This window comes from Variovorax sp. GW821-FHT09D04 (assembly GCF_059416405.1).
In genome coordinates, this window is sequence record NZ_JBWKPA010000012.1 from 55858 (window position 1) to 171200 (window position 115343).

Genomic DNA, 115343 nt, shown 5'->3' on the forward strand with positions numbered 1-115343 from the left:
TGTCGTTGTTGTCCGGCCCGGTCATTGCGGGTCCGCTGTCTGTCTTCCTACTCGGCCTCGATGCCCGCGGCCTGCACCGCGCCAGCCCAGCGCTTGAGCTCCGCGCGCAGGTAGGTGCCGAACTGCTCGGGCGTGGAAGACTGGAGCAGCACGCCTTGCGGCTCGAACTGGCCGCGCAGGCTCGGGTCGGCCACCACCTTGTTGACGGCTTCGTTGAGCGCCTTGACGAGGGCCGGCGGCGTGCCCTTGGCCACCAGCAAGCCGTGCCAGGTGGGTGCGTCAAAACCCAGGATCAACGACTCGCCCAGCGCCGGCACGCCGGGCAGCACGCCGATGCGCGCCTTGCCGGCCACGGCCAACGCGCGCACGCGGCCATCGCGGATGAAGGGCAGCGACGAGTTCACGGCGTCGAGCAGGAACTGGGTCTGTCCGCTCATCAGGTCGGCCATGGCGGGTGCGGTGCCTTTGTAGGGCACATGCATCGCATCGAGCTTCAGGGCCTGCAGGAACAGCGCGACACCCAGGTGCGTGACGTTGCCCTGCCCGCCCGATCCGTAGGCGAGCTTGCCGGGCCGCGCCTTCATGTACTGCACGAATTCCTCGATGTTGGCGACGGGCAAGCTCGGGCTTGCCATGAGCACGGTCGGGATCAGCGCGGGCAGCGCCACGGGCACGAGGTCGCGCAGCGTGTCGTAGGGCAGGTTCTTGTGCAGCGCCGGGCTGATGGCCAGACCCGACGAGTGGTACAGCACCGTGTAGCCGTCCGGTGCCGAGCGAGCCACGAACTCGGTCGCGATGTTGCCGCTGGCGCCGGTGCGGTTGTCGACGACCACCGGCTGCCCCAGCAGTTGCGAGAGCCTGAACCCGATGGCGCGTGCCACGACGTCGGTGGGCCCGCCCGCAGCGTAAGGCAGCACCAGCCGGATCGGCTTCTGCGGCCAGGCTTTGGGTTCATCGGCCGCGCGGGCCAGGGGCATCGCTGCGAGCGCACCCGCAGCGGCAAGGATGTGGCGCCGTTGAAAGGACATGGTCATCCCCGCTGTCAGGTGCGCGCCGCGGCACGGGCCTTCGCCGCATCGAGAAAGGCATCGAGCGCGGACTCGTGCGCAGCGGTGTGGTGTGCCAGCGCCTGAAAGCCTGCCGACATCTCCAGCACCGTGTCGAGCCGCGCGTGCTGTGCTTCGCGCAGCAGCCGCTTGGTCATGCGCAGGGCATGCGACGGATTGCTGGCGATGCGCCGCGCGAGCCGCAATGCCGTGGGCATCAGCGCATCGGGCTCGACCACATCGGAGACCAGCCCCCATTGCAGGGCCTGCGCGGCATCGATGGGATCGCCGGTGAAGGCCATCTCGCAGGCACGCGACATGCCGACCGCGCGCGGCAGCAGCCACGCGCCACCGTCGCCCGGAATCAGGCCGAGCTTGACGAAGCTCTCGGCGAACACGGCCGTGCGCGAGGCAATGCGGATGTCGCACATGCAGGCCAGGTCGCTGCCCGCGCCGTAGGCCGGCCCGTTGACGGCCGCGATGGTCGGCACCTCGAGGTTGCACAGCGCCAGCGGCAGGCGCTGGATGCCGTCGCGGTAGGCGTAGCGGCTGTGCACCGGCTCGCCGAGCCCGCTGCCGATGGTGTCGCGCAGCGTCTTCAGGTTGCCGCCCGACGAGAACGCCGTGCCGGCACCGGTCAGCACCACGGCGCGCACGGACAGGTCGCGGTTGACGGTGTCGCACAGCGCGATCAGCGACTCGACGGCATCCGCGTCGGACAGTGCATTGCGGGTCTGCGGACGGTTCATCGTCACCACTGCGACGCCGCCGTCGCGCTCGATCTTGAGGAAGTCTTCCATGTCAGTGCGCCTTCTTTTCGTCTGCCGGCTTCATGCGCATCATGCGCAGCGGCGTGTAGGTGAGAACGGTCTTGCCATCCTGGTTGAGGACCGAATTGCGGGTGCGCACGAGGCCGCGTCCCGGCTTGGCGGTGGGGCGTCGCTCGATCACTTCGCATTCGACATGGATCGTGTCGCCCACGAAGGTCGGCGCGGCGATGTCGAGCTCCGCATTCAGGAACGCGAGGCCCGTTCCCTGCATGGACGGCGTGATCAGCCCCTCGGCGAAGGCATAGACCAGCGCACCCGGCACCACCCGGCCCCCAATCGCCATGTGCGCCCGGTCGCTGGTGTCGGTGAACAGTTCCTCGTTCAGCCAGCTCAGGTTGATGAAGCTCACGAGGTCCGCCTCGGTCACGGTGCGGGCACGGGAACGAAAGCGCATGCCCGATGGCAGCTCGTCGAAATAAAAGCCGGTGTTCAGCTGGATCAAGGGTTCGCTCCGTTCGGGTCCATGCGATGGCGGTTCAACTCGCTTCGGAAATCAGTTCGGCGGGCAACAAGGTGGCGCCCTGTGCAGCCAGTGCCTCGATCTGCGCCGCGCTGTAGCCGGCCTCGGCCAGCACCTCGGCGCTGTGCTCTCCGAGCCTGGGCGCTTGGCGCACCACCGCGGGGGGCGAATCGGACCATCGCGTCGCGATCGCCATCGCGCGCAGGCGCCCTTCGCTGGGGTGTTCCACGGTTTCGAAGAAGCCCACGGCCTTGAGGTGCGGGTCGTCCATCAGCGACTCGAGGGTGTGCATCGGCATGACGGGGATGTCGGCGGCTTCGAGCCGTGCGGTCCAGTCGGCCGATGTGCGGGTCTTCATCACCTGGCCCACCAGCTGGTACAGCTCGCCGATGTTCTCGGTGCGCCGGCCGATGGTGCTGAAGCGCGGATCGGCCTCCATCTCCTGCGACTTGCCGATCAGGCCGAAGAAGGTCTTCCACTGCTTGTCGTTGTAGATCAGCACGCACAGATGGCCGTCCAGCGTAGCGTAGGGACGGCGGTGCTCGTTGAGCAGCCGCGCATAGCCGGCAGGCCCGATCGGCGGCTCGAAGGTGCAGCCGCCCATGTGGTCGCCGAGAACGAACTGCGCCATGGTCTCGAACATGGGCACGTCGATCGATTGCCCCCTGCCCGTGCGTTCACGGTGAAAGAGGCCCGCCGACACGGCGTTGGCCGCGCTCATGCCCACGATGCGGTCGACCATGGCACTGGGCACGTAGCGCGGCACGTCGGCGCCCGCGCGCACGCCCAAGGTGGGAATCGCGGCCGCGCCCTGGATCAGGTCGTCATAGGCTGGCTTGGCCGCATACGGGCCGTCCTGGCCATAGCCGTACACGCCGACATAAAGGATGCGTGGGTTGACCGCGGCAACGGCGGCGTAGTCCAGCCCCAGGCGCGCCATGGCCTGCGGCCGGACGTTGTAGATGAGCACGTCGGCATCGGCGGCGAGCCGCAACAGCGCCTCGCGGCCATCGGGTTGCTTGAGGTCCAGCACCACGCTGCGCTTGCTGCGATTGGCGTGCAGGAAGATGCCGCCCATGCCGGGATGGCGGCCGGGCCCGATGCCGCGCACCGTGTCGCCGCCGGGCGACTCGATCTTGATGACGTCGGCGCCCAGGTCGCCGAGGATCTGGGTGGCATAGGGCCCCATCAGCACCGCGGTCATGTCGATGATGCGCACACCGTCGAGGGGTCCGCTCATGGGGCCCCCTGGCTTTTCGAAGCCGGTAGCGCGGTGCGCGAAAGGAAGCGACCCGCCGCTTCTGTCCTTGTGTCCATTCGGTCTCCCGTATCGTTGGAACGATGCTAGGGGAACCGGTGTTGGCCGTGAAATACCGTCTTCATGTCGGGCGATACGCATTGGGTATCGGGTGCTCGATCGGACAGATCGTGCGTCCCGCAACCACGCCCACCCGAACGCCGGCGAGATCGGCAGCAGCAAGTTGCTACCGGTCCGGCGCCGCCCGCAGGCGGGATTTCATTTCTCCGCGCGCGGCGCGCTGGCGCGCATCGGGGCGACGACTTTCTCCTGCCATCGCCGGGAAAGTCCGCGTCGAGGCGAAGCGCCTTCCGCCCGCACGGTGTGGCCGGACGCATGCGCGCAGTAGTCCAGGGCCTGGCGAAGCGCCGTGTCCACCCGGCGCAAAGAGATGCAATGCCGGTCTGCCACGTCCTGACGAGTCATCTCCTCGATCTGCAGTGCCACAAGCACCGAACGATGCCGATGCGAAAGCCGCTGCATCGCCTGCTCGACGGCCTCCACGGCCGAACGCGCTTCGGCGATGGCATCGGGGCCGGGCGCATGGTCGGCCAGGAGATCGAGGGCCGTATCCCATTCGCCCACGTACTGCCAGGACCGGTCGCTGCGCAGGCGGTCCATGGCCAGGTTGCGCGCCGTTCGATAGACATAGGCCCCGGGACTGCGCACGGGCTCCGATGCCGTCATCTCGCCCAGGCGCAGCCAGGCGTCGTGCAGGCACTCGCTGGCCTGGTCGGAACAGCCGAGATCGCGGGCCAAACGGCGATGCAGGTACGTGTAGTTCGCCGTCAGGAACGCCCGCAGCACGACGCCGGTGGGCTCGCCGTGACCCGCGAATGGCCCTTGAAAACAAGGACCGGGATCGAACTCAGCCGCGGACATCGTCTTACTTGCCGGCATGGCGCAACCTGCTCTTCTCGGCGTCGGTCAGCAGCGACATCACCGATGCGTCGAACTGGTTGCCGTGCCCAAAGACCTGCACGGGATTGGCAGGGTCGTACCGAGGCGCAGCGCCCGCTTGCGCGCCGGGGCGTGGCGGCGACGATGCGCCCGCGCCGCCCGGCGGCAGGCTTTCGTTGCCGAAGCCCAGCACCCGCACCGTGAACACAGAGGGCAGGTTCTGCCGTGCCGCGGCCCGCTCCTGGCGCATGGACTCCTGCGCCGCCATGGCCGCCGCCGACGCCGCCGCGCTGGCGGTGGTCAGTGCCCCGATGTTCACCGCGGCCACCACCGGCAACCCGGTCGTTTCGCCCTTGACCTGGATGTTGTCGGCGTTGCGCACCTGCAGCGCGGCAATGTTGAGGTTGCTGGCGACCCGGATGCCGGCATCGCCCGCATCGATGGTGCCCCTCGGTGCGACCAGGTCCACGTCGCCTTCGCCCACGGTGCCGATGCCCGCGCCGCTCATGTCGCGCTTTTCCTGCACGGTGATGTTGCCGTCGGCGTCCGACGTGACTTCCGGCGCCTGCGGGATGCGCACGGTCTTGGCGCCGCGGCCGGCGTCGATGTCGCCCTGGCTGGACCACAACACCTGGTCGCTGCCCAGCGGCTCGGCCTGCGAGACGAAGGACAGGATGCGCGAGCGGTTCACGATGATGTCCCGGTCGGTGAACACATTGACCTGCCCCGGCGAGGCCAGCGTGACCAGGCCGTATCCGTCCGGCACCACCGCGCCCAGGCCCGCCACCTGCAGGCCGCCGCCGGGGGTGAAGACGTTGATGTCGCCGCCCTGGTGGGTGCGCGCCGCCATCCGGGTCGCGGCGATGCTGCCCACGCCGGACCAGCTGCTGCGCCAGTTGTCCGGCAGGTCCGCGGCGTAGCGCACGGGCTGGCCTTCGGCCGTCGCTCCGCGGAACAGCGTGTCGATGGCCGCGGAGCCGCGACGGTAGCCGCCGTTGATCGGGCCGTTCTGCCCATCGCCCCCGTTCTGGTCGCGCCCTCCTTCGCGCAGTTCGTAGACGAAGACCTGGCGCAGGAACTGCTCGCGCACCAGGGGCGGCAGTTGCCGGTATTGCTCCCACGCCTGCTGCGGGCTCAGCTTGCCGTCCGCAGTGCCGGTGAGGCTGGCGACCTTGTCGGCACCGAGCATGCCTTCCACGAAGGACACCAGGCCCCGGCGCGCCAACTTGGCCAGGTCGCCGCGGTTTTCCACCCCGTCGCTCAGGTACAGCGGCGCCACGGTGCCGTCGGCCAGGGTGGTCTTCAGATAGTCCGGCATGGCGGCCACGTTGGCCGGGTTCAGGTAGGCCCGCTCGAAGGCGTCGTAGCTGGCGGCCTTGTTCATGCCGGCCATCAGGGTGATGCCGGCGCCCTCGGCGGGCAGGGCCTTGATGACGTTCGATTCTTCGCCGAGCGGCGTTGCCGACACGTAGTCCCAATAGCGATTGGCATTGGTGTACAGCGACAGGTTGTTGCCCTGGATGTCGCGCCCGGCCAGCAGCAGCAGGGATCCCGGCCCTTGCAGCGCGGTGCGGCTGCCCCTGTCGTAGTAGTAGGCCGCCGCGTCGCCGCTGTATCGCGCATATCGGTGCGACAGGAGCCTGTTGGCGACAGCCAGGATGTCGTTGCCCGCCGCCAGCATGGTGGTGTCGGTGGGGCGCAGGTTGCGCGCGCTGAGCTCGAAGTTGCGGATGTCGGTGCCGGCCTGCACGTGCACCGATTCCGACGCGATCAGATTCAGGTCGCTGATGGAACCGGTCGCCGCGTACAAGCGGCTGGGCGTGAAGTCATGCACCTGCATCGGCAGCACATCGGGGTTGTCGAACAGCTCCATGCCATTGAGGCTGTTGGTCAGGAACGTGTTCGTCACCGAGAAGCCGCCATAGACCGACTTCAGCGGCGCGCCGAACGCCGATGCCCCGCCCAGCGTGATCGTGAAACCCATCCACGGCCGGAATATCGACGGCCACTTGTCCAGCGTGGTCTGGGTCATGACGATGGCACCCGTGTTCTGCAGGCTGCTGCCGCGCAGGAAGCGCAGGTCTTTCGCGGCCAGCAAAGACAGGTCGCTGCTGTTCGCCGGCGCCATCGCCAGCAGGCCCGCGACGTCGATGTTGCCGCTCAGGGCCGACACGCTGACCTTGGCCGGGTACAGGCCCACCATGTCCGTCTGGAGCTTGGTGTCCGTCATGCCGCTCACCAGCCTGGTGGTGTTCTCCGTGTCGTTTCCTGCCACGAATTCCGACTGGTTGACCAGGCGCACGTTGCCGCCGGTGGACACCAGGCTGACGGCGCTGCGCTCTGTCTGACTGCTCATGAACATCGCATGGCTGGACGCGCCGCTGGTGTCCCGGTCGGCCTGGTCGACGTAGGCACGGCGTATCTGCATCGGGTCGATCACGGTCTGCAGGACCAGGTCGCCCAGCGTCTGCAGCTTGAGCGTGGCGTCCGACAGCGCCAGCACGGGCGCGATGTCGTAGGAATAGGCGGTGTTGGGCCAGCTGCTCGAGATGCCGGCCAGGGCATAGCCGGAGGCGCTTGCGCCGGCTTCGATCTCGCCGGCGCCGCGGCCCACGTAGTACTGGCCGGCCTTCAGGGTGCCGCCCGCCGCCACCTGCAGCTGCCCGCCGTTGCGGGTCACCGTGGAGGCCGCGGCATCGCCAGCGGAACGCCCGCCCGTCACGCGCATGGTGCTGGGCAAGGCCACCACCAGGTTCACCAGGTCGCCGCCCGCCGACAGCTTCACGTTGCCGCCGCCCAGCGCGCCCAGGCCCTGCTGGAAGCTGGCGTGGTTCACCCACCAGCTCGGTTGCTGGCCCCGGGCGGACATGACCGGCGCCCAGCTCTCGCCCATGTTGTACGCGTCGTAGTAGCCGGTGGGACTGCTGAGATCTCCGCCATAGCGGCCCTGGCGGAACAGCCATTCGGTCAGGATCTGGTCCGAACGCGCGCCCTGCGCGGTGGGCGCACGCACGCTGCCCTGGACCGCGACATCCACGTGGCCACCTGCGGTGCCGTACTGGGCATCGACGCTGGCGGTGTCGAAGCCGCCGCCCAAGGTGGGATCGGCCTCGGCCCGGCCCGCCGTGTACAGCGCGGACTCCTTGTGGGCGAGCACCAGGTCGCGCCCGGCGCGTACCGTCAGGTCGCCGCTGCCGGTGCGCACCAGCTTGCCGGCGCCCGACTCGGTGCCGGCCGTGCCCACGCGGATCGTGCCGGTGTCGGCTGCAAGCGCGCCCGATGGCCGCGTGGCCAGTGCATCGACCGACCCCAGGTCCGCACCCGCCACCAGGCGCAGGTTCCACGACGCGGCCTGCTGCAGCCGCGCCGCCCGGCCCGCGCCGTTGTCGCGGCCTGCCACGTCGAAGCCGTCGCTCAGATGGCCGTCGATGTTCAGGTTGCCGCCGGCGCGCAGCGTGAGCGTGCCTTCGCGGTGCGCCGCACCGAAGCTGTCGAACAGGTTCCAGTCGCGGCCCAGCGTCAGGTCGCCCGGGCTGGTGATCTCGATGCCCGCCGCCAAGGTGTAGGCGGCGGCGTTGCCACCCAGCCTCGCCAGGATGCCGGTGTGGCCTGCAAAGGCATTGGCCTCGGCGATCGCCTGCGGGGCCACGGATTCCACCGTGCCGTCCGTGCTCGCATGGCGGCGCACGCCTTCGAGCACCGCGGAGCGCGCGCCCAGCACGGCAGCGTTCAGCGCCGTGACGTTCAGGCCGTCGTTGCCTGCGGTGCGCTGCGCCCGCAGTCGCAGCTTGCCGCCTTCGCCGCCGCTCAGGTCGAGCGTGCCGCCGGCCAGGTTCAGTTGGCCGTCGACCGCTTCCAGGTCGATGCGGCTGCTGCCCAGGCCATCGACGGCGTCGGTGGCATGGGCCGCCAGCACCGCGCCAGGCTGCATCGTCAGCCCTGCCCCGCCGACCAGGCGGATGCTGCCTCCGTAGGCCGCGTGGGCCTCGACGCGCGCCGTGCCGTCGACGGAGATCACGCCGCGGTCGGTGATGACTTCGAAGTCGGCCACCCGCGTGGTGCCCGCGATCGTGAGGTCGCCCTGACGGACGCGGAACTGCCGCGAGCGGTTGAAGCCCGCATCGTTGAGCGTTCGCGCCAGCGCGCCGAAATCGTCCAGCCGATCGATGGCCAGCGCAAAGTTGCCACCGTTGCCACCGTTGCCGCCGGCACCGGCCTGCGCTTGCACAGTGCCACCGAAGTGGACTCGTCCGCCGGCCGATGCGTCCACCGTCAGGCGGCCGGCGTCGCCACCGTGCGGATGGGCCGACAGGTCCAGCAGGCTGCCCGGGGCCAGGTCGATCAGGCCGCCTCGCGTCGCCAGGCTGATCTGGCCCGCGTCCACGTACTGGGCCGCGTCGAAGAAGACTTTTTCCAGGCCGCCCGCGTGCAGGCGGCCGGACTCTGCAACCGTCAGGTTGCCCGTGCCGGCATCGACCGCGATGCTGCCGCCCAGCGCGAGCACCGGCAGCGCCACGGTCACGCCCTGGCCCGACAGGTTGAGGCGCGCGCCCAGACTGGCGCGGCCCAGTGATGCCATCTCTTGCGTATCCAGTTGCGCGTCCTGCTGCAACACCAGTTGGCCCTGCGTTCGCACGGTCTGGTCGGCGCCGGACACCCCTTGCAGCACCGGCGTGCGCAGCGTCAGCGCCGCCGTGCCGGCGTCCAGGCTCCCGGTGCCTTCGCCGGCGATGCGCCGGCTGGCCGACAACAGCACCTGGTCGAAGCCGGACATCGTCTTGTCGCCCACGCCCAGCACCAGTTCGCCAGCAGACAGTTCCAGACGACCACCGCCCGTGCCCGCACTGCTCAGCGACGCGCCCGTGTTCTGCAGCGTCAGGTGGGAGGCCTGTACCTGCACGGCATCGGCGCCATGGCCCCGCAAGGCTGCGGCGTCGAACACCACCTGCGCCAGGCCGCGCATGTCGAGCGAGCGATAGAAGTCCAGGCTGCCGTAGCTGTGCAGCGTCAATGACTGCGCGCGCGACAACTGCGCCAGGGCGTCGGTGTCCAGCACCAGGCCGCCGCTGCCGCCGCCGATGCCGATGCGGCTCGCGGCCACCGACAAGGCCTTGCCCGACAGCTGCGCGCCGGCGGCCATCTCGGTGTTGTTGGTGGCGTCGAGCAGCAGCGCCTCGCCGCCCTGCAGCAGCGCACCGGCGCCGATGCGCACCTGGCCGCCGACGGTGGTGTCCACGTTCTCGCGCAGCGCTCGCACGGCCTGGCCGCTGCTCACGCGCACCAGCGCACCCCAGTCTCTGGAAGGCGTGACGATGTGGTCGTCGCTGGTGTCGTTGGGCGTGTTGTTGTCGCTCCACACGGCCGCCACCTGCGGCTTGAGCACCAGGTTCGCCTCGTCGCCCGACGCCCGGCCGTCCGCGCGCAGCACGCTGCCCGACTCGATCGACACCGCATTCGCCGCGGCCAGGATCACCTCCGGGCCGCTCAACGCGGTGCCTGCCGTGTTGCGCAGCACCACGTCGCTGGCGGCCACGTCCACTTGCAAGCCCCGCACGTTGCCCGTGCGCGTGCCGCCCACCAGCAGGCTGCCCGCGCCGAAGCGCGTCAGGCTGCCGGCGTCCACGACCAGGTAGCCATCGGCGCGCAGGTCGCTGCTGTCCTGTCCCGCGCCGACGATGGCGATCTTGGCGGCGGCAATGTCCACCAGGCTGCCGCGCCCGCCCGCATCGGGTTGCGCGCGCAGTTCGCCGTCCAGCGTCAGCGCGCGGTCGGCCTTGAACACCACGGCGCCGCCATCGCGCGCCAGGCGCGGGGTCACGACGTCCTGCCCTGTGAGGCGATATTGCGTCAGCTTGAACGCATCCGACGAGAAGAAGGCGTTGCCACGTGCTTCGTTGTATTCGCTGACCTTGCGCACCAGGCTGGCGGGCAGCACGCGCCAGCCCGAGGCCGTGGCATCGCGCGCGCCGCTGATCGTGTTCTGTTCCCGCCCGGCCACGATCGTCGAGCCGTCGCGCAGGCTCACCACCTCGCCACGGGACGCGGCCCACGCCGGCAAGGCCTGGCCCGTGCTCTGCACCGCAAAGGCGCCGGGCAGCAGCGCATAGCGTGCCGGCAGCAGCGTGTACCAGCCGGCGCCCAGGCCGCCGCCGGCCAGCCAGACCTTCTGGCCCGCGGCACCGCCCGCCACGGGCGACAGGCCCTGGTAGCCCGGCAGCACGGCGTACATGCCGGGCAGCGTCAGCACGTCGTGCGAGCCGCCCGAGCCGGGCACGTGCTCCCACGCATGCAGGTCGCCGCCGCCCGCGATGTCCACCACCGCGCCCGCGGCCATGGCCACATCCGGCGCTTGCAGGAGCACGCGCTTTTCCGGCAGGGACGACAGGTAGCGGTTTTCGTCGAGGGAATTGGCATCGCCGGCATTGGCGCGGTTGCGGCCCTGCGGGTTGGCCGGGTCCAGCCAGTATTCGGCGTTGCGCAGGCTGCCGTAGAGCACATCCAGGCCCGCGCCGGACACCGCGGTCAGGCTGTTCGTGCCCAGCGTCAGGCGCTCGCCGGCATTCAGCGCGATCTGCCCGAAGGGCGCGCGCAGCACGCCGTCCTGCTCGATGACGGGCGCGTTCAGCGTCAGGCTGCCACCGGCCGACAGAGGCGCCGCGGCGCTCCCGTTGCCGCGCACGGTGATGGAGTGGTCCGAGTTGATTCGCGCCGTGACGGCGGTGGCCGGGTAGACCTGCGCGGCCTTGATCTCCAGCGCGCCCCCCACGTCCAGCGTGGCCCGCAGCTGGGGGTCGTCGTAGTCGGTGCCGCCTTCGCTGTAGGCGCCCGCCACGAAGCGCAGGTCGCCGGTTTCCAGCACGGTGCGTTCGAAGCCGCGCAGCTTGACGTCGACGGGCAACGCCGACTCGCCCTTCGCACCCCTGCCTGCGATGTCGATGGCCTGGCTGGCCGACAGGAACAGTTCGCCCGCATTGCGGGCCGTGGCGCCGACCGCGCCCACCGCACCTGTCAGTGGGTTCAGTTGCAGATGGTGGGCATGCAGGCGCACCACGCCGCCCAACCCGTCGCTCTGGATGACCGGGGCGGTGATGCCCAGGCGGCCGGCGACGCTCAGGTCGACGCCGCCGGCCAGCTGCACGCCCACTTGCGTGGAGCGCAGGTCGACCGCCGAGAAGCCGGTGTCCTGCAGCGCCTTCGCCGACACGTGCAGGGTGCCATCCGAGGTGGCGATGTTGCCGATATTGATCTTGTGGCTCAGCGCCGTTCCGGTGCCGCTCCAGAAGTACTTGTTGAGCAGTTCGACCACCCGCTTGTCGATGGTCGCGTCGTGCTCCCACGGCGCCCTGTCGGCGCCCGGCCCTGCGGCAAGCGCCGCCCCCGCATCAAGGACGAGCCCCTTGCTGCTGGACACCGACGTCGGCAGCGTGGTGTTGATCGCGGTGCGCATGGCGCTGCTCATCTTGACGTCGCCGGCGTACTCGTCGCGCACGTCGAGGTTGCCGCTGGTGCCGATGATCCGCGCGTACTTTTCGCCGTTGAAGGTGTACGTGCCGGTGGGGCTCTTGTAGTAGAGGAAGGAGCCAATGTCCGGCGCCACCAGGTCCCCGGACGCACGCCCGGCCTCGCTGGTGTCCGTGATGGACAGCGACCCGCCCGCCGCCTGGGCGTTGCCGCCGTGGGCGCGCAGCCTGGCATTCATGGCACCGCCGGCCGCGGCCTCCATCACGACCGCGCCGCCATCGCTGCCCAGTTCCTGTTCCACGCGCCGCAGGGCGCCGAGCGCCCCCGTGCCGCGGTCCCAATACGCCACCGTGCCCCGCGCGCCCGACACATCGATCAGCGCACCCGCCTGCGCGTCCAGCGTGCCGGCGCTCAGTGTGACCGTGCCGCCCGGCAGCACCTTGCCCTGGGGCAGGCGCATGGCCGGGTCGTGGAAGATCTGCGCCACGCCGGGCAGCAGCAGCTCGGCCCTATCGGCCAGCGTCAAGGTGTTCTTGGCGCGGATGTTCAGCTTGCCGGCCGGCGCCTGCAGGCGGCCCGCCACCCGCACGGAAGCCTGCCCGGACCCGTCCGCGTCCAGCGAGATCGCGCCGCCGGGTTCTGTCTGGATGCTGGCGTTCGCGTCGATGCGGATGCCCCCGCCGGTCGCGCCGGTCGCCAGCGACAGGCCGCCGGGCGCGCGCGCGGCGCGGCGCTGTTCGCTCAGTTCGTCCAACGCCTTGGGGGCCAGCACATCGCCCAAGGCGCTGCCGCTGGGCAGCGTGCGCAGCGTCGATACCGCGGCGGGCATGTCCCAGCTCGTGGGCTGGATGTGCACCTGTGCGCCTTCCGCGACCACGACGTCCCCGCCGAGCGAACGGATGCCGATCGTGCCGAAGCCGCGCTCGGTGTACAGGGTCTGCGGCAGGTGCAGCGGTTTGGCTGCGCCCGATGCCTTCCCGCCCGCTGCGTCGGCCGCGGGCGCGGCGCCGCCCACCTGCACGTCGCCGATCGCCGTGAGGGTGAGCCGGGACGCATCGCCCCCCGCCCAGCCGCGCAGGTCCAGCGTCTCGAGCGCCGTGTTGTCGAACGCCGTCAGGCTGATGGCCCCGCCGTTGCCCGCCTTCACCTTGCCGGCCTTGCCGCCCGCCGTGGCACCGGACAGCCAGCCGCCGCCGGACACGTCCAGCGCCGCGCCGGCGGCCACCTCCACGTTGCCGTACACCGTGCCCAGGCCCTCTTTCATCGGGGTGCCCAGTGCAATCGAGCCGCCGTGGATGGCACGGCCCAGCGTGACGCCTTGGCCAGTGTCGTTGACCCACTGGCCCGCGACGCTCAGCAGGCTGTTCGCCCCCAGGCGCAGCACGCTGTCCGCCTTGCCGCCGGCGCTCAGCGCAATGGAACCGCCTGGGGCGATGAGCTTGCCCTGGATGTCGAAATTGCCGGGGATGCCCTGGCCGTCGTAGACCGCGGCCGTGAAGCGCGCCCCCGGCTGCAGAGTCACCACCGCGCTGTCTTCCAGCACGAAGCCGGTGTTGAGGTTCAACTCGATGGCGCCCAGGCCTGAATGGCTCAGCCCCGCGGCGGACAGCCAGGTGGTGCGGCCCACACCCGCGCCCGCGCCGGGGGCTTGCCCTTCCGGCTCGGTCAGGAAGGCATCCTTGCCCAGCGGGCTGTCGATGCTGAAACCCGCCGGCAGCAACGCGGGCTTGTCGCTGATGACGACCTGGCCCAGGGTCCACATGCCCTCTTGCGCCCGGTTGGAACCCACCGTCAGGCGGCCGGCCCGAGGCAGCTCGGCCACTTCCTGCACCCGGTCGCCGGGCTGCACCGAGCCCCTGAACTCACCCTCCAGGATGAAGGCGCTGCCGGCACGGATGTCGATCGAACCGGCATTGCGGCCTTCTTCGTAGCCCGGCTCCCAGCGCCGCCCCGACAGCATCGGATTGACATAGGTCTGCGTGACGCCCCAGCGCGCATGCGCGTGCAGGTACTGGCCCGCGATGCCCGTGTAGGTCATGTCCGCCGGAGCGGACGACATCGTGTAGGTGCGCCCGTCCGCACCGCGCAGCAGGGTTTCCGTGTTCCAGCCGTCGCTGTAGCGCACCGAGCCGCCGGACACATCCAGGATGGAGCCCGGCCGCGTGATCACCGAGCCGTTGGACTGGATGGTGATGTCGCCGCCTCGCGCCGCCAGCTCCGACAAGCCCACCAGGCCGTTGCCCACCCAGCCCGTCACATCCGCCAGCGGGGTGCCGACCCAGACGCCTTTGAGCGCCTTGCCCGACTCGTCGGTGACCCATTCGACGCCCGCCATGAGCCCCTTGAAGGCACCCGACCGGCGTCGATCCACGATGACCTTCCGGCCGTACAGCCAGGTGTTCGCCTGCAGGTGGGAGTCGCGCAGTTCGTTGATGCGCAGTTCGGCTTCGACGAAGTTGCTGGCCATGTCCACCGGCATCTGCATCAGACCCGCGGTACTGACGGTGGCGTGTTCGCCGATGAGGATGCGGCTGCCGTCGCCCACCTGGGTGTTGCGCTGCAGGGCCGCAGGGTTGGCCTGGGCCTGGATGTCGATGTGGCCCGCGGCGGCGGTGACCTGGGCACGGGTCTGCACGTCGATCGTCTTGCCGTAGAGCTCGATGCGCCCGGGCTGGTAGCGGTTGGCCAGCGAGCCGCTTTCGATCCGCGTGGTGTCCTGCCAGTCGTTGACGACCTGGGTGATGCTGTCCGGCCCCAGAGTCAGCGTGCCGCCCGACCAGGCCGTCAGGCGCGGGACGTCGGCCGCCAGGTTGATGTCGATGTTGTGCACGCCCTGGCCCCAGGCGCGCAGGCGGATGGAGCCCGTGCGGTTGTTCAGCGCGGTGCTGGCTTGCAGGATGCCGCCCTGGTGGATCTCGCGTGACACCATCGTGATGTCGCCGTGGTCGGCCTGGACGATGCCGGTGTTGTGCACGCTGTAGCCGACCTGGGCCGCGCGCTGCTCCATCAGCGGCAGGATGTCGGACACGATGCGCCCGATGAGGTAGGGCTGGAAGGCGGGCGCCGTCTGCGGGTTGATCAGGAACTTGGCCGGAAAGAGCCAGGGCCGCACCGACGAGGTGACGGCATCGAAGCCGCGCACGGTGGGGCTGATTTCCTTGGCTTCCAGCCACACGTTCTCGCCGGCGCCCAGCAGCGTCTGACCGCTCGGCGTGCGGATGCTGCCCGCGTTGCTGACCTTGGGCGCGAACATCAGCACGTGGCCCCCCTGGCCCGTGATCTGCGCACCGGCCGCCACCTTGACGTCGCCCGGCGGCTTGCCCGGATCGAAGGCCGGGCCCATGTCGGCGAACTGCACGTTCGAATCGGCCGGCATCTGCTTGGAGTTCTCGCCGAAGGTGGGAATGCCGACGCCCACTTCGAGGCCGCTCCAGTAACCGGGGTCACCCGATTTCGCGCCCAGGCGCGTGTTGAGACCGGCCTTGAACTGTTCGTCGCTGAGCTTCAGGCTGGAGGCGACGAGGTTGCGCACGTTGACCTGGCTGCTGCCGGTGAACAGGATGCCGTTGCGATTGATGAGGTAGACGCTGCCCTCGGCCTCGATGCGGCCGGCGATCTGGCTGGGTCGGCCGCTGGGGTCGTTGATGCGGTTGAGCGCGATCCACTCGTTGGTGCCGGTCTTGGCGTGGGTGCCTGCACGCTGGTCGAACTTCACCGTCGTGTTCTTGCCGACGTTGAAGGTCTCCCAGTTCAGGATGGCCTTGTCGGCGGTCTGCTCGATGGTGACCGTGGTCCTGCCGTTCGCCGCGGCCTGAACGGGGTCCCTGGCGTTGAGCCAGCCGGCGGTCAGCGAATTCGTGTCGACCTTCAGGCCGCCTTCGGCCAGGCCGTCCGGCGCGGAGTCGCCGCTGGCCAGCGCCTCGGCCCGCTTCTGCGTCTGCTGTGCCTGCTGCGCGGCGATCGCGCGCGCGGCCAGGTTCAGGTTGGTGATGGACGTCTGCAGCTGCTGGCTCGCCGCCGACGATGGCTGCGTCGGGTGGACCAGGCTGGACGCCGGCGCGCCGTTCGGCAGCTTGCCCGTGGCGATCGCGCCCGCCTGCGCCGCGCCCTTGTCGGCGAACCACGCCGGGCTGAACGCCCGCTGGGCGTGCGCGCTGCCGAGGACCCCACCGGCAGCCAGCGCCACCGCGATGGCCCGCGCGAGGGGCGCCCTCCTGAAAACCTGCTGCGCCGCGCGCGCCGGTCGCTTCTTTTCGTTGCACCCACTGATGGTCATTTCTCGTTCCCGCCGAAGTAAAGCCTGTGCCGAAGGGGCTGCGCGCGTCGCGCGGGCCAGCCCCATTCAAGAAGCCCCTGCGATGGCGATCGAAAGCCAACGCGACAGGAGCCGTCAGTTTCTTGACGGGACGGAAACGTCGAATTCCAGAAGAATATTTTTGACCTCGTTGTGGGCGCGCGCCTGCTGCTGCGGCCTCGGTCCGGAAAGTCCTTGCAGATCAACGGCGGGGACGCACTGCACCTCGGCAAAGTCACGAAAGCTTCACAGTGGCTGCGCACGACCACCATGGGAAGCCGCGACATCGAAACAGGGTCGCCACCCAACCCCGAGGTCCACCTCTAGCTCAGGACCAGCACGCCGGCGGGGAGCGACCGGGCGTTCAAACCGAAGGAGCGCTGCATCTGGAGCAAGGCCAAATCGAGGCGGTCGAGCTTGAAGGTCGCGGTGACCGTTTTCCCCCGCAGCGCATCCACCATCAGCACCACACGCCCGGGGCGGTAGCGATTGATCTCGTCCAGCACCGCCGACAAGGGCGCCTGCTTGAACACGAGCTCACCGCGCCGCCAGGCGGAAGCCACCTCGGGGTCTGCGGCGGCGATGCCGCTGATGGAATGATCGCGGTAGACCGCTTGCTGGCGTGCCAGCAGCACACGGTCGCCGGCCGGATGCTCGATGCGCACGCGTCCCGCCAGGCAGGTCACGCACACACGCCCTTCCAGGCGGCTGATCTCGAAGCGCGCCGATTCGCCAATGCTGCGTCCGGTGCCGGCCACGACGCTGAAGGTGCGCGCACTGGGCAGCATCTCGATCGCCGCTTCGCCGTTCAGCAACTCCAGCCCCTCGGCCTGGTCGTCCGAGGCCACCCGGCGGATGCTGGTGCGGGTGTTCATGGTCACGCCGATCTGGTCGGACCACGCGATGGCACGCTGCTCGCCGGCGGCCGTGCGCCAGTCCGCACGCCATTCATTGGCCGCGGGCCACAACCCCAGGGGCGAATAGACCGCCACCCCCGCAACACCGGCCGCGGCGGCTGCGCCGGCCACCCCAAGGAAGGCCCGGCGGCTCGCCGCGGGCTTGCGCAGGGTCTCGCGGTGAAGGCTCGCCGCTTCGGCGTCGGTGCGCACCAACCTGTTCAGTGCAGGTTGAAGCACGCGCCACTGCTGCCGGGCCTCGATGAACGCCGCCTGATGCAAGGGACTCGCGTCACGCCAGCGCCGGAACGCCTGGGCCTCCCACTGCGTGGCGGCGCCCGAATGCAGCTTGCGCACCCACGCGCGCGCGTCTTCGCGCAGCGTCTCGGGAAGCGTCGGTGGTGAAGGGTGCGTCGTCATGTCGGTTTCAGGGGCCCCGTACTTGGTAGACGGTTGCCGACACCACAATCCGCAAACTATTTCTTCGTGCCGTCATGAAGACCTGCCAGAGCGCGGTTCCAGCCGCGAGAACAGAAGATCCTGTGCGGCCTTCAGTTCGTACTCGACGGTCCGCACAGGAATGCCAAGCCGCGTGGCCACGTCCCGCTGGGACCAGCCCTCCAGTCGAACCAGCAGCAGGATTTCGCGGCGGCGCGGCGGCAGGCGCGACAGCAGGCCGTCCAGCGCCTCCAGCTGCGAACGGGCTTCGGCGACCTCGGCGGGACCGGGCGCCGGGTCCGGCAGTTCATTCATCAGCAGCTCGATGTCGTCGGACAGCAAGACCTGGCTCTGTGCGCGCCGGACGTCGATCGCCAGGTTGACCGCCATGCGCAGCAGGTACGCCTGGGGCGTGGCAATGGGGCCCGCCATGGGCTGGCTGCGCTCCAGCTTCAGCCAGGTTTCGTGCAGGGCGTCTTCCGCCAGTTCGCGATTGCCCAGCCGCACGGCCAGGCGTTGCCTGAGCTGCTCGTAGCGTTGCACCAGGAAGCTGCGCAGCAGCGGGATGACGTTCTCCGTCATGCGTCAGTGCACCGTGGCACAGCGAGGCCCGGGCAACACGTCGTGCGGGAGGATGGCCAGCGTGAGCGGCAGCGCCAGGTCCGCCGGCGGGGGATGGTCCATCTTCAGAGGGGCCAATGCCGCGAGCATGGCGGCGTCCCGCCCGGGGTCTCCCGAAGACGACACCAGGCGGGCCTGGCTGATGCGGCCCGACGCGGTCACCTGCAGTTGCAGGATCGCGCGGTAGTGGCCGGGGGCCGTACGCAGATCGGCGCACAGCGCGTCCCAGACACGGGCCTGGACCAGGGCGTCGTACCCGCGTTGCGAAGCGGCGGTCGATGCCAGCCCGGGCGCCGCGGCGACGCGCTTCAGGATGAAGGCACCGGAAAGCTGCGTGTCCACGTCGTCCGCGGTGAAACCCGTGCCGGCCAGCAAGGCCCGCAAGGCGGCATGCGGCGTATGGCGCCCGCGCACCGGGGCGGACGTTCGCCCCGCCACCCACTCGTCGATGAACATCACCGACCGCCCCGACACCGCGGCGTATTGCGCCAGGGCAGCCGCCAAGGGCTGCGCCGGCAGGTCGAAGTCCAGCATCTGCGCTTCGGACGACGCGCGGGTGGCGGCATCTGCCGACTGCACGTCGGTGCTTGCGGCCACGGCCTTCGCTGTCGATCCCCAGGCGATGCAGACGCACACCACGGTGCACGTGAGGCCACAGACAAAGGCTCGCACGAGCCTGTCGTCCCTGCCCCGGCCCAAGCCCCGTCCAACCACTCGCCCACGACCACCATGCGCTGAAGTCAACAAGGAAGAAGTGGATCGTGTCAGCAAGCTTGTGGGCAGTATTTCAACTCCTGCAAGCATCACATCGGCGAATGACGACCGCGTGACGACCGGCATGGCCGGGCGCGCCGCGGCGGGGCGCGGGCAGCGCCCTCTTGCGTGACCGGTCCTGCTAGCGCCCCGGCGTCAGCTGGATCCGTTCCACCGTTTCTTTCTCGACCGCGCCACGGCTGTAGACCAGCGGCACGTACTTGCCTTCGAGCCACAGCGGCGCCAGGTCGCGGTAGTTCGGGCTGTCGGGGTTGCCCGACTGGCCCGGCGTGTTGATGACGCGCGAGGCGTCCCAGTTGCCCACGTCGAGCACCATGCGGAACGACGCGCCCGAGGTCAGCTTGTAGTCGTTCGCGCGGTAGGTGGCCGCCATCGGCGTGAACGACGAGCCGGACATCGGCCAGTCGCCCACCTCGAGCTTCTTGCGCGTGGCCGCATCGACCACGCCACCCAGCGGATGCCGGAACTCCGCGCGGTGCAAGGCGCCCCACTTCCACGCCGCCGGGTCGGGCCCGAGCTTGGCGGACAGCTCCTGCATGGCGGCGGGCAAGGTCGTCAGCAGCAAGGCATCGCGCTGCGCGTTGCTCACCCAGCCGGACGGGTTCTCCAGCAGCAGCACCATGCGCGTGTTGTCGCCGGGCGCGGCCAGCGCGGCAGCGGCATCGCCCGCCCCCGCCTTGAGCACGGCCTGGCGCAGGAACTTGCTGCTCCACACCTCGTACAGCGCGGCCGCTGCGCTGTCGCGGTCCATGGCGCCGTCCCAGCCCTGCAGCAGGCGCAGCGCCGCCGCGGTCTGGGCGTCGTCGCTGCGCTGGCCGGCCAAGAGCTTCAGCACGCGCTGCGCCGGGGTCGCGACGATGTCGTTCTGCATGCGCTCCGAGTCCTCGATGGTGAAGCGCGACCCCGCCGCCACCTTGGCCGCGAACAGTCCCTTGAGCCGGCGCGCGCGGGCCGCATCGCTCCACTCGTAGCCCACGCCCTTCTTCGCGGCCGGATGGTCGGGCGGGATGTTGTTCTCGTTGGCCGTGACCACGTAGCCGCGCGCGGGGTTGAACTCCGAGGGCAGCTCGTCGCCGTTGCGAAAGCCCGACCATTCATAGCGGCCGTCGCCGGGCACGGGCAGGAGGCCGTCCCAGTTCGGGCGGATCGGCGTGAGCCCGCCCGGAATCCAGCCGACGTTGCCGCTGCTGTCGGCATACACCTGGTTTTCGCCCGGCGCGCCCCAGCGGTTCATGGCGGCGCGGAACTGGTCCCAGTTGCGCGCGCGCATGTAGTCCATCGAACCGAAGTACGGCGCCATGCCGGGCTCCAGCCAGGCGGCGCGCAAGGCGAAGGCGCGGCGCTTGCCGGGCTCCGCGACCAGCACCGGGCCGTGGCGCGTGAAGGTGTTGACCACCTCGCGCGGCGCGGCCTCGCCCTTGACCGCGATGCGCTCGGTGACGCGCGTCATCGGCTCCCAGCGGCCCTGGTAGCGGTACTCCTCGGGGTTGGCCGGGTTGAGCTCGTACACGTACAGGTCTTCCTGGTCCATGTAGAAGCGCGTGAGGCCGAAGGCGATGGTGCCGTTGTGGCCGATCGACAGGCCGGGCAGGAAGGGCTCGCCCGCGCCGATGGCGTCCATGCCGGGCGCGCTCAGGTGCGTCATGTAGCGCAGGCTCGGCGCGCCATGCGCGCGGTGCGGGTCGTTGGCCAGGATGGGCCGGCCCGTGGACGTGAGCTTCGGCGCGATGACCCAGTTGTTGCTGCCGTAGGCGGCGGTGGGGTCGCCCTGCGACGCTTCATCCTGTTCGGCTTTCGCGGCCATCGCCTCGGCGCTGCCCGGCAGCAGCGCGACCGGCGCAGAAGACGCGCCCGCGTTCATGCCCACCCGCGTGTTCTCCTTGGTGAAGCGCGGCGCATCGGTCGCCCGCAGGTAGGCCGCGCGCAGCTCCGCCGCCGGAAGACTGCAGGGATCGAAGCCCTCGGGCACCTTGGGCGTGACCGGCGGATCGAGTTCTCGGCGCAGCCAGTCGGCCTTGACGCCCGGCGCGCCGGCGCAGAAGGCGCGTGCACGGTCGACTTCCGAGCTGAAGTTGAGCGTGAGCCCGTGGTGACGGATGCGCACCACGTCTTCGGGCGACCACGTGGCCGGCTGGTAGCCCAGCAGCGCGAACTCGGTGGGCAGCAGCGCGGGCTGCGCGCGCACCTGCGCCACGTAGGCATTGACGCCGGCCGTGAAGGCCTCGGCCACGCGCTTGGCGTCGGAGCCGTAGGCCAGCCATTCGCGGTACATGTCGCCGCGGTAGAGCACGGCGCGCGCGGCGCGGTCGCTCTCGACCCAGGCGGGGCCGAAGTCCTTCGCCATCTCGCCCAGGCCGCGCTTGCGCCACAGATCCATCTGCCAGAGCCGGTCGCGCGCGGCGATGAAGCCCTGCGCCACGAAGGCGTCGTAGAGCGTGCCGGCGTACAGGTGCGGCACGCCCCAGCGGTCGACCAGCACTTCGGCGGGCTTCTCGAGGCCGGGCACCGCGAAGGATGAGGAGGGTCGCGTGGGCGTGTTCACGCCCGGGGCATTGGACGCACACCCTGCGAGGGCGAGGACCGCCAGCGACACGGCGCCCAGGGAAAGCCGATGGTTCATTCTCTTCATGCAGTTCGTCTCCGGTCTTGTTGTGGATTGGCAGCGGGCAGTATCCCGATTTCTGTCACCCGCCGGGTTACAAGGCATGACTTGTAGACTGGCGCGCTATGCAGCCCACCACCCCTTCAACCTCTTCCTGCGACAGCTGGCTCGCCGGCGCGATCCGCCGCATCGAAGCCGACTACCAGCGCAGTGCCGACACGCACCTCATTCCGCTGCCGCTGCCCGCGCTGGCCGCGCACGGCATCGACCTGTACCTGAAGGACGAATCGACGCACCCCACCGGCAGCCTCAAGCACCGGCTCGCGCGCTCGCTGTTCCTGTACGCGCTGTGCAACGGCTGGGTGCGCGAAGGCACGACCATCGTCGAGGCCTCCAGCGGTTCCACCGCCGTGAGCGAGGCCTACTTCGCGCGGCTGCTGGGCCTGCCCTTCATCGCCGTGATGCCGCGCAGCACCTCGCCCGAGAAGGTCGCGCAGATCGCCTTCTACGGCGCGAGCTGCCACTTCGTGGACCACGCGGCGCAGGTGTACGACGAGGCCCGCGCGCTGGCCGAGCGCAGCGGCGGCCACTACATGGACCAGTTCACCTACGCCGAGCGCGCGACCGACTGGCGCGGCAACAACAACATCGCCGAGAGCATGTTCCAGCAGATGGCGCGCGAGCGGCACCCGGTGCCCGCGTGGATCGTGGTGGGCGCCGGCACCGGCGGCACCAGCGCCACCATCGGGCGCTACCTGCGCTTTCGCTGCCACGACACGCAGGTGTGCGTGGCCGACCCCGAGGGCTCGGTGTTCTCGGCCTACCACCGCAGCGGCGACGCCACGCTCACGGCGCCCGGCTCGCGCATCGAAGGCATCGGCCGCCCGCGCGTGGAGCCCAGCTTCGTGCGCACGCTGGTCGACCGCATGCTCGAAGTGCCCAACCTCGACTCGGTGGCCGCCATGCATGCGCTGTCGGCGCTGCTGGGCCGCAAGGTCGGCCCGTCGACCGGCACCAACTTCGTCGGCATGCTGGCCGTGGCGCACGAAATGCGCGCGGCCGGCCAGCAGGGCTCGATCCTGTCGCTGCTGTGCGACGCGGGCGAACGCTACCTGCCGAGCTACCACGACGCCGACTGGGTGCGCCACGCCTTCGGCGACATCGTGCCCGCGCAGCAACGCATCGACGCGCTGGTGGCGGGTTGAGGATGTCCATGCGCGCACCCGGCGGCCTCATCGCGCGGCGGCAGCTCCTGCTGCTGGCCGCGCTGGCCGCCTCGGGCGCGCCGCATGCTGCCTGGGCCCTGCCCGCGAAGGCGCTGCAGTTCCCGCGCGACTTCGGCAGCCACCCCGAGCTGCGCACCGAGTGGTGGTACATCACCGGCCACGGCCAGACCGCCGCGGGCCGCGCGTTCGGTTTCCAGGTGACCTTCTTCCGCTCGCGCGTCGATGCCACGCAGGCCATGCGCTCGGCCTTCGCGGCCAAGCAGCTGGTGTTCGCGCACGCCGCCGTCACCGACCTCGAAGGCCGCGTGCTGCGGCACGACCAGCGCATCGCACGCGCGGGCTTCGACGTGGCCTCGGCCAGCGAGACCGACACCGACGTGCGGCTGCGCGACTGGTCGCTGGTGCGCGACGCCGGCAGCGGCGCCTACACCGCGCGCATCCCCGCCGGCGAGTTCACGCTCGACCTGCGCTTCGCGCCGTCGCAACCCGTGCTGCTGCAGGGCCGCGAAGGCCTGTCGCGCAAAGGCCCCGAGCCCGAGCAGGCGAGCTACTACTACAGCGAGCCGCAGCTGCAGGCGCAGGGTCGCCTCACCTTGCAGGGCCAGGCCCCGTTCGAGATCGCCGGCACCGCCTGGCTCGACCACGAATGGAGCGAGGCGCTGATGCACCCCGAGGCCGTGGGCTGGGACTGGATCGGCATGAACCTCGACGACGGCAGCGCGCTCACCGCCTTCCACCTGCGCCGCCGCGACGGCAGCGCGCTGTGGTCGGGCGGCTCGTTCCGCCCGCGCGGCGGCGCGGCGCGCATCTTCCAGCCCGGCGAGGTGCGCTTCGACGCGCTGCGCAGCTGGACCAGCCCGCGCACGCGCGCGAGCTACCCGACGCACTGGCGCATCGACACGCCCGCGGGGCGATTCGAGGTACAGGCCCTGCTCGACGACCAGGAACTGGACAGCCGCGGCTCCACGGGCGGCGTGTACTGGGAAGGCTTGAGCGAGCTGCGCGATGTGCAGCAGGGCCAGCGCGTGGGGCGCGGTTACCTCGAGATGACGGGCTACGCGGCGCCGCTGCGGCTGTGAGCCGAAGCCCGGCGCGGCGGGCTACTTCACGCCCTGGCTCAGCGCCTGCGCCGTGTTGCGCGACAGCGCGCGGACGTGGTCGTCGATCGCCGAAGCGACCGGCGCGAACTCGGCAGTGCTCAACCGCTTGAGGTCGCGTGGTTCCTGGAAATCCTTGAGCTGCCGCACCCGTTGCCGCTGCTGGGCGAGCATCGGCTCGTAGGCCGCGAGGTTCAGTGGCGGGTCCATGACGAAGACCTTGGCTTCGATCGCGGGCACCGCGTAGTACCGCGTCGACCCCAGCATGCCGCGCGTGAAGAGGCCCGAGTTCTGCATGACGCTCTCGCCGCAGGGCCCGCCGGTGCATTCCATGCGCGCCTGCGTTCGCGTCGCCTCGACGAGGACCACCGCGGCAATCTGGTCGTCCTTCAGCTTGCGGGTCGCCCACGCCTGCGCAGGATTCGCGATCCAGCGATCGTGCTTGAAGACAGCCAGCGCGTTGACGGAGGTCGTGGCAAAGCTCGTGAGCCGCACCACCTGGAAGCCGGCTTTTTCGAGCTCCGACGTGAAGGCCTCGTAGACCTTGGCCGTGGGGTTCCAGGGGAACGGGTACGTGGTCGAGAAGTTGTTGAAGACGGTCGTGCCCACGTGCATGTGTTCCGCAGAGGCGGTGGGGATGCGCACCAGCAGGCCGACCTTCGCGCCCTTCGCGAGCTGGCCGCCGTTCGGCGGCAGCGGCGGTGGGGTCATGCACCCTGTCAGCGCGAGCGCCACGAAAAGTGCGAGCAGCCGTCTGCGCATGGGGGTCTCCTCCATCTTCTTGTCGGTGTGGGCCGGTGCGGCCGGGTGCGGATGATTGTGCCGAGCGCTGCATGCGGCGTCGCCACGGGAACCGGTGGTTTTGGATTGAGTCGGCTTGTCAGTGCCGATGAGGGCCGCGACTCACGCGGAGACCGTCACCCCATTGCGCTCCAGCACCGCCAGCAGCTTCGGAATGTCGGGCGCCGGCCCGACCGGAATCTCGCGGTCGATGGCGGTGAACATCTGCGCGGCCATCGCGTCCTGCCCGGTGATCTCGAGCATCTGACCGCCGCCCTTGCCGTAATGAAAGCCGTGCACCGTGCCGCGCGGCACGTGCACCAGCGTGCCGGGCTGGCACCGATGCGCCTGGCCGTCGCAGAGGAACTCGACCTCGCCGCCGAGCACGTAGAACGATTCGTCCCAGTCGTGGCTGTGCGGTGGCGGGCCCGTGCCTTCGTCGCCGCGCTGGAAGGTGACGCCGTAGCTCTGCGTCGAAGCGTTCGACGCCAGCACCGTCACCTGCGTGCCGAGCACGTTCAAGGGCGTTTCGCGCCGCTCGGGCGGGAGGACAAAGTACGGAAGAAGGGCCATGGCCGGCTCCTCGAAGTGGGAGCCGGATTCTGCGCCCCGGCCACAGGGGGCACAAGCGGTGGCGCCGCAGGGAGGGTAACCTCCCGCTGTCACGCCACCGGCATCGCTACTTCGCGCGGCGGCGCTCGATGAAGGCGATGATCTCGCCCATGATGCCCTTGCGGAAGGCCAGCACGCAGATCACGAAAATCAGGCCCGTGACCATGGTGACCGACTCGCCCAGCGTGTTGAACCAGTCGACGGTCGTGATGCGCGCCAGGAAGTTGCCGAGTTCGCCGATCTTGTTCTCGAGCAGCACCACCACCGCCGAGCCCACGATGGGGCCCGACAGCGTGCCCAGGCCGCCCACCAGCGTCATCAGGATGACCTGGCCCGAGGCGGTCCAGTGCACGTCGGACAGCGTGGCAAAGCCCAGCACCAGCGTCTTGAGCGAGCCGGCCAGACCCGACAGCGCGGCCGAGATCACGAAGGCCAGCAGCTTGAAACGGCTCACGTCGTAGCCCAGCGAGAGCGCGCGCGGCTCGTTTTCCTTGATGCCCTTGAGCACCTGCCCGAACGGCGAGTGGATGGTGCGCACGATCAGCAGGAAGGCCGCGACCACGATCACCAGCGCCACGTAGTACATGGTGAGGTCGTTCGACAGGTCGACGACGCCGAAGAGCTTGCCGCGCGGCACGCCCTGCAGGCCGTCTTCGCCGCCCGTGAACTTGGCCTGCAGCGCGACGAAGAACATCATCTGCGCGAGCGCCAGCGTGATCATCGCGAAGTAGATGCCCTGGCGACGGATGGCCAGCACGCCGAACAGCCAGCCCAGCAGCGCGCCGGTGAGCGTGCCCGCGATCAGGCCCAGTTCGGGCGTGAGGCCCCAGACCTTGATCGCATGGCCCGCCACGTACGCGGAGCCGCCCAGGAAGGCTGCGTGGCCGAAGGACAGCAGGCCGGTGTAGCCCAGCAGCAGGTTGAAGGCCGCGGCGAACAGCGCGAAGCACATGAGCTTCATCACGAACACCGGATACGCGCCGAAGAACGGCGCGAGCACCAGGGCGACCAGCAGCAGCGCGTAGACGACGGTGGAGATTTTTTTCATGTTCATGCCGCTCGCCTTATTTCTCTTTGCCGAACAGGCCGGCGGGGCGGATGAGCAGCACGATGACCATGATCACGAACACAACCGTCGAAGAAGCCTCGGGATAGAAAACCTTGGTGAGCCCTTCGATGACGCCCAGGCCCAGGCCCGTGAGGATGGCGCCCATGATGGAGCCCATGCCGCCGATCACGACCACCGCGAACACCACGATGATGAGGTTCTGCCCCATCAGCGGCGACACCTGCATCACCGGCGCGGCCAGCACGCCTGCGAAGGCGGCGAGCGCACAGCCGAAGGCGTAGGTCAGCGTGATCATCAGCGGCACGTTGACGCCGAAGGCTTCCACCAGGCGCGGGTTCTCGGTGCCGGCGCGCAGGTAGGCACCCAGGCGCGTCTTCTCGATCACGTACCAGGTCGCAAAGCAGATCACCAGCGACGCCACGACCACCCAGGCACGGTAGTTGGGCAGCACCATGAAGCCCAGGTCGGTGGCACTGGACAGCAGCTCGGGCGCATCGTAGGGCAGCCCCGACACGCCATAGACCGAGCGGAACACGCCTTCGATCAGCAACGTGAGGCCCAGCGTGAGCAGCAGGCCGTAGAGGTGGTCGAGCTTGTAGATCCAGCGCAGCAGCAATCGTTCGATGACCACGCCGAACAGGCCGATGAGGACCGGTGCGGCAATCAGCATCACCCAGTAGTTGACGCCCAGGTACTCCATCGCCATCCAGGTGAGGACGGCCCCGAGCATGAACAGCGCGCCGTGCGCGAAGTTGATGACGTTGAGCAAACCGAAGATCACCGCCAGCCCGAGGCTCAGGATGGCGTAGAACGAGCCGTTGACCAGCCCCAGAAGGAGCTGGCTCAACAAGGCGGGAAGGGAAATGTTCATAAGCGTTTCAACGAACCCGGGCGCCGCAGGGGCGCCCGCGGGAGGTCACTTCCAGAGGGCGCAGCGGCTTTCGGCCTTGGTCGTGAAGACTTCTTCGCCCTTCAACTTCTGGACCACCTTGTAGTAGTCCCACGGCTGCTTGGATTCGGCCGGCGACTTGACCTGCACCAGGTACATGTCGTGCACGAAGCGGCCGTCGGCGCGGATGCTGCCCTTGGCGTAGAAGTCGTCGATGGGCGTGGACTTGAGCGTGGCCATGACCTTGTCGGCATCGACCGTCTTGGCGGCCTGCACGGCCTTCAGGTAGGTCATGGTGGCCGAGTAGTCGGCGGCCTGGATGTCGGTGGGCATGCGCTTGGTCTTCTCGAAGAAGCGCTTGCCGAAGGCGCGCGTCTTGTCGTCCAGGTTCCAGTCCCAGCTGGTGGTGAGCAGCAGGCCTTCGGTGTTCTTCAGGCCCAGGCTGTGCACGTCGGTCACGAACACCAGCAGGCCCACCATCTTCATGCTCTTGGTGATGCCGAACTCTTTCGCGGCCTTGATGCTGTTGATGGTGTCGCCGCCGGCATTGGCCAGCGCCAGCACCTGCGCCTTGGAGTTCTGCGCCTGCAGCAGGAAGGACGAGAAGTCGGAGGTATTGAGCGGCGCCTTCACCGAGCCCAGCACGGTGCCGCCCTTTTCCTTCACGACCTTGGTCGCGTCGGCTTCGAGGGCCTGGCCGAAGGCGTAGTCGGCGGTCAGGAAGTACCAGCTCTTGTCACCACGGCCGATGACGGCCGCGCCGGTGCCCTTGGCGAGCGCGACGGTGTCGTAGGCGTAGTGCACGGTGTAGGGCGAGCACTGTTCGTTGGTGAGCGCCGAGCTGCCGGCGCCGTTCACGACGAAGACGCGCTTCTTCTCCTGCGCCACCTTGGCCATGGCCAGGGCCGTGCCGGAGCTGGTGCCGCCGAACAGCATGGTCAGGCCCTGCGTGTCGATCCACTCGCGCGCCTTGGAGGCGGCGATGTCGGCCTTGTTCTGGTGGTCGGCCGTGAGCAGCTCGATGGGCATGCCGTTGACCTTGCCGCCGAAGTCGTCGATGGCCATCTGGATCGCCAGCGCGCCGTTCTTGCCTTCGACGTCGGCGTACAGGCTCGACATGTCGGTGACGAAGCCGATCTTGACCTTGTCCTGTGCCTGGGCGGTGCCGGCGGCCAGCGCGGCGGCGGCGAAAACGGCGGAGAGAGCGAATGTGGTGGTCTTCATGGATGTTGTTCCTGTGGGGTGTTCGGTGGTGTCACTTCCAGAGCGTGCACTTGGACTCGGCCTTGGTGGTGAACACCGTGTCGCCGGGCAGCTTCTTCACGAGCTTGTAGTAGTCCCACGGCGTCTTCGATTCGGCGGGCGACTTGACCTGCATCAGGTACATGTCGTGCACATAGCGGCCGTCGGGGCGGATCTGGCCGGTGCCGAAGAAGTCGTTGAGCTTCATCTTCTTGAGCTCGGCCATGACCTTGTCGGCATCGTCGGTCTTGGCGGCGTCCACGGCCTTGAGGTAGGTCATGGTGGCCGAGTAGTCGGCGGCCTGGATTTCGGTGGGCATGCGCTTGGTCTTGTCGAAGAAGCGCTTGGCGAACTTGCGGGTCTCGTCGTTCAGGTCCCAGTACCAGCTGGTGGTGAACTGCAGGCCTTCGGTGTTCTTCAGGCCCAGGCTGTGCACGTCGCTCAGGAAGATCAGCAGGCCGGCCAGCTTCATCGACTTGCCGATGCCGAACTCCTTGGCCGCCTTGATGCTGTTGACGGTGTCGCCGCCCGCGTTGGCCAGGCCCAGGATCTGCGCCTTGGAGTTCTGCGCCTGCAGCAGGAACGACGAGAAGTCGGACGCATTGAGCGGATGGCGCACCGCGCCGACGATCGTGCCGCCCTTGGCCTTCACGACGGTGGAGGTGTCGGCTTCGAGCGCGTGGCCGAAGGCGTAGTCGGCCGTCAGGAAGAACCAGGTCTTGCCGCCGCCGTCGACCACCGCGGCGCCGGTGCCCTTGGCGAGCGCGACGGTGTCGTAGGCGTAGTGCACGGTGTAGGGCGAGCACTGTTCGTTGGTGAGCGCCGAGGAGGCCGCGCCGTTGTTGAAATACACGCGCTTCTTCTCGGCCGCGACCTTGGCCAGCGCCAGGCCCACGCCCGAGTTGGTGCCGCCGAAGACCATGCTCAGGCCTTGCGTGTCGATCCACTCGCGCGCCTTCGAGGCGGCGATGTCGGGCTTGTTCTGGTGATCGACGGTGAGCAGCTCGACCGGCTTGCCGGCCGCCTTGCCGCCGAAGTCGTCGATGGCCATCTGGATCGCCAGCGCGCCGTTCTTGCCTTCGAGGTCGGCGTACAGGCTGGACATGTCGGTGATGAAGCCGATCTTGACCTTGTCCTGGCCTTGCGCCTGGGCGGACGCTGCAAGCGCCAGTGCGCTGAAAGCCAGGGCGAAAGCGGTGAGCTGATTTTTCATGGATGTCTCCAGCAGTGGCAAGGGGTGAAAGAACTCAGACGCCGAGCAGCTCGGTCAGCACGGGCATCTTGGCTTCGAGCTCGGCGGCGCCGAACTTCTCGACGATGCGGCCGTGCTCCATCACGTAGAAGCGGTCGGCCAGCGGCGCGGCGAAGCGGAAGTTCTGCTCGACCATGACGATGGTGTAGCCCTTGGCGCGCAGCGTGGTGATCATGCGGGCCAGCGCCTGCACGATGACGGGCGCGAGGCCTTCGGAAATTTCGTCGAGCAGCAGCAGCTTGGCGCCGGTGCGCAGGATGCGCGCCACGGCCAGCATCTGCTGCTCGCCGCCCGACAGGCGCGTGCCCTGGCTGTGGCGGCGCTCGGCCAGGTTGGGGAACATGGCGTAGATCTCGTCGACCGACATGCCCTGCCCCGCGCCTTTCAGCTCGGGCGGCAGCATCAGGTTTTCTTCGCACGAGAGGCTGGCGAAGATGCCGCGCTCTTCGGGGCAGTAGCCGATGCCCAGGTGGGCGATGCGGTGCGTCGCCATCGAGACGGTCTCGACGCCGTTGACCTTGATGCTGCCCTTGCGGGCGCCGGTGAGCCCCATCACGGCGCGCATCGTCGTCGTGCGGCCCGCACCATTGCGGCCCAGCAGCGTGACGACCTCGCCCGGCTGCACGACCATGTCGACGCCGTGCAGCACGTGCGATTCGCCGTACCAGGCCTGCAGGCCCTTGATTTCGAGTGCAGCGGTCATCAGTGAGCCCCCTGCATTTCGCCGTCGGTGGTGCCCATGTAGGCTTCCATCACCTGCGGGTTCTTCGAGACTTCGGCGTACGGGCCTTCGGCCAGCACGGCGCCGCGCTGCAGCACCGTGATGGTGTCGGCGATGGTCGAGACCACGCTCATGTTGTGTTCGACCATCAGGATGGTGCGTCCGGCCGACACGCGCTTGATGAGCTCGGCCACACGGTGCACGTCTTCGTGGCCCATGCCCTGCGTGGGTTCGTCCAGCAGCATCAGCTCGGGCTCCATGGCCAGCGTGGTGGCGATCTCGAGCGCGCGCTTGCGGCCGTAGGGCAGGTTCACGGTCTGTTCGTCGGCCAGCTCTTCAAGGCCCACCTCGGCGAGCAGTTCGCGGGCGCGCGCATCGAGCGGCTTGAGCGACTTCTCGCTCTTCCAGAAGTGGTACGAGGTGCCCAGCTTGCGCTGCAGGCCCAGGCGCACGTTCTCGAGCAGCGTGAGGTGCGGGAACACGGCGGAGATCTGGAACGAGCGGATCACGCCGCGTCGCGCGATCTGCGCCGGGCGTTCGCCCGTGATGTCGTGGCCGTTGAACAGGATCGTGCCGGCCGTGGGTTCGAGGAATTTGGTGAGCAGGTTGAAGCAGGTCGTCTTGCCGGCACCGTTGGGGCCGATGAGCGCGTGGATCGAACCGCGCTTCACCGAGAGGTCGACCTTGCTGACCGCGGTGAATCCCTTGAATTCCTTGGTGAGCTGGCGTGTTTCAAGAATGACGTCGCTCATCTCGCGGCGTCGTCCGTGTGCGGAAAAAAGAAATCGGTCATGCGGTCCATCTCAATGCGCCACCATCGAGCGCGGACCGATTGTTGGTGGCTGCTATGCAATTGCATACTGGGGCAAATGCCTATGCTGCACTGCAACCATTCACAGAGTGCGCCCCCTCTGTGCGAGCGACTGTCGTCTCGACGACATTGCGCACCGCAGCACGCACACCTGCGAACGCGATGCATGCACGCGCACCGTCATGAGGATGTCGGGCACGCATGCACGCTTCGTGAAAAACTGGCGTGCCCGCTGCGCTGCCGCGATGCGCTTTCACCCGGATTGAATCCATCACCGCCATGCCGAACTTCCGCTCACCCGAATTCCTTGCCAGCCACATCGCCCACACGCTGGCGTTCTACGCGCCGCGCAGCCGCGATGCCTCGGGCGGCTTCTTCCATTTCTTCAAGGACGACGGCACGGTGTACGACCGCCGCACGCGCCACCTCGTGAGCAGCACGCGCTTCGTGTTCAACCACGCGATGGCGTGGCGCCGCTTCGGCCGGCCCGACGACCTTGCGGCGGTGCGGCACGGCCTGGCGTTCTTGCAGACCGCGCATGCGCAGCCGAATGGTGGCTATGCATGGCAGATCGACTGGGATGGCCATCAAGCCACCGTGCAGGACGGCACGCAGCACTGCTACGGCCTGGCCTTCGTGCTGCTGGCGCACGCGCATGCGCTGATGGCCGGCGTCGAGGAGGCGCGCGCCGGCCTCGCGCACACCCGCGACCTGATGGAACAGCATTTCTGGGAGCCGCAGCATCAGCTGTACGCCGACGAGGCGACACCAAGCTGGCAGGTCGGCCCGTACCGCGGCCAGAACGCCAACATGCACGCCTGCGAGGCGATGCTCGCGGCCTACGACGCCACGCGCGAGCCCTTCTACCTCGAGCGCGCACGCACGCTGGCCGAAAGCATCACGGGCCGGCAGGCCGCGCTCGCCGACGGGCTGGTGTGGGAGCACTACCGCGAGGACTGGTCGGTCGACTGGGACTACAACCGCGGCGACAAGACCAACATCTTCCGGCCCTGGGGCTTCCAGACCGGCCACCTCACCGAATGGGCCAAGTTGCTGTTGCAACTCGAGAGCCACCTCGGACCCGGCGCGCCCGGCACCGAATGGATCGTTCCGCGTGCACGCCACTTCTTCGACACCGCGATGCAGCGCGGCTGGGACGCCACGCACGGCGGGCTGGTCTACGGCTTCGGGCCCGATGGCGCGGTGTGCGACGGCGACAAGTACTTCTGGGTGCAGACCGAAAGCTTCGCCGCCGCCGCCCTGCTCGCGGTGCGCACGGGCGATGCCGGCTACTGGGACTGGTACGACCGGATCTGGGCCTACAGCTGGGCGCACTTCGTCGACCACGCGCACGGCGCGTGGTATCGCATCCTCACGCCGCAGAACGCGAAGATCAGCGACGAGAAGAGCCCGGCCGGCAAGACCGATTACCACACGATGGGTGCGTGCCATGACGTGTTGAAGGCGCTGGGCCACGGCTTGGCGTAAACCGCTCTCCAGTCACGTAGCTTCTGCTGACCGACCTCGCGTTGGGCCTCTTGTGGACCCCGCGAGCGCCGAGTCGCGTGAATTTTTCGCAATCCGCCGAGCCAAGTTCCTGACACACCGGGTGTTTCACCATTGTTTGCAGAACCGAAACGGCTCGAGCAGCAGACTCCCCAGACCCCTCACCCTCCGGTCTGCCGCTCGTGCCTCACACCCTTTCCATTTCCAGCACCGCCATTCCATTGTTTGAAGGCGCTCCGGCGCTGACACCCATGCGGCTCGCGGGCCAGGAAGGCATGAACAGCTTGTTCGCCTATGACTTGCTTCTCAAGACACCCGATGCCTTGAATCTTGGCGCCAGCGAGGCGGCCGACTTCGATCTCGATACGCTGATCGGCCATGAGATCAACTGCATGATCGAACTCGACGGTTCCGGGACTCGCTCTTTCGGCGTCACAGGCTCGGACAGCGACCCCATCGGATCCGGCGTGCGGCAGATCAATGCCCTGATCACCGATGCTTCCGTTTGGGGCGAGGAAGGCCGACACGTTCAGTACAAGCTCACGCTTCGGCCCTGGCTGCACTTGGCAACCCTGACGACCGACTGCAAGATCTTCCAGGACAAGACAGTTGTCCAGATCCTCGACGAACTGTTGGCCGACTACCCATTCCCCGTTGAAAAGCGCCTGTTCGAGACCTATCCAGCCCGTGATTTTCAGACGCAATTCAACGAGACAGACTTCGATTTCTTCAGCCGTCTGTGCGAGGAATGGGGGCTGAGCTATCACTTCGAACATTCCGACGGCAAGCATCGGCTGGTCCTGAGCGACGCCATGGGCGCCTACCGGCAGGCCGACAGCGAGGCCTACCACGAGATCGAGTACCACGCGCCTGGCTGGAAGACCGATGCCGAGTACATCAGCAGCTTTGTCCCCCACAGCCATCTCACAAGCGGCCAATACGCCACCCGCGACTATGACTACACCCGGCCACGGGCCGACTTGAGCGCGGGCCGGAAAGCCCCCCGGCCGACTGGGCAGGCCGACGGCGAGGTCTACGAGTGGCACGCCGACCGCGCCGGGAGTCACTATGCCCAACCTCGCGCCGGCATTGCCGAATCCAACGATCCTTTAGACGAAGGCCGGCTGATCGCCCTGCTTCGGATGCAGGCCCTGCGCACGCATGGCAAGCGCGCACAGGCCAGCGGCAATCTGCGAAGCATCGTGCCAGGCCGCACGTTCCTGTTGTGCAAGCACCCACGCGCGAGGGTCAACACCGAGCATCTAGTCCTCGATACCCATTTCGTCATCGAAGACGTTGGACAAGACAGCCAGAACCGGGACGCCGTGCGAGAGCGACAGCAGCAATGGCGGGTGCACGTCGACTTCACGGCCCATCCGACAAGTCAGCCTTTGCGACCGATCCCGGTACGCGCCAAGCCAAAGACTGGTGGCCCGCAACCCGCACTGGTGGTTGGCCCTGAAGGCGAGAACCTGTGGACCGATGATCTCGGCCGCATCAAGGTTCAGTTCCCCTGGGATCGAATCGGCCAGAAGAACCAGCACAGCAGTTGTTGGTTGCGTGTCAGCTCGCCTTGGGCCGGCAATCAGTTGGGTGGCATCCACTTGCCACGCATCGGGCAGGAAGTGATTGTCGAGTTCTACGGTGGCGACCCTGATCTCCCGATCTGCACCGGACGTGTGTCCAACCAGATGAACACGCCGCCCTGGCGGTTGCCGGAGCAAAGTGCACTGTCGGGCTTCAGGAGCCGTGAACTCACCGAGGGCGGTGGCAACAGCGCTGCCGGGCGCAGCAACCACATGGTGCTGGACGACACCCATGGAAAGATCCAGGCGCAACTCAAGAGTGATCACCAGCACAGTTCGTTGAGCCTGGGTCACATCACTCGTGTCGAAGACAACGCCGGCCGCAAAGATGCCAGAGGCGAGGGCTTTGAGCTCCGCACCGATGGACATGGGGCGATTCGCGCCAAGGATGGACTGCTCATTACGACCGAGGCGCGAAACAACGCCATGAGGCATGCCAAGGATCTCGGCGAGACGATCACTCGTCTCACGCAGGCCCGCGAGCAGCACGAGAGCCTTGCAGATGCCGCGCAACAAGCCAGAGCACAAGACACGGGCAGCGACCAGAGCGATGTCGCCGCTGTTCTGAAGTCGCAGAACGAGGACATTGCCGGACTCAGGTCAGGCGCAGGCAGCGAGACTGGCTTCCCCGAACTGGGGGCACCGCATCTGGTGCTGGCAAGCCCCGCCGGCATCGAAACCAGTACGCCGGGCAGCACGCATGTGGCCAGCGGAGAACACATCGCGCTGACCAGCGCCGGGCATACCAGCCTGAGCGCAGGTGCCAGCTTGTTCGCAAGCGTGAAGGGGGCGGTGCGGTTGTTTGCCTACAAGGCCGGCATGCGCTTGGTCGCAGCCCAGGCTGACATCGACATTCAGGCCCTGGAGAAGAATCTCAAACTGCTCGCAAAACTGGATATCACCCTAACCGCCAACCGTATCGAAATCACCGCAAAGGAAGAAGTCATCGTCAACGGTGGCGGCAGTTTCAGTCACTGGAAGGCGCAAGGCATCACCCACGGAACCAAAGGTGCGTGGGTCGAGCATGCCACCACGCATTCACTGATTGGCCCTCGGAACCTCCCCTTGCCAGAGTTCAAGTTCGCCGAGGCGGTCTGCAAGGAGTGCCTGCTCAAGGCCTTGGCGGCGGCTTCGCCGATGGGGCGCCGCTGATGGAACGCGCGTACCTGCAAGACCCCCTGCCGGTCGAACAAATTCAATCCCTCGCCGAATGGCATCGGCGATGTGCCGCCGAGGCGCCGAGGGACGCCATATGGGTCATCGTAGACGGTGCCATTCTCGGCGCGGAGGGCTCGACGCGTTTGCAGGTCATCTACGGCGATCCCATCCGCGCCTTCGACAACACGGCATTGGCGGACTATGAAGAACTGGGCCTCTTGCTGTGGCCGCTGTCCCTCCTATTCGAGAAGGACTCCGCGGAGTCCTTGCGTGGTGCCTTGTCGGGCAAGCCTGGATTGAGCTTCGTGCGAACAGAAGACTCACTCACGCTTTTGACACACACGCTGACCTGGTTGACTGCCGTGGTCACAGACGACGAAATCCCGCTCTATCTGCGCATCGGTGATACCCGCGTGCTGCCCAGTGTGATCAATCATCTGAGCCCCGAGCAACATGCCATCTTGCAGGGGGCAGTCAAGGAATGGGTCTGGTTCGACCGGGCGTGCGAGCTTCGCGTGGTGCGCTCGGACGGCGGGCCAACCTCTCCCGTTCCTGCTGAGAATTGCCGCATGGATGATGCGCAATATGCGGCGTTGCTGGAAGACGCCGAAGCCGATCTCCTGCATGCAGAACTACGCCGTGCACTCCCGGAATCCCACAACCCTCGGCGTTCGAGTGAACTCTATTCGCGGCTGGAAAAGATCATTGAGCGTGCCGAAGCGTTGGGACTCCAGCGATTACCCGATCAAGTGGTTTTTGCAGCGCTCGCCCTGGATGTACCCGACGGTTTTGAAATGCTGAACGAACTGGGGCAAACATGGCTCGACATGCGCTCCGGCGCCCCCAGTCTGGGCCAGCGCATCGAACGCTGGGGCGACGGCGAGTGGCGTGCGATCGAGAGTTTCCGGCGAACCGTTACAGCACGTCAGGCCAAGCCTCCCGTTGTGGGCATCCGAAGAGGGTGATGCGCTTCCGCGTACCGAGATCCACATGACGAATTTCCTTTCCGAGCTATCGCAGGTCGCTGGGTGGCTACGTCTGGTCGCAGCTTGTCTGCTGCTACTTGGCGCAAGCGGCTGCGAGCCCCCACAGCTAAAGCCACCGGAGCCCATGATCGTGGGCATCACGGGCTACAACTACACCAGCGAAGGGGTGCAGGATTACTACGTCAATGGTCAGCGTGGCTCCAATATTCCGCCTTATGGCGGCGGCGGCTCCGTCTCGTGCTGCGTATCGCTGCCCCCAAATTGGAGTCCGGACCTCGCGGTCAGCGTTCACTGGACGATGGGTCGATGGACGACACCCTACGAGACTCGCAAACATTTGACTATCCGACAGCAGATTGAATGTTGCTCTACGGAACGCGCCCTAGACAAGACCATTCCAGTCGAGCGCTATGGCAAGGAGGGGGGCAGGTTGCAAGTGTTCTTCTTACCGAATGACGAGATTCAGGTGTGGGTCTATGACGCCGGGCCGCAAAACCCCGAGCATCCGTCGCAGCGGAGTTATCCCGAAAAGCCGGAAGTCGAAAAATGAGGAAACCAAGGAGTGGTCAACCCACACTGGTTCGACTGTCTTTGAGATGGCTGCTACGCATAGCAGCTACTTGCTTGCTACTTGCCGGCGTGAGCGGCTGCGAGCCCGAACAGACAAAGCCGCCGGAACCCATGATCGTGGGCATCACAGGCTACAACTTTACGAGTGAAGGGGTGCAGGGGTATAGCGTGAACGACCACCCGGGCTCCAACCTTCCGCCCTACGGTGGAGGCGGCTCCCTATCGTGCTGCGTATCGCTACCCTCACAGTGGAATCCGGACCTCACGGTCACTGTCCGCTGGACGATGGGTCGATGGACGACACCCTATGAGACCCGCAAACATTTGACCGTCCGGCAGCAGATCGAGTGTTGCTCTACAGAACGCACGCTCCACAAGACCGTTCCTCTTGAGCGCTACAGCAAGAAGGGTGGCGGAGTTCAAGTGTTCTTCTTACCGAACGACGCCATCAAGGTGTACGTCACCGATTATGACTTGGGGCACGAAAAACACCCCTCGGGCATGGCCTACCCGGAAAAGCCGTACAGCACCGAATAAGCAGAAAGAAGTCAGGGAGATTCCATCATGTCAGTCCAACCCATTCCCGCTCCATTACCCGGTGAACGTCACCTGAACCTCAAGGAACTGGTGCAGCGCGTCGCAGCCGCCGGCTGTGTCGAACGCAATGACAAGAGTTCCCTGTGCGGGTCCATGATCCACGTCGGTATTTTTTTTGACGGCACCAACAACAACAAGAAACGCGACCAGTTAGATGTACTGGCCAAGACCCCCCAGGACCCCGAGGCCCACAACAAGTGCAGCCACAGCAATGTGGTCGTTCTGCATGATGCCTTCCGAGAAGATCCGAAGAATGGCTACTATCGGTTCTACGTTCCGGGCGTGGGCACGCCTTTCGATGAGATCGGAGAAAAAACAGAAACGCCGGATGGAAAAGCCAAGGCCACCGGCGGCGACGCGCGGATCAATTGGGCGTTGATTCAGCTTCTCAATGCGATGCATCGATCCGTCGTGGGCGAACCGCTTGTGAGCAATACGGACGCAGGGCATTTGGCCGCCCACCAACCACTGCACGTCGATGCAAGCACCAGCCCCAACATGCCCGGCAAACGGCTCTATTTCGTCGGCCGGGCAACCGGCCTGAATGCGGTTCCCGGTGGCAAGCTCGGGGAGCTGCAAAAGGCTCTGCAAAGCAAGTCTCCGAAGAAGCTGCTGCAAGTCAATCTCTCGGTATTCGGTTTCTCCCGCGGTGCCGCTCAAGCGCGAGCGTTCTGCCATTTTTTGCACCACCTACTCCTGAGAGAGAAAAACGGCAGTTACACGCTCGCGGAGGTTCCGTTTCGCCTTCAGTTTCTGGGACTTTTCGATTCGGTCGCCTCCGTCGGCTTGGCCGACAGTTCGCCTTTCTGGCGAGGCCTTGGCGGGTGGGCCAACGGCACATTGGACATCGTGCCGAGCGTAGAGCGCACGGTGCACTTGTGCGCAGCCCACGAGATACGCATCAACTTCCCACTCTCGACCGGGCGCACAAGCGACAACAGGTATCCGTCCAACTGCATCGAGAAGGTATACCCGGGCGCCCACTCGAATGTGGGTGGAGGATACGACCCCGGTTGCCAAGGCAAGGCCGTGGGCTCACGTGCCAAGCTGCTTTCTCAGATGCCCTTGCTGGACATGTACAACGAGGCGCGCCTCAGTGCGGTTCCGTTGTTGAGTACGGCAGAACTCCTCAAGGTCGAGGGCGGGAAAAACACCGTCGCAGATTTGGAGATGGACGCCGAAAGCATCGACCTGTTCAACGCCTACCGAGTGTGGTCGGCCCGCAGCGGGGTGGGCGGCGGCATTGAAGCCGCACAGCATGGGCATATGCAGCTGTACTGGCGCTGGCGACTCATGCACATGGGCCAGATGGCCAAACTTCCAAGCTACCAGCGTGCCAATGCGCAGGATCGCGTCGACATCCGCGAAAGCGACTCCGACTTTGCATCAGACGCCGCTGCGGCCCTCTTGCGAGAAAAAAGGGAGTCCGATCTCGCTCCGTTGTCTGCGGGGAAGTCGGGCCTCTCTGCCGCACAGAAAGACTTCCTGCGCATCTACGCCGAGTTCTCAACAAACGCGTCCACCACCAAGCTGCCCGCAGCCGTCGATCGATTTTTCGACGGGATGGTGCACGACTCTCATGCGTCGTTCTACATGGTGGGGCCGGTGACGGCCTTTGATCGCGAAGAGAAGATCAAGCAGATCAATCAGAAGATGGAGGTCACCCGGCGGCACATCGCCTGGGTCAAGCACACGAGCGCGACGCTCATCTTGCCCCCTGGACAGGAGCGGCAGCCTCCGCCGCCCATGGACGAAACACGATCACTCTCCGAGCTGGAAAGGCGTGTGTGGGAGTATCAGAAAACGCACCCTGGCGAGTTCCCTGAACTCACCGACGCCGACCGCGAACAGTTGCTAGCGATGGAAGACATCGTGACCAGCGGCGCTGTGCGTCTCGTGACCAACAAGACGCGGCGAGAACTGGGCGGCCATGTGCGCTATCGGCGCGTGTTCGACAAGAGCTGAACGGCCCGAAACCCGCGAACGCCTAGGGCGCACGGGGGTCGCAGAGCGATCAATCGTCGCAGGTCCAATCGACCAATACGCGCCGGCAACCGCGTCACGATCCGCACAAATCTTGTGCGGCCACGCATCTACCCCGCAGCCCGCGGGCTGCCTACGCTTCAGGCCTTCTTTCACTCACGCAGAGAACGCATGAAGCACCCCAGCATTCGCAGCCTCACCGGCGCCGTGCCCACGAGCCGCCTCGATCCCGCCGCCACGGCGCTGATCGCGATCGATTTCCAGAACGAGTACTTCGACGGGCGCATGCCCATTCCCGACGGAGGGGCCGCCCTGCGCCAGGCGCGGCGCCTGATCGATGCCGCCGACCGGCATGCGGTGCCGGTGTTCCATGTGCAGCACGTGGCGCCCGCCGACAGTCCGATCTTCGCGGACGGCAGCCACGCCTTCGGCATCCACGACGCACTGCGCCCGGCGCCGCAACACGCCGTGCTGCGCAAGGCCACGCCGAGCGCATTCGCGGGCACCACGCTCGAGGCCGAGCTGCAGGCGCGCGGCATCACGACGCTGATCCTCACGGGCCTCATGACGCACATGTGCGTGTCGGCCACCGCCTTCGATGCCGCACCGCGCGGCTACCAGAGCCTCATCGTGGGCGATGCCTGCGCGACGCGCGACCTCGACCTGGAGGAAGGCGGCGTGCTGGGCCACCGCGAACTGCATCGCGCGGCGCTGCGCGGCGTGTCGGATGTGGTGGCCGAGGTGCGCTCGACCGACGAGGTGTTGCAACTGCTGGAAGCGGGCCGCTGACGCCCTGCCCTTCGCATGCACCCACGAATCCACTTTCTTCGATCCATGACCATGAAACGCTCTTCTGCCCTGTTCCTCGCCCTGTCCTGTGCCCTGTGCGCGCCGGGCTTCGCCACCGCCGCCACGCCGGCACCCCGCACGCCGATCTCGGCGCCGGCCGACACGCTGCAGTGGCAGGCCCTCGCGGGCGGCATCCGCTACGCCAACGTGCGCGGCAACCTGACGGGCAATGGCCCGTACGAAGCCTTCGTCGAATTCCCGGCCGGCTTCGACAACCCGCACCATCGCCACACGCAGGCACTCCCGTCCGTCGTGCTCTCGGGCGTGTTCTACGCGATCTTCGATGACGGCAAGAAGGTGCTGTACCCGGCCGGTTCGTACTACCTGCTGCCGGCGCAGCTGCCGCACCGCAGCGGCTGCGAGCCGGGGGCGAACTGCCTGTTGTTCCAGTACCAAAGCGACCGCTTCGACCTGGTGCCGACCGCGGCGAAGTAAGGCGCGGCTGCCGCGCTCAGTCGCCCTGCCCGTCCGCGGGCAGGTAGCGCGCGGCAGCAAAGTCGACAAACGCCCGCACCTTCGGCGACAGATGCCGGTTCTGCGGATACAGCGCGTACAGGTTCAGCGGCTGCTGGCGGTATTCGGGCAGCACGCGCACGAGCTCGCCGCGCGCCACAGGGTCGCGCACGAGGAACGCCGGCGACGCCGCCAGCCCCGTGCCCGCCAGCGCGGCGCTGCGCAGCACGAGCCCGCTGTTGGCCTGCAGCCGCCCGCCCACGTCGACCGTGTGGACGCTGCCGTCCGGCGCGGTGAAGCTGGGCTGTGCGGCTTTCGCGGCCAATGAATAGTTGAGGCAGTCGTGCGCCGCCAGGTCGGCGGGCGTTCGCGGCGTGCCGCGCCGCTGCAGGTAGGCGGGCGACGCCACCCACCACTCCTCGAAGCTGGCGAGGCGCTTGACGATCAGCGTCGAGTCCGAGAGTGCATACGCCAGTCGCAATCCCACGTCGAAGCCCTCTTCGATCAGGTCGACGAAGCGGTCGTTGCACACGAGGTCGACCTTGACCTGCGGATGCGCGTCGAGAAAAGCCGGCAGCCACTGCGCCAACTCTTCCAGTCCGAAGGACATCGGCGCGTTGATGCGCAGCAGGCCCGTGGGCTCGACCTGGTGCTGCGCCACGACCAGCGCCGCGGTCTCGACCTGGTCGAGGATCTGCCGCGCGTGCTCGTAGTAGGTCTGGCCCGCCTGCGTGAGCGCGAAGCGGCGGGTGGTGCGGTTCAGCAGCTGCACGCCCAGCGCCGTTTCCAGCTGCTTGACGTGGCGCGAGACCACCGTGTGCGACACGTCCATCGCGTCGGCCGCGGCGGTGAAGCCGCCGGCCTCCACGACGGCGCGGAACGCCTTCATGGCCGCGAACTGGTCCATGCGCGAGCGCTGCCGGTTGTCAGTGCGCGCCGGCGGCCGCGTCGCCGCCCGCGCCGCCCTTTTGCGGCCGCGCCAGCCACACCAGCGGAATCAGCAGCAGGAACAGCACCGCCGAGGCATAGAAGATGTCGTTCGTGGCGAGCATGAACGACTGCTGGTCGACCAGGCGGTTGATCTGCCCGAGCACCTGCTCGGAACTGAAGCCGCTGCCGGTCAGCCCCGAGATGGCGCTGGTGGCCGCGCTGTTGCCCGGGTTCACCGACTCCACCAGCTGCGCGTGGTGCAGGGCCGCGCGGCTGTCCCACAGCGTGGTGGCGATCGAGGTGCCCATGGCGCCCGCCGTGATGCGCAGGAAGTTCGACAGCCCCGACGCGGCCGGGATGCGGTCGGGCGTGAGGCCCGACAGCGTGATGGTCACGAGCGGGATGAAGAAGAACGCCATCGCGATGCCCTGGATGATCGTCGGGATGATGATCGTCACGAAGTCGGCCTGCGTGTTGAAGTTCGAACGCATCCACAGCACCAGCGCGAACACGAGGAACGAGAAGGTCGCGTAGCGGCGCGGGTCGATCTTGGACACGGTGAGGCCCACCACCGGCGAGAAGAAGATCGCCAGCAGCCCCACGGGCGCCATGATCATCCCCGCCTGCGTGGCGGTGTAGCCCATCCACTGCTGCAGCCACAGCGGCAGCAGCACCACGTTGCCGAAGAACAGGCCGTAGGCAATGGCCGTGGCCACCGCGCCCGACCAGAAGTTGCGGCGCTTGAACAGCGACAGGTCGACCACCGGGTGCTTGTCGGTCAGCTCCCAGACCAGGAAGAAGGCGAAGCCGACCACGGCCACCACAGCCATCGTGACGATTTCGGCCGAGTGGAACCAGTCGAGTTCCTTGCCCTTGTCGAGCATGAGCTGCAGCGAGCCCACCCACAGCACCAGCAGCGCCAGGCCGATGGCGTCGATCGGCACCTTGTGCGTCTTGCTCTCGCGCTTGTGGTACAGCGTCCAGGTGATGGCCGCGGCCACGATGCCGACCGGGATGTTGATGTAGAAGATCCACGGCCACGAGATGTTGTCGGTGATCCAGCCGCCGAGCAGCGGCCCCATCACCGGCGCGACCAGCGTGGTCATCGACCACATCGCCATGGCCAGGCCGGCCTTGGCCTTCGGGTAGCTCGACAGCAGCAGCGTCTGCGACAGCGGGATCATCGGCCCCGCCACGAAGCCCTGCAACGCGCGAAACAGGATGAGCGTGGTCATGTTGGGCGCCAGGCCGCACAGCAGCGAGGCGACCATGAACAGGATCACGCTGGCCATGAACAGGCGCACCTGGCCGAAGCGCTGGGTCATGAAACCCGTGAGCGGCACCGCGATGGCGTTGGCCACCGCGAAGCTGGTGATGACCCAGGTGCCTTGCGTGGTGCTCACGCCGAGGTCGCCCGAGATGGCCGGCAGCGACACGTTGGCGATCGACGAGTCGAGCACGTTCATGAAGGTGGCAGCGGACAGCGCGACCGTGCCCCAGACGCGGGCGGAGCCCTCGAGCGGGGGGTGCGCGATATAGGCAGGAGCAGCAGTGGCCATGGCGCGAGCTGTGAGGGTTCAGCAGCCGGCGGCGATCAGCCCGGCTGGCCCTGCGTGGCGACGTGCGCGGCCGGCGCAGCGCTGGAGGCCGCCGGGCGGCTCACGGCCGCCGTGGGTGCGCCGCGGCCGAGGTTGGCGGCGACGATGCGTTCCACCTCGGCGTCGGCGCCGCGGTCGAGCTGGCTGTAGACCTGCGTCTGCGCGAAGGCGGTGCTGCGCGGCGCGTCGGCCAACATCTTGCCGGTCTTCTGCGTGATGTCGATCTCGGCGTCCATCGACAGGCCGATGCGCAGCGGGTTGGCCTTGAGCTGCTCGGGGTCGAGCGCGATGCGCACGGGCACGCGTTGCACCACCTTGATCCAGTTGCCGGTGGCGTTCTGCGCCGGCAGCAGCGCAAAGGCGGCGCCGGTGCCCACGCCCAGGCCGGCGACCTTGCCGGTGTACTCGACCTTCTTGCCGTACACGTCGGCCGTGAGCTTCACGGGCTGGTCGATGCGGATGTTGCGCAGCTGCACTTCCTTGAAGTTGGCGTCGACCCACAGCTGGTGCAGCGGCACGATGGACATCATCGGCGTGCCGGCGGCCACGCGCTGGCCCAACTGCACGGTGCGCTTGGCCACGTAGCCGTCGACCGGCGCGGGCATGGCCACGCGCTGCGTGGCGAGGTAGGCCTCGCGCACCTTGGCGGCGGCGGCCAGCACGCTCGGGTGCTGGGCCACGCTGGTGCCTTCGGTCAGCGACTGGTTGCTGGCCAGCGCTTCGCGCGCGGCGACCACGCCGGCCTGTGCGGCGGCCAGTGCGCTCTTGGCGTTGGCCAGTTGCGTCTCGGCGTGGTTGAGTTCTTCCTTCGACACGGCGCCGTTGCCCGACAGCGCGCGGCGGCGCTGCAGGTCGTCCTGCGCCTTGGCGATGTCGCTCTGGGCCTTGGCGATGTCGCTCTGGCGCAGCGTGACCTGCGCGGCCAGCGAGCCGTTGTTCGCGTACAGCGTGCGCACCTGGCGCACGGCCTGCGCGAGCGCGGCCTCGGCCTGCTCGAGCGCCACCTTGGCGTCGGCCGGGTCGAGCTGCACCAGCGGCTGGCCGGCCTTCACGAAGTCGGTGTCGTCGGCGCCGATGGCCATGACGGTGCCGCCGATCTGCGGCGTGATCTGGATGACATTGCCCTGCACGTAGGCGTTGTCGGTGTTCTCGTAGTGGCTGGCGACCAGCCATTCGTACAGGCCCCAGCCGCCGCCGGCGACCAGCACCACGGCGGTGAGCGCGGTGAGTGCGCGGCGGCGCTTGCCGTTGCCCGCGGGCGCCTCGGGCGCGGCGGTGGTGGGCACGTGGGAAGCGGATGTCGGAGTGTTGTTATCGCTCATGATGGAGTTCTTTCCGAAGAAGGCGGATCAGCAAATCAGTTCTGGGTGGCGGCCGTCGGCGCCGCGGCCGTCGCGGTGGCCGGCGGCTGCCAGCCGCCGCCCAGGGCGCGCGCCAGGCCCACCTGCGTGTCGAGGGCGCGGGCCGCCAGGTCGACCGCGAGGCGGCGCTGGGCCAGCACGGCGGTTTCGGCGGTCAGCACGTTGAGGTAGTTGCCCAGACCGGCGCGGTAGCGCTGCACGGCAATGTCATAGGCGCCTTCGGCGGCCGTCTGCGCGGCGCGCTGCTCGGTCTGCTGGCGCACGATCGACTGCGCGCTCGACACCTGGTCGGCCGCATCGCGCACGGCGTCGAGCACGGTGGCGTTGTAGCTTTCGATGGCCACGTCGAGATCGGCCGACTTGCCGCGCAGGTTGGCGCGCAGGCGCCCACCTTCGAAGATCGGCAGGTGGATGGCCGGGCCCACGCCCCACTGCTCGCTGCCCGACTTGAGCAGCTTGCCGAAGCCCAGGCTCTGGAAGCCGGCAAAAGCCGTGAGGTTCACATTGGGATAGAACTGGGTCTTGGCATTGGCCACGTCGCTGGTGGCCGCTTCGACGCGCCAGCGCGCGGCGGCGATGTCGGCGCGGCGGCCCAGCAGGTCGGCCGGGATGTTCGCCTGCAGCGCCATCGGCTTCACGCCGGCGAGCACCGGCGGCTTGAGCGAGGCCGACACGTTGGGCTGGCCCACGAGCGCATCGAGTGCGTGCTGCTGCAGCGCGATCTGCTCATTGAGCGCTTCGATCTGCTGGCGGGCTTCGGGCAGGCCGCCTTCGCTCTGGCGCAGTTCGAGGCGCGTGTCGAGGCCGGCCGCCACGCGGTCGCGCACCAGCTTGAAGGTCTCGTCGCGTTGGGCCAGCGTGCGCTTGGCCACCTCGACCTGCTCGTTCAGGCGCGCCCACTGGAAGTAGCTGCGCGCCACGTTGCTCGCGAGCAGCACGCGCGCGGCATCGGCGTCGGCCGCGGCGGCGTTGGCCGCGCCGAGGGCGGTGTCGAGCGCGCTGCGGTTCTTGCCGAAGAAGTCGAGCTCCCAGCTCGCGCCGAGCTGCAGCAGGCCGATGTTCTGCGTCGAGCCGCCCAGCGGCGCCGGGTAGATGTAGTTGCTGTTGAACTTCTGGCGGTTCAGGTTCAGGTCGGCGCCGACCTTGGGCAGCAGCGCCGCGCCGGCGATGTCCGCCGAGGCCTGGGCGCGCACGAGGCGCGCACGCGCGACCTGCAGGTTCGGGTTGCCGGCCACGGCCTGGTCGACCAGCGCATTGAGCTGGCTGTCGCCGAAGGCTTGCCACCACTGGCTGTCCAGGCTGGGGACGGGCGCGCGCGCGGGGTCGGCCGCGATGCCGAGCGTGGACGCATCGCGCAGCGTGGCGTGCGAGCCGATGCCGGCCATGTCGGCGCAACCGGCGAGCGCGACCACCGCCAGCGCGGCGGCCACGACGGGCGTGCGGCGCAGCGCGCGCACGGCGAAAGACTCAGTCATTCTTCTCTCCACGGGCCGCGAGGCCCTGTGCGTTGTCGAGGATGCGGCGCAAGTAGTCCTTGAGCTGCTCCCATTCTTCGAGGCTGAAACCGGCCAGGTACTCGTTCTGCACCCGGCTCAGCACATAGGGCACTTCCTTCGCGGCCGCACGGCCTTCGTCGGTGAGTTCGATGTTGACCACGCGGCGGTCTTCGAGCGAGCGCACGCGCCGGCACAGGCCCTTGGCCTCGAGGCGGTCGAGCAGGCGCGTCATGGCGCCGGTGTCGAGCTCGCAGGCGCGGGCCAGTTCGGCCACGGTGGTGGCGGCGCCGACGTGCAGCTTGTACAGCGGCACCCACTGCGGGTAGGTGGGGCTGCCGGGCTCGCACATGCGCGTGCCGACGGTCTGGCCCACGGACGTGACGATGCGGCGCATCAGGTAGCCGATGCTCTCTTCGGCACGGTAGTCCTCGGCGCGATAGAAGTCGGCCGGCGGGCGCGCGGCCTCGTCGGGCGGCGGAGGGACCGGGGAAATAGGGGCATCGCTCATGGCCGAAATATTAGTTGTCATGGCAATTACTGTCAAGGCGACCTTTGTGGGGGCAAGGGCTCGGTAGAATTCGCGCCCATGGCTTCTTCCCCTCCGTCGTCCTCCGCAGCCAAGGGTTCGCCCCGCTCGCTGTCGGGGTTGCGCCCCTTCCTTCGCCCCTACCGCGTGCAGATCGTGCTGGCGGGGGTCTTCCTGGTGATGGCGGCGGTCACGACGCTGGCTTTCCCTATCGCCCTGCGCAGCCTGATTGACGGCGGCCTGGTCAGCGCCGACAAGGGCGCCCAGACCATGGCGCTGCGCGAGCACTTCGGCGCCCTCTTCGCAGTAGCTGTGGCGCTCGGCCTGTTTTCGGCGGCGCGCTTCTACACGGTGAGCTGGCTCGGCGAGCGCGTCACGGCCGACCTGCGCAACGCGGTCTACGGCCACGTGCTGCAGCAGAGCCCGGCCTTCTTCGAGACCACGCAGACCGGCGAGGTGCTGTCGCGCCTCACGGCCGACACCACGCTGGTGCAGACGGTCGTCGGCTCATCGCTGAGCATGGGCCTGCGCAACGCCGTCATGGGCGTGGGCGCGCTGGCGGTGCTGGTCTGGACCAACCCCTATGTGATGGTGCAGGTGCTGGGCATCCTGGTGCTGGTGGTGCTGCCGAGCATGTGGTTCGGCCGCCGCGTGCGCAAGCTGTCGCGCGCCAGCCAGGACCGCGTGGCCGACTCGAGCGCCATCGCGGCCGAGGTGCTGAATGCGATTCCCGTGGTGCAGAGCTACACGGCCGAAGGCCGCGAGGCCGACCGCTTCAACAGCTCGACCGAGAACGCCTTCCACACCGCCGTGCGCCGCACGCGCGCGCGCTCGGTGCTGGTGGCCTTCATCATCATCGCCACCTCGGCCGCCCTGCTCTGGGGCCTGTACGAAGGCACGCAGGCCGTGCTGCGCGGCGACATCACGGCCGGCCACCTGGGCCAGACCGTGGTCTACGTGGCGATCCTGGCGAGCGCCACCGCGGTGCTCGGCGAGGTGTACGGCGACCTGCTGCGCGCCGCCGGTGCCACCGAGCGCCTGATGGAACTGCTGCACGCGCCGACGGCCATCGCCTCGCCCGCACGGCCGGCGGTGGCGCCGGTTCCCGCCGCGGGCAGCGCGATCCGCTTCGACGCCATCACCTTCCACTACCCCTCGCGGCCGGGCACGCCGGCGCTGCGCGACTTCAGCCTGGACATCGCACCGGGCGAGACCGTGGCGCTGGTGGGATCGAGCGGCGCGGGCAAGAGCACGGTGTTCCAGCTGCTGCTGCGCTACTACGACCCGCAGTCCGGCCGCATCGTGCTCGACGGTGCGTCGCTGGACGCGCTCGCGCTGCACGACCTGCGCACCCGCATCGGCCTCGTGCCGCAGGACGCGGTGATCTTCTCGGCCAGCGCCTTCGAGAACATCCGCTACGGCCGGCCCGATGCGAGCGCCGAGGAGGTGCACGCCGCGGCGCGCGCCGCCTTCGCGCACGACTTCCTGCAGGCCCTGCCCGAGGGCTACGACACCTTCCTGGGCGAACGCGGCGTGCGGCTGTCGGGCGGCCAGCGCCAGCGCATCGCCATTGCGCGGGCCATTTTGAAGAACCCGCCGCTGCTGCTGCTGGACGAAGCCACCAGCGCGCTCGACGCCGAAAGCGAACGCATGGTGCAGGCCGCGCTCGAATCGGCGATGGAAAACCGCACCACGCTCGTGATCGCCCACCGCCTGGCGACCGTGCAGAAGGCGGACCGCATCATCGTGCTGGACCACGGCGGCATCGTCGAACAGGGAACGCACGCGGCGCTGGTGGCGCAAGGCGGCGTGTACGCGCGGCTGGCCGCGCTGCAGTTCACGGCCTGAGCGGGCCGGGCCGGACTGGCTCGTCGTCGAGCCGGCCGGTTACTGCAGGGTTTCTTTCAGCGCCGCCGGAATCGGCAGCGCCATCACCGGAATGCCTTCATCGAGCAGCGCCTCGGTCTGCTCCGGTGTGGCCTGGCCGCGGATGCCGCGCTCGGCGGTTTCGCCGTAATGCATCTTGCGCGCCTCGTCGGCAAAGCGGTCGCCGACGTCTTCGGTCTTGGCCAGCACTTCGCGCACGGCGCGCATCCAGCGGGCTTCGGGCGAAGTCGAGGATGCGGATACTTGCGTGGAAGGCGTTGCGGGTGCCGCCGGCGCGCGGGCCGCGTCGCCGCGCCCTTCTTCCTTCGGCGCCTTGGCGTTGCTCAGGTTCAGGCGGGGCGCGCTCAGCAGCTTGACGATGGCGGTGTCGCCGCAGACCGGGCACTCGACCAGACCGCTGGCGAGCTGGCTGTCAAACGCTTCATTGGACGCAAACCAGCCCTCGAAGCCGTGGCCGTGCGTGCAGCGGAGATCGAGGACCTTCATGCGCGGATTATCCCGCGCCGCCTTGCGAGGCTGCGGCCTGCCAATCCAGTGCCCATGCGCCCGACAGGACGTTCTGCAGCCACAGGGCGCAGGTGAGCGTCTTCGCGTCGGTCACGGTGCCGTCCCGGCACCAGCCGATGAGCTCCTGCGGCGTGGCGGTGAACACGTCGAGGAACTCGCCATGGTCGAGCTTGCGCTCGCCCAGCGAGAGGCCGCGTGCGAAATAGATGTGAATGATTTCGGTCGAGTACGCCACCGCCAGGTGCGTGGCGCCGGCATGCGCCCATTCGCGCGCGGAGTAGCCGGTTTCCTCGAGCAGTTCGCGCTGGCCGCACAGCAGCGGATCTTCGCCGGCGTCGAGCTTGCCCGCGGGAAACTCGACGATCACCCGGTCCACGGGGTAGCGGAACTGGCGCTCCAGCACCACGCGGCCGTCGTCGAGCAGCGGAATCACCACCACCGCGCCGGGATGCACCACGTACTCGCGCGTGGCGCTGTGGCCGTCGGGCAGGCGGATGGTGTCGCGCTTGGCATGCAGGAACTTGCCCTTGAAGAGCTCTTCGCTGCTGACGAGCGCTTCCTTCAGATGCGAATCGGTGGCGGAAGAAGTCATGTCGGTCAGTGCCTGTGCTTCATCAGGTAGCGCCAGGTGAACCCGGGGAAGGCCAGCACGACGAACAGCGAGGCCGTCACCGCGTAGAACTCCCAGCCCTGGGCGGCGATCTGCCCTGCCCTGCGCTCGAACAGCAGGCCGATGCCGCCGGCGATGAAGTACAGCACCACCAGTTCGCCGAAGCGGATGGCGAGCGACTTGTGCGCGGTCGACAGCGGCACCGCCCCGAACAGGCGCTCATTCAGGAACGGCAGGTTGGCGGCCACCAGGGCCACCAGCAGCACCACCCAGACCGACGCGGTTTGCGACACCTGTGCGGGCCGCGTCAGTGGGCCAGCGTGGCCGCGATGGCGTCGTAGCACAGCGTCATCAGACCGCCGGGCAGCACGCCAAGAATCAGGATCAGCGCGCCGTTGATCGTGAGCACGGTGCGCACGTCGAACGAAGCCGACACGGTGGTCGCCGTGACGGGCGCGTCGAAGTACATGACCTTGACCACGCGCAGGTAGTAGAACGCGCCGATCAGCGAGGTGATCACGGCGAACACCGCCAGGCCGATGTAGATGGCAGCACCCGAGGCGATCAGCGCCTGCAGCACGGCCAGCTTGGCGTAGAAGCCGACCAGTGGCGGCAGACCGGCCAGCGAGAACATCGCGATGGCCATCACGCCGGCGTACAGCGGGCTGCGCTGGTTCAGGCCGGCCAGGTCGGTGATCTCTTCGCTTTCGAAGCCTTCGCGCGCCAGCAGCAGGATGATGCCGAAGCTCGCCAGCGTGGTCAGCACGTAGGTCACGACGTAGAACATGGCGGCGCTGTAGGCGGCCTGCGCGTTCTGCGTTCCCTGCAGGTCGGAACCCGCCACCAGGCCCAGCAGCATGAAGCCCATCTGCGCGATGGTCGAGTAGGCCAGCATGCGCTTGAGGTTGCTCTGCGCGATGGCGGCCAGGTTGCCGATCACGAGCGACGCCACCGCCAGCACGGCCAGCATCTGCTGCCAGTCGATGGCCAGCGGCTGCAGGCCGTCGACCAGCAGGCGGATGATGATGCCGAAGGCAGCCAGCTCTGGCGCGGCGCCGATCAGCAGCGTGATCGCCGTCGGCGCGCCCTGGTAGACGTCGGGCACCCACATGTGGAACGGAGCGGCACCGACCTTGAACGCCAGGCCGGCCACGATGAAGACCAGACCGAATACCAGCACCTGGTGGTTCACCTTGCCGGTCGAGATCGCCTTGAACACTTCGTTCAGGTCGAGCGAGCCGGTGGCGCCGTACATCATCGACAGGCCGTACAGCAGGAAGCCGCTGGCCATGGCGCCGAGCACGAAGTACTTCATGGCGGCTTCGCTGGCCACCGCGTTGTCGCGACGCAGCGCCACGAGCGCGTAGCTCGACAGCGTGAGCAGTTCCAGGCCGAGGTAGATCAGCAGGAAGTTGCTGCCACCGATCATCACGAACATGCCCAACAGCGCCAGCATGCTGATCGTGAACATCTCGCCGCCACGCAGCATCTCGCGGTCGGCCGCGTAGGGACGGCCGTAGACCAGCGTCACCATCAGGGCCAGCGAGGCGAAGCACTTGAGCCAGTTGCCCATCGTGTCGCTCACCACCATGCCGCCGAAGCCGTAGGAGGTCTTGCCGCCGACAGCGGCCAGGCCCGTGAGCACAGCCACCGCCGCCAGCGTGAGCAGCGTCAGGATGTAGGTGCGGGTGCGGCGCGGGCTCGTGTCCGACAGGTCGACCAGCGCAATGATGCAGGCCATGACCAGCAACACGATTTCGGGGTAGATCGTCACCCAGCTGAGTTTGTCAATCATCTCGTTCTCTTCTTCAGCGTGGCATCAGACGGGCAGCTTCGAAATCGCCACATGGCGCAGAAGCTCGACGACGGAGGCATCCATCGCGTCGGTGAAAGGCTTCGGATACAGGCCCATCCACAGCACGGCGATCGCCAGCAGCGAGAGCATCAGGAATTCGCGGGCGTTGATGTCCTTCAGTTCCTTGACGTGGTCGTTGCCGACCGGGCCCAGGTACACGCGCTTGTACATCCACAGGGTGTAGGCGGCGCCGAAGATCAGTGCGGTGGCAGCGCCCAGGCCGACCCAGAAGTTGGCCTTGACGGCGCCCAGGATCACCATCCATTCACCCACGAAACCGGCGGTGCCCGGCAGGCCGCAGTTGGCCATGGCGAACAGCAGCGCGAACGCGGCGAACTTGGGCATGGTGTTGACCACGCCGCCGTAGTCGGCGATCTGGCGCGAGTGCACGCGGTCGTACAGCACGCCGATGCCCAGGAACATGGCGCCCGACACGAAGCCGTGGGCAATCATCTGCACGATGCCGCCGGACACGCCGAGCTCGTTGAAGATGAAGAAGCCCAGCGTCACGAAGCCCATGTGGGCGACCGACGAGTACGCCACCAGCTTCTTCATGTCCTGCTGCACCAGCGCAACCAGGCCCACGTAGATCACGGCGATGAGCGACAGCGCGATCATGAGCCAGGCCCACTCGTGCGAAGCGTCAGGCGCGATGGGCATCGAGAAGCGCAGGAAGCCGTAGGCACCCAGCTTCAGCATGATTGCGGCCAGCACGGCCGAACCGCCCGTGGGGGCCTCGACGTGCACGTCGGGCAGCCAGGTGTGGACGGGCCACATCGGCACCTTGACGGCGAAGGCCGCGAAGAAGGCAAAGAACAGGAAGGTCTGTGCGGTCGAACCCAGCGGCAGCTTGTGCCAGCTCAGGATGTCGAAGCTGCCGCCCGACTTGTTGTACAGGAAGATCAGCGCGACCAGCATCAGCAGCGAGCCGAGCAGCGTGTACAGGAAGAACTTGAACGCCGCGTAGATCTTGTTCGGGCCGCCCCAGATGCCGATGATCAGGTACATCGGGATCAGCGTGGCTTCGAAGAACACGTAGAACAGGATGCCGTCGAGCGCCGAGAACACGCCGATCATGAAACCCGACAGGATCAGAAACGCGCCCATGTACTGGTTCACGCGCTCGGTGATCACTTCCCAGGCCGAGATCACGACCACGACCGTGATGAACGAGGTCAGCAGCACCAGCCACAGCGACATGCCGTCGATGCCCAGGTGGTAGTTGACGTTGAAGCGCGAGATCCAGCTCGTCTTCTCGACGAACTGCATCGCGGCGGTTCCGTTCTGGAAGCGCGTGAACAGCGGCACCGTGACCAGGAAGCTCACGATGGCACCGACGAGCGCGACCCAGCGCACGCCCTTGGCGTGCTCGTCGCGGCCAAACGCCAGCAGCACGGCGCCGAATGCGATCGGCACCCAGATGGCAAGGCTCAACAAACCCATTTTTCTTTTTCTCCAGCGTTCGGGCTCAACGTTTGAACCAGACGAAGTACGTCATCAGGATGAAGATGCCCAGCAGCATCGCGAAGGCGTAGTGGTAGATGAAGCCCGACTGCAGCCAGCGCACGACGCCGGCCACGCGACCCACCACCTTCCAGGAACCGTTGACGAGCGCGCCGTCGATCAGCGCCTGGTCGCCGCCCTTCCACAGGCCCGTGCCGAGCAGGCGCGCACCGCGGGCGAGGATGTTCTCGTTGATCCAGTCGAGGTAGTACTTGTTCTCGAGCAGGTTGTAGATCGGGCTGAAGGCGCGCTTGATGGCGGCCGGCAGTGCCGGGTTCATCATGTACATGTAGTACGACAGCGCCACGCCGGCCAGTGCCAGCCAGAACGGTGCGGTCTGCAGGCCATGGATCGCCATGGCGACCGGGCCGTGGAAGGCTTCCTTCAGCTCGCCCATCGCGTGGTGCTTGGCACCGTCCACGAAGATCGCGTCCTTGAAGAAGCTGCCGAACAGCATCGGGTCGATGGTCATGAAGCCGATCACCACCGAGGGGATCGCCAGCAGCACCAGCGGCAGCCAGACCACCATCGGCGATTCGTGCGGCTTGTGGGCGTCGTGGCCATGGCCGTGATCGTCGTGTCCGTGCGCGTCGTGCGCATGGTCGTCATGGTGCGCGTCGGGGTTCTGGTCGTAGCGTTCCTTGCCGTGGAAGACCAGGAAGTACATGCGGAACGAGTAGAACGCCGTCACGAACACGCCGGCCAGCACCGCGTAGTAGGCGAACTGCGCGCCCCACAGGTGGCTTTCGTGCACGGCCTCGATGATGCTGTCCTTCGAGTAGAAGCCCGAGAACAGCGGCGTGCCGATCAGTGCGAGCGAACCCAGCAGCGAGGTGATCCAGGTGATGGGCATGTACTTGCGCACGCCGCCCATCCAGCGGATGTCTTGGTTGTGGTGCATGCCGATGATCACCGAGCCCGCGCCGAGGAACAGCAGCGCCTTGAAGAACGCATGCGTCATCAGGTGGAACACCGCGACCGAGTAAGCCGAGGCACCGAGCGCCACGGTCATGTAGCCCAGCTGCGAGAGCGTCGAGTACGCGACCACGCGCTTGATGTCGTTCTGGATGATGCCCAGGAAGCCCATGAACAGCGCGGTGATGGCGCCGATCACGAGGATGAAGCTCAGGGCCGTGTCGCTCAGCTCGAACAGCGGCGACATGCGCGCCACCATGAAGATGCCGGCCGTCACCATCGTCGCCGCGTGAATCAGCGCCGAGATGGGGGTCGGGCCTTCCATCGAGTCGGGCAGCCACACGTGCAGCGGGAACTGGGCGCTCTTGCCCATCGCGCCGATGAACAGGCAGATGCAGATCACCGTGATGAGCATCCACTCGGTGCCCGGGAAGGTGATGCCGGCCAGCGTGTGGGCCTTGGCGAAGGCCTCGCCGTAGTTCAGCGTGCCGGCGTAGGCGGCGATCAGGCCGATGCCCAGGATGAAGCCGAAGTCGCCCACGCGGTTGACCAGGAAGGCCTTCATGTTCGCGAAGATGGCCGTGGGCTTGTTGAACCAGAAGCCGATCAGCAGGTACGACACCAGGCCCACCGCCTCCCAGCCGAAGAACAGCTGGAGCATGTTGTTGCTCATGACGAGCATCAGCATCGAGAAGGTAAAGAGCGAGATGTACGAGAAGAAGCGGTTGTAGCCGTCGTCTTCTTCCATGTAGCCGATGGTGTAGATGTGGACCATCAGCGACACGAAGGTCACGACGCACATCATCATGGCCGTGAGGCCGTCGACCAGGAAGCCGACTTCCATCTTCAGGCCGCCGACCATCATCCATTCGTAGATGGTCTGGTTGAAGCGGGCACCGTCGACGATGACCGACTTCAGCGTCATCGCCGAGATCACGAAGGCGACGAACACGCCCAGGATGGTCAGCGAATGCGTGACCTTGCGGCCGATGTGATTGCCGCCGAACTTCGTGCCGAACAGGCCGGCAAGTGCGGCGCCGACCAGGGGTGCCAGCGGCACAGCCAGCAAGGTGGATGCGGAAAGGGTTGCGCTCATACTGCTGTCAACCCTTGAGCGAGTTGAGTTCGTCGACGTTGATGTTGGACTTGTTGCGGAACAACAGGACCAGCAGCGCCAGGCCGATGGCCGATTCGGCCGCCGCCACCGTCAGGATGAAGAACACGAAGATCTGGCCGTGCATGTCGCCCAGGTAGTGCGAGAAGGCCACGAAGTTCATGTTGACCGCCAGCAGCATCAGTTCGATGGCCATCAGCAGCACGATCAGGTTCTTGCGGTTCAGGAAGATGCCGATCACCGACAGCGCGAAGAGCATCGCGCCGAGCGAGAGAAAGTGTCCGAGCGTGAGCGTCATGCCTTGTTTTCCTTTGCAGCGGCATCCGCTGCCGGGGCCTCAACCACCGGCTCGGCCGCACGCGTGACGGGCATCTGCACGATGCGCACGCGGTCGCGCGCCTTCACGCGCACCTGGTCCGACGGGTTGACGTACTTGCTGTCCTTGCGGGTGCGCAGCGTCAGTGCAATGGCGGCAATGATGGCCACCAGCAGGATGACTGCGGCGATTTCCAGCGGATAAAGGTATTCGGAATACAGCAGCTTGCCCAGCTCGAGCGTGTTCGAGCTGTTGGGCGAGGTGGTCGCCATGGCGCGCGGGCCTTCGCCCAGGCGGAAGCCGCCCATGAGCACGGCCGCCATTTCGAGCGCGATGAGCGCGCCGATGCCTGCTGCCAGCGGGAAGTGCTTCCAGAAGCCCTCTCGCAGGCCGTCGACGTCGATGTCCAGCATCATCACGACGAACAGGAACAGCACCATCACGGCACCGACGTACACCAGCACGAGCGAGATCGCCAGGAACTCGGCGCGCAGCAGCAGCCAGATGGCCGAGGCCTGGAAGAAGGCCAGCACCAGGTACAGCGCGGCGTACACGGGGTTGCGGGAGGTGATGACGCGGAAGGCTGCAAACAGCAGCACCGCGGCAAACAGATAGAACAGACCGGTCTTGACGTCCATTGGAATTCGATTGGTACGGGTTTCGAGCGGAGCCGGCTCAGCGGTACTTGGCGTCGGCCGCCTTGTTCGCCGCGATTTCTTTTTCGTAGCGGTCGCCCACGGCCAGCAGCATGTCCTTGGTGAAGTACAGGTCGCCGCGCTTTTCGCCGTGGTATTCGAAGATGTGCGTCTCGACGATCGAGTCGACCGGGCAGCTCTCTTCGCAGAAGCCGCAGAAGATGCACTTGGTCAGGTCGATGTCGTAGCGCGTGGTGCGACGCGAGCCGTCGTCACGCACGTCGGATTCGATCGTGATCGCCAGTGCGGGGCACACGGCCTCGCACAGCTTGCAGGCGATGCAGCGCTCTTCGCCGTTCTCGTAGCGGCGCAGTGCGTGCAGGCCGCGAAAGCGCGGCGACAGCGGCGTCTTCTCTTCGGGGAACTGGACGGTGATCTTGCGCGCGAAGGCGTACTTGCCCGTGATGGCCAGGCCCTTGAACAGCTCGAACAGCATGAAGCTGCCCAGGAAGTCCTTGAGCGAGAACGGTGCGGAGGCCAGCTTGGAGGTGCGTCCGAGCCCTCCGGCGGTGTGTGAAGCAGTCATGATGTCGTCGCTTCCTGCTTATTTCCAGATGTTGAACGGCGTCTGCATCCAGCCACCGACCACGACCAGCCACACCAGGGTGACGGGAATGAAGATCTTCCAGCCCAGACGCATGATCTGGTCGTAGCGGAAGCGCGGGAACGTCGAGCGCACCCACAGGAACATGGTGACCACGCAGAAGGTCTTCAGGCCCAGCCAGATCCAGCCCGGAATGAAGCTCAGGAACTCGAACGGCGGCAGCCATCCACCGAGGAACAGCACCACGGTCAGGATCGAGACGAGCCACATGTTGGCGTACTCGGCCAGGAAGAACATCGCGAAGCTCATGCCCGAGTACTCGATCATGTGGCCGGCCACGATTTCGGATTCGCCTTCCACCACGTCGAACGGGTGGCGGTTGGTTTCGGCCAGGCCCGAGATGAAGTACACGACGAAGATCGGCAGCAGCGGCAGCCAGTTCCACGACAGGAAGCCCAGGCCCATGTCATGGAACATGCCCTTGCCCTGCACCGTCACGATGTCGGACATGTTCAGGCTGCCGGTGACCATCAGCACCACGACGAAGCAGAAGCCCATCGCGATTTCGTAGCTCACCATCTGTGCCGAGGCGCGCAGCGCGCCCAGGAAGGCGTACTTCGAGTTCGAGGCCCAGCCGGCGATGATCACGCCGTACACCTCGAGCGAGGTGATGGCCATCACGAACAGCAGGCCGGCGTTGATGTTGGCCAGCGCCACGTCGGGACCGAAGGGAATCACGGCCCATGCGGCCAGCGCCGGCATGATGGTCATGATGGGACCGAGCAGGAACAAGCCCTTGTTGGCGACCGTCGGAAGAATGATTTCCTTGGTCATCAGCTTGAGCGCGTCGGCGATCGGCTGCAGCAGGCCCAGCGGCCCGATGCGGTTCGGGCCCACGCGGATCTGCGTGAAGCCGATGGCCTTGCGTTCCCACAGCGTGAGGTACGCCACGGCCAGCATCAGCGGGATCACGACGACGATGATCTTGATCAGCGTCCAGACCACGGGCCAGACGACGGACGTCCACCAGCCTGCGGCGACCAGCCCCTGGCCGAAGCCATGAATTGCGTCGATCATGCCAAGGCCTCCTCGGCACGAGCGGGTGCGGCCTGTGCGCTGTGGCGCGCGTCGGCGGTCAGCTGCAGCGACGGTGCGCGGCGCACGATCGAGTCGAGCTGGTAGATGCTCGCGACCACGGGCGCAGCCACGACGCCGCTGGCCGCGACGGCCTTGGCGGACGTGGCATTGCTCAGCGCGTTCGCCGGCACGGTGCCCTTGTCACCGATGGTGGCCAGCACCTCGGCGGTCGATTCGAAGGCGAAGCCCGGCAGGCCGAGCAGGTTCGCCAGCACGCGCAGCACCTTCCACGCCGGCCGCGTTTCGCCTTGCGGCTTCACGACGGCATGGAAACCCTGCAGGCGGCCTTCGGCGTTGACGAAGGTGCCGGGCGTTTCGGTGAACGGGGCGATGGGCAGCAGCACGTCGCTGAACTCGAGGTTGGCCTTGAAGGGGCTCAGCGTGACCACCATCTGCGCATTGCCGATGACATCGGCAGCGGCAGCACCGGCGGCCGAGTCGAACACCGGCTCGGTGTTCAGCAGCAGCACGGCCTTGAGGCCGGAGCCGGCGGCGAGCATGCGGCCGGCATCGAGGCCGCCGTTCTGCGGGAAGGCGCCGACGAGCTGTGCGCCCACGGTGTTGCCCGCTTCGGTCAGGTAGCCGACGGTGGCGCCGGTCTGTGCGCCGATCCAGTTCGCGAGGGCCAGCAGGCTGCTGGCTTGCGCGTGGTGCGCGGCGGCATTGCCGAGCAGGATCGCCCTGCGTTCGCCGCTCAGCAGCGAGGCTGCGATGGCTTGCGCGACGGCGTCGGGTGCGTTCTTCGGTGCCAGCGGCGCGGCAGCGCCGTTGGTCTGGCCGATGGCCGCAGCCACGGCGGCCAGCGCCTCGACCCACTGGTCGGCTTCGACGATGGCCGCTTGCGCCACGTCGATGGCCCAGGCACCGCGATCGGCCATGAGGCTGGACGAAGTGATCACCGACAGCGCGGCGCCCTTGCGCACGGCCTGGCGGATGCGCTGCGCGAACAGCGGGTGTTCCTTGCGCAGGTTCGAACCGACGACCAGCGCGCGCTGCACTTGCGTGAGCGAGGCGATCGAGGTGCCGAGCCAGCGCACGCCTTCGAAGGCCGAGAACTCGGCGTTGCGCAGGCGGTAGTCGATGTTGTCGCTGCCCAGTTCACGCGTGAGCATGGCGGCGAGCTGCAGCTCTTCGAGCGTGCTGTGCGGGCTGACCAGCGTGCCGATGCTTTGCGCACCGTGGTCGGTCTTGATCTGCTTGAGGCCGTTGGCAACGTATTCGAGCGCCGTCTGCCAGTCGACCTGTTGCCATTGACCGCCCTGCTTCAGCATGGGCTGCGTCAGGCGTTCCGTGCCGTTGAGCGCTTCGTACGAGAAGCGGTCGCGGTCGGCGATCCAGCATTCGTTGACGTCTTCATTCTCGAGCGGCACCACGCGCATCACGCGGTTGTTCTTGACCTGGACGATCAGGTTGGCACCGGTGGAGTCGTGCGGGCTCACCGACTTGCGGCGCGACAGTTCCCAGGTGCGGGCGCTGTAGCGGAAGGGCTTGCTCGTGAGCGCGCCGACCGGGCAGATGTCGATCATGTTGCCCGACAGCTCGGAGTCGACCGAGTCGCCGAGGAAGGTTTCGATTTCGGAGTGCTCGCCGCGGTGCGACATGCCCAGCTCCATCACGCCGGCCACTTCCTGGCCGAAACGGACGCAGCGCGTGCAGTGGATGCAGCGGCTCATTTCTTCCATGCTGATCAGCGGGCCGACGTCCTTGTGGAACACGACGCGCTTTTCTTCTTCGTAGCGCGAAGAAGAACCGCCGTAGCCGACGGCCAGGTCCTGCAGCTGGCATTCGCCGCCCTGGTCGCAGATGGGGCAATCCAGCGGGTGGTTGATCAGCAGGAACTCCATGACGGACTGCTGCGCCTTGATGGCCTTGTCGCTCTTGGTGCGAACGATCATGCCCTGCGTGACGGGCGTGGCGCAGGCCGGCATCGGCTTGGGCGCCTTTTCCACGTCGACCAGGCACATGCGGCAGTTGGCCGCGATGCTGAGTTTCTTGTGATAGCAGAAGTGCGGAATGTAGGTGCCCGCCTTTTCGGCCGCATGCATCACCATGCTGCCTTCGGTCACTTCGACCTTCTTGCCGTCGAGTTCGATTTCGATCATGTCTGTGTTTCTTCTCGCACTCAGGCCTTGACGGGCGCCGTCGGGACGTGACCCGGGATCAGGGCCTCGAACTCATGGCGGAAGTGCTTGATCATGGCGCGCACGGGCATCGCTGCCGCATCGCCGAGCGCACAGATGGTGCGGCCCATGATGTCGCCGGCCACGGAGTCCAGCAGTTGCATGTCGCTGGGCTTGCCCTGGCCGTTGTGGATGCGGTCCACCACGCGGTAGAGCCAGCCCGTGCCTTCGCGGCAGGGGGTGCACTGGCCGCAGGACTCGTGCATGTAGAAGTACGAGAGGCGCTTGAGCGACTCGACCATCGACCGCGTGTCGTCCATGACGATCACGGCGCCCGAACCGAGCATGGAGCCGGCCTTGGCGATCGAGTCGTAGTCCATGGTGCAGGCCATCATGATGTCGGCCGGCAGCACCGGCGACGATGAGCCGCCGGGGATCACGGCCTTGAGCGTGCGGCCCTTGCGCACGCCGCCGGCCAGCTCGAGCAGCTTGGAGAACGGCGTGCCCATCGGCACTTCGTAGTTGCCGGGCAGCTCGACGTCGCCGCTCACCGAGTAGATCTTGGTGCCGCCGTTGTTCGGCTTGCCGCACTCGAGGTAGGCCTGGCCGCCGTTGCGGATGATCCAGGGCACCGCCGCGAAGGTCTCGGTGTTGTTGATGGTGGTCGGCTTGCCGTACAGGCCGAAGCTGGCCGGGAACGGCGGCTTGAAGCGCGGCTGGCCCTTCTTGCCTTCGAGCGATTCGAGCAGCGCGGTTTCTTCGCCGCAGATGTAGGCACCGAAGCCGTGGGCGGCGTGCAACTGGAAGTTGTACGTGCTGCCCATGATCTTGTCGCCGAGGTAGCCGGCGGCACGTGCCTCTTCGAGGGCGGCCTCGAAGCGGTCGTAGCTCTGGAAGATCTCGCCGTGGATGTAGTTGTAGCCCACACTGATGCCCATCGCATACGCGGCGATGGCCATGCCTTCGATCACGATGTGCGGGTTGAACTGCAGGATGTCGCGGTCCTTGCACGTGCCAGGCTCACCCTCGTCCGAATTGCAGACGAGGTACTTCTGGCCCGGGAACTGGCGGGGCATGAAGCTCCACTTCAGGCCGGTCGGGAAACCCGCGCCGCCACGGCCGCGCAGGCCCGAGGCCTTCACTTCGGCGATCACCTGGTCGGGCGTGAGACCCTCGGTGAGGATCTTGCGCAGCGCCTGGTAGCCGCCGCGCGCTTCGTAGTCGGCCAGGTGCCAGTTGGTGCCGTCCAGGCCTGCATAGATCTGAGCGCCGATGTGGCGGTCATGGAAGCAGGTCTGGACACCGGTGGCCTGGAATTGCGAGAGAACCTGTTCGGGCGTCATCACGAAGCCTCCCCTGGCTTGGCACTGCGCAAACCGTCGATGAGCTGGTCGAGCTTGTCGTTGCTCATGAAGCTGCACATGGTGCGGTCGTTGACCAGCATCACGGGCGAATCGGCGCAGGCGCCCAGGCATTCGCTCTGCTGCAGCGTGAACAGGCCGTCGGCCGTGGTCTCGCCCATCTTGATGCCCAGCTTCTTCTCGAGATGCACGAGCGCGGTGACGCCATCGCGCAGCTGGCACGGCAGGTTGGTGCACACGTTGAGCTTGAACTTGCCCACCGGATGCTGGTTGTACATGTTGTAGAAGGTCGTCACCTCGTGCACGGCGATGGGCGCCATGCCGAGGTAGGCGGCGATCTCGCGCTCGCGCTGCACGCTCACGAAGCCTTCGTCCTGCTGGACGATGGCCAGGCAGGCCATCACGGCCGACTGCTTGCCGGCTTCGGGGTACTTCGCGACCTCGCGCGCAAAGCGCTCGAGGATGGCAGCCTTCAACGGCGCCGAGGGCGCCGCGTCATGGTGATGGGTTGAGGAAGTCGTCATTCGCTCTTTCTCACCTGTCGATTTCGCCGAACACGATGTCCATCGTGCCGATCACCGCGACAGCGTCGGCGATCATGTGGCCGCGCGACATTTCGTCGAGGGCAGCGAGGTGCGGGAAGCCCGGGGCGCGGATCTTCAGGCGGTACGGCTTGTTGGCACCGTCGCTCACGAGGTAGATGCCGAACTCGCCCTTGGGGTGCTCGACGGCGGCATACGCTTCGCCTTCGGGCACATGGAAGCCTTCGGTGAAGAGCTTGAAATGGTGGATCAGCTCCTCCATGTTCGCCTTCATCGATTCGCGCGCAGGCGCAGCGACCTTGTGGTTGCTGGTGATCACCGGGCCGGGGTTGGCGCGCAGCCAGGCCGAGCACTGCTGGATGATCTTGTTGGCCTGGCGCATTTCTTCCACGCGAACCAGGTAGCGGTCGTAGCAGTCGCCGGTCTTGCCCACGGGCACGTCGAACTGCATCTGGTCGTAGACGTCGTAGGGCTGCTTCTTGCGCAGGTCCCATTCGACGCCCGAGCCGCGCAGCATCGGGCCGGTGAAGCCCAGGTTCAGCGCGCGCTCCGGTGTGACCACGCCGATGCCGACGGTGCGCTGCTTCCAGATGCGGTTGTCGGTGAGCAGCGTCTCGTACTCGTCGACCATCTTCGGAAAGCGCTTGCAGAAGTCGTCGATGAAGTCCAGCAGCGAGCCCTGGCGGTTCTCGTTGAGCTTCTCGATGGCCTTCGCATTCTTGATCTTGCTGACCTTGTACTGCGGCATCGAATCCGGCAGGTCGCGGTAGACGCCACCCGGACGGAAGTACGCCGCGTGCATGCGCGCGCCGGACACGGCCTCGTACATGTCGAACAGGTCTTCACGCTCGCGGAAGCAGTAGATGAGCATGTTCATCGCGCCGCAGTCGAGACCGTGCGCACCGAGCCACAGCAGGTGGTTCAGCAGGCGGGTGATCTCGGCGAACATCACGCGGATGTACTGCGCGCGGATCGGCACGTCCAGGCCCATCATCCGCTCGATGGCGAGGCAGTAGGCGTGCTCGTTGGACATCATCGACACGTAGTCGAGGCGGTCCATGTAAGGCAGCGACTGGATGAAGGTGCGCGATTCGGCGAGCTTCTCGGTCGCACGGTGCAGCAGGCCGATGTGGGGGTCGGCGCGCTGGATCACTTCGCCGTCCAGCTCGAGCACCAGGCGCAGCACGCCGTGTGCTGCGGGGTGCTGGGGACCGAAGTTGAGTGTGTAGTTCTTGATTTCGGCCATATCTGTCAGTGCAAACCGCCGCCGTAGTTGTCTTCGCGGATCACGCGCGGCGTGATTTCGCGCGGCTCGATCGAGACCGGCTGGTAGACCACGCGCTTCTGCTCTTCGTCGTAGCGCATTTCGACGTGACCCGACACCGGGAAGTCCTTGCGGAACGGGTGGCCGATGAAGCCGTAGTCGGTCAGGATGCGGCGCAGGTCGTCGTGGCCGTCGAACACGATGCCGTACAGGTCGAAGGCTTCGCGTTCGAACCACGTGGCGGCGCTCCAGACGGGCTGGAGCGAATCGACCACGGGCAGGTCTTCGCTGGTCGCGAACACCTTCAGGCGCACGCGCTGGTTGAGACTCACGGAGAGCAGGTGCGAGACGACGCCATAGCGCTCGCCTTGCCACTCGCCTTCGCGGTAGTCGGAATAGTCCATGCCGCACAGATCGATCAGCTGTTCGAAACGGCAACCGGGCGCATCGCGCAGCAGCAGCGCCGCGTCGATGTAGTCGGCGGCACTGACCACGACGGTCACTTCTTCAAGCGCAACCGTCACGCTCTTGGCCTTGGCGCCGAGTGTCTCGGCGATGGTGGCGCGCAGCACCTCCGGCGAAATTGCAAAGTCAGTCATCGTCGGCAATCTCTCAGGCGCGGGCAATGGTGTTGGTGCGGCGAATCTTCTGCTGCAGCTGGATCACGCCGTACAGCAGTGCTTCAGCGGTGGGCGGACAACCCGGCACATAGACGTCGACCGGCACGATGCGGTCGCAGCCACGCACCACGGAATAGCTGTAGTGGTAGTAACCGCCGCCGTTCGCGCAAGAGCCCATCGAGAGCACCCAGCGCGGCTCGGGCATCTGGTCATAGACCTTGCGCAGCGCCGGCGCCATCTTGTTGCACAGCGTGCCGGCCACGATCATCAGATCGGACTGGCGCGGACTGGGGCGGAACAGCATGCCGAAACGGTCGATGTCGTAGCGGGCAGCGCCCGCGTGCATCATTTCGACCGCGCAGCATGCGAGGCCGAACGTCATCGGCCAGAGAGATCCGGTCTTCGCCCAGTTCACGACCGAGTCGTAGGTCGTGGTGACGAAGCCTTCTTTGAGAACGCCTTCAATGGCCATCGTGTAGCTTCCTTGTCATTCCCAGTCGAGCGCGCCTTTTTTCCACTCGTAGACGAAGCCCACGACGAGGATGGCGAGAAAGATCATCATGGCCCAGAAGCCAACAGCGCCGATTTCCTTGAGCGCAATGGCCCACGGAAAGAGAAAGGCAATCTCGAGATCGAAGAGGATGAAGAGAATCGCGACGAGGTAATAGCGCACGTCGAATTTCATGCGCGCATCCTCGAAGGCTTCGAAGCCGCACTCGTAGGGCGCGTTCTTCGCAGCGTCGGGCCGATTGGGCCCGAGGATGTATCCGATGACTTGCGGGGCGACGCCTACGCCGACCCCGACCAAAATGAACAAAAGGACGGGAAGGTAGGAATCGAGGTTCATCGAGAAATTTTCACCGCTTGCCACCGACAGAAGAGCCTCTGGAAAGAGATCTTCTGCCGGTGAGATTTGGTGCGGTCGGCGAGACTCGAACTCGCACAGCTTTCGCCACTACCCCCTCAAGATAGCGTGTCTACCAATTTCACCACGACCGCGGTTTTTAACTGTCCAGATGGCATGAGGTGCCGTTGAGGCATTTGGCTTTCTGAACAGATTTAGAGTTTACCCTGAAATGAAGCCGTTTCTCACGAACGGCTGCATGAAAACAACCTGATTACTTGGCCGGAATCTGGCCGGTGCCCGAAACAGGTGCCGCAGGCGCCGAAGCGGCCTTGGCAGGTACTGCTGCAGCGGGGATTTCGCCCGCAGCGCCAGTCGCGGGAGCAGCCGGTACAGCAGGTGCGCCCACGGCGGCGCGTTCCAGCAGGCTGCCGCCACCCGCAGGACGTGCATGGCTGAAGTAGGCCAGCAGCAGCGTGCAGGCGAAGAACACCGCAGCCAGCACGGCCGTGGTGCGCGAGAGGAAGTTGGCACTGCCGCTGGCACCGAACAGGCTGCCCGCACTGCCGCTGCCGAAGGCCGCGCCCATGTCGGCGCCCTTGCCGTGCTGGATCAGGATCAGGCCGATCATTGCCAGCGCCGCCAGCATTTGCACGCCGACCAGAAGATTGAGGACCACGTTCATTCGTTCTTACTCCTAAGTGATGGCTGCCGTTGCCGCGATCAGCGTGCAGCGGCAGAAATGATCTGCAGAAAGTCGGGCGCCTTGAGCGAGGCGCCGCCGATGAGGCCGCCGTCGATGTCGGCCTGCGCCAGCAGTTCGGCGGCATTCGCCGCGTTCATGCTGCCGCCGTACAGAATCTTGATGCCCGCGGCATGTTCGCTCGCAGCATGGTGCAGTTGCGCACGCAGCACGGCATGCACCGCCTGCGCCTGTTCGGGCGAAGCCGTCTTGCCGGTGCCGATGGCCCAGACGGGCTCGTAGGCCACGACGATCTCGCTGATGCAGTGGCCATTCACATGGATCACCGCGGCCAGCTGGCGCTTGACGATCTCTTCGGTCTGCCCTGCTTCGCGCTGTGCCAGCGTCTCGCCGACGCAGACGATCGGCGTGATGCCGTTCGCCAACGCCGCCGCCGTCTTGGCCGCCACGGCATCGTCGGTTTCGCCGTGGTACTGGCGACGCTCCGAATGGCCCACGATGGCATAGCGCACGCCGAAATCCTTCAGCATGGCCGCCGACTGCTCGCCGGTGAACGCACCTTGCGGGTGCGCCGAGATGTCCTGCGCACCGAGGGCCAGCGACGGCGTGCCCGCCAGCAGCGATTGCAGCTGGGCGAAGTACGGCGCAGGCGCGCACAGCGCAACGCCGCAAGCCGCGGGGCTGTCGGCCAGCCCTTGCTGCAGGGCCTTCACCAGCGCCTCGTTGGCGGCCAGGCCGCCATTCATCTTCCAGTTGCCGGCAATCAGTTTCTTGAAGGTTGTCATCGCGTTGTTCGTCTCACCAAGTCAGCACGATCTTGCCGATGTGCTGGTTCGATTCCATCAGCGTGTGAGCCTGGGCCGCACCGCTGGGTTCACCTGCTGCCGCATAGGTGCTGTGGATCACGGGCTTGACCGCGCCGCTTTCGAGCAGCGGCCAGACCTTTTCGCGCAGCGCCTTGGCAATGGCACCCTTGAACGCCACCGGCCGCGGACGCAGCGTCGAGCCAGTGATCGTGAGCCGCCGACGCAGCACGAGGCCCGCGTTGATCTCGCTCTTCACACCGCCCTGCACCGCAATGATCACGAGCCGGCCGTCTTCGGCCAGGCATTCGACCTCGCGCGCCACGTAGTCGCCCGCCACCATGTCGAGCACCACGTCCACGCCCTTGCCACCCGTGAGCTGCTTCGCCACTTCGACGAAATCGCTCGTGCGGTAGTTGATCGCGTGGTCGGCGCCGAGTTTCAGGCAGGCTTCGCACTTGTCGTCGCTGCCGGCCGTGACGATCACGGTCGCGCCAAGCGCCTTGGCGATCTGGATCGCCGTGACGCCGATGCCGCTGGAGCCCCCCTGGATCAGCAGGGTCTCGCCCTTCTGCAGGCGGCCGCGCTCGAACACGTTGCTCCAGACGGTGAAGAAGGTCTCGGGCAGCGAGGCCGCCTCGATGTCGCTCCAGCCCTTGGGCACCGGCAGGCATTGCGCCACAGGCGCCACGCACAGCTCGGCATAGCCGCCACCAGCGACCAGCGCGCACACGCGGTCGCCGACCTTGAAACCCGCCTCGGCCAACGCCTTGGCGTCGCCCGACACGATCTCGCCGGCCACCTCGAGGCCCGGCAGATCGGAGGCTCCGGGCGGCACGGGGTAGTGCCCCATCCGCTGCAGCACGTCCGGGCGATTCACGCCGCTGGCCGCCACGCGGATCAGCAGCTCACCCTCGCCCGCCACCGGGTCGGGACGCGCAGCGACGCGCAGCACCTCGGGGGCGCCGTACGAAGTGATCTCAATGGCTTTCATGGGGGTCTCCGAGGCTCGGATGCCCGCACGGGGCGGGCATCACCACTGTCCACGCGAGAGGCGACGGCACAGGCCGTCGCGCCTCACTGCTTACTCCTGCGGTTCGCGCGGCGCTTGCTGCTGCGACTCGCCGGCGGGCTGCTGTTGCTGCTCGCCGCGGGGCTGTTGCTGCTGGTCGTTGAAGCGCGGTGCGCGCTCGCCACGATCGCCGCCGCGGTCACCGCGGTCGCCACGATCCGAACGCTCGCGGCGGTCGCCACGGTCGCCGCGATCACCACGGTCTTCGCGCGGCGGGCGCTCGCTGTATTCCATGCCGGCCGGACGCTCGGTCAGGGCCTTCATGGACAGCTTGACGCGGCCCTTTTCGTCGGTCTCGAGAACCTTGACCTTCACGATCTGGCCTTCGCTCAGGTAGTCGGTCACCTTCTCGACGCGCTCGTGCGCGATCTGGCTGATGTGCAGCAGGCCGTCCTTGCCGGGCAGCAGGTTGACCAGCGCGCCGAAGTCCAGGATCTTGGTGATCGGGCCTTCGTAGACCTTGCCGATTTCGACTTCAGCGGTGATCTGCTCGATGCGGCGCTTGGCGAATTCGGCCTTTTCCGGATCGGTCGAGGCGATGGTGATGGTGCCGTCTTCGTCGATGTTGATCGTCGTGCCGGTTTCTTCCTGCAGGCCACGGATGACCGCGCCGCCCTTGCCGATCACGTCGCGGATCTTCTCGGGGTTGATCTTCAGCGTGGTCAGGCGCGGTGCGAACTGCGACACGTCGGCCTTGGCCTCGCCCATCGCTTCTTGCATCTTGCCCAGGATGTGCATGCGCGCTTCCTTGGCCTGTGCCAGTGCGACCTGCATGATTTCCTTGGTAATGCCCTGGATCTTGATGTCCATCTGCAGCGCGGTGATGCCGTTGGTCGTGCCGGCCACCTTGAAGTCCATGTCGCCCAAGTGATCTTCGTCGCCCAGGATGTCGGTCAGCACCGCGAAGCGGTTGTCTTCCTTGATCAGGCCCATGGCGATACCGGCCACATGCGCCTTCATGGGCACGCCGGCGTCCATCATCGAGAGGCAGCCGCCGCAGACCGAAGCCATCGACGAGGAGCCGTTCGACTCGGTGATTTCCGACACCACGCGGATGGTGTACGGGAATTCTTCCTTGGTCGGCAGCACGGCGACGAGCGCGCGCTTGGCCAGACGGCCGTGGCCTACTTCGCGGCGCTTGGTGGAGCCCATGCGGCCCACTTCACCGGTGGCAAAGGGAGGCATGTTGTAGTGGAACAGGAAGCGGTCTTCGTACTCGCCGGCCAGCGCGTCGATGCGCTGTGCGTCGCGCTCGGTGCCGAGCGTGGTGACGACCAGACCCTGCGTCTCGCCGCGCGTGAACAGCGCCGAGCCGTGGGTGCGGGGCAGCACGGAGTTACGGATTTCGATGGGGCGTACGGTGCGCGTGTCGCGGCCGTCGATGCGCGGCTCGCCTTGCAGGATCTGGCCGCGCACGATGCGCGATTCGATCGCGAACAGCAGGTCGCTGACCTTGCCGGCGTCGAACTCGGCGCCTTCGGCCTTCAGGGCCGTGAAGACGCTGGCATTGGCTTCGCGCAGGGCTTGCGTGCGGGCCTGCTTGCTGCGGATCTGGTAGACGGCGCGCAGCTTTTCTTCGGCCAGGCCGTTGATCTTGGCGATGAAGTCTTCGTCCTTGGCTTCAGGCACCCAGGTGCCTTCCTTGAGCCATTCCGGCTTGCCGGCGTCACGCACGAGGTCGTGGATCGCGTTGATCGCGATGTTGGCCTGCTCGTGACCGAACACCACGCCACCCAGCATGATTTCTTCGCTGAGTTGCTGGGCTTCGGATTCGACCATCAGCACGGCGGCTTGCGTGCCGGCGACGACGAGGTCCATCTGCGAATCCTTGCGGGCGGTGGGGCCCGGATTCAGCACGTACTGGCCGTTGATGTAGCCCACGCGGGCGGCACCGATCGGGCCGCTGAACGGGATGCCGGAGATCGACAGCGCGGCGCTCACGCCGATCATGGCGGCGATGTCGGCGTCGACTTCAGGGTTCAGCGACACGGTGTGGATCACCACGTGCACTTCGTTCAGGAAACCTTCGGGGAACAGCGGGCGGATCGGACGGTCGATCAGGCGGCTGGTCAGGGTTTCGTGTTCGCTGGGCTTGGCTTCACGCTTGAAGAAGCTGCCGGGGATCTTGCCCGCGGCGTAGGTCTTCTCGATGTAGTCGACGGTCAGCGGGAAGAAGTCTTGACCCGGCTTGGCGGTCTTGGAGGCGACCACGGTCGCCAGGATCACGGTGCCGTCGATGTCGACCAGCACGGCGCCGGTCGCTTGGCGGGCGATTTCACCGGTTTCCATGACGACGGTCTTGTCGCCCCATTGGAAGGACTTGGTGATTTTGTTGAAGAGGCTCATTGTTGCTCCTATTTTGATAGCGAATCACACAGGATTCGCAAGGGGCGGAGGCTGCTCAGAACACGATGCCATTCCAGCGAAGCTCGGGACGAACTTCATTGGAATGACACAGCTTCGCTCTGTTGGGCACTCCGAAAGTGGATCGCGAAGTAAAAAACGCCTGAGCTAGCGGACTAACCCAGGCGTTTTTTCATGCGATTCGAATTACTTGCGCAGACCCAGCTTGGCGATCAGCGCGGTGTAACGCTCGGCGTCCTTGGACTTGAGGTAGTCGAGCAGCTTGCGACGGCGGCTGACCATGCGCAGCAGGCCGCGACGACCGTGGTGGTCCTTGGCGTGCGTCTTGAAGTGGGGGGTCAGCTCGTTGATACGGGCGGTCAGCAGTGCGACTTGCACTTCGGGGCTGCCGGTGTCGTTGGCTGCACGGGCGTTGTCCTTGACAACTTCGGCCTTGATGGAGGCTGCGATCATGTTGAATTTCCTTGTTCCGGGATGTTTGACTTGCGGTGAGCACTGGAACTGCCCTCACCGTGCGCCTTGCGGCATGCAAAGCTTTGGGAGTATACATCGGCCGGCTTGACCGCTCCTTCCCGCCGCCTTCCGTCAAGTGAAACCAGCCCCACGGCCCCCAGCACGCAGGCGGCGCCGGCGATCTGGGCCCACCCCACCGCCTCCCCCAGCCACCACGCCGCCAGGACCAGCGCCGACACCGGCATCAGCGCCGTGAACAGCGCCGCCTCGGCACCGCGCAGCCGGGCGGCGCCCGCGTACCAGAGCAGGAAACCCGCCACCGTTGGCACCAGCGCGTAGTAGGCCACCCCGGCCAGCGCCTCGGCCGGCACCGGCTGAAGCCAGGCGCGCTCCAGCAACGCGGGAACGACGGACAGCAGCAGCCCCAGCGCGACCATCGCCGTCGACTGCACGAGCGGCGCCAGCGGCACGCGCAGCCGCTTGTTGAGCAGGATGAACAACGACTCGAGCGCCACCGCCCCCAGCACCAGCAGGTTGCCGAGCAGCGCGGTCGACGTGCGCTCACCGCCCTCCCCGCCCGGGCGCAGCGTGATCGCCAGCACGCCCAGGCTCGCGAGCACGATCCCGCCCACCAAGTAGCGCCCCGGCCGCTCGCGCAGCGCCAGCACGGCCACCAGCGCGGCCATGGCCGGCAGCGTGCCGGTCACCACGCCCGCGTCGGCGGCCGGCGCCCAGCGCACGCCCAGGATCAGCAGCACCGTGTAGCCGACGCTGCCCGCCGCCGCCTGGCACAGCAGCAGCACGGCGTCGTGGCGGTCCGGGCGCGGCCAGCGCCCGCGCATGAATCCCATCAGCGCCACGAACACGGGCAGCGCCAGCGCAAAGCGCAGCGCGGTCGCCGTGAACGGCGGCAAGCCGCTCGCGATGAGCTTGCTCGCGACCACCGTGCTGCCGACCGTGACCATCGCGAGCGCGCACAGCCACATTCCCTTGCTTCGTTCCGACATCCTGATCGCCTTCCGTTCTGCAGAAAGCGCGAGCGTCTCCCGCCAGGGGCGCGGCGGTCTTGAACGAAATTGCAGGAATCGAGCTAGCGCGCCGCCGCGTACGCCCCGGGCGTGAAGCCCAGGAAGCGCACGAAGGCCCGCGTCATGTGGCTCTGGTCAGAGAAGCCCGCGCCGGCCGCGGCATCGGCCAGCGCCCTGCCCTGCGCGATCAGCCGGCGGGCGCGCGACAGCCGGCATTGCTGCAGCCAGGCATGCGGCGGCAGCCCGAAGGCGGCCGCGAAGCCGCGCAGCAGTTGGTAGCGGCTCAGACCGGCCTCGCGCGCCAATTCGCCGAGCGTGGGCGCGTGGAGGCAGTCGTCGGCGATGCGTGCACGCGCACGCTCCATCGCTGCCGGCGCCACGCGCCGTGGCGATTCAGGAGCCCGCGCGCCAGGCGCATCGCGCAGCAGTTGCAGCACGCCCTGCTCCAGCGCCAGCGCGTCGTCGCCTTCGACGACGGCCGCGAACAGCCGGTCGAAGCCCTGCCGCAGCGCCGGATCGCTCAGCACCGGCCGCGTCAGCTCGAACCCCGGCGGCACACCGTCCGACAGCAGCGCGGGCGCCAGATGCAGCATGCGCCAGGCCCGCGCTTCGCCGCGCATCGCGACGCCGTCGTGCACCTCGCCCGGATTCACCGTGATGACATCGCCGCGCACCGCCTCGACCGCGCCGCGCCCGCTGGCCGAGCGCTGTCCGCCGCGGTCCATCACGCCGATGCCGAAGACGTCGTGCATGTGGCGCGGAAAGCTGCGCTTCGATTCGGCCGCGATCGCCTGCAGGCCCGGCAGCGCCGAGCCGCGGATGCGCACGGCATCGACAGGCGCGGACCTCGATGCCATGCCGGAAAGCCTCAGCGCGCCTGCTTGGCCAGCCAGCCGCGCAGCCGCTCGACGCCCTGCACCAGCCGCTGCGGGTCTTTCGACGCGAAGCACCAGCGCAGCCAGCCCTGCGCCTCGGGCGCGAAGGCGTTGCCCGGCGCGAGCCCCAGGCCCGCTTCGGCGACCAGGCGCTTGGCGAGCTCGAGCGAATCGCCGAAACCTTCGAGCCGGAAGAAGGCATACATGCCGCCCTTGGCCGGCGCCACCTGCACGCCCGGCACCGCCGCCAGCAGTGGCACCAGCGTGTCGCGGCACTGCTTCAGGTGTGCGACGACGCGCGGCGTGATGCCGGCCGTGTGCTCGAGCGCGGCGATGGCGGCACGCTGCGTGAACACGCTGGCGCACGAGGTGTTGAACTCGATCAGCTTGCCGATGCCGTCGACCATCGCCGGCGGCAGCACCAGCCAACCGAGGCGCCACCCGGTCATGAGGAAGCTCTTCGAGAAGCTGTGCGTCACGACCAGGCGATCGTCGGGCGTAGAAATGTCGAGGAAGCTCGGCGCACAGCCGTTCGGCGTGGGCTCGAAGTACAGGCGCTCGTACACCTCGTCGGCCAGGATCCAGGTGCCGGTTTCGCGGCAATGGTCGAGCACGGCCTGCTGCTCGTCGCGCGTCATCGTCCAGCCCGTGGGGTTGTTCGGCGCGTTGACGATCAGCAGCTTCGTCTTCGACGTGACCGCGGCGCGCAAAGCAGGCAGGTCGAGCGTCCACTGCCCGTTCACCGGCACCAGCGGCACGGTGCGCACCTGCGCGCCCATGATCGCCGGCTGCGCCGTGAGGTTGGGCCACACGGGCGTGACGGCGACCACGTCGTCGCCCGCATCGACCAGCGCCTGCACCGCGAGCATCAGCGCGCTCACGCCGCCCGAGGTGACGGCGATGCGCGAAGCGTCGACCGTCGGGTGCAGGCGGCTGGTGTAGCGCGCGATGGCTTCGCGCAGCTCGGGCAGGCCGAGGTTGTGCGCATAGAAGGTTTCGCCGCGCTGCAGCGACTCGATGGCCGCCTGGCGGATCACCTCGGGAGTGACCTCGTCGCTCTCGCCGAACCAGAAGGCGAGCACGTCGTCGCGGCCCATGCCGGCATTGGCGACTTCGCGGATCTTCGAGGCTTCGAGGTGGTGGATGGCTTCACGCATGTCTGGGAGTTCCTGTGCTGTCGGGGTCATGCGCCTCAGGGGCGCTTCATCTTGCAGGACGTGGGCTGCTCGGCGCGTTCGGGCGCGATCGTCTTGATCACGCGAAAGCCGTAGCCCGAGCCCTCGACGTCGAACTGCACGCCGGGCTTGCCCTGCTTGTCCATCACGCCCACCACCAGCGGCTGCTGGAACTGGTGGTCGGCCGCGCGCATGCGCCCGCGCTGGCCGTACAGGCTCACGTCGGCCTGCTCCAGCGCGCGCGCCAGCGGCACGGCCTCGGTGCTGCCCGCGCGTTCCAGCGCCTGCGCGAGCGACTCGACCAGAAGCTGCATGCGCATGTGCACGTAGTCGTCGGCCGGGCGCGGAAAGCGCGTGCGAAAGGCCCGGTAGAAGGCCTCGGACTGTGGCGTCTGCACGTTCGGCAGCCAGTCGGCCACGGCGACCACGCGGCCGATGCCCGCGTCGCCGATGGCGGCCGGTGCGCCCAGCGCATTGCCGTAGAAGGTGTAGAAGCTGCCGTTGAAACCGGCCTCGCGCGCGGCCTTCACGAGCAGCGTGAGGTCGTTGCCCCAGTTGCCGGTGACCACGGCCTGCGCGCCGCTGGCGAGGATCTTGGTGGCGTAGGGCGCGAAGTCCTTCACCTTGCCCATGGGGTGCAGTTCGTCGCCGACGATTTCCACGTCGGGGCGCTGCACGCCCAGCTGGCGGCGCGATTCGCGCAGCACGGCCTGGCCGAAGCTGTAGTCCTGGCCGATCAGGTAGACGCGCTTGAGCGCCGCGTCGTCCTTGACCACGTCCATCAGCGCGGCCACGCGCATGTCGGCGTGGGCGTCGAAGCGGAAGTGCCAGAAGCTGCAGCGCTCGTTGGTCAGCACCGGATCGACGGCCGAATAGTTCAGGAAGATCGCGCGGCGCGACGGATCGCGCTCGTTGTTCTTGTCGATGGCGTCGATCAGCGCCGCGGCCGTCACCGACGAGTTGCCCTGCAGCACGATGCGGGTGCCGTCGTCCATGGCCGCGCGCAGCGCCGACAGCGCCTCTTCGTTCTGACCCTTGCTGTCGTAGCGGTCCAGTTGCAGCGGCCGTGCGCCGCCCGGCAGCTTCACGCCGCCACGTGCATTCACACGCTCCACGGCCCACTGCAGGTTGCGGAACACGGCCTCGCCGGTGTTGGCAAACGGGCCGCTCATGCTCTCGATGAGCGCCAGCCGGATCGGGGCGGGTTGCGGGGCCTGGGCCAGGCCGGCGAACGGGGTCGCGCATAGCGCCGCCGCTGCGAATTTCAAGGCCTGGCGGCGCCAAATAAAGGGGGTTTTCATTGTCTTGAAACGCGTGCCGATGCGCCTAGATGAGGTGTCAAGCGGCACTCACGATGGAAAGGCCGCGCAGTGTAAGGGACACACATTCCATGTCCCCATTGTGTTCATTCACCCAGGAGTTTTCGCCATGTTCTTCACCCCCACCCACCGCGCGCATTTCGCTCCCCGTGCCCACGACCGCGCTTTCGAGCGCTTCGTGAACGAGGCTTTTGCCGGCGCCCGCCGCTCGCCCCTGGTCGAGCAGGACGACAAGAGCTGGACCCTGTCGCTGGACGTGCCCGGCCTGTCGCGTGAAGACCTGTCGGTGGCCATCGAAGGCGCCGTGGTCCGCATCGAAAGCAAGGCCGAAGCCAAGCGCCAGATCAAGCTCGCCTACGAGCTGCCGCAAGCCATCGACCTGGCCACCAGCGAAGCCAAGCTGGAGAACGGCGTGCTGACCCTGAAGCTGGGCAAGCTGGTGCCGGCAAGCCAGGTTTCGAACTTGCAGATCAACTAGTCCCGGCGATGCCCCCACGAAGAAAATGTTAGTGACAGCTTGTTTTGACTTTAAACAAGCGCCGTATTCACAATAGTGCCGGATAACGTCACATGATGTGACGATTTATTAGTACTTTCTTCTTCGTGGGCATCTCGTAAACGCATCGAGTTCCCGGGCGGTGCGGACAGCGGGTGTGCCTCAAGGCACCATGAAAACGCACCTGCAGTCAGCCAATGACAACGAACGGTCCGACACGCTCCTGATCTTCCTGCCAGGGGCCTACCTCAAGCCCGAAGAGTTCGAGCGCGAGGGCTTCATCAGCGCCGTGCGCGAGCGGCACCTCGCAGCCGACGCACTGCTGGTCGATGCGGACGTCTCCTACTACTACGACCAGACCCTCAGCGAGCGGCTGCACGCCGACGTCATCGAGCCCCAGCGGGCCAAGGGCTACACCTCGATCTGGCTGGTCGGCATTTCCATCGGCGGATTCGGCGCGCTGATCCACGAACTGGCGCGCCCGGGCTCGGTGGACGGCATCGTGGCGCTGGCGCCCTACCTCGGGCGCCGCGTGCTCGGTGCGGAAATCAAGAAGGCCGGCGGCCTGCGCGCCTGGCAGGCGCCCACCGGGCCGCAGCCCGACGAGGAACCCGACCGCAAGCTCTGGCCCTTCTTCCAGCAGTACCTGGCGCCGAAGCCTTCCCAGGACCTGCCGCCGCTGTACCTGGGTTTCGGCCTGGCCGACCGCTTTGCCAGCAACCACAAGCTGCTGGCCGACGCCCTGCCCCCGGGGCGCGTGTTCACGACCGAAGGCGGCCACGACTGGCCCGAGTGGCGCCAGCTCTGGCGCAACGTGCTCGACGTGCTGCCGCTGCCCTCGCTGGGGCGTGCACGGCAGCAGCCGGCTATGCGGTTTCCGGCAGCGGCGTCTCGGGCGTCATCAGCGATGCCATCGGCCATCGCGGCTTGACGTCGAAGGCATAGCGCTCCGAGGCCTGCGACAGGCCTGATTGCAGACGCATCGCGGCGGCCATGGCGATCATGGCGCCGTTGTCGGTGCACAGGTGCAGCTCGGGGTAGTGCACGCGCACCTTGCGCTTCGCGCAGGCCGCATTCAGCTGCTCGCGCAGGTTCTTGTTGGCCCCCACGCCGCCGGCGACCACCAGCCGCTTCAGGCCGGTCTGGTCCAGCGCCGCGAGCGACTTCTTCAGCAGCACTTCGACGATCGCCGCCTGCGTGGAGGCGGCCAGGTCGGCCTTGCGCGCCTCGAGCTGGTCGCCGAGCTTCTTGGCCTGCGTGAGCACGGCCGTCTTCAGGCCGGCAAACGAAAAATCGAGATCGCCGCTGTGCAGCAGCGGTCGCGGCAGCTTGAAGGCCGCGGCGTCGCCGCCTTCGGCCAGCTTCGCGAGCCAGGGGCCGCCGGGGTACGGCAGGCCCATGAGCTTGGCGCTCTTGTCGAAGGCCTCGCCGGCCGCGTCGTCGATGGTCTCGCCGAGCAGTTCGTAGCGGCCCACGCCGTCGACCCGCATCAGCTGCGTGTGGCCGCCCGACACCAGCAGCGCCACGAACGGAAATTCGGGCGGGTCGGCGCTCAGGAACGGCGACAGCAGATGCCCTTCGAGGTGATGCACCCCCAGCACCGGCTTGCCCAGCGCCACGCCGAGCGCGCAGGCCACGCCCGCGCCCACGAGCAGCGCGCCGGCCAGGCCCGGGCCGCGCGTGTAGGCCACCACGTCGATCTCGGCCAGCGAGCGTCCGGCTTCGGCCATGACGGCTTCGGTGAGCGGCAGCACGCGGCGGATGTGGTCGCGGCTGGCCAGCTCGGGCACCACGCCGCCATAGGCCTGGTGCATGGCGATCTGGCTGTGCAGCGCGTGCGAACGCAGCAGCGGCAGCGCGTCGCCGTGCGACTCGACCAGCGCCACGCCGGTCTCGTCGCAGGATGATTCGATTCCCAACAAGAGCATGGCGCCGAGTGTAGGGGCCGCCCGCCGGCGGCGCCCGCGAAGGGACAAGCGAGGCACGGAAGTTGCACGAGCGGGATGCGCCCCTTCTGCGCCCCCACGAATGACTTCCGGCCTGAGCTTCCTGATCGCCGCGCGCCGATGCGAGATCGACGCGCTGGACCAGCTCGCGCGCACCAGCGAGCTGGTCGGCGCCATCGGGCGGCTCGTGCATGCGCTGCAGCGCGAGCGCGGCATGTCGAACGTGTTCCTGGCCTCGCACGGCGGGCGCTTTGCCGACCAGCGCGGCCCGCAGATCGCCGAATGCCTCGCGCTCGAGCAGCAGGTGCGCGCCGGCTTCGACCGGCTTGAGGCCGAGCACCACCGCGCGGTGGGCGCCGGCCACGGCGCGCGCCTGTTCAGCCGCATCGCCTGGGTGCTGCCCGGCCTGGACGCCCTGCCCGCGCTGCGCCGGCGCATCGACGCGCTCGAACTCCAGCCGGCGCAGGCCGTGGCCGCCTTCGCCAAGCTGGTGGCCGGCCTGCTGGCGGTGGTGTTCGAGGCGGCCGACGGCGCCACCGACCCCGAAATCTCGCGCCTGCTGGTGGCGATGTTCAACTTCATGCAGGGCAAGGAGTTCGCCGGCCAGGAGCGGGCCTTCGGCGCCGCCGCGCTCGCGCTGGGCCGGGGCGACGACGCGCAGCGCCAGCAGTGGCGCCACCTCATCGAGTCGCAGGAGCGCTGCTTCCAGGTGTTCATCGATTTCTCGGGCGACGCGGTGCGCACGCTGTGGCACGACAGCCAGTCGGACGCCGTGCTCGCCGAACTCGAGCGCCTGCGCCGCAAGGGCGCCACGTCGGTGCCGGCCGACGCGCTGCTGAGCCAGGCCTGGTTCGACTGCTGCACGCGGCGCATCGACGCCATGCAGACGGTCGAGAACCGCCTCTCGGCCGACCTGCGCGCGCTGTGCGACCACAAGACCGCCCAGGCGCGCAGCGAGCTGGCCGCATACCGCCAGCTGCTCGGCACGCTGGCCCCGCAGGCCGGCGGCGCGCTCTTCTTCGACGATGCCCAGCAGGCGCAGGACGCCACGCCGGCGCAGCTCGGGCGCCACCTCGAGCGCTCGGTGCTCGACATGGTCCAGGAGCAGTCGCAGCGCCTGCAGGCCATGAGCGACGAGCTCGACACCGTGCGCGCCTCGCTCAACGAACGCAAGATCGTCGAGCGCGCCAAGGGCCTGCTGATGGCGCACCGACGCCTGAGCGAGGCCGAGGCGCACAAGATGCTGCGCCAGACCGCCATGAACCAGAAGCGCCGCCTCGTCGACGTGGCCGAGTCGATGCTGGCCATGGCCGACTACCTGCCGCTCGAACCTGCACCGCGGCGCTGACCCGGGCCGCTTGGATTGGTGCAGCGCACAACAACTGTGCGTCGCCCGGGTTAGCGAGCCAGCAGGAACTTTCTCCTGCGCCGGCGCGCCCTGCCAGCTATCTTTTCCATAGCTCCCAACGGCGGGTTCGAGCTGGCACGTCGCTTGCGTAGTCCTTGGCACGGGACCGCAAGGTCTCAAAGGCAGGTTGCACCCAACGGCGGGTGCGGCCCACCGAACCGGACAAAGGCGTCCCCATCCCGCAAGGGCTCGTTCGCGAGCAGCCCCTGCGCGGTGCGGACGCCTTTTCGTTTTTGTCTTTCACTTCTGGAGCCCCGTCCATGTCCGATCTGCTGCTGAAAACCAAACTGAGCCGGCGCCGCGTGCTGCAGGCCGCCGCCCTCGGCGCCGTGGGCATCGACCCCGCGCTGCGCGCCGCCGTCTGGGCCCAGGGCTCGGACAAGCCCGAGAAGGAAGAAGTGAAGATCGGCTTCATCCCGCTGACCGATTGCGCCAGCGTGGTGATGGCCTCGGTGCTGGGCATCGACAAGAAGTACGGCGTGAAGATCGTGCCCAGCAAGGAAGCCAGCTGGGCCGGCGTGCGCGACAAGCTCGTGAACGGCGACCTCGACATGGCGCATGTGCTCTACGGCCTGGTCTACGGCATGCACCTGGGCGTGAGCGGCCCGAAGAAGGACATGGCCGTGCTCATGACCCTCAACAACAACGGCCAGGCCATCACGCTGTCGAAGAAGCTGGCCGACAAGGGCGCGGTCGATGCGGCCTCGCTCGCCAAGCTCATCGCCAAGGAAAAGGGCGAATACACCTTCGCCCACACCTTCCCCACCGGCACGCACGCCATGTGGCTCTACTACTGGCTCGCCTCGGCCGGCATCGATCCGTTCAAGGACGTGAAGAACATCACCGTGCCGCCCCCGCAGATGGTGGCCAACATGCGCGTGGGCAACATGGACGGCTATTGCGTGGGCGAGCCCTGGGGCCAGCGCGCGATCATGGACGGCATCGGTTTCACCGGCATCACCACGCAGGACATCTGGAAGGACCACCCCGAGAAGGTGCTGGGCTGCACCGCGGAGTTCACGAAGAAGTACCCGAACACCGCGCGCGCCGTCACGGCCGCGATCCTCGAGGCCGGCAAGTGGATCGACACCGGCCTGCAGAACAAGAACAAGATGGCCGAAACCATTGCTGACAAGAGCTACGTCAACACCAGCGTGGACGCCATCAACCAGCGCATCCTGGGCCGCTACACCAACGGCCTGGGCAAGAGCTGGGACGACCCCAACCACATGAAGTTCTACAACGGCGGCGCCGTGAACTTCCCGTACCTGTCGGACGGCATGTGGTTCCTCACGCAGCACAAGCGCTGGGGCCTGCTGAAGGAGCACCCCGACTACCTGAAGGTGGCCACCGAGATCAACCGCATCGACATCTACAAGCAGGCCGCCGCCGCTACTCAGACGCCCGTGCCCAAGGACGTGCTGCGCACCAGCAAGCTCTTCGACGGCACCGTCTGGGACGGCAAGGACCCGAAGAAGTACGCCGAGTCTTTCAAGCTCCATGTCTGAGGAGAAACGCACCATGGTCAGCGCTGTCTTCCATTCCCCGCTCGACGCCGTGGCCTCGCAGGTCACCGCGCCCGTGGTGTCCAGGCCCCTGGCACCCGCCCCCGCTGCGGCCGTTGCTCCGGCAGCGCCTGCGCCCCGCACCCGCACGCCCCTGGACCTGCGCGCCTTCTGGATGCGCGTGCTCCCGCCGTTCCTGGGCTTCGGCCTGCTGGTGCTGGTGTGGGAGATCGTGGCCATGAAGAGCACCACCGGCTTCCCCTCGCCGCTGGCCACCTGGCAGCAGGCGCTCACGGTGTTCAGCGATCCGTTCTACAGCAAGGGGCCGAACGACCAGGGCGTGGGCTGGAACGTGCTCTCGTCGCTGCAGCGCGTGGCGCTGGGCTTCGGGCTGGCGGCAGCCGTCGGCATTCCGGCCGGCTTCGCCATCGGGCGCTTCGAGTTCCTCTCGCGCATGTTCAACCCGCTCATCAGCCTGCTGCGCCCGGTGTCGCCGCTCGCGTGGCTGCCCATCGGCCTCCTGGTGTTCAAGGGCGCCAACCCGGCCGCGATCTGGACCATCTTCATCTGCTCGATCTGGCCAATGGTCATCAACACCGCCGTGGGCGTGCAGCGCGTGCCCAGCGACTACATGAACGTGGCCAAGGTGCTCAACCTCAGCGAATGGAAGATCCTCACCAAGATCCTCTTTCCCGCCGTGCTGCCCTACATGCTCACCGGCGTGCGCCTGGCCGTGGGCACCGCGTGGCTGGTGATCGTCGCGGCCGAGATGCTCACGGGCGGCGTCGGCATCGGCTTCTGGGTGTGGGACGAGTGGAACAACCTCAACGTCGCCAACATCATCATCGCGATCTTCGTGATCGGCATCGTCGGCCTGGTGCTGGAGTTCGCGCTCATCAAGCTCGCTACCGCATTCACGTTCGAAGAGGTGAAGTCATGAACGACGATTCGAAGTACATCGAGATCCACAACGTCGAACAGGCGTTCAAGACGCCCAAGGGCCGCTTCGTCGCGCTGCGCGACGTGAACCTGAACGTGGCCAAGGGCGAGTTCGTCACGCTCATCGGGCACTCGGGCTGCGGCAAGTCGACGCTGCTGAACCTCATCGCCGGGCTGACCACGCCCACGCAGGGCGTGCTGCTGTGCGCCAACAAGGAGATCAAGGGCCCGGGCCCCGAGCGCGCCGTGGTGTTCCAGAACCACTCGCTGCTGCCCTGGCTCACCTGCTTCGAGAACGTGTACCTCGCCGTCGAGCGCGTGTTCGCGGCCACCGAGAACAAGGCGCAGCTGCGCGAGCGCACCGACGCGGCGCTCGCGCTGGTGGGCCTCACGCCCGCGGCGCAGAAGCGCCCCGGTGAAATCTCGGGCGGCATGAAGCAGCGCGTGGGCATCGCGCGGGCTCTGTCGATGGAGCCCAAGGTGCTGCTGATGGACGAGCCCTTCGGCGCGCTCGACGCCCTCACCCGCGCCAAGCTGCAGGATGAACTGCTCGCCATCGTGCAGAAGACGCGCAGCACGGTCGTCATGGTCACGCACGACGTCGACGAGGCCGTGCTGCTGAGCGACCGCATCGTGATGCTCACCAACGGCCCGGCCGCCACCATCGGTGACGTGCTGGCGGTGGACATCGCGCGTCCGCGCAACCGTGTCGCATTGGCCGAAGACCCGGCCTATGTGCATGCGCGCAAGGCGGTGATCGACTTTCTCTACACGCGCCAGGCGCATGTGGAGAAGGCCGCGGCCTGACCCGGCAGGCGCGGCACGACGGGCATCAAGACATGATGACCTGCAGGCTGTGCTCGTACCACCCGGTCAGGCGCTCGAAGGTGTCGACCAGCGCTTCGCTGGAACGCACCAGCGTGGCGCGCCCCTCGGCGCTGTCGAGCGCCTGCACGCCGCCGACGAGGCGCAGCCACTCGTCGCGCGCGCTCGCCAGCCCGGCGCGGATCTCGGGCGAGCTGAGCGGCGCACGCTCCAGCTCCAGCAGCGCGGCTTCGAATTCGTTCATGGTCGGCAGCAGCCGTTCGCGCGAGGCGCCAGCCGCGAGCGTCGAGGCCAGCAAGGCGTCCTTGGCGAGGCGCTGCGCGCGCATGCGCTGCCGTCCGCAGATGTTGACGATGCGCAGCGCGCGCCGCGCACCCGAGGCCTCCAACGCGTCCGTCAGCGACTCGGCCGCCGACAGCAAGGCCTCGCCGCGCGCATCGATCGCAGCCAGCCCCTGCGACGCGGGCTTGGCCGTCAGCAGCGCGGCCAGCGCGAGCCACGCGGCCTGCACCTCGCCGAGCGCCTGCACGCCGGCCGGCCCCAGCTCGAGGGCCGTCAGATGATCCAGCGTCTGCTGCACGCGCTCGGTCGACTGCGTGCGCAGCACGCGCGCACGCTGTGCGTCGATGCCGGCCGCGAGCTGCGCCGCCACGCGCACCAACCGCTGCGAGAGCATGCGCAACTGGCCCGCGCGGTTGATCGCCTCGGCCCACTGCGCGGCCTCGATGACCGAGCGCGACACCTCGCCCAGCCGCAGGTTGGCGTGCATCGCGGCGCCGCGCAGCAGGCCGAAGGCCTCGTCTTCGCCAATGCCGCGCGCAGACATCAGCAGGCCCTTGGCACGGTCGACCCACTTGCGCTCGTCCATGCGGGTGCGCAGGGCGTCGAGTTCGGTGCGCAGCGCGGCCTCGCGGGTCCAACGGGCCTGCGCCTGCGCGGTCAGTGCGGCGAGCGCATCGGCGCCATCGATGGGTACCCACCCGTGCACGCCCGCGGCCACGAGCGCTGCGTGCTGCGCGCCGTCCAGCGGCGCGCTCATCACGCCCAGGGCGCACGGCGGTGCGCCGCCCCAGGGGGCCAGTGCTTCGAGCAGCGCGTCGAGCTGCGGCTCTGTTGCATCCAGATGCACCAGGACCATCGACGGTGCGAGCGCCTGCGTGCGCTGCACCAGCGTGTGGCAGCCCGCACGCCCGAGCACCGCGACGCCCGCGGCATCGATCGACTGCTGCAGCGGCGCCGGCAAGGGCTCGCCTTCAGCGGGTTCAGGGGAAAGGACGACGAGAAGGGACATGGCGGCAAGGTGTGGCAAGGCCCGGGAAGCATAGGCCACGCCAGCCTGCATTCGCAGGCACGCCTCTTGCATCGAAGGGGGCACGGTGTAACGAAGCACCGCTTTGGTGAGGCTGCAGGTTCCTGCATCCAACCCGGCCCTCCTCAGGCCGGGCTCACCCCCATGCCGACGGCATTCGCCGACGGTACCCCGACTCCACCCCTGTCCGTCGACACGGCCGCCTCCCGGTCGCGCCGCGGCTTTTTGCACCTTTGAACACCATGTCCGGTTTCAGGAATTTCTTGCAGTCAGGCCACAGTCCGACCCTGTTCGCGGCCTTCCTGTACTTCTCGTTCTCCTGCTGCATCTGGGTGCTCAACGGCGCCATGGCGCCCTTCATCGGCGAGACCTTCAACCTCTCGCCCGCGCAGAAGGGCCTGATGCTGTCGGTGCCGATCATCGCGGGCGCGCTCATGCGCTTCCCGCTGGGCCTGCTGTCGCAGTACATCGGCCGCAAGAAGGCCACGCTGGTCGAGATGGGCCTGATCGCGGTGGCGATGCTGTTCGGCTTCTTCTTCGTGAAGAGCTTCAACGACCTGCTCGCCATGGGCGTGCTGCTGGGCATCGCCGGCGCGAGCTTCGGCGTGGCGCTGTCGCTGGGCTCGGGCTGGTTCCCGCCGCAACACAAGGGCCTGGCCATGGGCCTGGTGGGCGCGGGCAACGTGGGCACGGCCGTGTCGGTGCTGGTGGCGCCGCCGCTGGCCAACTGGCTGGGCTGGCAGGCGGTGTACGGCGTGGCCGCCGTCGCCATCCTCATCCCGATGGTCGTGATGGTGTTCTTCGCCAAGGAGCCGCCGGACGTGGACCCGCACGGCAGCTTCCGCGCCCACATCGCCTGCCTGTTCGAGAAAGACGGCTGGGTCTTCAGCCTGATCTACGGCGTGACCTTCGGCGGCTTCATCGGCCTCACGACCTTCCTGCCCTCGTACTACTACGACCAGTTCGGCGTGAGCAAGGTGCAGGCCGGCCAGCTGACGATGCTCGCGGCCTTCATGGGCGCGGCGGTGCGCATCGTGGGCGGCTGGTTGTCCGACCGCTGGGGCGGCGTGAACACGCTCACGGTGGTGCTGCTGGTGGTGGCCGTGGGCCTCGTGCTGGTGGGTTTCTCGTCGGGCTCGCTGGCGCTCACCACGCTGCTGCTCATCGTCTGCTTCGCCGCGCTGGGCGCGGGCAACGGCGCGCTGTTCCAGCTGGTGCCGCTGCGCTGGCCCACGAGCACGGCGGTGGCCGGCTCGATGATCGGCGAGATCGGCGCCCTCGGCGGCGGCCTGGTGCCCAACGCCATGGGCCTGTCGAAGCAGTACCTGGGCAGCTATGCCTGGGGCTTCGTGTTCTTCGGTGCGCTCTCGCTGGCGATGCTGGGCGTGATGCGCGTGATGCAGATCCGCTGGACGCGCACCTGGGCCGAAAAAGGCGGACGCGCGCGCGTCACGCCGGCCCCTGCGGTCGCCAAGCCCTCGCCCGTTCGCAAGGCCGCCCGCTCATGACCCTGCCCGCCCGCCCCCGCTCAACGTGGCAGGAAAAGCAGCCACACGATGAGCAGCACGTTGAACAGCACCGACACGCCGAGCGCGAGCTGGTACAGCGCGAGCGGGTCGCGGCGGATCAGCGGCGTGGCGGCGGGCGCGTTCACGGGGCGCGAGGCGCCGCGCTCCAGTGCGAGCAGCATCTCCTCGGCGGTCTCGAAGCGTTCGCGCGGATCGCGGGCCACGGCCTTGCGCACGAGGTGGTCGAGCCACACGGGCACGTCGGGCCGCAGGCGCGAGAGCGCGACCGGATCGCGCCGGTAGCGCGCCACCTGGTAGGGCTCGATCTCGCCGTAGGGCAGGTGCCCGCCCAGCCACTGGTAGAGCGTGGCGCCGAGCGCGAACAGGTCGCTGCCCGCATCGGCCACGCCGCCTTCTTCCCACTGCTCGGGGTTGATGTAGCTAGGCGTGCCCGCGTGCAGCTCGCGCTGCGCCGCGCCTTCGCGGCCCGAGATCGCCACGCCCAGGTCGAGGATGCGCCAGCGCCCGTCGTCGCCCCGGTGCAGGTTGCCGGGCTTGATGTCGCGGTGGACCACGCCGTGGCGGTGCAGCCGCCCGAGTGCACGGCTCACCTCGATGGCCGCGGCGACCACCTCGGTCACAGTGCCGCGCGTGCCGTCCTTGCGCATCTGCTCGAGCGTGCGCCCGCCGTGCCAGTCGAACACGATGTACAGCGCGCTGGCGTCGGGTGCGCGCTCGTGCACGCGCACGAAGCCGCCGCCCTGCCCCACGCGCTGCCCCAGCCAGGCCTCGTGCGCCAGCATCGCGCGCTCCTGCGGGTCGCCGGCGCGCGACGGGTGCAGGGTCTTGAGCGCGACCAGCTCGCGCGTGACCGGATGGCGCGCCTGGTACAGCAGGTGCACGCCGGTGTCGGCCACCAGGCCGGTGACGACGTAGCCGTCGAGCACGTCGCCCACCTTGAGCCACGGCGGCGGCGCCAGGCGGCGGCCGTCGCCGAGTTCGTCGTCGAGCTGGCGCGCGTCCAGCCCCACCACGCGGATCACCAGCGCGGTCGCGTTGTCGCGCGTGCCGGCGTCCAGCGCGGCCTGCACCAGCGCCTCGCTCGCGGCCTCGGCGTCGCCCTGCAGCGCGAGCGCGGCCACCTGCTGCGGCTTGAGCACGCCGTGCACGCCGTCGGTGCTGAGCACGAAGCAGTCGCCCACGCGCACGTCGCCCTGCAGGTAGTCGACGCGCACCTGGTCGTCCAGGCCGATGGCGCGCGTGAGCCGGCTGCGCATGTCGGGGTGGTCGAAGGCGTGGTCCTGCGTGAGCAGCTGCGCGGGCTCGCCGTCGGCGCGCACGCGCCAGGCGCGCGTGTCGCCCACGTGGGCCAGCGTGTAGCTCTGGCCGTGCAGAACCAGCGCGGTGAGCGTGGTGAGCGCCGTGCCGGCGCCCTCCTGCTTGCCCTGGCGCCGGCGGTTGTGGTCGGCGAGCCAGCCGTTCTGCGCGCCGATCAGGCGGTCGAGCGCGGCGGTCGGCTCCCAGGTCGCGGGCGTGGCGAAGTAGTCCGCCAGCAAACCCATCACCGTGGTCTGCGCCGCCTCGCGGCCGCGTCCGCCGCTCGAGACCCCGTCGGCAATCGCCGCGATGAGCCCGCGTGCCTCGTCGCCGGCCGGCGCATGCACCGTGCCGGCGAAGTCCTCGTTCGCGTCGCGCGGCCCGCGCTGGCTGCTGTAGCCGATGTCCACTTCAAAGCTCATGGCGCGATTCTGACCGCGCGCCGCGGGCCGTCGTTCGGTTGATTTCCCTGAAAGGTCCCGCCCCATGAAGAAAATGAAACTCGTGATGGTCGGCAACGGCATGGCCGGCGTGCGCACGCTCGAAGAGCTGCTGAAGATCGCGCCCGACCTGTACGACATCACCGTCTTCGGCGCCGAGCCGCACCCCAACTACAACCGCATCCTGCTGTCGCCGGTGCTCGCGGGCGAGCAGACGGTGGACGAGATCGTGCTCAACAGCTGGGAGTGGTACAGCGACAACCACATCACGCTGCACGCCGGCAAGAAGGTGGTCGAAGTCGACCGCGTGAACCGCATCGTGCGCGCGGAAGATGGCACCGAGGCGCCCTACGACCGCCTGCTGATGTGCACCGGCTCCAACCCCTTCATGCTGCCCGTGCCCGGCAAGGACCTGAAGGGCGTGATCGCCTACCGCGACATCGCCGACACCGACTACATGATCGAGACCGCGCGCACGCACAAGAACGCCGTGGTCATCGGCGGCGGCCTGCTCGGGCTCGAAGCCGCCAACGGCCTGATGCTGCGCGGCATGACCGTGACGGTGGTGCACGTCATGCCCTGGCTCATGGAGCGCCAGCTGGACGACGTGGCGGGCAAGCTGCTGCAGAAGTCGCTCGAAGACCGGGGCCTGAAGTTCCTCATGGGCGCGCAGACGCAGGACCTCGTCGGGGGCGACGACGGCCGCGTGAAGGCCATCCGCTTCAAGGACGGCACCGAGGTCGCGGCCGACCTCGTGGTGATGGCCGTGGGCATCCGCCCCAATGTGGAGCTGGCCGAGAAGATGCGCCTGCACTGCAACCGCGGCATCGTCGTCACCGACACGATGCAGACCGTGACCGATGCGCGCATCTACTCGGTGGGCGAATGCGCGGCGCATCGCGGCATCGCCTACGGTCTGGTGGCGCCGCTGTTCGAGCAGGCCAAGGTGGCGGCCAACCACCTGGCGCAGTTCGGCATCGGCCGCTACCTCGGTTCGCTCACGTCCACCAAGCTCAAGGTGACGGGCATCGACCTGTTCAGCGCCGGCGAGTTCATGGGCGGCGAAGGCACCGAAGAGATCGTCATGAGCGACCCCTTCGGCGGCGTCTACAAGAAACTGGTGCTCAAGGACGACAAGCTGATCGGCGCCTGCCTGTACGGCGACACGGTGGACGGCAGCTGGTACTTCAAGCTGCTGCGCGACGGCCGCAGCGTGCACGACATCCGCGACAAGCTGATGTTCGGCGAATCGAACATCGGCGACACCGGTCACGAGGGCCACAGCAAGGCCGCGAGCATGCCCGACGACGCCGAGGTGTGCGGCTGCAACGGCGTGAACAAGGGCACCATCTGCAAGGCCATCAAGGAGAAGGGCCTGTTCACGCTCGACGAGGTGAAGAAGCACACCAAGGCCAGCGCCAGCTGCGGCTCGTGCACCGGGCTGGTCGAGCAGATCCTGATGTTCACCGCGGGCGGCGACTACTCGGCCACGCCGAAGAAGAAGGCGATCTGCGGCTGCACCGACATGAGCCACCAGGACGTGCGCGACGCGATCCGCAAGGAGCACTGGCTCACGCACGCCGACGTGTACCGCGGCATGGGCTGGCGCACGCCCAACGGCTGCGCCACCTGCCGCCCGGCTGTCAACTACTACCTCATCAGCACCTGGCCGAAAGAGGCGAAGGACGATCCGCAGAGCCGCTTCATCAACGAGCGCAGCCACGCCAACATCCAGAAGGACGGCACCTACTCCGTCATTCCGCGCATGTGGGGCGGCCACACCACGCCCGACGAACTGCGCCGCATTGCCGACGCGGCCGACAAGTACAAGATCCCGACCGTCAAGGTCACGGGCGGCCAGCGCATCGACCTCCTGGGCGTGAAGAAGGAAGACCTGGAAGGCGTGTGGAAGGACATCGGCATGCCCAGCGGCTTTGCGTACGCCAAGTCGCTGCGCACGGTGAAGACCTGCGTGGGCAGCGAGTGGTGCCGCTTCGGCACGCAGGACTCCACGCAGATGGGCAAGGACCTGGAGCGCGCGCTGTGGGCCATGTACTCGCCGCACAAGGTCAAGCTGGCCGTGTCGGGCTGCCCGCGCAACTGCGCGGAGGCCGGCATCAAGGACGTGGGCGTGATCGGTGTCGACTCGGGCTGGGAGCTGTACGTGGGCGGCAACGGCGGCATCAAGACCGAGGTGGCGCAGTTCCTCGTGAAGGTGAAGACCGCCGAGGAAGTGATGGAACACGCCGGCGCTTTCCTGCAGCTGTACCGCGAGGAAGGCTGGTACCTGGAGCGCACGGTGCATTACATCGGCCGCGTGGGCCTGGACTACGTGAAGAAGAAGATCCTCGAAGACGCCGAAGGCCGCCAGGCGCTGTGGGAGCGGCTGCAGTTCGCGCTCGACGGCGAGCCCGACCCGTGGTTCGAATCGGCGCAAGCCTCGGTGGATGTGCGGCAGTTTGCGCCGCTGAGCGTGTGATCGGAGCGACCGCTTGAAACGACGACTCTTCATTGCTTCTTCCGCCCTCGCCGCACTCGCCCCGGTGGGCGCCCGCGCGCAGGTGGCCGACCTCAACGACGCCATCAACAAGGCCGGCCGCCAGCGCATGCTGTCGCAGCGCGCGAGCAAGGCCTACCTGGCGCTGGTGCAGAAGGTGGAGCCGCGCAGCGCGCAGCAGGTGCTCGACCGCTCGGTGGCGCTGTTCGAGCGCCAGCTCGGCGAGCTCAAGGCCTTTGCGCCCACGCCAACGCTGCGCGCCACCTACGACGGCCTGGACGGCGCCTGGCGCGCGTTCCGCACCGAGCTGGCCGACGCAGCGCCCGGCCGGGAGGCCGCCGCGCGGGTGGTGGCGCTCGACGCCGCCGTGCTCGCGCTGGCCCACCAGGGCACGGCGCAGTACGAGGCGGCCTCGGGCAAGCCGGTCGGGCGGCTGGTCAACATCGCGGGGCGCCAGCGCATGCTGTCGCAGCGCATGGCCAAGTGCTACCTGGCCGCGGCGATGCAGATCGACCCGGCCGGCAGCACCGCCGAGATCGCCAAGGCGCGCACCGAATTCCTGGCCGCGCTCGAGCTGTTGCGCAACGCGCCCGAGGCCACCGCGCAGATCCGCCAGGAGCTGGTGCTGGCCGACGCGCAATGGATGTTCTTCAACCGCGGCCTGCAGCGCCTGGACGGTGCGGGCGCCTCGCCCGCGCTGATGTCCGACGTGTTCGTGAGCAGCGAGAACCTGCTCGCGATCATGGACCGCGTGACCGGCCTGTACGCCGAGATCAAGACCTGATCCGCGCCCGACCCCAAGACAAGACAAGAGAGCCCCACCATGAGCGATTGGAAAGCCATCTGCCGCCTCGACGACATCCCCGTGCTCGGCGCCCGCCGCGTGATGCGGCCCGCCGGCCTGGACGTGGCCGTGTTCCGCAATGCCGAGGACCAGGTCTTCGCGCTGCTCGACCGCTGCCCGCACAAGGGCGGCCCGCTGAGCCAGGGCATCGTGTTCGGCACCAGCGTGGCCTGCCCGCTGCACAACTGGGCCATCGGCCTGGACGACGGCTGCGCCCGCTCGCCCGACGAAGGCTGCACGCCGAAGTTCGCGGTGAAGCTGGAAGACGGCGTGGTGCACCTGGACGCCGGCGAGCTGGCCACGCACGCGCTCGACCTGGAGCGCCCGGTCGCCGGGCCGCAGCGCCTGGCCGTCGTGACGCTCCTGTCCCCGGAAGAAGGTTGAGGCCCGCATGACCCAGGAGACGCGCTCCACCTGCCCGTACTGCGGCGTCGGCTGCGGCGTGATCATCGAATCGCAGGGCGACCAGATCACCGGCGTGCGCGGCGACCCCGACCACCCGGCGAACTTCGGCCGCCTGTGCACCAAGGGCTCGACCTTGCACCTCACGGCCAGCGCGACCGTCACGCGCCAGACGCGGCTGTTGCAGCCCCTGCAGCGCCTCGCGCGCAAGGAGGCGCCCGCGCCCATGACGTGGGACCACGCGCTCGACCTCGCCGCCGGCAAGTTCGCGCAGGTGGTGCGCGACCACGGCCCCGACGCGGTCGGCTTCTACGTGTCGGGCCAGCTGCTCACCGAGGACTACTACGTCTTCAACAAGCTGGCCAAGGGCCTGGTCGGCACCAACAACATCGACACCAACTCGCGCCTGTGCATGAGCAGCGCGGTGGCCGGCTACAAGCAGACGCTGGGCGCCGACGCGCCGCCGGCCTGCTACGACGACCTGAAGCACGCCGAGTGCTTGTTCATCGTGGGCAGCAACACGGCGTGGGCGCACCCCATCCTGTTTCGCCGCATCGAGGACGCGAAGGCCGCGAACCCGGGGCTGAAGATCGTCGTGGCCGACCCGCGCCGCACCGACACGGTCGAGATCGCCGACCTGTTCCTGCCGATCCAGCCCGGCACCGACGTCATGCTGTTCCACGGCATGCTGCACCTGATGCTGTGGGAAGGCTGGACCGACACCGCCTACATCGCGGCCCGCACCAACGGCTTCGACGCTCTCAAGGCCACGGTGCGCGACTGCACGCCCGACACCGTCGCGCAGGTGTGCGGCATTCCGAAGGACGACCTGCTCGCGGCGGCGCGCATGTTCGCCACCTCGCCCGCCACGCTGAGCCTGTATTGCCAGGGCCTGAACCAGTCGTCCAGCGGCACGGCGAAGAATGCCGCGCTCATCAACCTGCACCTGGCCACGGGCCAGATCGGCAAGCCCGGCGCGGGCCCGTTCTCGCTCACGGGCCAGCCCAATGCGATGGGCGGGCGCGAGGTGGGCGGCCTGGCCAACCTGCTGAGCGCGCACCGCGACCTGGCGAACCCAGAGCACCGCGCCGAAGTGGCCGCGCTGTGGGGCGTGCCCTCGGTGCCCGACAAGCCCGGCAAGACGGCCGTGGAGATGTTCCAGGCCGCGGCCGACGGCGAGATCCGCGCGCTGTGGATCGCCTGCACCAACCCCGCGCAATCGATGCCCGACCAGGCCACGGTGCGCCGCGCGCTCGAACGCGCCGAGTTCGTCGTGGTGCAGGAAGCCTTCGCCACCACCGCCACCTGCGCCTTCGCCGACCTGCTGCTGCCCGCCACCACCTGGGGCGAGAAGGAAGGCACCGTGACCAACAGCGAGCGCCGCATCTCGCGCGTGCGCCCGGCCGTGCCCGCACCGGGGCAGGCGCGCAACGACTGGTCGATCGGCGTGGCCTTCGCGCGCCGGCTCGAAGCGCAGCTGGGCCGCAGCTTCACGCTGTTCCCGTACGAGAGCGCCGAGTCGGTCTGGAACGAGCACCGCGAATCCACGCGCGGGCGCGACCTCGACATCACCGGCCTGAGCTACGCGATGCTCGAGAACGCCGGCCCGCAGCAATGGCCGCTGAAGGAAGGCGAGCGCACCGGCCGCGTACGCCTGTACGAAGACGGCGTGTTCCCCACGCCCGACGGCCGCGCCCGCTTCGTCGACACGCCCTACAAGCCCGTGGCCGAGGCGCGCGAGGCGCGCTTTCCCTTCTCGCTGAACACCGGCCGGCTGCGCGACCAGTGGCACGGCATGAGCCGCACCGGCACGGTCGGCAAACTGTTCGGCCACGTGGCCGAGCCCGTGGTGCAGATGAACGCGCAGGACATGGCGCGCCGCCAGATCGCCGAGGGCGACCTGGTGCACCTCACGTCCAAGCGCGGCTCGATCCTGCTGCCCGCGCGCGCCAGCGCCGAGATCGGTATGAGCCAGGCCTTCGTCGCCATGCACTGGGGCGAGGAGTACCTGAGCGGCTGCTCGTCGACCGGCGTGCGGCTCGCGGGCATCAACGCGCTCACCACGCCGGCCTACTGCCCCACCTCGAAGCAGCCCGAGCTCAAGCACACGCCGGTGAAGATCCTCAAGGCCGAGCTGCCGTGGTCGCTGCTGGCCATGGCCTGGCTGCCCGCCGGCGACGCGCTCACGGCGCAGCGCGCACTGCAGCCGCTGATGGCGCTGTTCCCCTTCGCCACCTGCGTGCCGTTCGCGAGCAACGCGCAGGGCGAAGAGCGCAGTGGCGTGCTCTTTCGCGCCGCCGCGCACGACGCACCCGACGCCGCGCTGGTCGAAAAAATCGAAGCCCTGCTGGGCCTGCAGACCGCCGACACCCTGCGCTACGCCGACCACCGCCGCGGCCAGCGGCGCGCCGCGCGGCTGGCGCGCCGCGCCGACGGCAGCGCCGGGCTCGAAGCCTTTTTGCTGGGCGGCGACACCAGCGCCGAAGCCTGGATCGCCACCCTGCTGCGCGAGGAACTGCCAGCCCAGAGCTACGGCCGCCTGCTGCTGTCGCCGGGCGCCCGCGCGCCGGTGGCTGTGCAGTCGCGCGGCAAGCCGGTGTGCGCCTGCTTCAACGTGACCGACCGCGCCATCGAGGCCGAGCTGGTGCGCTGCACCGGCAGCGCCGACGAGCGGCTGGCGGCGCTGCAGGGGGCGCTGAAGTGCGGCACCAACTGTGGGTCGTGCGTGCCGGAGCTCAAGCGCATGGTGCGGGCCACCCCGGCCGAAGCACTGGCCGTGGGGGCATAAGCCGACTCACATTCCGGCATAAGCGTTGCGGGACAATCCGCCTACCCATGGGAATCAGCCACTACATCAAGGAAATCGGCCGCGGCGCGCGGGGCGCCCGTCCGCTCACGCGCGAGCAGGCCTGCGACCTGTTCGGCCAGGTGCTGGACGGCACGGTCACCGACCTGGAGATCGGCGGCTTCTGCCTCGCGATGCGCATCAAGGGCGAGACGCCCGAGGAGATGGCCGGTTTTCTCGACGCCACGCATGCGCGCCTGAACCCCGTGACGACCCGCGGCGGCCCGCTGATCGTGCTGCCCAGCTACAACGGCGCGCGCAAGCTGCCGGTGCTCACGCCGCTCCTGGCGCTGCTGCTGGCGCGCGAAGGCCTGGCGGTGCTGGTGCACGGCAGCGCGAGCGAAACCTCGCGCGTACTGGCATCGAACGTGCTTTCAGCTTTGGACATGCCCCCGATGACCACGCTCACCCCGATCGCCGCCGGCCAGGTGGGCTTTGCCCCGACCGAGCTGCTGAACCCCGCGCTCAAGCGCCTGCTCGACGTGCGCCGCGTGGTCGGCCTGCGCAACCCCGGCCACAGCGTGGTCAAGCTGATGCGCCCGACCACCGGCCCCTGCGTGGTGGTGGCCAGCTACACGCACCCCGAATACGCGCGCACGATGGGCGAGACCTTCGAGCTCACGGGCATGACCGCCCTGCTCTCGCGCGGCCTCGAAGGCGAGGTGGTCTCCGACCCGCGCCGCACCGCGCAGATCGACGGCTTCGTGCGCGGCGTGCGCAGCGAACTCCAGGCCCAGGCCGCCGGCACCGCCGCCGACGTGCCCGGCCTGCCGAAAGAAATCGACGTCGCCACCACGGCCGAGTACACGCGGCGCGTGCTGGCCGGCGAGCTTCCCGTGCCCGAAGCCATCGCGACGCAAGTCAGGCACATCACCGAACTGGCCTCCCACGCATGAACACCCCCTCCCCCCTCATCACCGGCCGCTGCACGCTGGTGGGCGCCGGCCCCGGCGACCCCGAGCTGCTGACCGTCAAGGCCGTCAAGGCGATCCAGGCCGCCACGGTGCTGCTGGTCGACGACCTCGTGAACGACGCCGTGCTCCAGGCCTACGCCCGGCCCGGCGCGCGCATCGTGCACGTGGGCAAGCGCGGCGGCTGCAAGAGCACGCCGCAGGCGTTCATCGAACGGCTCATGATCACGGCCGTGCGCGAAGGCGAGACCGTGGTGCGCCTCAAGGGCGGCGACCCGTTCATCTTCGGGCGCGGCGGCGAAGAGGTGGAACACCTGCGCGAGGCCGGCATCGAATGCGCGGTGGTCAACGGCATCACCGCCGGCCTGGCCGCCGTGACCTCGCTGGGCGTGCCGCTTACCCACCGCGACCATGCGCAGGGCGTGGTCTTCGTCACCGGCCACGCCAAGACCGGCGCCGGCGCGGCCGAAGACCCGACCGACTGGCGCGCGCTGGCCGCCACGGCGCACAACGCACGCCTCACGCTCGTGATCTACATGGGCGTCTCGGGCGCCAGCCACATCGAGCGCGAACTGCTGCACGGCCTGCCGGGCGACACGCCCGTGGCCGTGGTGCAGCACGCGAGCCTGCCGCACCAGCGCCACCTCGTGACCACGCTGCAGGGCCTGCAGGCCCGCATCGCCGAAGCCGGGCTGGCCAGCCCGGCGGTGATCGTGGTGGGCGACGTGCTGCAGGGGCTGGCCGCGGCCGCGCTGCAGCCGGGCGACGCAGGCCGGTTCGGCACCTAGCGCGCAGCCTCGAGGTGCGTGACGGTCGGCTTGCCCTTCACCACCTCGACATGAAACCGGACCTTGTCGCCGGGCTTGACCTGTTCAAGCATCTGCTTCTCGGCCACATCGAAACCCATCGTCATCGGCGGCATCGCCAGGTTGGGGATGTCGCCGTGCTTCAACACAATCAGGCCGCGGGCCGGGTCGATCTTCTGGACCACCGCATCAGTCAGCATGCCCGGCGCGGGCGCCTTCACGAATGGTGGGTCGCTCTTCGGCGCCTGGGCCTGGGCGGCACCGGCCAGGCCGGCGATCAGTGCGAAGGCAAGGGGATGGAGGAAGTTCATGAAGTGGCTCCTGGGTGGGATGGGGGGTTGGAAACAGCAGACGACAAAGGGGCGCGACGGCGCAGCAGATACCAGGCCGCGGGCACGACCAGCATGCTCAGCAGCGGCGCGGTGACCATGCCGCCCACCATGGGCGCGGCAATGCGGGTCATGACCTCCGAGCCGGTGCCGCTGCCCCACAAAATGGGCAGCAGGCCGGCCATCACGACCGCCACGGTCATGGCCTTGGGCCGCACGCGCAGCACGGCGCCTTCGCGGATCGCGGCCAGGAGCGTCTCGTCGTTCATCGGCTCGCCGGCGTCGAGGCGCCGTGCCAGCGCGTTCTTCAGATAGACCAGCATCACCACGCCGAACTCGGCCGCCACGCCCGCCAGCGCGATGAAGCCGACCGCCGTCGCCACCGAGATCGAATGGCCCAGCGCCCAGATGAGCCAGAAGCCGCCGACGAGCGAGAACGGCACGGCCGCCATCACGAGGGCCGCATCGGCGAACGAGCGGAACAGCAGGTACAGCAGCACGAAGATGACCGCCAGCGTGGCCGGCACGACCAGCTTCAGCCGCTCGGTCGCGCGCGCCAGGTACTCGAACTGGCCGGACCATGACACCGCATAGCCCGCCGGCATCTTCACGGCCTGGTCGACCGCCGCCTGCATGTCGTGGACGGCGGAGCGCAGGTCGCGCCCGCGCACGTCGACGTAGACCCAGCCCGACAGCCGCGCGTTCTCGCTGCGCAGCATCGGCGGGCCGTCCTCGATGGTGATGCGCGCGACGTCGCCGAGCAGCAGCTGTGCGCCCTTCTCCGTCACGAAGGGCAGCTGCCGCAGCCGCTCCAGCGAATCGCGGATCTCGCGCGGGTAGCGCACGTTGATCGGATAGCGCTCGCGGCCCTGGATCACTTCGCCCACGTTCTCGCCGCCGATGGCCGTGGACACCACGGCCTGCACGTCCGCCACCGAAAGGCCGTAGCGCGCGGCGGCGAGCCGGTCGACATCGACGTCGATGTAGCGCCCGCCGGTGAGCCGCTCCGCCAGCGCCGACGACACGCCGGGCACGCCCTTCACCGCCGCCTCGATCTGCGTGGTGAGCGTGTCGATGGAGGCCAGGTCCGCCCCCGCTACCTTGATGCCGACCGGGCTCTTGATGCCCGTGGCCAGCATGTCGATGCGGTTGCGGATGGGCGGCACCCACACGTTGGTCAGGCCCGGCACCTTGACGGCGCGGTCCAGTTCCTCGATCAGCCGGTCGGGCGTCATGCCGGCGCGCCACTCGCTCCTCGGCTTGAACTGGACCGTGGTCTCGAACATCTCGAGCGGCGCCGGGTCGGTCGCGGTGTCCGCGCGGCCGGCCTTGCCGAACACGCGCGCGACCTCGGGCACGGTCTTGATGAGGCGGTCGGTCTGCTGCAGCAGCTCGGCGGCCTTCGACACCGACAGCCCGGGCAGCGCCGAAGGCATGTAGAGCAGGTCGCCCTCGTCCAGCGGCGGCATGAACTCGCCGCCCAGGCGCAGCAGCGGCACCACGGTCAGCGCCAGCAGCACCGCGGCGACGGCGAGCGTCCCCTTGGGAAAGCACAGCACCAGCTCCAGCGCAGGCCGGTACACGGCCATCAGGAAGCGGTTCACGGGGTTGGCGCCTTCGTGCGGAATGCGCCCGCGCACCAGGTAGCCCATGAGCACCGGAATCAGCGTCACCGACAGGCCCGCCGCAGCCGCCATCGCATAGGTCTTGGTGAAGGCCAGCGGCGAGAACAGCCGCCCTTCCTGCGCCTCGAGCGAGAACACGGGCGCGAAGGACAGCGTGATCACCAGCAGCGAGAAGAACAGCGCCGGCCCGACCTCCACCGACGCATCGGCCACCAGTCGCCATCGCTCGACCACCGTCGGCTGCCGGCCCTGCGCCGTCTCGAAGGCCTCGATGTGCTTGTGCACGTTCTCGACCATCACGATGGCGCCGTCCACCATCGCCCCGATCGCGATCGCGATGCCGCCCAGCGACATGATGTTGGCGTTGACGCCCTGCCAGTGCATCACGATGAAGGCCGCCAGCACGCCGATCGGCAAGGCCACCACCGCCACCAGCGCCGAACGCAGGTGGAACAGGAAGACCGCGCAGACCAGCGCCACCACGATGAACTCCTCGATCAGCTTGCCGCGCAGGTTGTCGACGGCGCGATCGATCAGCAGCGAGCGGTCGTAGGTCGGCACGATCTCGACGCCCGGCGGCAGGCCGGGTTGGAGCGCCTCGAGCTTGGCCTTGACGGCCTCGATGGTCGAGCGCGCGTTCTTGCCCGAGCGCATGACGATCACGCCGCCCGCCACTTCGCCCTCGCCGTCGAGTTCGGCGATGCCGCGGCGCATCTCGGGGCCGATCTGCACGGTGGCCACGTCGCGCAGCAGCACCGGCGTGGCGCCCGTCACGGCCAGCGGGATGGTGCGGAAGTCGTCCAGCGAACGCAGGTAGCCGCGCGAACGCACCATGTACTCGGCCTCGGCGAGTTCGACGACCGAGCCGCCCGAGGCCTGGTTGGCCTTCTGCAGCGCCGCCACGACCGCCTGCTGCGTGATGCCCAGCGCGCGCATGCGGTCGGGGTCGAGCACCACCTGGTACTGGCGCACCATGCCGCCGATGCTCGCGACCTCGGCCACGTCGGGCACGGTCTTCAGTTCGAACTTGAGGAACCAGTCGTTCAGCGCGCGCAGCTGCCCGATGTCGCGCGTGCCCGTGCGGTCGACCAGTGCGTACTCGTAGACCCAGCCTACGCCCGTGGCATCGGGGCCCAGCGAGGCGTTCGCGCCGGCGGGGAGCCTGCCCTGCACCTGGTTCAGGTACTCGACGACGCGCGAGCGCGCCCAGTACGGGTCGGTCTTGTCGTCGAACAGCACGTAGACGAACGAATCGCCGAAGAACGAATAGCCGCGCACGGTCTTGGCGCCGGGCACGCTGAGCATGGTGGTGGTCAGCGGGTAGGTGACGAGGTCTTCGACCACCTGGGGCGCCTTGCCGGGGAAAGGCGTGCGGATGATGACCTGCGTGTCCGACAGGTCGGGCAGCGCATCGAGCGGCGTGCGCGCCACCGACCACCACCCGGCGGCCACCAGGAACAGGGTCGCGATCAGCACCAGGAAGCGGTTGCCGATCGACCAGCGGATGACGGCGGCGATCATCGCTTGGCACCCTGTGGCATGCGCTGCACGGAGACCAGCTCGTAGCCCGTGGGACCGCCTTCCTTGAACTCGAAGCGGACCAGGTCGCCGGGCCGGATGTCCGGGAACGCCTCGGGCGATGCCTTCGCAAAGCCCATCGTCATCGATGGCCACTTGAGCGTCGCGACGGGGCCGTGCGAGATCGTGAGGCCGTCGGGCGCCACGCTTTCGACCTTGCCTTCGGCCAGGTGCAGCACGGCGGCCGGCGTGGCGGCCGTGACGGCAGGCGATGCCATGCTGCCCAGCACCGAGCGCAGCCGGGCCTCCGAGTCGATGAGGAACTGGCCGCTGGCCACCACCTGCTCGCCTTCACTCAGGCCCGAGACGATCTCGGTGTCGTCGCCCAGGTCCGCGCCCGGCGACACGTCGCGCGGCTCGAACGCGCCATCGGCCTTGCGCACGATGACGACCGCGCGCTTGCCCGTGCGGATGACGGCTTCGGACGGCACGACGAGCCGGGTGCTGGTGGGCCCCTTCACCTGTAGGCGCAGCAGCATCCCGGGCGTGAGCGTGCCGCGCCGGTTGTCGACCTCGAAGCGGGCCTTCAGGGTGCGGGTGGCTGCGTTGACCTCGGGCAGGATCTCGTCGAGCGTGCCGTCGAACGACTGGGCGGCGTCGGCCTGGAGGACTGCCCTGACCTTCTGGCCGCGCGCGAGCCGCACGGCCTGCGCTTCCGGAATCTCGGCCACCGCCCAGACCTTCTCCAGGCCCGCGATGCGGAACAGCGTCATGCCGGGCGTGACCGCGACACCTTCGCGCACGCCCAGCTCGGCCACCACGCCGTCGGACGGTGCGGTGAGCACGTAGCGCGCCTGCGCCGTGCCGGTCTCCTCGCTGCGGCGGATGAGCTCGGCGGGGATGGACAGCGCCCGCATGCGATCACGCGCGGCCGCGACGAGGTCGGCGGAAACGCCCGATCGCTTGAGGGCCAGCCACTCGTTCTGCGGGCCCAGCCATTCAGGCGCGAAGACCGTCGCCAACGCCTGCCCCTTGCGCACGCGCTCCATCGGCGCGCGGACCGACAGGCGCTCAACGTAGCCCGCCACGCGCGTCTGCACGACGACATTGAGGCGCTCGTCGAACTGCACGGCACCGACCGCGTCGAAGGACGCGGAGGTTTGCGCCCGCCGCACGCCGGCATACCGGATGCCGAGGTTCTGCTGGACCGTGGGGCTCACCTGCACGCCGCCTGCACTGCCCGTGCCGGTGGTGCTGTCGGCGTACATGGGCACCAGCTGCATGTCCATGAAAGGCGACTTGCCGGGCTTGTCGAAGCGCGGGCCCGGCACCATGGGGTCGTGCCAGTAGAGGACCTTGCGGCCGTCCGGGGTGGACGGCGTGGTCGCCGACGCCTCCGTGGACGGGGCTGTCGTGCGCCCCAGGTAGAAGGCGCCTGCGCCGAGCAACAGGGCGGTCAGCAACGCTGCGCCGATCGTGCGTGTACGGTTCATGGGGCCCCCTCGGTGGTGAGCGGCCGGAAGGCCAGTTGGACGTGGGTTCTGGCCAGGTCGCGCTGCAGCGTCAGCAGCTTGCGCTGCGCTTCGACTTCGGCATGGCGCGCCTCGAACAGCGTGACGAGGCTGCCCTGGTTGGAACGGTAGGCCGCCGTTGCGGCCGCCGTTCTCTGGCCGGCCGGAACGACCACGCCGGTGCGGTAGCGGTCGATGCGTTGCTGCAGCCGTTGCGCATCGCTGCGCAGCGCCTGGTACTCGGCGGTCGCGGCCCGGGTGGCTTCGGCCAGGTCGGCCTCGGCTTTCTCGACCAAGGCCAGCTTGGCGGCGGTGTCCCGGTCCTGCCGTTCGCCGGGTGCGACGGGCAGCGGAATGCTCAGGCCCACCGACACCATGTCGGCGTAGCCGGTGCGCTGGCCATAGGCGACCTCCCAGGTCCAGTTCGGCTTGCGATTGGACGCAGTGACGGCCGCCGTCTGCCTGGCCACGTCGACATCGCGCTGCATGGCTGCGACCGTGGGGTGCGCGGCCACATAGGCCGCTTCGGACGGCACGGCGATAGCGCCCGGAGACCGCAGTTCGTCGGGCGGCACGCCGACCCAGCGCTGGAAGGCGACGCTGGCGGCTTCCAGCTGCTGCAGGAGGTCGGCCGTCTCGTCTTCCGCGATGCCTCTGGCGCCGGCCAGCGCCAGCACGTCCTGGCTGTTCCCCGCGGCCGACGAGAGGCGTGCGCGCGAGGCCTCCAGTTCTTCGTGCGCATGGTGTTCCATGCGCCGCGCGAGCTTGATGCTCTCGCCGGCGTAGAAGGCGTCCACGTAGGCGAGCGCGGCCTGCCGGCGGGTGTCGGCCACGGCGGCCTGCACCCGCACGGCCTCCAGCCCGACCGACGCCTCGGCGGCGGCCTGCCGCGCGGCGCGCTTGTCGGCGGACAGCCATTCCTGGCTGATGCCGATGCGCTTCATCGTCATCGAGTCGCGCGTGGTGTGGAAACGATCCGAGCCCGTCGCGGGCAGGTTGTCGACACCGATGCGCAGCGTGGGGTCGGGAAGCTGCGGGGCTGCGGAGGCCGCCGCCGTGGCGCTGGCGACGCCGGCGCGGGCAGCCCGGGTGGCTTCGGAGCGTTGCGTCGCCCGCTGAAGCGCGTCCTCCAGGGACAGGGGGGCCGCCGTCGCAAGGGACGGCAGCAGCGCGGCAGCCCATGCGGCCGCGCGCGAAAAGGAAATGAACATGAAAACTCCGCAAACGAACGAGCGAATCGCTGGCAAGCGGACACGCCGCACCAGCACCGGTCAGTCGACGGAGATGTCAGACGCGCAGTCGGCGCGTGGCAAGAAAAACGGGATCGGGCGGTGGATGCTGCCGCTCCGGCACGGCCTGCGGCGGAAGGACGTGGCCTTCCGACACCAGCACCAGGGGCATCACCACGAGCTGCACGATGGCCGGCAGCGAGGGCGTGGTCAGCTTCACCGGCTCGAAGGACAGCGACAGGTCGGCGGCGTGCTGGAAGCACAGCACCGGCTGGGCCATGTCCATGCCTTCGCAGGGCTCGCCCGACGCCATCATGTCGGCCATCGAACCCGGGCTGTCCGACGTGCCGGGGCAGACATAGCCTGCCAGCGCCAGCTGCGAGAACAGCAGCGACAGGACCACGAAAATCGCGGTCGTGCAGCGACGAAGGGAGCGGCGGGCCATGAGGAGGCGCAGTGTAGCGCCGCCGTCCGGGCGCCGCCTAAAATCCCGCCCGGCCCAACGAACAAGAAGGAAGAGGCAGGGATGCTCGACAAACTCAACGAATTCACCGAAAGCCACGGCGAGCTGCGCCGCGGGCGCGGGCTGGTCACGGGCACCATCGCCTTCAGCCTCGCCGCCCTGTGCTTCCTGGGCGTGCTGGCCTTCCACTTTCCGCAGTACCTGACGACGCCCGAGCTGCGCAAGAGCTACAACGTCGACGTGATGCGCGTCATCCTGCTCACCGCGCTGGTCATTGCGGGCGGGCTCTCGCTGGTCAACATCATCTTCAACCGCTCGCGCTGGCTCTCGTCGGCCGCGTTCCTGCTGGTGGCGGTGTCGGCCCTGCTGGGCGGGCACAAGGTGCCGGTGCACGACTTCGCGGACCACACGCCGTACATCGGGCTCGACTGGTTCATCCTCGACCTGCTGGGCTCGTCGCTGATCTTCATCTTCATCGAGAAGCTCTTTGCGCTGCGCAAGGACCAGCCCGTGTTCCGCGAAGAGTGGCAGACCGACTTCCACCACTTCGTGGTGAACCACATGATCGTGGGCTTCGTGCTGCTGGCCACCAACCTCATGGTGCACAAGCTCTTCGGCTGGGCCGCCAACGACGGCATCCGCGGCTGGGTGAGCAACCTGCCGTTCTGGGCCGGCATCCTGCTGATCATCCTGGTGGCCGACCTCGTGCAGTACTGGACGCACCGCGCGTACCACGAGGTGCCGGTGCTGTGGCGCCTGCACGCGGTGCACCACAGCGTGAAGAGCATGGACTGGATGGCGGGCTCGCGCCAGCACATCCTCGAATTGCTGATCACGCGCACGCTGGTGCTCGCGCCCATCTACGTGCTGGGCTTCAGCAAGGACGTGATCGACGCCTACATCGTGGTGGTCGGCTTCCAGGCGGTGTTCAACCACTGCAACGTGAGCGTGCGGCTGGGCCCGCTGCGCTACCTGATCGTGACGCCCAACTTCCACCACTGGCACCACAGCCAGGACATCGAGGCACTCGACAAGAACTACGCGGCGCACTACGCCTTCCTCGACTACCTCTTCGGCACGGCCGTGAAGAGCACCAAGCTCTGGCCCGAGAAGTACGGCGTGCTGGGCGACTACGTGCCCAACGGCTTCTTCAAGCAGCTGAAGTTCCCGTTCGTCTGGAAGGGATGAGCATGGCTTCCCTTCTTCGCGCGGTTGCGCTCGCCGCGGCGCTGCCGCTCTTGCTCTCGGCCTGCGCCACGCGCATCGAGATGCCTTCCGAAACCTCCGGCCTGCGCCTGCGCGTGCAGAGCTCGGTGATCGCCCCCGGCAACGGCGGCGAGCTGATCGGCGCCGAGGTGCTGGCGCCCGGCGACATCCTGCTGACCTCGATCGCCACGGTGAATTCGTTCGGCATCCGCCTGGGCACCTTCTCGCCGGTGAGCCATGCCGTGCTGTACCTGGGCGACGGCCAGATCGCCGAGGCCGTGGGCACCGGCGTGCGCGCGCGGCCGCTGGCCGAGGTGGTCGACGAAGAGCAGATGGTCGTGGCCTTTCGCGTGCCGGGCCTCGTCGAGGCCGATGTCGAGAAGATGCGCGACTGGGCGCATTCGCAGGTCGGCACCCGCTACAACACCGCCGGCGTGCTGCTGAACGCGCCCTTCGTGCTGAACCGCCGGCTGTGCGAGCTGCCGCTGATTCCCTCGGCCGTCAGCGCGTACTGCATCAGCGGCCTGGCCACGGTGCAGCTGGGCGCCAGCCGCAACGACCAGTTCTTCTGCTCCCAGTTCGTGCTGGAGGCCTACCGCCAGGCCGGCGTGCCGATCACCGACGCCGACCCGCGCTGGGTAAGCCCCGCCGACCTGCTCCACATGCGCGAAGGCGACGTGCCCTCGATCGCCGCCACGCAGCCGCTGCGCTACGTGGGCCACCTCAAATACAACCCGCCGCCGGTGCTGGCGGCGGACGGACCCGCTTGAGCTCTTCTCCTCCCTCTTCTTCCTTTGACGTCGTTGTCGTCGGTGCCGGCGCCGCCGGTCTTTTTTGCGCCGCACTGGCGGGCCAGCGCGGCCTGCGCGTGCTGCTGGTCGACCACAGCGAGAAGGTCGGCGAAAAGATCCGCATCTCGGGCGGCGGCCGCGCCAACTTCACCAACCGCGACCTCGACGTGCGCGCGCCGCAGCGCCATTTCGTCGGCGACAACCCGAATTTCTGCCGCTCGGCGCTCTCGCGCTACGCGCCGCAGCAGTTCATCGACATGGTGCAGCGCCACGGCATCGCGTACCACGAGAAGCACAAGGGCCAGCTGTTCTGCGACGGCTCCTCGCAGCAGATCGTCGACATGCTGCTGGCCGAGTGCGCCGCCGGCAACGTCGAACGCTGGCAGCCGTGCAAGCTCGGCGACATCGCCTTTGTCGACGGGCGCTACCAAATCAGTAGCACACGCGGCCCGATCGACGCGCCCAAGCTCGTGGTGGCCACCGGCGGCCTGTCGATTCCCCAGATTGGTGCAAGCGACTTCGGCTACCGGCTCGCCGAGCAGTTCGGCCTGCGCCTGGTCACGCCCCGTCCGGCGCTCGTGCCGCTGACCTTCGGCGGCGACGCCTGGGCGCCCTACGCCGGCCTGGCCGGGCTGGCGCTGCCGGTGCGCATCGAGACCGGCGGCAAGAAGGACAAGATGGCCTTCCTGGAAGACCTGCTGTTCACCCACCGCGGCCTGTCGGGCCCGGCGGTGCTGCAGATCTCGAGCTACTGGAAGCCCGGCGCCCCGCTGACGCTGGACTTCGCACCCGGCATGGACGTGGCCGAGTCGCTGTCCGACGCCAAGCGGCGCTCCAAGAAACGCATCGCCAACGAGCTGGCCGCGCTGGTGCCCTCGCGGCTGGCCGACGCCTGGGTCGGCGAAGACCCGGCCCTGCAGCGCCCGGTCAACGAAGCGACCGACAAGGCGCTGGCGGCGCTGTCCGAGCGCATCGCCCGCTGGCAGATCACCCCCAGCGGCACCGAGGGCTACAAGAAGGCCGAGGTGACGGCGGGCGGCGTCGACACCCGCGATCTGTCGTCGCAAACCATGGAATCGAAGCAGCCGGGCCTGTATTTCATCGGGGAAGTGGTCGACGTGACGGGTTGGTTGGGCGGATACAACTTCCAGTGGGCCTGGGCCAGTGCCCATGCGTGCGCAACCGCGCTATAATCTCGGGCTAACTTCCGGCCTTCCCTCAACGGCCACCAAAGATTTCAGTTGAGGAACCCCGGCTTTGGGCCTCGATCTCCCCGAGCCAACTTCAGTTCAACGATTCATCAATGACCACCATCCGCGTTAAAGAAAACGAGCCCTTCGACGTCGCCCTGCGTCGCTTCAAGCGCACCATCGAAAAGCTCGGCCTGCTGACCGACCTGCGCGCCCGCGAGTTCTACGAGAAGCCGACGGCCGAGCGCAAGCGCAAGAAGGCAGCTGCGGTCAAGCGCCACTACAAGCGCGTGCGCAGCATGCAGCTCCCCAAGAAGCTGTACTAAGCAACGCCCAGGGCAGCTGGCCCCGACGAAAGTCCCCGCCAGCGCCCCGTTGCACCAGCCGCGCCAGGGAAACCTGCCGCGGCTTTTGTTTTTTCCGAAAGGTTGCGAAGAATGACTCTCAAAGAACAAATCACCGAAGACATGAAGACGGCGATGCGCGCCAAGGACTCGGAGCGCCTGGCCACCATCCGCCTGCTGCTCGCCGCCATGAAGCAGAAGGAAGTCGACGAGCGCGTGGAGCTCGACGACGCCATGGTCGTGGCCATCGTCGACAAGATGGTCAAGCAGCGCAAGGACTCGATCGCCGCGTTCACCACGGGTGGCCGCGCCGACCTGGCCGACAAGGAAGCCGCCGAGATCAAGGTGCTCGAGGTCTACCTGCCCCAGCGCATGAGCGCCGATGAAACGGCCGCCGCGGTGAAGGCCATCATGGCCGAACTGGGCGCCTCGGGCCCCGGCGACATGGGCAAGGTGATGGGCGTGGTCAAGACCCGCCTGGCCGGCAAGGCCGACATGGGCCAGGTCAGCGCCGCGGTCAAGGCCGCCCTCACGGGCGCCTGAGGCGGCCACCGCCATGAAGAACGGCAGCAGCAGCCCGCTCGGCGCCGCCCCCGTCGCGACGATCCCGAAGGCCTGCGCCTGCCTGGTCGATGCGCAGGGCCGGCTGCTGGTGTTCCGTCATCCCGAAGACGGCAACATGCAGCTGCCCAAGGGCACCATCGAGCCCGGCGAGTCGCCCGAGGCGGCCGTGCGGCGCGAGCTGCTCGAAGAGTCGGGCCTGGTGTTCGCCGGCCGGCTCGAATCGCTGGGCACGCTGGAGCGCGAATGCGAAGCCGGCGTCGAAGGCAACACGCACCGCCATCCGCAGCGCTGGCACATCTTCCTGATGCGCGACCACCGCGCCCTGCCCGAGACCTTCGAGCACATGGCCACGGGCAGCCCGGAAGAAGAAGGCCTGGTGTTCTCGTTCTACTGGCTCGAGGCCGACGCCCCCATCGAGGACTTCGCCCTGCCCTACCGCCAGACCATCGAGCGCGTGCGCGCGGCCCTGCTGGCCGCCAGCTGACCGATCACGGGATCAGGCGGACATGACGGCGCGCAGCGCCATGTACGCCCCCAGCAGCGCCAGCCCCACCAGAAAGCAGCGCCGGAACACGGCCACCGGCAGCCGCTGCCGCAGCCAGGTGCCCAGCACCATGCCGCCGACCGCCGGCACCAGCATCGCCAACGACCCGCCCAGCACCGCCGCCGGGTAGCTTCCGTTGGCCGCCAGCCCCAGCGCCAGCACCACGGTCGACGTGGTGAACGAGATGCCCATGGCCTGGATCAACGCGTCGCGCTGGAAACCCAGCGCCTGCAGGTACGGCACGGCCGGCACCGCGAACACGCCGGTCACGGACGTCACCAGTCCCGTCGCAGCGCCCACCACGGGACCGAGCCAGCGCGCCTGCGCGTCGCTCACGTGCAGCTGCCGCCCCGTCAGCCCCCACAGCGCATAGATCACCAGTGCCACGCCGAGCGCCAGCGAGGCCCAGGCCCCGGCCGGTACGCCCAGCCACCACGCCCCGGCGAGGGTACCCACCACGACACCGGCCTGCATGCGACCGATGCGGCGGAACACCGCGCCGAAGCTGGCGCGCGGCCCGGTCTGCCAGAGGTTCGTGACCAGCGACGGCACGATCAGCAGCGCCGCCGCCTGCGCCGGCGACATCCACAGCGCGAGCAGCGCCATCGCCACGGTCGGCAGCCCGAGGCCGATCACGCCCTTGATCAGGCCGGCCAGCAGGAACACCGCGGCAGCCGCGGCCCACAGGCCCATCGCTTCATTGGAGATCGTCATCGCCGCGGAGTCTGCCGACCGGTGCCGCCACTGGAAATGCGGCTTTCGCGCAGCCAGCCTCAGGCACAGGCTGAGGCTGGCGTGCTACCTTGCGGCCCATCATGCGATTCGACCTGACCGACCTGCGGCTCTTTCTCCACGTCGTCGAAGCCGGCAGCCTCACGGCCGGCGCCGGCCGCTCGCACATGACGCTGGCCTCGGCCAGCCAGCGTGTGCGCGGCATGGAAGACGCCCTCGGCACCCCGCTGCTCACGCGCCACGCACAGGGCGTTCGCCCCACCGAGGCCGGACGCACGCTGCTGCACCATGCGCGCGTCGTGCTGCAGCAGATGGAGCGGCTGCGCGGCGAACTCGGCGAGTACGGTCAGGGGCTGAAGGGCCACGTGCGCTTCATGTGCGGCACCTCGGCGCTCACCGAGCACCTGCCCGAGGTGCTGAGCCGCTTCCTGGCCGAGCATCCGCGCATCTCGGTCGACCTCGAGGAGCGCGCCAGCCCCGACACCGTGGAGGCCCTGCGCAGCGGCCTGTGCGACATCGGCATCGTCTCCGACGCCATCGACAGCGACGGCCTCGAATGCCACCCCTTCCGCCGCGACGACCTCGTGCTGGTGATGCCGCGCGGCCACGCGCTGGCGAGCCGGCGCCGCGTGCACCTGGCCGAGGTGGTCGACAGCGAGTTCGTCGGCCTGCCCGCCGACAGCGCACTGCAGCAGCTGATCACCGGGCATGTGCGCGCGCTCGCCAGGCACCTGGCCTACCGCGTGCGCGTGCGCAACTTCGAGGCCGTGTGCCGCATGGTCGAGTACGGCATCGGCGTGGGCATCGTGCCGCAGACCGCGGCCGAGCGCTGCGCCCGTTCGATGAAGATCGCGCGCGCCTCGCTGGCCGACCCGTGGGCCGAGCGCACGCTGATGGCCTGCGTGCGCTCGTCGGAAGATCTGCCACTGAATGCGCGGCGCATGCTCGACTACCTCACCGCGCCACCACCGCCGCCGGCGGACGCTACGCGGAAGTGACCGGCCGCCCCTGCTGTGCACGCGCCGCGACGAAGGCCTCGAAGGCCTCGCGGCTGGTCTTGCGCGGCACGTAGCCGAACTGGGTCTTCAGCGCGGTGTTCAGCAGCACCGGCCGGTAGCGCAGAAAGTCGAGCTGCTCGGGCCCATAGCGGCTCACGCCCAATGCCGAGCCCGCGGCCAGCGCCGCCTGCAGCACGCCGGCCGGCCAGGCGATGGCGCGCTTGCCGAGCCGCGCAGCAATCTCGTGGATCGTGAGCGCACCGTCGCCCGCGAGGTTGTAGCAACCGGGCGGCGCGCCGCCGAGCGCGTGGGCGATGGCGCCGGTCACGTCCTCGTCCCACACGAACACGAAGGGGCTGTCGCTGCCGCGGATGGCGATCAGCCGCTTCTTCTCGAACAGCGCGGTGATCTGGTTGTCGACGCGCTCGCCGAGGATGGTGCCGATGCGCAGCACCGTCTGCGCCAGCGCGGGATGTTGTACGCGGCAGTCGGCCAGCATTTCTTCCACCTGCCGCTTGTGGTCGGCATAGGCGAACACCGGGTTGCCGCGCAGCGGCTGCGACTCGGTGATCCAGGCCGGGTTGTCCGCGTGGTAGCCGTAGGCCGCGCCGCTCGACGACACCACGATGTGCCCCACGCCGCGCGCCACGCAGGCGTCGAGCACGTTGCGCGTGCCGCCCACGTCGACCGAATGCTCGAAGGCGCGGTTCGAGTCCTTGCCGGGCGTGACGATGGACGCGAGGTGCACCACCGTGTCGATCGCGTGCGCGGCGAGCACGTCGGCAATGCCGTCGTCGCGCACATCCTGCTGCAGGTAGACCACGCCGGGCAAGCGCCGCGCGACGGGCACCTCGCGCACGTCGAGTGCCACCAGGGTTTCGAACGTGCCTTGCGCGGCCAATGCGGCAAGCACGCTGCGCCCGAGAAAACCGTCGCCGCCCGTCACCAGCACACGCCGCGCGGACGCCTTCCAGACATCACTCATGGCGTCGCAGGCTTGCGCCCCCACCAGCTCGCCAGCGCCAGGCCCGCGATGATGTCCCAGAAGCCCCACACGCCGGCCACCACCGCCATGCCGCCGAGCCCGCCGAAGAAACTGAAGATCAGCACCAACCCGAGCCCCGCGTTGCGGATGCCCACTTCGATGGACACCGCGCGCCGGTCGTAGTCGCCCAGTCCCGATAGCCGCGCGCACAGGTAGCCGGTGCCGAAGGCCAGCGCGTCGTGGATCACTACCGCCAGCAGCACCAGCCCCACGTAGTCGAGAAAGTAGCGCCAGTTGCCGGCGATGGCGCCGACGATGAAGGCGATCAACGCCAGGAAGCTCAGGATGCGCGCCGGCTTCTTGATGCGCGCCGTGAACCGGGGCAGCTGGTGCGCGCAGGCCACGCCCAGCACGAAGGGAATGCCGATGATCATCACGATGTGGCCCAGCATGTCGAAGGGGTCGAGCGCGATGGTCTTGAGCAGCACCGAGGCCGTGGGATGCAGTCCGCCCCAGAACGCGAAGTTCAGCGGCATCACCACGATCGAGAGCGCATTCGAGATCGCCGTCATCGACACCGACAGCGCCACGTTGCCGCCGGCGCGGTGCGTGAGGATCTGCGAGATGTTGCCCGGCGGGCAGCAGGCCACGAGGATCATGCCCAGCGCGATGCTCGGCCCCGGCTGCAGGATCAGCGTGAGCACGAAGGTCACGGCCGGCAGCACCACGAACTGCGCGCCGATGCCCACCGCCATCGCACCGGGCATGCGCGCGACGCGCTTGAAGTCGTCGATGCGCGTGTCCAGCGCAATGCCGAACATCAGGAAGCCCAGCACCACGTTGAGCAGCACCAGCGAAGCCGGGTTGAAGTGCAGGCGGATCTCGTCGACAGGCAGCATGCGGAGAACCTCGTGAAGAAAGACGATCGGTCAGTCAGTCAGCCAACGCCGCAGCGGCCTGGCGCACGGCCGCGCGGTAGGTGTCCTTGTGGACGTAGTACGCCATGCGCTCCAGCTGCAGGTACTTGAAGCCGCCCGACAGGTCGGGCGGCGGCCCCTGCACCGCTGTACGCAAGGCCGTCGCCTTGGGCGAGCCCGCCGCCTGCGCGCGGAAGTAGCGCGCCAGCAGCTCGGCCTGCTCGTAGCGCCCCTGCCAGCCGATGCCGCTCGCCTCGATCATGCCGAGCACGCCCAGCGTCTCGAAGCGCGGCGAGAAGATGTTGAGGTACAGGCGCGGCGCCATGCCCTGCCAGTTGAGCAGTTCGCGGTCGATGAACGGGTAGTGCAGCGCATAGCCCGTGGCCGTGAGGATCAGGTCGTAGTCGCGCGCGCTGCCGTCCTTGAAATGCACGGTGTGCCCCGCCAGCCGCGCGATGTCGGCGCGCACGCCGATGTCGCCATGGCCCACGTGGTGCAGCACCAGCGAGTTCACCACCGGGTGCGACTCGTACATCTTGTAGTCGGGCTTCGGAAATCCGAAGCGCACCGGGTCGCCGGTGAACCACTGCAGCACGGTGGCGTCGACCTTCTGCTTGAGCCACGGCGGCAGCGGACGCTTGCCGCCCAGCGTGTCGGCCGGCTTGCCGAACACGTACTTGGGCACGAAGTAGTAGCCGCGCCGCACCGAGATGTCGACGCTGTGCGCGTAGTGCACCGCATCGACCGCGATGTCGCAGCCCGAGTTGCCGGCGCCGACGATCAGCACGCGCTTGTCCTTGAACAGCTCCGCGTGCTTGTAGCAGCTGGTGTGCAGCAGCTCGCCGTCGAAGTGGCCTTCGAACTGCGGGTGCTTGGGCTCCGACAGCGTGCCGTTGGCGATGACCACGCCCTTGTACTCGTCGGTTTCCACCGTGCCGTCGGGTGCCTCGACGCTGACGCGCCAGCGCGTGTCGGGCGCGTCGCTCACCGGCTCCACGCGCAGCACGCGCGTGCCGAAGCGGAAGTGCGCGCGCAGGCCGAAGCGGTCGGCAAAGTCACTGAAGTAGCGACGCAGCTCGCGGTGGCTCGGGTAGTCGGCCACGGTGTCGGCCATCGGGAACTCGGCGAACTCGGTCGTGCGCTTGCTCGAGATCAGGTGCGCCGAGTGATAGACCGTGGAGCGCGGGTTGTCGATGTCCCAGAGGCCGCCCACGTCGCTGTGCGCCTCGAAGCCCTGGAACGGAACGCCGAGCTTCTGGAGATTGCGGGCGCCCGCCAGGCCCGAGGGCCCGGCGCCGATGAGGGCGATCTGTTCGTGCGTCGGAACGGTGGCGGCGGCAGCGGAAGGCGTCATCGGCGGGGAGGTTCTTTCGGGGAATTCAGGCCGGGAATGGCGGTGGCACCCGCCTCGCCCACGCGCGGCTTGCGCGGCTGGCCGCGCAGCAGTCGGTCGTGCAGCGGCGCAGGCAACAGGCCCAGTGCTTTCGACAGCCAGCCGATGCGCCGCGGCAGCACGATCTTTTCGCGCCGTGCGGCCAGGCCCGCCAGCAGCTGGCGCGCCGCCGCGTCGGCCTCGAGCAGCCCCGGCATCGCGAAGCGGTTGCCGGCCGTGAGCGCGGTGCGGATGTAGCCCGGGCTCACCGTGTGCACCGTGAGCCCCGTGCCGCGCAGCTCGGCGCGCAGGCTTTCGAGATAGCGGATCAGGCCGCCCTTGCTCGCGCAATAGGCGCCGTTGCCCGGCATGCCGTGCCAGCCCGCGATGCTGGCCACGCCCACGAGCGCGCCGCGGCCCTGCGCACGCATCGGCTGCACGAAGGGCTGGAAGGTGGTGGCCGCGCCGAGCAGGTTGATCTCGAGCATGCGGCGGAACACGGCGAGGTCGTCGGCCTCGGCGGTGTCGTAGCCGCCGGCCACGCCCGCGTTGGCGATCACGAGGTCCGGCGGGCCGAAGCGCTGCATCCAGTCGGCCGCCATCGCCTGCATGGCGGGGCTGTCGGACACGTCGGGCGTGTAGGCCTTGCAGCGCCCTTCACCTTGGGCCGCGAGCGCGGCGAGGCGTTCGGTGTCGAGCCCCACCAGCGCCACGCGCGCACCGCCATCGATCAGCGCACGCGCCAGCGCCTGCCCCAGGCCACCGCAGGCACCGGTGAGAACGACATTGCGAAATGGCAAGAGCATGGGCAGGCAAGCGCGCAAGGCTGCAAGTGGCAAAACGCAGCCACTGTAGCCGCGCCCTGCCAGCGCACTCCCCAGCGTTTCCCCTTGTCCCGCGCCCTTGCGGGGCGTTCAGGCGGCTTCGGCGGCGGGGAATTCGATCTGGATCTTCACATCCGTGACGCGCCCGGCCGCGGCCTCCTCGAACGCGGCGATGCCGTCCTCGAACGCGAAAGTGCGCGAGATGAAGGGCTTCACGTCGACCTGCCCCGACGCGATGAGCGCCAGCGCGCGCGGGAAGATGTTGGCGTAGCGGAACACCGACTCGATGCGCGCCTCTTTCGCCTGGATCGCGACGATGTCGAAAGCCACCTTGGCGGCGGGTATGCCCACCAGCACCAGGCAACCGCCGGGGCACAGCAGGTCGAACACGTTGTCGAAGGCGCGCGCGCTGCCGCTGGCTTCGAAGACCACGTTCGCGCCCCAGCCGTCGGTGAGGGCCTGCACGGTGTCGGCGAGGCTCGTGCTGCGCACGTCGACCATCGTCACCGCCGGGTTGTCGGCGAACAGCGCCAGCTTCTCGGGCACGAGGTCGGCCAGGATCACGCGCGCCGCGCCGCCCGCGAGCGCGGCCAGCGCCGTCATCGCGCCGATGGTGCCAGCGCCGATGACCACCGCCACGTCGCCCGGCTTCAGCGCCGCCTTCTTCGCGGCCTGCAGGCCGATGGCCAGCGGCTCGACGATGGCGCCTTCGCCGAAGCTCACGTTGTCGGGCAGGCGGAAGGTGAAGGCCGCCGGATGCACCACGTAGGGCGTGAGGCAGCCGTGGATCGGCGGCGTGGCCCAGAAGCGCACGGCAGGGTCGAGGTTGTAGAGGCCTTCGCGCACGGCGCGCGAGTCCATGTCGGGAATGCCGGGCTCCATGCAGACGCGGTCGCCGGGCTTCAGGTGCGTGACTTCGGCACCCACCTCGGCCACCACGCCCGAGGCCTCGTGGCCGAGGATCATGGGCGCATCGACGACGTAGGGGCCGATGCCGCCGTGCTGGTAGTAATGAACATCGCTGCCGCACACGCCCACGGTGTGCATGCGGATCTTCACGTCGCGCGGGCCGACGTGCAGCGGCAGCTCGACATCGCGCAGCGTGATCTCGTGCGCCTTTTCCAGAACCAGTGCTTTCATTGAATCTTTCTGAGAGGGGGTGAATGGAAGCAGCAACTCAGTGCAGCACCGCATCCGAGCGCAGCAGCGAGGCGCCCGTCGCCACGTCGAACAGGTGCACCTGCTGTGCATCGGCAACCACATGCAGGCGCTCACCCAGCCGCGGGCTGTCCGCGGACGGCAGGAGCACGGCGATCTCTTCGTTGCCCTGACCGATGCTCACAAGCACTTCGTTGCCGAGGTATTCGACGAGCAGCACCTCGCCCCCGAAGCCGCTGTGACGACCCGCCTCGGGGTCGATGCACAGGTGCGCCGGGCGCACGCCCAACGTCACGCGCTCGCGGCCGTCGAGCGCGAAGCGGCGCGCATCCACGCGCACCGAACCGCCGCCTCCGCGCAACTCGCACTGCCCGTTGTCCAGGCCGTGCACCGCCATCTCCATCAGGTTCATCGGCGGCGTGCCGATGAAGCCGGCCACGAAGGCCGAGCGCGGGCGTTCGAAGATTTCCTGCGGCGTGCCGACCTGCTCGATGCGCCCGTCGCGCAGCAGCACGATGCGGTCGGCCAGCGTCATGGCCTCGTGCTGGTCGTGCGTGACGTACACCGTGGTGGTCTTCAGCGTCTGGTGCAGCTTCGCGATCTCGATGCGCATGTGGTTGCGCAGCTTGGCGTCGAGGTTCGACAGCGGCTCGTCGAACAGGAACACCTTCGGCGTCTTGATCATGGCGCGCGCAATCGCCACGCGCTGCTGCTGGCCGCCCGACAGCTCGGTGGGCTTGCGCTGCAGGTAGCGCTCCAGGCCCAGCGTGTCCGAAACCTCCTTGATGCGGCTGTCGATCTCGGCCTTGGGCACCTTGAGGCGCTTGAGCCCGAACGCGATGTTGTCGCGCACCGTCATGTGCGGGTACAGCGCGTAGTTCTGGAACACCATCGCGATGCCACGCTCCTGCGGCGGCAGGTCGTTCACGCGTTGGCCGCCGATGTGCAGGTCGCCGCCGCTGATGTCTTCCAGGCCCGCGAGCATGCGCAGGATGGTCGACTTGCCGCAGCCCGAGGGGCCGAGGAACACGACGAACTCGTTGTCGGCCACGTCGAGATCGAAGGCGTGGACGACCTGCGTTTCCCCGTAGCGCTTGATGAGGTGGTGACAGCGGATGGCAGACATTTTGGGTTCTGGAGAAAGGGAAGCGACGGGGCTCATGCAGTCTCCCGCTCGCGCTTGAACGCGGCATTGAGAAAACCGCTGAGCACGCCCACCATGAGCAATGGCGGCAGCGACAGCAGGATGACCGAGGCATTCAGGATGCCCCAGGGCACGTCGCGCCCGAGCTGGCTGAGTTCCGACGCCACGATGGGCAGCGTCTTGGCCTCGGAGGTGGTGAGCATCAGCGCGATGAGGAACTCGTTCCACACCAGCACGAAGCCGAAGGCGATGGCGCCCACCAGCGAGCGCGCGGCAATCGGCAGTGCGATGCGAAAGAAGATCGCGTAGGGTCCGTAGCCGTCGACGCGGCCGGCCTCTTCCACCTCCTTCGGCACCGCCTTGAAGGCCGGGATGGCGAGCCAGATCACGGTCGAGAGCGTGAGCAGCGTGTAGGTGGCGATGAGCGCCACGCGCGAGTCGTACAGCTCCAGCTGCAGCCAGATCACCATGAGCGGAATGGCCACCGCCACCGGCGGCAGGAAGCGCATCGACAGCACGAAGAACTGGATGTCGTTGCCCCAGCGCAGCGGGTAGCGCGCCAGCGCATAGGCGGCAGGCAGGCCCAGCACCGCGCCGATGATCACCGCCGCGCCCGCCACCACGATCGAGTTGACCAGCCCCGCGGCCACGGCCTCGCGGTTCAGCACGTACAGGTAGTTGTCGAGCGTGGGCGTGAAGAAGAACTTCGGCACGGCCGAGACGATGTCGACCCGGTTCTTGAACGAATTGAGAAAGGTCCACAGCACGGGCACGAGCGCCGAGAGCCCGGCCGCGATGAGCGCCAGCCGCGCCAGCAGCGTTCCGATGGCAAGCTTCTTCATGACGGTTTGGTCCATTTCCAGATGTAGGTGAACGCGACCGTGGAGGCGACCATCATCAGCACCGCCATGCTCGACGCGTACGAGATGCGGCCCGACTCGATGAAGCCCTGCGAGAAGGCGTACATGTCGAGCGTCTCGGTCGAGATGCCGGGGCCGCCGCGCGTCATCACGTAGATGAGGTCGAAGGCGCGCAGCGACTCCACCATCTTCACGAAGGCCAGGCTGATGAGCGGCGCCTTCAGCATCGGCAGCGCCACGTAGGCATACACCTCCCACGTCTTCGCGTGGTCCAGGCGCGCGGCCTCGAAGGGCTGCGGCGGCAGGGTTTCGAGCAGCTTCAGCACGATGACCCCGAAGAACAGCCCCCACTGCCACACGTCGACGAAGGCCACCGTGAGCAGCGCCAGCACCGGGTCGGCGAACAGGTCCAGCGGCTCGCCGGTGATCGCCTTGTACGGCCACGTGATGAGGCCGAACAGCGGATGGAAGGCGAACTTCCAGACGAAGGCGGCCGAC

Annotated in this window: 97 protein-coding genes and 1 tRNA gene (1 of these 98 running past the window's edge); 31 read left to right on the forward strand and 67 right to left on the reverse strand. The window is 68.1% G+C overall.

Annotation, left to right across the window (positions count from 1 at the left end):
• Positions 1-47 precede the first annotated feature (47 nt).
• The 10 genes from AC07O4_RS27550 to AC07O4_RS27595 form a co-directional block, all read right to left on the reverse strand.
• Positions 48-1028, reverse strand: a complete 981-nt coding sequence (locus AC07O4_RS27550; protein ID WP_495306192.1) for a tripartite tricarboxylate transporter substrate binding protein — start codon at positions 1026-1028, stop codon at positions 48-50.
• A gap of 14 nt (positions 1029-1042) precedes the next feature.
• Complete coding sequence (locus AC07O4_RS27555) at positions 1043-1846, reverse strand: crotonase/enoyl-CoA hydratase family protein (protein ID WP_495306193.1); 804 nt, start codon at positions 1844-1846, stop codon at positions 1043-1045.
• A gap of 1 nt (position 1847) precedes the next feature.
• The gene (locus AC07O4_RS27560) at positions 1848-2270 is read right to left on the reverse strand and encodes a hotdog family protein (protein ID WP_495306243.1); all 423 of its coding nucleotides are present in this window, start codon (positions 2268-2270) and stop codon (positions 1848-1850) included.
• A gap of 82 nt (positions 2271-2352) precedes the next feature.
• A complete protein-coding gene (locus AC07O4_RS27565) occupies positions 2353-3576 on the reverse strand; it encodes a CaiB/BaiF CoA transferase family protein (RefSeq protein ID WP_495306194.1) in 1224 nt (407 codons plus the stop codon).
• 276 nt (positions 3577-3852) lie between these two features.
• Positions 3853-4533: an RNA polymerase sigma factor gene (locus tag AC07O4_RS27570; protein WP_495306195.1), complete on the reverse strand. Its 681-nt coding sequence runs from the start codon at positions 4531-4533 to the stop codon at positions 3853-3855.
• Positions 4520-16270 carry a filamentous hemagglutinin family protein gene (locus tag AC07O4_RS27575; RefSeq protein ID WP_495306196.1) on the reverse strand — a complete coding sequence of 3917 codons (11751 nt, stop codon included), beginning with the start codon at positions 16268-16270 and terminating at the stop codon, positions 4520-4522. The genes AC07O4_RS27570 and AC07O4_RS27575 overlap by 14 nt, the downstream gene beginning before the upstream one ends.
• A 341-nt stretch (positions 16271-16611) precedes the next feature.
• Complete coding sequence (locus AC07O4_RS27580) at positions 16612-17604, reverse strand: FecR family protein (protein WP_495306197.1); 993 nt, start codon at positions 17602-17604, stop codon at positions 16612-16614.
• 72 nt (positions 17605-17676) lie between these two features.
• Positions 17677-18204: an RNA polymerase sigma factor gene (locus tag AC07O4_RS27585; protein WP_447745732.1), complete on the reverse strand. Its 528-nt coding sequence runs from the start codon at positions 18202-18204 to the stop codon at positions 17677-17679.
• Positions 18205-18207: 3 nt separating this feature from the next.
• On the reverse strand, positions 18208-18840 hold the full coding sequence (locus tag AC07O4_RS27590) for an STN domain-containing protein (protein WP_495306198.1): 633 nt from the start codon (positions 18838-18840) through the stop codon (positions 18208-18210).
• Positions 18841-19138: 298 nt separating this feature from the next.
• Positions 19139-21646 carry a penicillin acylase family protein gene (locus AC07O4_RS27595; protein ID WP_495306199.1) on the reverse strand — a complete coding sequence of 836 codons (2508 nt, stop codon included), beginning with the start codon at positions 21644-21646 and terminating at the stop codon, positions 19139-19141.
• A 98-nt stretch (positions 21647-21744) separates the two neighbouring features.
• Here AC07O4_RS27595 and AC07O4_RS27600 point away from each other — a divergent pair, with 98 nt between their 5' ends.
• Both AC07O4_RS27600 and AC07O4_RS27605 read left to right on the forward strand, forming a co-directional pair.
• On the forward strand, positions 21745-22824 hold the full coding sequence (locus AC07O4_RS27600) for a PLP-dependent cysteine synthase family protein (RefSeq protein ID WP_495306200.1): 1080 nt from the start codon (positions 21745-21747) through the stop codon (positions 22822-22824).
• Positions 22825-22832: 8 nt separating this feature from the next.
• A complete protein-coding gene (locus AC07O4_RS27605; protein ID WP_495306201.1) occupies positions 22833-23924 on the forward strand; it encodes a lipocalin-like domain-containing protein in 1092 nt (363 codons plus the stop codon).
• 21 nt (positions 23925-23945) lie between these two features.
• On the opposite strand, the gene AC07O4_RS27610 is transcribed toward AC07O4_RS27605, so the two are convergent.
• The 8 genes from AC07O4_RS27610 to AC07O4_RS27645 form a co-directional block, all read right to left on the reverse strand.
• The gene (locus tag AC07O4_RS27610; protein WP_495306202.1) at positions 23946-24704 is read right to left on the reverse strand and encodes a hypothetical protein; all 759 of its coding nucleotides are present in this window, start codon (positions 24702-24704) and stop codon (positions 23946-23948) included.
• A gap of 141 nt (positions 24705-24845) precedes the next feature.
• Entirely contained in the window at positions 24846-25295 is a 450-nt protein-coding gene (locus tag AC07O4_RS27615; protein WP_495306203.1) for a cupin domain-containing protein, read from the reverse strand.
• Between the two features lie 106 nt (positions 25296-25401).
• A complete protein-coding gene (locus tag AC07O4_RS27620; protein WP_172438368.1) occupies positions 25402-26388 on the reverse strand; it encodes a branched-chain amino acid ABC transporter permease in 987 nt (328 codons plus the stop codon).
• A gap of 10 nt (positions 26389-26398) precedes the next feature.
• The gene (locus AC07O4_RS27625) at positions 26399-27274 is read right to left on the reverse strand and encodes a branched-chain amino acid ABC transporter permease (RefSeq protein WP_062474069.1); all 876 of its coding nucleotides are present in this window, start codon (positions 27272-27274) and stop codon (positions 26399-26401) included.
• Between the two features lie 45 nt (positions 27275-27319).
• Positions 27320-28516 (reverse strand): ABC transporter substrate-binding protein, encoded by a 1197-nt coding sequence (locus tag AC07O4_RS27630; RefSeq protein ID WP_095746043.1) that lies wholly within the window; start codon positions 28514-28516, stop codon positions 27320-27322.
• A gap of 31 nt (positions 28517-28547) precedes the next feature.
• A complete protein-coding gene (locus tag AC07O4_RS27635) occupies positions 28548-29747 on the reverse strand; it encodes an ABC transporter substrate-binding protein (RefSeq protein ID WP_095949065.1) in 1200 nt (399 codons plus the stop codon).
• A gap of 34 nt (positions 29748-29781) precedes the next feature.
• The gene (locus AC07O4_RS27640) at positions 29782-30489 is read right to left on the reverse strand and encodes an ABC transporter ATP-binding protein (RefSeq protein ID WP_062474075.1); all 708 of its coding nucleotides are present in this window, start codon (positions 30487-30489) and stop codon (positions 29782-29784) included.
• Positions 30489-31259 (reverse strand): ABC transporter ATP-binding protein, encoded by a 771-nt coding sequence (locus tag AC07O4_RS27645; protein ID WP_062474077.1) that lies wholly within the window; start codon positions 31257-31259, stop codon positions 30489-30491. The genes AC07O4_RS27640 and AC07O4_RS27645 overlap by 1 nt, the downstream gene beginning before the upstream one ends.
• Positions 31260-31597: 338 nt before the next feature.
• Between AC07O4_RS27645 and AC07O4_RS27650 the strand changes: the two genes are divergently transcribed.
• The 8 genes from AC07O4_RS27650 to AC07O4_RS27685 all read left to right on the forward strand — a co-directional run bounded on the left by AC07O4_RS27650 (position 31598) and on the right by AC07O4_RS27685 (position 40988).
• On the forward strand, positions 31598-32806 hold the full coding sequence (locus AC07O4_RS27650) for an AGE family epimerase/isomerase (protein ID WP_495306204.1): 1209 nt from the start codon (positions 31598-31600) through the stop codon (positions 32804-32806).
• Positions 32807-33006: 200 nt separating this feature from the next.
• On the forward strand, positions 33007-35562 hold the full coding sequence (locus AC07O4_RS27655) for a type VI secretion system Vgr family protein (protein ID WP_495306205.1): 2556 nt from the start codon (positions 33007-33009) through the stop codon (positions 35560-35562).
• Positions 35562-36533 carry a DUF4123 domain-containing protein gene (locus AC07O4_RS27660; RefSeq protein WP_495306206.1) on the forward strand — a complete coding sequence of 324 codons (972 nt, stop codon included), beginning with the start codon at positions 35562-35564 and terminating at the stop codon, positions 36531-36533. Before AC07O4_RS27655 ends, AC07O4_RS27660 begins: the two co-directional genes overlap by 1 nt.
• 25 nt (positions 36534-36558) lie before the next feature.
• Positions 36559-37104: a Tli1a family immunity protein gene (gene tli1a, locus AC07O4_RS27665; RefSeq protein WP_495306207.1), complete on the forward strand. Its 546-nt coding sequence runs from the start codon at positions 36559-36561 to the stop codon at positions 37102-37104.
• Positions 37101-37661: a Tli1a family immunity protein gene (tli1a, locus tag AC07O4_RS27670; RefSeq protein ID WP_495306208.1), complete on the forward strand. Its 561-nt coding sequence runs from the start codon at positions 37101-37103 to the stop codon at positions 37659-37661. The genes tli1a (AC07O4_RS27665) and tli1a (AC07O4_RS27670) overlap by 4 nt, the downstream gene beginning before the upstream one ends.
• A gap of 27 nt (positions 37662-37688) precedes the next feature.
• Positions 37689-39686, forward strand: a complete 1998-nt coding sequence (locus AC07O4_RS27675; protein ID WP_495306209.1) for a T6SS phospholipase effector Tle1-like catalytic domain-containing protein — start codon at positions 37689-37691, stop codon at positions 39684-39686.
• A gap of 189 nt (positions 39687-39875) precedes the next feature.
• Positions 39876-40493 (forward strand): cysteine hydrolase family protein, encoded by a 618-nt coding sequence (locus AC07O4_RS27680; RefSeq protein ID WP_495306210.1) that lies wholly within the window; start codon positions 39876-39878, stop codon positions 40491-40493.
• Between the two features lie 51 nt (positions 40494-40544).
• Positions 40545-40988, forward strand: a complete 444-nt coding sequence (locus tag AC07O4_RS27685) for a cupin domain-containing protein (protein ID WP_082818095.1) — start codon at positions 40545-40547, stop codon at positions 40986-40988.
• A 16-nt stretch (positions 40989-41004) separates the two neighbouring features.
• Here AC07O4_RS27685 and AC07O4_RS27690 read toward each other — a convergent pair whose 3' ends face one another.
• Genes AC07O4_RS27690 through AC07O4_RS27710 form a run of 5 tightly spaced genes read right to left on the reverse strand, consistent with a single transcriptional unit; the run spans position 41005 to position 46899 of the window.
• Positions 41005-41913, reverse strand: a complete 909-nt coding sequence (locus AC07O4_RS27690) for a LysR family transcriptional regulator (RefSeq protein WP_495306211.1) — start codon at positions 41911-41913, stop codon at positions 41005-41007.
• Between the two features lie 19 nt (positions 41914-41932).
• Entirely contained in the window at positions 41933-43495 is a 1563-nt protein-coding gene (locus AC07O4_RS27695) for a DHA2 family efflux MFS transporter permease subunit (protein WP_062474087.1), read from the reverse strand.
• A gap of 35 nt (positions 43496-43530) precedes the next feature.
• Positions 43531-44856, reverse strand: a complete 1326-nt coding sequence (locus AC07O4_RS27700) for an HlyD family secretion protein (protein WP_495306212.1) — start codon at positions 44854-44856, stop codon at positions 43531-43533.
• A 35-nt stretch (positions 44857-44891) separates the two neighbouring features.
• Complete coding sequence (locus AC07O4_RS27705; RefSeq protein ID WP_495306213.1) at positions 44892-46370, reverse strand: efflux transporter outer membrane subunit; 1479 nt, start codon at positions 46368-46370, stop codon at positions 44892-44894.
• Positions 46363-46899, reverse strand: coding sequence for a MarR family winged helix-turn-helix transcriptional regulator (locus AC07O4_RS27710; protein WP_495306214.1), 537 nt, complete (start codon positions 46897-46899; stop codon positions 46363-46365). The genes AC07O4_RS27705 and AC07O4_RS27710 overlap by 8 nt, the downstream gene beginning before the upstream one ends.
• Before the next feature lie 78 nt (positions 46900-46977).
• Between AC07O4_RS27710 and AC07O4_RS27715 the strand changes: the two genes are divergently transcribed.
• The gene (locus tag AC07O4_RS27715; RefSeq protein ID WP_495270417.1) at positions 46978-48765 is read left to right on the forward strand and encodes an ABC transporter transmembrane domain-containing protein; all 1788 of its coding nucleotides are present in this window, start codon (positions 46978-46980) and stop codon (positions 48763-48765) included.
• Between the two features lie 39 nt (positions 48766-48804).
• On the opposite strand, the gene AC07O4_RS27720 is transcribed toward AC07O4_RS27715, so the two are convergent.
• The 27 genes from AC07O4_RS27720 to AC07O4_RS27850 form a co-directional block, all read right to left on the reverse strand.
• Entirely contained in the window at positions 48805-49290 is a 486-nt protein-coding gene (locus tag AC07O4_RS27720; RefSeq protein ID WP_062475367.1) for a DUF1178 family protein, read from the reverse strand.
• 7 nt (positions 49291-49297) lie between these two features.
• Positions 49298-49903: an NUDIX domain-containing protein gene (locus AC07O4_RS27725; protein ID WP_495306215.1), complete on the reverse strand. Its 606-nt coding sequence runs from the start codon at positions 49901-49903 to the stop codon at positions 49298-49300.
• A gap of 5 nt (positions 49904-49908) precedes the next feature.
• On the reverse strand, positions 49909-50214 hold the full coding sequence (locus AC07O4_RS27730; RefSeq protein WP_062475381.1) for a DUF2818 family protein: 306 nt from the start codon (positions 50212-50214) through the stop codon (positions 49909-49911).
• Between the two features lie 14 nt (positions 50215-50228).
• Positions 50229-51716: an NADH-quinone oxidoreductase subunit NuoN gene (gene nuoN / locus AC07O4_RS27735; RefSeq protein WP_062475383.1), complete on the reverse strand. Its 1488-nt coding sequence runs from the start codon at positions 51714-51716 to the stop codon at positions 50229-50231.
• A 24-nt stretch (positions 51717-51740) separates the two neighbouring features.
• On the reverse strand, positions 51741-53219 hold the full coding sequence (locus AC07O4_RS27740; RefSeq protein ID WP_062475386.1) for an NADH-quinone oxidoreductase subunit M: 1479 nt from the start codon (positions 53217-53219) through the stop codon (positions 51741-51743).
• 25 nt (positions 53220-53244) lie between these two features.
• Positions 53245-55290: an NADH-quinone oxidoreductase subunit L gene (gene nuoL, locus AC07O4_RS27745; RefSeq protein WP_062475389.1), complete on the reverse strand. Its 2046-nt coding sequence runs from the start codon at positions 55288-55290 to the stop codon at positions 53245-53247.
• A 7-nt stretch (positions 55291-55297) separates the two neighbouring features.
• On the reverse strand, positions 55298-55606 hold the full coding sequence (gene nuoK, locus AC07O4_RS27750; RefSeq protein WP_007837741.1) for an NADH-quinone oxidoreductase subunit NuoK: 309 nt from the start codon (positions 55604-55606) through the stop codon (positions 55298-55300).
• A complete protein-coding gene (locus AC07O4_RS27755) occupies positions 55603-56262 on the reverse strand; it encodes an NADH-quinone oxidoreductase subunit J (protein ID WP_062475392.1) in 660 nt (219 codons plus the stop codon). Before AC07O4_RS27755 ends, nuoK begins: the two co-directional genes overlap by 4 nt.
• 37 nt (positions 56263-56299) lie before the next feature.
• On the reverse strand, positions 56300-56845 hold the full coding sequence (nuoI, locus tag AC07O4_RS27760; protein ID WP_062475395.1) for an NADH-quinone oxidoreductase subunit NuoI: 546 nt from the start codon (positions 56843-56845) through the stop codon (positions 56300-56302).
• Positions 56846-56863: 18 nt separating this feature from the next.
• On the reverse strand, positions 56864-57940 hold the full coding sequence (nuoH, locus tag AC07O4_RS27765; RefSeq protein ID WP_070063110.1) for an NADH-quinone oxidoreductase subunit NuoH: 1077 nt from the start codon (positions 57938-57940) through the stop codon (positions 56864-56866).
• On the reverse strand, positions 57937-60102 hold the full coding sequence (gene nuoG, locus AC07O4_RS27770) for an NADH-quinone oxidoreductase subunit NuoG (protein ID WP_495306216.1): 2166 nt from the start codon (positions 60100-60102) through the stop codon (positions 57937-57939). The genes nuoH and nuoG overlap by 4 nt, the downstream gene beginning before the upstream one ends.
• Before the next feature lie 20 nt (positions 60103-60122).
• Positions 60123-61463 carry an NADH-quinone oxidoreductase subunit NuoF gene (nuoF, locus tag AC07O4_RS27775; RefSeq protein WP_070063112.1) on the reverse strand — a complete coding sequence of 447 codons (1341 nt, stop codon included), beginning with the start codon at positions 61461-61463 and terminating at the stop codon, positions 60123-60125.
• Entirely contained in the window at positions 61463-62005 is a 543-nt protein-coding gene (locus AC07O4_RS27780; RefSeq protein WP_062475406.1) for an NADH-quinone oxidoreductase subunit NuoE family protein, read from the reverse strand. Before AC07O4_RS27780 ends, nuoF begins: the two co-directional genes overlap by 1 nt.
• 10 nt (positions 62006-62015) lie before the next feature.
• Positions 62016-63269, reverse strand: a complete 1254-nt coding sequence (locus tag AC07O4_RS27785) for an NADH-quinone oxidoreductase subunit D (RefSeq protein WP_070063113.1) — start codon at positions 63267-63269, stop codon at positions 62016-62018.
• A 5-nt stretch (positions 63270-63274) separates the two neighbouring features.
• A complete protein-coding gene (locus AC07O4_RS27790; protein WP_354344966.1) occupies positions 63275-63886 on the reverse strand; it encodes an NADH-quinone oxidoreductase subunit C in 612 nt (203 codons plus the stop codon).
• 13 nt (positions 63887-63899) lie between these two features.
• Complete coding sequence (locus AC07O4_RS27795; RefSeq protein ID WP_007837763.1) at positions 63900-64379, reverse strand: NuoB/complex I 20 kDa subunit family protein; 480 nt, start codon at positions 64377-64379, stop codon at positions 63900-63902.
• A gap of 15 nt (positions 64380-64394) precedes the next feature.
• Entirely contained in the window at positions 64395-64754 is a 360-nt protein-coding gene (locus AC07O4_RS27800; RefSeq protein WP_055805154.1) for an NADH-quinone oxidoreductase subunit A, read from the reverse strand.
• A gap of 67 nt (positions 64755-64821) precedes the next feature.
• A tRNA-Leu gene (locus AC07O4_RS27805) sits at positions 64822-64906 on the reverse strand.
• A 119-nt stretch (positions 64907-65025) separates the two neighbouring features.
• Positions 65026-65436 carry a preprotein translocase subunit SecG gene (secG, locus tag AC07O4_RS27810; RefSeq protein WP_495306217.1) on the reverse strand — a complete coding sequence of 137 codons (411 nt, stop codon included), beginning with the start codon at positions 65434-65436 and terminating at the stop codon, positions 65026-65028.
• Between the two features lie 38 nt (positions 65437-65474).
• Positions 65475-66239: a triose-phosphate isomerase gene (gene tpiA / locus AC07O4_RS27815; protein WP_159271068.1), complete on the reverse strand. Its 765-nt coding sequence runs from the start codon at positions 66237-66239 to the stop codon at positions 65475-65477.
• Between the two features lie 13 nt (positions 66240-66252).
• A complete protein-coding gene (locus AC07O4_RS27820) occupies positions 66253-67251 on the reverse strand; it encodes an NAD(P)H-quinone oxidoreductase (RefSeq protein ID WP_095746060.1) in 999 nt (332 codons plus the stop codon).
• Positions 67252-67341: 90 nt separating this feature from the next.
• Positions 67342-69675, reverse strand: coding sequence for a polyribonucleotide nucleotidyltransferase (gene pnp / locus AC07O4_RS27825; protein ID WP_495268936.1), 2334 nt, complete (start codon positions 69673-69675; stop codon positions 67342-67344).
• A gap of 204 nt (positions 69676-69879) precedes the next feature.
• A complete protein-coding gene (rpsO, locus tag AC07O4_RS27830) occupies positions 69880-70146 on the reverse strand; it encodes a 30S ribosomal protein S15 (protein ID WP_056579564.1) in 267 nt (88 codons plus the stop codon).
• Positions 70143-71153 carry a DMT family transporter gene (locus tag AC07O4_RS27835; protein WP_495306218.1) on the reverse strand — a complete coding sequence of 337 codons (1011 nt, stop codon included), beginning with the start codon at positions 71151-71153 and terminating at the stop codon, positions 70143-70145. The genes rpsO and AC07O4_RS27835 overlap by 4 nt, the downstream gene beginning before the upstream one ends.
• Before the next feature lie 83 nt (positions 71154-71236).
• Positions 71237-72031 carry an AraC family transcriptional regulator gene (locus AC07O4_RS27840; RefSeq protein WP_495306219.1) on the reverse strand — a complete coding sequence of 265 codons (795 nt, stop codon included), beginning with the start codon at positions 72029-72031 and terminating at the stop codon, positions 71237-71239.
• An 11-nt stretch (positions 72032-72042) separates the two neighbouring features.
• Positions 72043-73236 carry a pyridoxal phosphate-dependent aminotransferase gene (locus AC07O4_RS27845; protein ID WP_495306220.1) on the reverse strand — a complete coding sequence of 398 codons (1194 nt, stop codon included), beginning with the start codon at positions 73234-73236 and terminating at the stop codon, positions 72043-72045.
• Positions 73237-73241: 5 nt separating this feature from the next.
• Entirely contained in the window at positions 73242-74525 is a 1284-nt protein-coding gene (locus AC07O4_RS27850) for a branched-chain amino acid ABC transporter substrate-binding protein (protein ID WP_095949085.1), read from the reverse strand.
• Between the two features lie 127 nt (positions 74526-74652).
• Between AC07O4_RS27850 and AC07O4_RS27855 the strand changes: the two genes are divergently transcribed.
• Together AC07O4_RS27855 and AC07O4_RS27860 are read left to right on the forward strand one after the other, a co-directional pair.
• The gene (locus AC07O4_RS27855) at positions 74653-75021 is read left to right on the forward strand and encodes an Hsp20/alpha crystallin family protein (RefSeq protein ID WP_159276089.1); all 369 of its coding nucleotides are present in this window, start codon (positions 74653-74655) and stop codon (positions 75019-75021) included.
• 190 nt (positions 75022-75211) lie between these two features.
• Positions 75212-75970, forward strand: coding sequence for an alpha/beta hydrolase (locus AC07O4_RS27860; protein ID WP_495270404.1), 759 nt, complete (start codon positions 75212-75214; stop codon positions 75968-75970).
• Here AC07O4_RS27860 and tsaD read toward each other — a convergent pair.
• Positions 75906-76967 carry a tRNA (adenosine(37)-N6)-threonylcarbamoyltransferase complex transferase subunit TsaD gene (tsaD, locus tag AC07O4_RS27865; RefSeq protein ID WP_159271055.1) on the reverse strand — a complete coding sequence of 354 codons (1062 nt, stop codon included), beginning with the start codon at positions 76965-76967 and terminating at the stop codon, positions 75906-75908. The two genes, AC07O4_RS27860 and tsaD, sit on opposite strands and share 65 nt — an antisense overlap.
• 100 nt (positions 76968-77067) lie before the next feature.
• On the opposite strand from tsaD, the gene AC07O4_RS27870 reads away from it, so the two are divergent.
• From AC07O4_RS27870 to AC07O4_RS27885, 4 genes are all read left to right on the forward strand, one after another.
• Positions 77068-78333, forward strand: a complete 1266-nt coding sequence (locus AC07O4_RS27870) for a nitrate regulatory protein (protein WP_062475447.1) — start codon at positions 77068-77070, stop codon at positions 78331-78333.
• 320 nt (positions 78334-78653) lie between these two features.
• Positions 78654-79901: a CmpA/NrtA family ABC transporter substrate-binding protein gene (locus AC07O4_RS27875; RefSeq protein ID WP_062475451.1), complete on the forward strand. Its 1248-nt coding sequence runs from the start codon at positions 78654-78656 to the stop codon at positions 79899-79901.
• A gap of 13 nt (positions 79902-79914) precedes the next feature.
• Positions 79915-80838, forward strand: coding sequence for a nitrate ABC transporter permease (gene ntrB, locus AC07O4_RS27880; RefSeq protein ID WP_495274913.1), 924 nt, complete (start codon positions 79915-79917; stop codon positions 80836-80838).
• Positions 80835-81644 (forward strand): ABC transporter ATP-binding protein, encoded by an 810-nt coding sequence (locus AC07O4_RS27885; protein ID WP_070063125.1) that lies wholly within the window; start codon positions 80835-80837, stop codon positions 81642-81644. Before ntrB ends, AC07O4_RS27885 begins: the two co-directional genes overlap by 4 nt.
• Positions 81645-81669: 25 nt before the next feature.
• Here the strand turns inward: AC07O4_RS27885 and AC07O4_RS27890 are convergent, their stop codons facing one another.
• Positions 81670-82953, reverse strand: a complete 1284-nt coding sequence (locus tag AC07O4_RS27890; protein WP_495306221.1) for a type IV pili methyl-accepting chemotaxis transducer N-terminal domain-containing protein — start codon at positions 82951-82953, stop codon at positions 81670-81672.
• 260 nt (positions 82954-83213) lie between these two features.
• On the opposite strand from AC07O4_RS27890, the gene AC07O4_RS27895 reads away from it, so the two are divergent.
• Positions 83214-84479 (forward strand): MFS transporter, encoded by a 1266-nt coding sequence (locus AC07O4_RS27895; RefSeq protein ID WP_062475477.1) that lies wholly within the window; start codon positions 83214-83216, stop codon positions 84477-84479.
• 20 nt (positions 84480-84499) lie between these two features.
• Here AC07O4_RS27895 and AC07O4_RS27900 read toward each other — a convergent pair whose 3' ends face one another.
• Positions 84500-86218, reverse strand: coding sequence for a bifunctional protein-serine/threonine kinase/phosphatase (locus AC07O4_RS27900; protein WP_495306222.1), 1719 nt, complete (start codon positions 86216-86218; stop codon positions 84500-84502).
• Positions 86219-86282: 64 nt separating this feature from the next.
• Here AC07O4_RS27900 and nirB point away from each other — a divergent pair, with 64 nt between their 5' ends.
• The 6 genes from nirB to cobA are packed head-to-tail and all read left to right on the forward strand — an operon-like array spanning position 86283 to position 94523.
• Positions 86283-88715 carry a nitrite reductase large subunit NirB gene (gene nirB, locus AC07O4_RS27905; RefSeq protein WP_495306223.1) on the forward strand — a complete coding sequence of 811 codons (2433 nt, stop codon included), beginning with the start codon at positions 86283-86285 and terminating at the stop codon, positions 88713-88715.
• Positions 88716-88728: 13 nt separating this feature from the next.
• Complete coding sequence (locus tag AC07O4_RS27910; RefSeq protein ID WP_070063129.1) at positions 88729-89517, forward strand: type IV pili methyl-accepting chemotaxis transducer N-terminal domain-containing protein; 789 nt, start codon at positions 88729-88731, stop codon at positions 89515-89517.
• A 39-nt stretch (positions 89518-89556) separates the two neighbouring features.
• Positions 89557-89961, forward strand: a complete 405-nt coding sequence (nirD, locus tag AC07O4_RS27915) for a nitrite reductase small subunit NirD (protein WP_495306224.1) — start codon at positions 89557-89559, stop codon at positions 89959-89961.
• 7 nt (positions 89962-89968) lie between these two features.
• Positions 89969-92767, forward strand: coding sequence for a nitrate reductase (locus AC07O4_RS27920; RefSeq protein WP_495306225.1), 2799 nt, complete (start codon positions 89969-89971; stop codon positions 92765-92767).
• A 47-nt stretch (positions 92768-92814) separates the two neighbouring features.
• On the forward strand, positions 92815-93720 hold the full coding sequence (gene ybiB / locus AC07O4_RS27925; RefSeq protein ID WP_495306226.1) for a DNA-binding protein YbiB: 906 nt from the start codon (positions 92815-92817) through the stop codon (positions 93718-93720).
• Positions 93717-94523 (forward strand): uroporphyrinogen-III C-methyltransferase, encoded by an 807-nt coding sequence (gene cobA / locus AC07O4_RS27930; RefSeq protein WP_495306227.1) that lies wholly within the window; start codon positions 93717-93719, stop codon positions 94521-94523. The genes ybiB and cobA overlap by 4 nt, the downstream gene beginning before the upstream one ends.
• On the opposite strand, the gene AC07O4_RS27935 is transcribed toward cobA, so the two are convergent.
• From AC07O4_RS27935 to AC07O4_RS27955, 5 genes are all read right to left on the reverse strand, one after another.
• Positions 94520-94852, reverse strand: a complete 333-nt coding sequence (locus AC07O4_RS27935) for a copper-binding protein (RefSeq protein ID WP_495306228.1) — start codon at positions 94850-94852, stop codon at positions 94520-94522. The genes cobA and AC07O4_RS27935 overlap by 4 nt on opposite strands.
• On the reverse strand, positions 94849-98016 hold the full coding sequence (locus AC07O4_RS27940; protein ID WP_495306229.1) for an efflux RND transporter permease subunit: 3168 nt from the start codon (positions 98014-98016) through the stop codon (positions 94849-94851). Before AC07O4_RS27940 ends, AC07O4_RS27935 begins: the two co-directional genes overlap by 4 nt.
• A complete protein-coding gene (locus AC07O4_RS27945) occupies positions 98013-99506 on the reverse strand; it encodes an efflux RND transporter periplasmic adaptor subunit (RefSeq protein ID WP_495306230.1) in 1494 nt (497 codons plus the stop codon). Before AC07O4_RS27945 ends, AC07O4_RS27940 begins: the two co-directional genes overlap by 4 nt.
• The gene (locus AC07O4_RS27950) at positions 99503-100735 is read right to left on the reverse strand and encodes a TolC family protein (protein WP_495306231.1); all 1233 of its coding nucleotides are present in this window, start codon (positions 100733-100735) and stop codon (positions 99503-99505) included. Before AC07O4_RS27950 ends, AC07O4_RS27945 begins: the two co-directional genes overlap by 4 nt.
• A gap of 76 nt (positions 100736-100811) precedes the next feature.
• Positions 100812-101198 carry a hypothetical protein gene (locus AC07O4_RS27955; protein ID WP_495306232.1) on the reverse strand — a complete coding sequence of 129 codons (387 nt, stop codon included), beginning with the start codon at positions 101196-101198 and terminating at the stop codon, positions 100812-100814.
• Between the two features lie 81 nt (positions 101199-101279).
• Here AC07O4_RS27955 and AC07O4_RS27960 point away from each other — a divergent pair, with 81 nt between their 5' ends.
• The 6 genes from AC07O4_RS27960 to AC07O4_RS27985 all read left to right on the forward strand — a co-directional run bounded on the left by AC07O4_RS27960 (position 101280) and on the right by AC07O4_RS27985 (position 105795).
• The gene (locus tag AC07O4_RS27960; protein WP_070063138.1) at positions 101280-102404 is read left to right on the forward strand and encodes a sterol desaturase family protein; all 1125 of its coding nucleotides are present in this window, start codon (positions 101280-101282) and stop codon (positions 102402-102404) included.
• A 2-nt stretch (positions 102405-102406) separates the two neighbouring features.
• Positions 102407-103192: a YaeF family permuted papain-like enzyme gene (locus AC07O4_RS27965; protein WP_139140387.1), complete on the forward strand. Its 786-nt coding sequence runs from the start codon at positions 102407-102409 to the stop codon at positions 103190-103192.
• Complete coding sequence (locus AC07O4_RS27970) at positions 103189-104406, forward strand: BaiN/RdsA family NAD(P)/FAD-dependent oxidoreductase (protein WP_495306233.1); 1218 nt, start codon at positions 103189-103191, stop codon at positions 104404-104406. Before AC07O4_RS27965 ends, AC07O4_RS27970 begins: the two co-directional genes overlap by 4 nt.
• Positions 104407-104516: 110 nt before the next feature.
• On the forward strand, positions 104517-104729 hold the full coding sequence (gene rpsU / locus AC07O4_RS27975; RefSeq protein WP_007833691.1) for a 30S ribosomal protein S21: 213 nt from the start codon (positions 104517-104519) through the stop codon (positions 104727-104729).
• Between the two features lie 111 nt (positions 104730-104840).
• Positions 104841-105290, forward strand: coding sequence for a GatB/YqeY domain-containing protein (locus AC07O4_RS27980; protein WP_495306234.1), 450 nt, complete (start codon positions 104841-104843; stop codon positions 105288-105290).
• Between the two features lie 13 nt (positions 105291-105303).
• On the forward strand, positions 105304-105795 hold the full coding sequence (locus tag AC07O4_RS27985) for an NUDIX domain-containing protein (RefSeq protein ID WP_095949101.1): 492 nt from the start codon (positions 105304-105306) through the stop codon (positions 105793-105795).
• Between the two features lie 12 nt (positions 105796-105807).
• Here AC07O4_RS27985 and AC07O4_RS27990 read toward each other — a convergent pair whose 3' ends face one another.
• Positions 105808-106569, reverse strand: a complete 762-nt coding sequence (locus AC07O4_RS27990; RefSeq protein ID WP_495306235.1) for a sulfite exporter TauE/SafE family protein — start codon at positions 106567-106569, stop codon at positions 105808-105810.
• Between the two features lie 101 nt (positions 106570-106670).
• Between AC07O4_RS27990 and AC07O4_RS27995 the strand changes: the two genes are divergently transcribed.
• Positions 106671-107585 carry a LysR family transcriptional regulator gene (locus AC07O4_RS27995; protein ID WP_095746084.1) on the forward strand — a complete coding sequence of 305 codons (915 nt, stop codon included), beginning with the start codon at positions 106671-106673 and terminating at the stop codon, positions 107583-107585.
• Here the strand turns inward: AC07O4_RS27995 and AC07O4_RS28000 are convergent.
• The 8 genes from AC07O4_RS28000 to AC07O4_RS28035 all read right to left on the reverse strand — a co-directional run.
• Positions 107572-108570 (reverse strand): SDR family oxidoreductase, encoded by a 999-nt coding sequence (locus AC07O4_RS28000; protein ID WP_495306236.1) that lies wholly within the window; start codon positions 108568-108570, stop codon positions 107572-107574. The two genes, AC07O4_RS27995 and AC07O4_RS28000, sit on opposite strands and share 14 nt — an antisense overlap.
• Positions 108567-109469 (reverse strand): bile acid:sodium symporter family protein, encoded by a 903-nt coding sequence (locus tag AC07O4_RS28005; RefSeq protein ID WP_495306237.1) that lies wholly within the window; start codon positions 109467-109469, stop codon positions 108567-108569. Before AC07O4_RS28005 ends, AC07O4_RS28000 begins: the two co-directional genes overlap by 4 nt.
• A gap of 34 nt (positions 109470-109503) precedes the next feature.
• Positions 109504-110841: a flavin-containing monooxygenase gene (locus AC07O4_RS28010; RefSeq protein WP_495306238.1), complete on the reverse strand. Its 1338-nt coding sequence runs from the start codon at positions 110839-110841 to the stop codon at positions 109504-109506.
• Positions 110838-111665 carry an SDR family oxidoreductase gene (locus tag AC07O4_RS28015; protein ID WP_495306239.1) on the reverse strand — a complete coding sequence of 276 codons (828 nt, stop codon included), beginning with the start codon at positions 111663-111665 and terminating at the stop codon, positions 110838-110840. The genes AC07O4_RS28010 and AC07O4_RS28015 overlap by 4 nt, the downstream gene beginning before the upstream one ends.
• Before the next feature lie 108 nt (positions 111666-111773).
• The gene (locus AC07O4_RS28020) at positions 111774-112823 is read right to left on the reverse strand and encodes an NAD(P)-dependent alcohol dehydrogenase (RefSeq protein WP_495306240.1); all 1050 of its coding nucleotides are present in this window, start codon (positions 112821-112823) and stop codon (positions 111774-111776) included.
• A 37-nt stretch (positions 112824-112860) separates the two neighbouring features.
• Positions 112861-113967, reverse strand: coding sequence for an ABC transporter ATP-binding protein (locus tag AC07O4_RS28025; protein ID WP_159271008.1), 1107 nt, complete (start codon positions 113965-113967; stop codon positions 112861-112863).
• Positions 113968-113999: 32 nt separating this feature from the next.
• Positions 114000-114812: a carbohydrate ABC transporter permease gene (locus AC07O4_RS28030; protein ID WP_495306244.1), complete on the reverse strand. Its 813-nt coding sequence runs from the start codon at positions 114810-114812 to the stop codon at positions 114000-114002.
• A gap of 11 nt (positions 114813-114823) precedes the next feature.
• Positions 114824-115343: the 3' portion of a carbohydrate ABC transporter permease gene (locus AC07O4_RS28035; RefSeq protein ID WP_159276062.1), read on the reverse strand. Its footprint extends 350 nt past the window's final position; only the last 520 of its 870 coding nucleotides appear in the window; the start codon falls outside the window, past its right edge; it ends in the stop codon at positions 114824-114826.

Bases quoted from the DNA above. Each gene is read 5' to 3' on its own strand.
- AC07O4_RS27550 (WP_495306192.1), bottom strand. From the start codon at position 1,028: ATGTCCTTTCAACGGCGCCACATCCTTGCCGCTGCGGGTGCGCTCGCA.
- AC07O4_RS27555 (WP_495306193.1), bottom strand. From the start codon at position 1,846: ATGGAAGACTTCCTCAAGATCGAGCGCGACGGCGGCGTCGCAGTGGTG.
- AC07O4_RS27560 (WP_495306243.1), bottom strand. From the start codon at position 2,270: ATGCGCTTTCGTTCCCGTGCCCGCACCGTGACCGAGGCGGACCTCGTG.
- AC07O4_RS27565 (WP_495306194.1), bottom strand. From the start codon at position 3,576: ATGAGCGGACCCCTCGACGGTGTGCGCATCATCGACATGACCGCGGTG.
- AC07O4_RS27570 (WP_495306195.1), bottom strand. From the start codon at position 4,533: ATGCCGGCAAGTAAGACGATGTCCGCGGCTGAGTTCGATCCCGGTCCT.
- AC07O4_RS27575 (WP_495306196.1), bottom strand. From the start codon at position 16,270: ATGACCATCAGTGGGTGCAACGAAAAGAAGCGACCGGCGCGCGCGGCG.
- AC07O4_RS27580 (WP_495306197.1), bottom strand. From the start codon at position 17,604: ATGACGACGCACCCTTCACCACCGACGCTTCCCGAGACGCTGCGCGAA.
- AC07O4_RS27585 (WP_447745732.1), bottom strand. From the start codon at position 18,204: ATGACGGAGAACGTCATCCCGCTGCTGCGCAGCTTCCTGGTGCAACGC.
- AC07O4_RS27595 (WP_495306199.1), bottom strand. From the start codon at position 21,646: ATGAAGAGAATGAACCATCGGCTTTCCCTGGGCGCCGTGTCGCTGGCG.
- AC07O4_RS27600 (WP_495306200.1), top strand. From the start codon at position 21,745: ATGCAGCCCACCACCCCTTCAACCTCTTCCTGCGACAGCTGGCTCGCC.
- AC07O4_RS27605 (WP_495306201.1), top strand. From the start codon at position 22,833: ATGCGCGCACCCGGCGGCCTCATCGCGCGGCGGCAGCTCCTGCTGCTG.
- AC07O4_RS27610 (WP_495306202.1), bottom strand. From the start codon at position 24,704: ATGCGCAGACGGCTGCTCGCACTTTTCGTGGCGCTCGCGCTGACAGGG.
- AC07O4_RS27615 (WP_495306203.1), bottom strand. From the start codon at position 25,295: ATGGCCCTTCTTCCGTACTTTGTCCTCCCGCCCGAGCGGCGCGAAACG.
- AC07O4_RS27620 (WP_172438368.1), bottom strand. From the start codon at position 26,388: ATGAACATGAAAAAAATCTCCACCGTCGTCTACGCGCTGCTGCTGGTC.
- AC07O4_RS27625 (WP_062474069.1), bottom strand. From the start codon at position 27,274: ATGAACATTTCCCTTCCCGCCTTGTTGAGCCAGCTCCTTCTGGGGCTG.
- AC07O4_RS27630 (WP_095746043.1), bottom strand. From the start codon at position 28,516: ATGAAGACCACCACATTCGCTCTCTCCGCCGTTTTCGCCGCCGCCGCG.
- AC07O4_RS27635 (WP_095949065.1), bottom strand. From the start codon at position 29,747: ATGAAAAATCAGCTCACCGCTTTCGCCCTGGCTTTCAGCGCACTGGCG.
- AC07O4_RS27640 (WP_062474075.1), bottom strand. From the start codon at position 30,489: ATGACCGCTGCACTCGAAATCAAGGGCCTGCAGGCCTGGTACGGCGAA.
- AC07O4_RS27645 (WP_062474077.1), bottom strand. From the start codon at position 31,259: ATGAGCGACGTCATTCTTGAAACACGCCAGCTCACCAAGGAATTCAAG.
- AC07O4_RS27650 (WP_495306204.1), top strand. From the start codon at position 31,598: ATGCCGAACTTCCGCTCACCCGAATTCCTTGCCAGCCACATCGCCCAC.
- AC07O4_RS27660 (WP_495306206.1), top strand. From the start codon at position 35,562: ATGGAACGCGCGTACCTGCAAGACCCCCTGCCGGTCGAACAAATTCAA.
- tli1a (WP_495306207.1), top strand. From the start codon at position 36,559: ATGACGAATTTCCTTTCCGAGCTATCGCAGGTCGCTGGGTGGCTACGT.
- tli1a (WP_495306208.1), top strand. From the start codon at position 37,101: ATGAGGAAACCAAGGAGTGGTCAACCCACACTGGTTCGACTGTCTTTG.
- AC07O4_RS27675 (WP_495306209.1), top strand. From the start codon at position 37,689: ATGTCAGTCCAACCCATTCCCGCTCCATTACCCGGTGAACGTCACCTG.
- AC07O4_RS27680 (WP_495306210.1), top strand. From the start codon at position 39,876: ATGAAGCACCCCAGCATTCGCAGCCTCACCGGCGCCGTGCCCACGAGC.
- AC07O4_RS27685 (WP_082818095.1), top strand. From the start codon at position 40,545: ATGAAACGCTCTTCTGCCCTGTTCCTCGCCCTGTCCTGTGCCCTGTGC.
- AC07O4_RS27690 (WP_495306211.1), bottom strand. From the start codon at position 41,913: ATGGACCAGTTCGCGGCCATGAAGGCGTTCCGCGCCGTCGTGGAGGCC.
- AC07O4_RS27695 (WP_062474087.1), bottom strand. From the start codon at position 43,495: ATGGCCACTGCTGCTCCTGCCTATATCGCGCACCCCCCGCTCGAGGGC.
- AC07O4_RS27700 (WP_495306212.1), bottom strand. From the start codon at position 44,856: ATGAGCGATAACAACACTCCGACATCCGCTTCCCACGTGCCCACCACC.
- AC07O4_RS27705 (WP_495306213.1), bottom strand. From the start codon at position 46,370: ATGACTGAGTCTTTCGCCGTGCGCGCGCTGCGCCGCACGCCCGTCGTG.
- AC07O4_RS27710 (WP_495306214.1), bottom strand. From the start codon at position 46,899: ATGAGCGATGCCCCTATTTCCCCGGTCCCTCCGCCGCCCGACGAGGCC.
- AC07O4_RS27715 (WP_495270417.1), top strand. From the start codon at position 46,978: ATGGCTTCTTCCCCTCCGTCGTCCTCCGCAGCCAAGGGTTCGCCCCGC.
- AC07O4_RS27720 (WP_062475367.1), bottom strand. From the start codon at position 49,290: ATGAAGGTCCTCGATCTCCGCTGCACGCACGGCCACGGCTTCGAGGGC.
- AC07O4_RS27725 (WP_495306215.1), bottom strand. From the start codon at position 49,903: ATGACTTCTTCCGCCACCGATTCGCATCTGAAGGAAGCGCTCGTCAGC.
- nuoN (WP_062475383.1), bottom strand. From the start codon at position 51,716: ATGATTGACAAACTCAGCTGGGTGACGATCTACCCCGAAATCGTGTTG.
- AC07O4_RS27740 (WP_062475386.1), bottom strand. From the start codon at position 53,219: ATGGGTTTGTTGAGCCTTGCCATCTGGGTGCCGATCGCATTCGGCGCC.
- nuoL (WP_062475389.1), bottom strand. From the start codon at position 55,290: ATGAGCGCAACCCTTTCCGCATCCACCTTGCTGGCTGTGCCGCTGGCA.
- nuoK (WP_007837741.1), bottom strand. From the start codon at position 55,606: ATGACGCTCACGCTCGGACACTTTCTCTCGCTCGGCGCGATGCTCTTC.
- AC07O4_RS27755 (WP_062475392.1), bottom strand. From the start codon at position 56,262: ATGGACGTCAAGACCGGTCTGTTCTATCTGTTTGCCGCGGTGCTGCTG.
- nuoI (WP_062475395.1), bottom strand. From the start codon at position 56,845: ATGACTGCTTCACACACCGCCGGAGGGCTCGGACGCACCTCCAAGCTG.
- nuoH (WP_070063110.1), bottom strand. From the start codon at position 57,940: ATGATCGACGCAATTCATGGCTTCGGCCAGGGGCTGGTCGCCGCAGGC.
- nuoG (WP_495306216.1), bottom strand. From the start codon at position 60,102: ATGATCGAAATCGAACTCGACGGCAAGAAGGTCGAAGTGACCGAAGGC.
- nuoF (WP_070063112.1), bottom strand. From the start codon at position 61,463: ATGACGCCCGAACAGGTTCTCTCGCAATTCCAGGCCACCGGTGTCCAG.
- AC07O4_RS27780 (WP_062475406.1), bottom strand. From the start codon at position 62,005: ATGACGACTTCCTCAACCCATCACCATGACGCGGCGCCCTCGGCGCCG.
- AC07O4_RS27785 (WP_070063113.1), bottom strand. From the start codon at position 63,269: ATGGCCGAAATCAAGAACTACACACTCAACTTCGGTCCCCAGCACCCC.
- AC07O4_RS27790 (WP_354344966.1), bottom strand. From the start codon at position 63,886: ATGACTGACTTTGCAATTTCGCCGGAGGTGCTGCGCGCCACCATCGCC.
- AC07O4_RS27795 (WP_007837763.1), bottom strand. From the start codon at position 64,379: ATGGCCATTGAAGGCGTTCTCAAAGAAGGCTTCGTCACCACGACCTAC.
- AC07O4_RS27800 (WP_055805154.1), bottom strand. From the start codon at position 64,754: ATGAACCTCGATTCCTACCTTCCCGTCCTTTTGTTCATTTTGGTCGGG.
- secG (WP_495306217.1), bottom strand. From the start codon at position 65,436: ATGAACGTGGTCCTCAATCTTCTGGTCGGCGTGCAAATGCTGGCGGCG.
- tpiA (WP_159271068.1), bottom strand. From the start codon at position 66,239: ATGACAACCTTCAAGAAACTGATTGCCGGCAACTGGAAGATGAATGGC.
- AC07O4_RS27820 (WP_095746060.1), bottom strand. From the start codon at position 67,251: ATGAAAGCCATTGAGATCACTTCGTACGGCGCCCCCGAGGTGCTGCGC.
- pnp (WP_495268936.1), bottom strand. From the start codon at position 69,675: ATGAGCCTCTTCAACAAAATCACCAAGTCCTTCCAATGGGGCGACAAG.
- rpsO (WP_056579564.1), bottom strand. From the start codon at position 70,146: ATGATCGCAGCCTCCATCAAGGCCGAAGTTGTCAAGGACAACGCCCGT.
- AC07O4_RS27835 (WP_495306218.1), bottom strand. From the start codon at position 71,153: ATGTCGGAACGAAGCAAGGGAATGTGGCTGTGCGCGCTCGCGATGGTC.
- AC07O4_RS27840 (WP_495306219.1), bottom strand. From the start codon at position 72,031: ATGGCATCGAGGTCCGCGCCTGTCGATGCCGTGCGCATCCGCGGCTCG.
- AC07O4_RS27845 (WP_495306220.1), bottom strand. From the start codon at position 73,236: ATGACCCCGACAGCACAGGAACTCCCAGACATGCGTGAAGCCATCCAC.
- AC07O4_RS27850 (WP_095949085.1), bottom strand. From the start codon at position 74,525: ATGAAAACCCCCTTTATTTGGCGCCGCCAGGCCTTGAAATTCGCAGCG.
- AC07O4_RS27855 (WP_159276089.1), top strand. From the start codon at position 74,653: ATGTTCTTCACCCCCACCCACCGCGCGCATTTCGCTCCCCGTGCCCAC.
- AC07O4_RS27860 (WP_495270404.1), top strand. From the start codon at position 75,212: ATGAAAACGCACCTGCAGTCAGCCAATGACAACGAACGGTCCGACACG.
- tsaD (WP_159271055.1), bottom strand. From the start codon at position 76,967: ATGCTCTTGTTGGGAATCGAATCATCCTGCGACGAGACCGGCGTGGCG.
- AC07O4_RS27870 (WP_062475447.1), top strand. From the start codon at position 77,068: ATGACTTCCGGCCTGAGCTTCCTGATCGCCGCGCGCCGATGCGAGATC.
- AC07O4_RS27875 (WP_062475451.1), top strand. From the start codon at position 78,654: ATGTCCGATCTGCTGCTGAAAACCAAACTGAGCCGGCGCCGCGTGCTG.
- ntrB (WP_495274913.1), top strand. From the start codon at position 79,915: ATGGTCAGCGCTGTCTTCCATTCCCCGCTCGACGCCGTGGCCTCGCAG.
- AC07O4_RS27885 (WP_070063125.1), top strand. From the start codon at position 80,835: ATGAACGACGATTCGAAGTACATCGAGATCCACAACGTCGAACAGGCG.
- AC07O4_RS27890 (WP_495306221.1), bottom strand. From the start codon at position 82,953: ATGTCCCTTCTCGTCGTCCTTTCCCCTGAACCCGCTGAAGGCGAGCCC.
- AC07O4_RS27895 (WP_062475477.1), top strand. From the start codon at position 83,214: ATGTCCGGTTTCAGGAATTTCTTGCAGTCAGGCCACAGTCCGACCCTG.
- AC07O4_RS27900 (WP_495306222.1), bottom strand. From the start codon at position 86,218: ATGAGCTTTGAAGTGGACATCGGCTACAGCAGCCAGCGCGGGCCGCGC.
- nirB (WP_495306223.1), top strand. From the start codon at position 86,283: ATGAAGAAAATGAAACTCGTGATGGTCGGCAACGGCATGGCCGGCGTG.
- nirD (WP_495306224.1), top strand. From the start codon at position 89,557: ATGAGCGATTGGAAAGCCATCTGCCGCCTCGACGACATCCCCGTGCTC.
- AC07O4_RS27920 (WP_495306225.1), top strand. From the start codon at position 89,969: ATGACCCAGGAGACGCGCTCCACCTGCCCGTACTGCGGCGTCGGCTGC.
- ybiB (WP_495306226.1), top strand. From the start codon at position 92,815: ATGGGAATCAGCCACTACATCAAGGAAATCGGCCGCGGCGCGCGGGGC.
- cobA (WP_495306227.1), top strand. From the start codon at position 93,717: ATGAACACCCCCTCCCCCCTCATCACCGGCCGCTGCACGCTGGTGGGC.
- AC07O4_RS27935 (WP_495306228.1), bottom strand. From the start codon at position 94,852: ATGAACTTCCTCCATCCCCTTGCCTTCGCACTGATCGCCGGCCTGGCC.
- AC07O4_RS27940 (WP_495306229.1), bottom strand. From the start codon at position 98,016: ATGATCGCCGCCGTCATCCGCTGGTCGATCGGCAACCGCTTCCTGGTG.
- AC07O4_RS27945 (WP_495306230.1), bottom strand. From the start codon at position 99,506: ATGAACCGTACACGCACGATCGGCGCAGCGTTGCTGACCGCCCTGTTG.
- AC07O4_RS27950 (WP_495306231.1), bottom strand. From the start codon at position 100,735: ATGTTCATTTCCTTTTCGCGCGCGGCCGCATGGGCTGCCGCGCTGCTG.
- AC07O4_RS27955 (WP_495306232.1), bottom strand. From the start codon at position 101,198: ATGGCCCGCCGCTCCCTTCGTCGCTGCACGACCGCGATTTTCGTGGTC.
- AC07O4_RS27960 (WP_070063138.1), top strand. From the start codon at position 101,280: ATGCTCGACAAACTCAACGAATTCACCGAAAGCCACGGCGAGCTGCGC.
- AC07O4_RS27965 (WP_139140387.1), top strand. From the start codon at position 102,407: ATGGCTTCCCTTCTTCGCGCGGTTGCGCTCGCCGCGGCGCTGCCGCTC.
- rpsU (WP_007833691.1), top strand. From the start codon at position 104,517: ATGACCACCATCCGCGTTAAAGAAAACGAGCCCTTCGACGTCGCCCTG.
- AC07O4_RS27980 (WP_495306234.1), top strand. From the start codon at position 104,841: ATGACTCTCAAAGAACAAATCACCGAAGACATGAAGACGGCGATGCGC.
- AC07O4_RS27985 (WP_095949101.1), top strand. From the start codon at position 105,304: ATGAAGAACGGCAGCAGCAGCCCGCTCGGCGCCGCCCCCGTCGCGACG.
- AC07O4_RS27990 (WP_495306235.1), bottom strand. From the start codon at position 106,569: ATGACGATCTCCAATGAAGCGATGGGCCTGTGGGCCGCGGCTGCCGCG.
- AC07O4_RS27995 (WP_095746084.1), top strand. From the start codon at position 106,671: ATGCGATTCGACCTGACCGACCTGCGGCTCTTTCTCCACGTCGTCGAA.
- AC07O4_RS28000 (WP_495306236.1), bottom strand. From the start codon at position 108,570: ATGAGTGATGTCTGGAAGGCGTCCGCGCGGCGTGTGCTGGTGACGGGC.
- AC07O4_RS28005 (WP_495306237.1), bottom strand. From the start codon at position 109,469: ATGCTGCCTGTCGACGAGATCCGCCTGCACTTCAACCCGGCTTCGCTG.
- AC07O4_RS28010 (WP_495306238.1), bottom strand. From the start codon at position 110,841: ATGACGCCTTCCGCTGCCGCCGCCACCGTTCCGACGCACGAACAGATC.
- AC07O4_RS28015 (WP_495306239.1), bottom strand. From the start codon at position 111,665: ATGCTCTTGCCATTTCGCAATGTCGTTCTCACCGGTGCCTGCGGTGGC.
- AC07O4_RS28020 (WP_495306240.1), bottom strand. From the start codon at position 112,823: ATGAAAGCACTGGTTCTGGAAAAGGCGCACGAGATCACGCTGCGCGAT.
- AC07O4_RS28025 (WP_159271008.1), bottom strand. From the start codon at position 113,967: ATGTCTGCCATCCGCTGTCACCACCTCATCAAGCGCTACGGGGAAACG.